We start from the raw sequence: 101,454 nt of genomic DNA, 5'->3' as shown, positions 1-101,454 counted from the left end.
TTTGAGGTATTCCCCCAGATAGCGGGAGAAGATTTCATTCTTGGTTGCCATAGTCATAGACGGCTACGGTAACCCAATTCTGATCTATCCGCTATTCTCTTGGTAACAGTTATTGTGAGCTATAACGTTGTCTTGCCAGGATTCCTATTATCTGCTATTCTCGATACTGTTATTTATATTGCATATCACTATGGTAATGATACGACTTTCTCGGGTAGGTAAAACGAAATTCCCTTCTTACCGCATTATCGTGTCCGACAAGCGGAAAGACCTGTGGGGGACTGCGCTTGAGATCGTGGGGTTTTATAATCCCCTCTCCACCCCGAAGCTGATAGACCTGAAGAAGGATCGCATCGCGTATTGGATTTCCAAAGGCGCTCAGGCATCCGCGACGCTGCATAATATGTTTGTTGACCAGAAGATAGTGCCGGGTCCCAAGGTGAGCGTGAGCCGCATGAAGCGCGGGGCAAAAGAAGCCGCGAAAGAAGCGAAAGCCCCTGCTTCGTAGCTCATTGATAACAGCAGATAATTCCCTATGAGGGAGTAGAAAGGTCGATACGAGTGGTTAGACATCGCGTGAAGTAAACACGCGATGGCACTGAAAGAATGATGATATGGCAACAGTGAAAGATCAGGAGTTTATAGAATACGTTGCGCGCGCGATTGTAGATCATCCAGATGACGTGACCGTAGAGCGCACGGTTGATGAGATGGGGGTATTGCTTACTCTCAAGATCAACCCCGAGGACATGGGGTATGTGATTGGCCGCAACGGCCAGAACGCCCGTGCTCTGCGCACGCTCTTAAGGATCGTGGGCGCACGCAATAACGCCCGCGTGAACCTTAAGATTTACGAACCGGAAGGTTCGCGCCGTCCGCGTCCGATGGATCGCGATAATCGCGGCAGTTCAGCTCCTCTGCAAGAGGAAGTTGACACGAGCGCGCTCGATGACCTCAAGATCTAGATTCAATTTTCGAGTTCAACCACAATCCTCAGAGTAACATCTGGGGGTTTGTGCTATAATGATTTGGTAATTTCTAAATCCTAAGCACGAAATCCTAAACAAATTCAAAACCCAAATGACCAAAATCACAAACGTTTTGAACATTCGAATTTTGAATTTAGTGTTTGTTTAGAGTTTGGGATTTAGAGTTTCGAATTTTCGATATGATGCATTTTGACGTTATTACGCTCTTCCCCGAAATAATCACTTCCTACTGCGCGGTGTCCATTGTGGGGCGCGCGCAGCGTGACCGCATTATTGCCGTGCATGCCCACAACCTGCGCGCGTACGGCATAGGGAAACACCAGCAGGTGGACGATAAGCCCTACGGCGGCGGCGCGGGCATGGTATTGCAGGCCGGGCCTCTGGTGAAGGTAGTGGGAAAAATACCGCAGCGCACCGCGCGCAAAAGAGTAAAAATTATTTTATTTTCCGCAAAAGGAAAACCGTTTAATCAGCGGATGGCGTTTCACCTTTCTAAAAAATACGACCAGCTTGTGATGGTATGTGGCCGTTATGAAGGCATTGACGAGCGGGTAAGGGCAATCCTCAAGGCGGAGGAAATTTCCATCGGGCCGTACGTCCTCACTGACGGGGAAATACCCGCCCTCACGGTCATTTCCGCGGTCACCCGGCTTTTACCGGGAGCGATAACCCTCGAGTCTCTCGGGGAAGAGTCATTCTCCCGCCATTTGATTCATAATACGGAACAAAAAGAATCGTTTGAGTACCCGCATTATACGAGACCCGAGGTGCTCGTCTACAAGGGAAAGAATTACCGCGTGCCGAAAGTGCTTCTCTCCGGCGACCATGCGGCAGTGAAGAAGTGGAGGGAGAAACATATGAGGAATGTAAAAGTCAAAAATCAAAAATCAAAATGAAAGTATTCCGCCCCGCTTCGCGGGACTCCATAATTTTGAGTTTTGCATTTTGCATTTTCGTTTGTGTCCCTCCTCTCCGCCACGTTTGCCGAACTTCCCGCCCTTCTTCAGAATAGGGGATTTAAGCGTCTCTGGGTTTCCCAAGGATTAGGGCAGGTTGCCACCAATATACTTCACTTTGCGCTGGTGCTGCGCACGTTCTCGGTTACGGGATCGAGTTTTTTTGTGGGCGTGCTCATTGCCGTGATCTCTCTTCCTCCCATATTGTTCTCCACGGTCGGGGGGGTGATCGCCGACCGTTATGATCGTCGGAAAATTCTCTCATTGATTCATTTTAACCGCGTCCTTTTAAGCCTCCTGTTGCTGCCGTTCCTCGATTATTCCGGCGTTATTTTGCTCGTCGTGTTCCTGCTTACCACGTTATCGGAGTTTTTTATCCCCACCGAGTCGGCAGCCCTTCCCTCGCTCGTGCCCGGCGAACACCTGGTCGAGGCGAATTCTCTCTTTGCGTTCACCTACTATTTTTCGTTCCTTATAGGGTACAGCATTGCCGGCCCCTTGCTCCATTGGGGCGGGGCAGGCCTCACGGTCGCGGTCGTCGGCGCGCTCTATTTGGGCGCGGGCATCTCCACGATAAGGCTGCCTCCGCTCAACCAGCACCTTATCGACCATAACGGCGTTTTCAAAGTGAGCACTCGCAGCATATGGGTGCAGCTCTTCAGCGGTATTGAATTCATACGCACGCACCGTCTCCTTCCGATCCTCATTTTGGAAGCGTCACTGCTGTTCGGCATTGAACGGGGTATTGTGGCGCTCCTCCCTGCGCTTGCGTTCCAGGTGCTTGCGCTCACGCCACTCTCTTTGAGTTTGTATTTGGTATCGCCTCTCGCCGCAGGCACGGTGGTGGGAGTCCTCATTGCGAATCGCGTGAAGCGCCGTATCTCCCCTCCCCGGCTCATGCACGCGGGTATTTTCTGCGAGGCGTGCGCGCTGTTCCTCTTCGTGCCCTTCGCTGCTATGCTCTCCCGCATCCTTCCCTCCCTGCCTCTGGTTTCGCTGCAGCATTGGTCCGCGTTTTTTGGCGCGTGTATTGCCGGCGTGGGCAATGTGCTGGTCGTCATATCCACGCAGACTTTTATCCAGCGCGAGACGCATGATGAGAATCGGGGAAAAGTGTTTGGCAGTTTGCTTACCGTCATGAATGCGATAGGGCTTCCCATTATCCTCCTGCTCTCCCATCTGGGCTCTGTGATCCCCCTGTCCGCTCTTTTTACCTGGCTGTCATTGTTCACCATGGTGATGGGCGCGGCGGGATTTTTGGCCGTGTACGTGCAAATGCGCAAATCCTTGTCGTCCGTGGCCTCTTCCGCCCCACTCCTTGACAAGGGTGAGAATAATAAGGTACAGTAATAAGGCGCAAAAGTATTAAGATCAGGTACGTCTCTTCGGAAACTGCAGGATAGAGAGAGGATGCGGTGGAGCGAAGGAGAGAAACCGCCTGAGCATGAAAGGAAAACATACTATGTAGGGCACCAATCTTTTCGATCGTATCGCGAGAAGAACAGTGATATTTGGCTGCCCAGATATGACTGTTTTTCTTTCACTGCACTGCGCCGGATATGAAAAAAGGAACGCTCATTGACAATTGAGAGAATGACGCCAAAAAAAGTAAGGTAATTTATTTCAGCATTTCAACGGTTGTAACGTCAATAATTTTGAGAGTTCAAACCTAGCGCGATGCGTTTCGCAAATCTTTTTGCGGAGCGCAATCGATAGATAAAACTTTCTTTTTGAGAGTTTGATCCTAGCTCAGGGTGAACGCTGGCGGCGTGTTTAAGGCATGCAAGTCGAACGGTCCGACAATTAATTTCATAGCAATATGGGAAAGGTGGTCGGACAGTGGCGAACGGGTGAGTAACACCTTGGTAACCTACCCCCTTCTTGGGCATAACAGATCGAAAGATTTGCTAATTCCCAATGACCTCATAGTTGGGTAATGGAAGTCAATACATTTGAAAATTTGTGTTCGTTTTGATTTCTATCATCCAGTTATGAGGAAAGGTCCCGTTTTACGGGATCGGATGGGGAGGGGCCTAGGGCCCATCAGCTAGTTGGTAGGGTAATGGCCTACCAAGGCTATGACGGGTAGCCGGTGTGAGAGCACGGACGGCCTCACTGGGACTGAGACACTGCCCAGACTCCTACGGGAGGCTGCAGTCGAGAATCTTCCCCAATGGGCGAAAGCCTGAGGGAGCGACGCCGCGTGCAGGATGAAGCCCTTCGGGGTGTAAACTGCTTTTAGCAGGGAGCAAGTCCCGACTTGTCGGGATTGAGAGTACCTGCAGAATAAGGGCCTGCTAAACTCGTGCCAGCAGCCGCGGTAATACGAGTGGCCCAAGCGTTACCCGGATTCATTGGGCGTAAAGCGTCCGCAGGCGGTTCGACGCGTCCCGTGTCAAATCCCGAAGCTCAACTTCGGGACTGCGTGGGATACGGTCGAACTTGAGGCCGGGAGAGGGGAATGGAATCGCCGGTGTAGGAGTAAAATCCGTTTATATCGGCGAGAACGCCAAAGGCGAAAGCAGTTCCCTAGAACGGTCCTGACGCTCATGGACGAAAGCGTGGGGAGAGAATGGGATTAGATACCCCAGTATTCCACGCTGTAAACGATGGGTACTGGACATTGGAAGTGTCGACCCTTCCAGTGTCGTTGCACGTAAGCTAACGCATTAAGTACCCCGCCTGGGGAGTACGGTCGCAAGACTAAAACTCAAAGGAATTGACGGGAACCCGCACAAGCGGTGGAGCATGTGGTTTAATTCGACGGTAAGCGAGGAACCTTACCAGGGCTTGACATGGTGCTGCAAGCGCACGGAAACGTGTGACCTTCGAGGGTGCACCACAGGTGCTGCATGGCTATTTATACGATGGCCGTCCCGATAGTAATGTCGGGAAACAATCACCAACCCAAAACGGTGAAGCCCATGATATAATGAATATATGGGTAATACCGTGGGAAGCAAGTTTTTCTTTACTACTGCCGAAGACTTTTATATATTAGGTCTTTGGTTAGCTGATGGTTACTGGCGTTCAAGTTCCATTGGTCTCACTTCAGTTAATCCCGCGCTCATAAATAGATTCATCACATTTTTTTGTAGAGTGGCTCCAAGCCATCCTATTAAGAAACGTGTGTATCAAGTGGAGCGAGGAGCGAAACGTAAGCAGACTGCGTACCAGGTTTACGTAAATAGTAGACCTCTCACGCGAATGTTTATGTCTTTAAAAACTGGAACGTTACCCATTCCGCACCAACACCTCACTGCCTATCTCGCAGGAAAGATTGATGGTGATGGGTGCGTGGATACCAAACATCGATCTGGTATAAGGATTGCGTATTCAAGCAGAATTGATGCGGCAAGAGATCGATCAATGATCGGTGAAACTAATGCAAGCTTGTATCGTTATACATCGGCAAGGACATATGTCCTCTATTTAAGGAAACGTTATAGGGATCGTATCAAGCAGAAATTGATACATTTCTCTGTAAAACTTGCCCCGTAGAGACTGATCCCCGAGATAAAGGGTCGGGGTGAGAATACTCAACTATTTAATTGAACTCGCGAGTATTCAGACGGTTGGCCTCCCTGGAAGGGGAGGAAGGTATAGTCCGTACTCATAGTAATATGAGAAGCAATATGGTCGTCAGCTCGTGTCGTGAGATGTACCGTTAAGTCGGGTAACGAGCGCAACCCCCACGGTCTGTTACTTTTATGTCAGACCGAACTGCCTCGGCTAACGAGGAGGAAGGTGGGGATGACGTCAAGTCAGCATGGCCCTTACGTCCTGGGCGACACACGTGCTACAATGGGGTGCTACAAAGGGACGCCAAGCGGTAACGCGGAGCAAATCCCATCAAAACACCCCCCAGTTCAGATTGAGGGCTGCAACCCGCCCTCATGAAGCAGGAATCGCTAGTAACCGCGGATCAGCCTCGCCGCGGTGAATACGTTCTCGGGTTTTGTACACACCGCCCGTCACGCCAAGGGAGCCGGCAATACCCGAAGCTCTTCCTTTCGGAGGAATCAAGGTAGGGTCGGTGACAGGGGCGAAGTCGTAACAAGGCACCGGTAGCGGAAGCTGTCGGTGGATCACCTCCTTTCTAAGGATTTTGATGATCATGTCGCCTTCGGGTTACATGGCATCTAAGTCACCCATTTCCGCCATTATCCCTTTGGGGATTATGGTGAGATGCAGGTCGCCCCCCGCCAAGACGGGGGAACAATGGGACGCACATCGTTGCGAGGTGTGCCAGACGTTACAACCGTTCAGATGCTGAATATCAACGCAGATTAACGCAAATAATAAGACACCCTTATTAAGGGGTGTTTTTTTATTCCATCTATACGACCTTTATACCGGTTTTGATTGTTCCCAAACAGTTTCAAATAACACTTTGAGGGAATTGGCAAATGATCGGCTCTGAATTTCAAACGCAGATTTTTCTCCTGGCTTAAATAACACGCCGATGACCTTATCGTCATAGGTCATAACTTCCGCGGCAGGCGAAAAAGGAAATTTGTGCTCAAGCCAGCGGTATTCAGTAATGTTTTGTCTAGCTTTATTATCCTTGTAAGTTGATTTATAAAAATCAATAGCCTTCTCACTTTTTCTGGCTAATACTTTTTCTCTGACTTTAAGTCGTGTTCTGTCTTTAATATGTTCTTTGCCAAAGCTATCCAGTTCAGGTAAATATTGTTCGAGATCTAAAATCGAATAGATCGTTTCTTTTGCTTCAAGGGAATGACGGTAAATATTATTAATTCCATCAAATCCTTCAAAGAATTTTATGCTTGGTTTTAGATCAGTTTTATACAGCGATTGCAGGTCTGGTAAAATGTCATCAACTTTTCCCAAATCTTTATCCGCTTTGAACTTTCTGGCGGCCATAAGACTTTTCAGTCGGGATGGCGGTTCGGCGATATAGATGCGTTTTTTCCCAATCGTTGATCTATTGGCAATGCCATAGACGCAAATTCTTTCTAAGATGTCATAGCCAGTCGTTCGATTCAAATGCGCGGTTTTACTTATTTCACTTACCGTACCTTTTCCAAGCTCAAGTAAAGCAATATACACAATTGCCTCATTCTTTTGTAATCCCAAATTTATTAATTGTTCCAGGACTATATTATCCATAAAGATATCATAACGTCAATGTTAAAAAGTGTCAAGTATCACCGACATAAAATTATTTTAATTGATATTGGTGGCTAAAAATAGCCATTTTTTTTATTTTCTTATGTTAAATAATCTTGTCATAATTAGTCCTCTATGGTATTCTAGCGTGAAAATTTGAAAAGGAGAAAATAAATGAACATCAAAAAAATGGCCAACTACGTTGGCCAAATCCGCATCTATTCTCTCGTTGATTTATGGCTGCTGCTTGCGGCCGTAGGTGCGGATATTAGAGAGGCCGTTGGGGTAGCGGCCCTGTGGATCGGATTTTTATTATTTCTAGAATCCGGTCACAGCCATGAGTATCGGGAAAGATTCCCGAAATTTTCATGGCTACCCCTCTGGGTTTTGGGAGTAGTAGCCATCCCAAAACCAGAAAGTATTGCTTTTATTTTTTTTGCGTGGTTGTATACGCAGAAAAATAAAAGTTACTTGGCGACGATATCGCCTATCTTCAGGGGCCTGCAAACTCTGATGATAGTCGGTGAAATCGCCGGCTACTGCCACCCGTTAATTTTGGTGGCACCAGTATTGACGTCATTCCGCAACCTGCTGGGCGATTGGCGGGATTGCGGGAAAGACTTAAAAGAGAAAAAAATCACAATCCCCTGCTTGTTAGGAATGAAATCTGCTCGACATGTGCATCTATTAGGTCTATTCCTGACAAGTAGTGTGTGGTGGTGGTATAGCACCACACACATATCGATTTTGATCTTGGTGCTCTCCATTCAAATCGTCTCGTACAATTTGACGCCAAGATAAAAAATCCGCTTTAGATCATCTCCGAAAAGCGGATTTTTCATTGAAGAGTATGAGAATATAGAAAAGAGTACTTCTCTAATGCAGAATTTATTTCCATCCCTTCGCTTCCAAACCTTTCTCGGCTGCCGCCATTTGGGCTTCCTGTTTTGACATGCCTTCGCCTGAAGCGACATGTTCGTCGTTGAGATAAATATCGACAGTGAAATTGCGCGCGTTAATCCCGTCATTCGATGGGACAGGTGCGCTATATCGATATATAATTAAAACCCGCCTCTGAGGCGGGTACGGTAGTTTGTGGTTTCGCTCCGCCCTATGTCCAGATCATTACATTGCTCCAAAGCTTTCAATCATCTGATTCAAAAATTCAGTATTATTGCTTTCTTTCCCAATGGAGATTATAAATGCTTTATTTTCCGCTTTTGTCACATAACTCATAACTTCCCCCTCGGGACTGCGGGCTTCGTAGAGGTCCCAAACATAGTTGCCGAGTTTTATTGTATTTAGCTTTTTGACAAATTCACCGAACTCGATTTTTTTTGTCAGCCAATCCTGGTATGTCTGGTCTTCGTTGAATGCCATTGTCTTTACGCTCACCGCCTCCACATCGTGGCGTCTATAGATAGGTTGAATAATCGGATATGTTCCTCGCCTGTCTTTGCGGTCAAAGGCTACGTAGTTTTCAGTGCTCCACACAATTTCCCAATCAACCGGATAGTGTACTGAAAAGTCATTATCGCTAAAAACATTCCATTTAACGCCGTCATTCTGGGCCAACATGGTTTCCAGTTGTCTAAAGAGTTCCTCAAATTGTTCTTCTTTTCGCCTCTCACCCACGGTGCCAAGATCCATCTGCTGGCCGTTCACGGTGAAGGTGGGCGCGCCTACTGGTTGGATTTGAGATTCAGCCAATGCAAGAGAACGCCTGATGAGGGTCTCTTTTTTCCCACTGGTTTGACATGTATTGAAAGAGGCCATATCGAGCCCGATATTCTGCGCAATTTCAGCAGCTTTATTTACCTTTAACTCTATGCTATCAAGATAGTTCCAGAATTTATTTTGTTCATACGCGCACAGCAGCCCTATTTGATTTTCTGTAGGCCAATTATAGGGAGGATCAATTCGGATCGGCCGGTACACTACCGTGAAAATGCCAGGTTTTATATAGCGCTGTTCAATAAATGACCAAGGTCTTTCCGGGCCAAATAGATCTGTGCTTGTCTGCCCGCCTTGGGAAAATATTGTCAACGCCACAGGAGCATCAAGGTTCCCGAAATAGGGGAACTCTTCTTTGAGTATCTCGTCTTTAACGCTCTGATCGAGGCCTCCCTGATAATATGTTTTTTCGGTTTCAGTTTGAGCAGCTTCAGAAGTAATATTTGGTTGCGGCGGGGACTCAGCATCCTTCCTTGTTTTTATGAGAGCCAATGCGATCACTGCTATTATGCCGATGCCTAGGAGAATCCACAGGATGCTGACACTGCCTGTGCGCATTTTGTCATTGCTGTTTTTTATCGAAAATTTCATATTATGGCGTGGCACAAAGGCATACGCTGGCTTCTTTACTATTTCCATCCTTTGGCTTCCAGCCCTTTTTCTGCGGCCGCCATTTGTGCTTCCTGTTTTGACATGCCTTCACCCGAGGCGATGTGCTCGTCGTTGAGGTAGACGCCGATCGTGAAATGGCGCGCATGGTCCGGCCCTGATTCTTCGAGGACGCGGTAGGTGGGAGTGACGCCCGCCACTTCCTGTGCCACTTCCTGGAAACGGGATTTAGGGTCAAGGTAAAGCTGGTGTTCAAGGATATAGGGGAGTTTGACGAGCACCTGCTCTTCAATGAACTGTTTGGCGGGCTCCCATCCTTGATCGAGGTAGATCGCGCCGATGAGCGCTTCGTAGGCGTTGGCTAGGATGTACTGCCGCGCTTTCGTATTCGTTTCCTTGGCTTCCCCGCGCGAGAGCATGAGGTGCGCGTCAAGGTCTATTTCCTTCGCGAGCTCCGAGAGCATATTGGCGTTGACGAGCGAGGCGCGCCAGTTGGTAAGCTCGCCCTCCGGGTTTGGATAGTGGAGATAGAGGTACTCGGTGACCACCAATTCGAGCACGGCATCCCCTAAAAATTCCATCCGCTCGTTGTGCGGAAGGGGGAATTCCGGGTGCTCATTCAGGTACGAGCGGTGGGTAAGCGCCGAGGTGAGGAGGTCTTTGTTGAGGAACGTGATGTTAATGGTCTTTTCGAGATCGGAGGCGGGTTTAGAGGACATAAGGGGATTGAAAATCCCAAGTTCCAATTTCCAATGACCAATAAAATCCCAAATCCCAATTCGCGAGATTATTGGGATTTTGGATTTTATTTGATATTTGGATTTTGATATTGGGATTTATCAGGTGGTTAACGGAATAAAAAGCGTGTTATGAATTTATTTTGGTTTTGGAGATGGACTGTTCAGGATTGAGTTGTTTCAGCGCGTGCCTGAAGATTTCTTTCGCGTTCTCGTATCCCAAGAGTAGCAGCACCTCGTTTTGCGGGACCCAGTCGCCTCCCTTGATCTCATTGTCAGGGACTATATGAAGCGTGTCTTCCAGCGCTTCCATGAGGAAGTAATGGACCACTTTGGGTACGGGCGGTTTGCCGGGCGTGTTCACGGTGATGTGGATTTTTCCCAAAGGGCAGACCACGCGCACCTTCTTGATGCCGATTTCCTCGCCCACCTCGGCACACGCGGTTTGCTCGAGCGACTCGCCTGCTTCCACGTGGCCCTTGGGAAACGTCCATCGGTAGATCGCATCCTGGATGAGCGCGAATTGGCAGGCGCCGTGTACATCCTTGCGGAACACCACACCGCCGGCAGACACTTCTTGCGCGGGAGAGGCGGAGGCCGAGGATTCGGGCGCTTGCGTTTCCCGTATCGAGGGCGTCGAGACGCGCTCGCCGCGCGTTTCCATGTCTTTGTAAATATTCCCGAGCACGCCGTTCACGAATTTGCTGGATGATTCCCCGCCGAACGTTTTGGCAAGCTCGATGGATTCGTTGATGGCCACCTTGGGAGGCACCTCGCTGGTCCTCAATTCGTAAATGCCGATGCGCAGGATATTGCGGTCAATGGGCGGGATCTGGTCGAGCGGCCATTCGGGCGCATACTGCGTGATGAGCGGATCGATTTCCCCGCGGCGGGAGAGGATGCCGTTTACCAAGGTGACGGTGAACCCGTCGTCATCGAAACTCGGCGCGAAATCCTTGAGATTCTGCGCTACAATCGTGTGCATATCTTCACGCTGGTGGTTGAAATCCCACTGGTAGAGCGACTGCAGCGCGATGGTGCGGGCGAGATGCCTATTTGACATAAATTTTCAATTTCAAAATCGTTTTGTCATTCCCGCCCCGTATGCCGCTACGGGGTAAACTCCTGCGGGAATCCAGAATTAAAACCAATAAAGCAATTGATTCCTGATTTTTTGTTTTGTCTGGATCCCCGACCCCGTATCTCGGTACGGGGCAGGTTCTGGTCGGGGATGACATCTGTGTTATTTTTTCACGTCTTGCGCTTTCGTGACCTGTCGCCCCCTATACGTCCCGCAAAATGCGCATGCGCGGTGCGGGAGCGTCGGGTGTTTGCATTTGGGGCATTCGATGAGCTGTTTTGGCGTGAGTGCGAAATGAGAGGCGCGGTCGCGCTTGGATTGCTTGGTGCGTCGTTTTGAAGGCAGTCCCATATATTGAGAAATACTAAGTTCTAATTCCTAAATCCTAAACAAGTGTTAGTAGAGTAAGGGATTTTGTGTATTTTGGCAAGAGTGATAGTTTACACAAACGTCACCGTCGCAACTTTGTCATCGGTATCGCGGAAGCGCATGAGCCTAACCCCTTGCGTGGCACGCCCGAGGGAGGGCACTGATTTTAGCGGGAGCCTGATCACCTGCCCTTTTTGCGAGATCATGATGACGTCATTCGCCGCGTCTTCAGACGCATTTTTCGGGTCATAGATGAATCCCGCGACGATCTCGCCAGTTTTGGCGTTCACCTTTGCGGTCTTGACCCCGGAGCCTCCCCTGCGCTGGGCGCGGTAATCCTTCAAGGGGGTGAGCTTCCCGAAGCCGTTGCTCAAGATGGCGAGGAAGCTGCCATGTGCCGCGGTTTCTTTCGTGATCACGTCCATACCCACGATCTCGTCTTTCCCCTTGAGCCTGATACCGCGGACCCCTGACGCGTTCCTCCCCATGGGGCGGACCTGCGACTCCGGGAAACGGATGGTCTGGCCCCCGCGCGTGGCGAGGATGAGCTCGTCTTTGCCTGCGGAAGGCTTCACCCACTCCAGCTGGTCGCCTGCTTTCAGTTTTATCGCAATGAGGCCGGAGCGGCGCACGCTTTCGAAATCCTGCAGCTTTGTTTTCTTGATTGTGCCGCTCTTCGCCGCCATCACGAGGAAGGAGTGGCCCTTGAGGTTCGTGACGGGCAGCACGCTCGTGACCCGCTCTCCCGGCGCGAGCTCCAGGAAATTCTGCACTGCCTGCCCTTTGGCGGTACGCGAGGTTTGCGGCACGTCGTAGGCTTTCAATTGGAACACCCTGCCGCGCGAGGTGAAGAAGAGGATGTTGGCGTGCGTATTGGTGGCGAAGAGGTGCTCCACCGCATCCTCCTCTTTCGTGACGAGCCCGATGACTCCCTTGCCGCCCCTGCCTTGGGTGCGGAAGGATTCGGGGGGGAGGCGTTTGAGGTAGCCGTCCTTCGTCACGACGATGACCGTCGGCTCGTCGGGAATCAGGTCTTCCGTGGTGAAGGTGTCTACGGGGCGCGCGACGACCTGCGTCCTGCGATCGTCCCCATATTTTTCCGCGACCTGCATGAGTTCTTGTTTGACCACCTGCAGCATTTTTTTGGCATGCGCGAGCAAATCGGTAAGCTCGGTAATCAGTTTTTTCTTCTCTTTGAGTTCCGTTTCAATCCGCAGGCGCTCAAGGTTGGCAAGCTGCGACAGTTTCATCTCGAGGATGGCCTCCGCCTGCCGCTCCGAAAGGCGGAATTTTTTAATAAGGTTCTGCTTCGCTTCCGAGCGGTCTTTTGACTGCTTGATAGTCTTGATGATCGCGTCAATCTTGGCGGTCGCGAGGATCAGGCCCTCAAGGATGTGGGCGCGCTCTTTCGCCTTGAGCAATTCGAAGGTGCCGCGGCGTTTGATCACTTCCTGGCGGTGCTTGATGTGCTCTTCGAGAATTCCTTTTAAGGTCATCACTTTGGGCTGGAGCCCGTCTTCAAGCGCAAGCAGGTTCACATGGAAGGTGTCTTGGAGCTGGGTGGAGTCATAGAGCTGGTTGAGCACCTTTTTCGGGAACGCGTCTTTCTTGAGCTCGATGACCACGCGGACTCCTTCACGGTTTGATTCGTCTCGCAGGTCCCTGATCCCTTCCATTTTTTTCTCTTTCACCAAGTTGGCGATGTTTTCTATCAGCTGCGCCTTGTTCACCTGATATGGCACTTCAGTGATCACAATGTGAAAATCTCCCGATTCCCCTTCCACGATTTCCGCTTTGCCCCGCATCACGATGGCGCTTTTTCCCGTTGCGTAGGCTTCGGTAATCGCTTTGCGGTTGTAGATGATGCCGCCGGTCGGGAAGTCGGGCCCGTGGATGAATTCCATGAGGTCTGCGACGCTCGCCTGGGGGTGGTCGATAAGATGGACGATTGCCTGCACCAGCTCTTTGAGGTTATGGGGAGGAATATTAGTGGCCATGCCCACGGCGATCCCCACGGTGCCATTCAAAAGCAGGTTGGGGAGTTTCCCCGGAAGCACCGCAGGCTCTTTCTGGGTGCCGTCGTAGTTGGGGGTGAAATTCACCGTATCCTTTTCAAGGTCAAAGAGCAGCTCTTCCGCAATGGGCGCAAGCTTTACCTCCGTGTATCGCATCGCGGCGGCGGTGTCTCCGTCCATGGAGCCGAAGTTCCCCTGGCCGCGGATGAGCGGATAGCGCATGGCAAAATCCTGCGCCATGCGCACGAGCGCGTCATAGACGGCGATATCGCCGTGCGGATGGTATTTGCCCAGCACTTCGCCGACAACCGTGGCCGATTTCCTGAATTTCGCCCCTGCCGTCAACCCCATGTCCCACATCGCGTAAAGGATTTTGCGGTGTACCGGTTTCAGTCCGTCGCGCACGTCCGGCAGCGCTCGCGAAACGATCACGGACATGGCGTAATCTAGGTAGGAGGTCTGCATTTCTTCCACGATCGGGCGCGGATGCACCATGCCGACGGAAGGAGGGGGAGGGGGGGTGTGTTTCATAATTGAATCAAATGTTGTAGCGGGTGGATGTGAGGATATTAGGTTTTCTTGTGTTATATAATGTTATTTATGATTTTCAAACGCTCGGGAATGCGCGATTTTTTCGGCGTCGCGATCTGGCAGCTTGATGCGCCTTTCCGCCTTAAAAATCGGCATATCCCTCGCGTGCTCTATTTATGGTGATATATTATTTGTAGTCGTAGGTATGGGAGTTAAGGGAGGGGTGGAGGTGGGAGTGGTGGTGGCGGTGGCAGTGGCGGCGATGCGTTGCGCGAGTGTGGTGAGGTAGGCGGGCTGCGGCGCGGTTATGTTTTTTATGATCTCCGAAGGCGAGGGGAGCGCGCGCAAATCCTGCTGGAGCTGTGTAATCGTTTGGATGATTTGTGCGCGGACGGGCGAGGTGCGCTGCGCTTCCTCATTCGTGGAGGCGTTGCCCTTTTCCAAAGTTCTCTGCAGCAGCGCGATCCAGCCTGCCACGATGAAAATCATACATACCGTTACCGTGAGCGCTACCATTGATTTCTTTTTTTCATGCGGAGGCGGCGCATGGCGAGGATGCGGAGGGTGCGGATGGGCGGCGGTGTGGTGTGAGGAGCGGGCCATAAAGGAAGTTTTGTATAGTGATAGAGAAAGGTTTTCCGCTAATTTATTCCGGCATGAGGAGCATGAGCTTTGTCTCTTCGGCGGGGAGATCTTTTTTAGTGAGTTTTATTTTTATCACAGGCTCATCAGCCTCTAATCCCAATTCTTTGATGAATTTTTCCGCGCCGAGGAGTTTAGCTTTTATATGCGCGGCTTGGTAAGCAACAGGGATCACGATCCGAGGTTCTATTTGGTTCACGATTGCTACTGCTTCATGCACGCTAAGCGAGGCAGGGTCTCCCACAGGCACGAAAAGCACGTCGACGTGTTCAAAGCGTTCTAGCTGGGTATCGGTAAGCGTTTTTTGTCCCAGATACCCCAGATGCAGCAGGGAGAGCCCTTCCGTTTCTATCATATAGAGCGTGACCTTTTTGTGCGGTAGGGACACCGTATTGACGGCGGGCACGCCATAGATGACCACGCCATTCACTTCGCACTCGCCGGGCGTGTTAATGATAAAGGGCGGCTTCTCAAGGCGTCCCCGGATTTCCTGCGTGGCGCTGTGGAGCGGGTGTTCCTGCACGGACACGGTCACAATATCCGCAACCAGCTTTCCCCGCTTTACCTGCGCTTCACGGGGATCATAGGGGTCGCATAGCACGACGATGTCTTCGTTCGCGGGGCGGGTCGTGATGCGGATTGCCGAAATGCCGAGCCAAGAAATATGCATACCCAGTATATCAACATCCAACGCCAAACGCGGCTGGCATTGGATAATTATAATAGACGAATACGACCATGGTGGAATGATTCATAATGAGGTTTACAATAAGCGTTTGGCGATCGGTGAGGGAAGCCTACGCTAAACTTTTTTTACATTACTTTTTTTTTAACCATCCTTATCCCTCTTGATAAATTTAGGTTCCTGCTTCCCTCTTGGATGTTGTATTACTGGGCATAAATGATTTTAGGGAGAATTGTGAAAAATATTTCTTGTGAGCGTGTGTATAAGGCGGCCTTAGGCGCTGTAAAAAAATAACATATTCATCGCTTTAAGCTGCAATTATAGTATATAGCCATACTACAGTGGTTAAATGAGGATTATGTTGGTAAGATTATTTTTTTAAGCGCCCTTACATGAAGAAGGGGAATACGCACCGATGGTGCCCCGAACAAACTCTTACACATATTTTACCATAAGAGCTCTTGTTTTGCCAGTTGATTTATGAGCTGTTTAACGGTATACTGCGTTGGCATTATATACATTGAGGAAGCGAGAAAATCACTTATTTTAGTGGTACGCTCGCTCCCCAAACCTGCCTGTGTAATGAGTCACAGGAGGTTAATACGCAGAAAGAATTGAATATGGCAAAATTGAGAAAAAGCGAAACAAAGCCGGGAGAAAAACCGTCCATCATGGAGACGCTCCTGTCCACAGGGGACGCTGCCGTTATTCCTAAGGTGAATGAGCTCGTGAACGCGAAAGTCATTTCCGTGTCGAAGGGGGAAGTGCTCCTTGATATAGACGGACTCACCACCGGCGTCGTGCGCGGAAAGGAGCTCGCGGACGAATCGGGGGAATTTTCCAATCTCACGGTCGGGGATGAGGTGCAGGCCACGGTGCTTGAGCTTGAAAATGAGATGGGTATGATGGAGCTCTCATTCCGTTCCGCGGGGCACCGCAAAGCATGGGGGCATTTGGAAGACCTCCGCAAGAGCGGCGAGGTGGTTGAGGTGCGGGTGATGGATGCCAATAAAGGAGGATTGATCGTGACGCTGGGGCGGGTGACCGGTTTTTTGCCGGTCTCGCAGCTTACCTTTGAACACTATCCCCGCGTGGAAGGCGGGAACAAGCAAAAGATCCTGGAACGGCTCCGCACGTATATGGGGCAATCGTTCAAGGTGAAGGTCATTGACGTGAAACCATTGGAAGAAAAACTCATTGTGTCGGAAAAGGCGGCCGCGCTCACCGAGCGCATTTCTTCTCTGCAGGGCTTGAAAGGAGGCATGACCGTGGAAGGAAAGGTAACCAGCGTGGTAGACTTCGGGGCTTTTGTGGAATTTACCCTGCCGCGGGAAGAAACGGGCGCCGTGGGCGCGCCGGCTCAGGAGGGAGCTGCAGGAGAAAAGGTGGAAGGCCTTATCCATATTTCAGAGCTCGCGTGGCACAGAGTTGATCATCCGAAAGACGTGGTCTCGGTGGGCATGCAGGTGCGCGCGTTGGTCATCGGCATTGAAGGCGGGAGAGTGTCGCTCTCCCTGAAGCGCCTTGAGGAAGATCCGTGGAAGACGGTGGCGGAGCGGTTCCGCGTGGGCGACCGGGTGAAGGGCAAAGTCGTGAAGGTGAATCATTTCGGCGCGTTCGTGGAACTTGACCATTCGATCCATGGGCTCGCCCACATTTCCGAACTTTCCTCCACGCCTGTTGCGAATCCGCTGAATGTGGTAACCGTGGGGCAGGAATATGAATTTCGGGTGACCAATGTAGACCCCGCGTCCCATCGTTTGGGCCTTTCTCTGCGGCTTGATGTCAAGGATCAGGCAGAACAACCCGCCGCGGCGCCTGATGTGCCCTTGCCAGAGCCGGAGAGCGGCGATGCCGCGCCTGCCGCTTAAGTTATAACTATTTACCTTTTCTCTGTAATTTTGGTTCGTATTCCTTATGTGTTCGGGAACGCGCGATTTTTTCGGGCAGACGACCACACCGCCGGTGACGCTCAAGCCAAACAAAAATCGGCATTCCCCTCGCTTCTTAAGAAGGCTGAATTGTTTAAGTTGTCTCCTCTCGAGCGCTGACGTATACTTAGAATGAAGAAGATAGAATGGAGAATCTTGAATAGAGTAGAGCGTAGTGAATCTATAGGTATTTTTATTCATTTTTACCCGATATGCCCAGTAATACAACATCCAAGAGGGAAGCAGGAACCTAAATTCAATAATAGGGATAAAGATGGTTTAAAAGACGTAATGTACACAAGGTTTAGTGCAGGCTTTCCTCACCGATCGCCAAACGTTTACTTCACACAAGATTATGTACCAACACCCCAAGGTCGCAACCATACAAGAGGACACTACCATCCTCGCCGCGTTTGGCGTTGGATATTGATATACTGGGTATGCGCCAGTTGATTAGAAATTTCCTCATCCTTCTCGTGGTGTTCCTCATCATCGCAGGGGTCCTTTCGAGTTTCACTTCACCTTTTGAGAAGCGGCAGACGGTGGGCATTGGAGAATTGGTGAAGAAGATAGAGCAGGGCGAGGTGAAAAAAATCACCGTGGAAGGCGATACGGTGAATGCTGACCTTGCAAGCGGCGAGACGGTGACTGCAAAAAAAGAGCCCGTGGAATCGATGAGCGAACTGCTCAAGAATTACGGCATTGATCCCGCGCTCATGCGAGGGCTCTCTATAGAAGTGCAGGAGCGCAGCGGCGTCGCATTCTGGATATCCGCGATTGCGCCGTTCCTGCTCCCGTTCATCCTCATTTCCCTGTTTATTTGGATCATGATGCGCCAAGTACAGGGGGCGAACCAGCGGGCCATGTCGTTCGGCGAATCCCGCGCGCGGGAAATGCAGGCAGGCGACAAGCGGCAGCAGGTTACTTTCAAGGAAGTCGCGGGCGCGCGAGAAGCGAAGCAGGAGCTTGAGGAGGTAGTGGAATTTTTGAGGACACCGAAGAAATTTACTGAACTCGGCGCAAAGATCCCCAAAGGCGTGCTCCTCGTAGGGCCGCCCGGCGTAGGGAAGACTTTGCTTGCGCGCGCGATCGCAGGAGAAGCAAGCGTGCCCTTTTTCCATATTTCAGGGTCGGAATTCGTGGAGATGTTTGTGGGGGTGGGCGCCTCCCGTGTGAGGGACCTTTTCCGCCGCGCCAAGAAGAGCGCGCCCTGCATCGTGTTTATCGATGAGCTGGATGCGGTGGGCAGGCAGCGCGGCGCCGGACTGGGCGGGAGCCATGACGAGCGGGAACAGACGCTGAACCAAATTCTCGTGGAAATGGACGGGTTTGAGCCGAATGCGGGCATCGTGGTTGTCGCCGCCACCAATCGCCCCGACGTGCTTGATTTTGCGCTGCTGCGCCCCGGGCGGTTTGACCGGAGAGTGATGATTGAATTGCCGGATATCCGCGATCGCCATGAAATCCTTGATATTCATTCAAAAGGCAAGCCGCTCGCGGCAGATGTGAATTTGCGAAAAGTCGCCGAACGCACGCCGGGATTCTCGGGCGCGGACATTGCCAATATGTTCAATGAGGCGGCCATCCTCGCGGCGCGGAGAAACAAGAAAAAAATTTCACAGGAAGAGATGTTCCAGTCGATTGAAAAAGTCATGCTCGGGCCCGAGCGCAAGAGTCATATCCTTTCTGACGAGGAAAAGCATATTACCGCCTACCATGAGGCGGGCCATGCCGTGGTGGCGCACCAGCTTCCCCATTCGGATCCGGTGCATAAGGTATCGATCATTTCCCGCGGACAGGCGGGAGGATATACGCTAAAGCTCCCCGAAGAAGACCGGCATCTGAAATCTTATTCAGAATTTTTAGACGAGTTGGCGGTGCTCCTCGCAGGATTCGTGGTGGAGAAAGAAGTGTTCAGCGAGGTGACGACGGGCGCGACCTCGGATCTCAAGCGTGCGACCAAGCTTGCACGGCAGCTGGTGACGGAGTATGGCATGAGTGAAGCGTTGGGGCCCCGGACGTTTGGCGAGCACGGAGAGCTTATATTTTTGGGGCGCGAGATCACCGAACAGCGGGATTATTCTGAAAAAGTGGCAGAGGCGATAGACAAAGAGGTGTCAAAATTCATTCATCAGGCAAGTGCGACGGCGCAAGCGGTGATCCGGAAGTCACGGCATAAGCTGGATGAGGTTGCCTCTTTGCTCTTAGAAAAAGAAACCCTGGAGAGGGAAACGTTTGCCGCGCTCATGGGCCCGCGGCCCGCAGTGGTGAAGGCGAAGGTATAGCGTACCGAATGTAAAATCCAAAAATCAAAAATCAAAATGAAGGAGTGTTGTCCCGCTTAAGCGGGACTCCACAATTTTGCATTTTGAGTTTTGCATTTTGAATTAATATCCTATGTCTTCCGTCTATCGTCCACTCTTAAGGCGAGCGTGGTTGCTCACCATACATTCCAAACACCTGTGGCTGTTTGGGCTTTTCAGTGCGCTCTTAGTGAGCGGCGGAGAGATAAACGTGTTGTTTAGAAATTTTGACCGCTTGAGCGTCTTGGGCGTATGGGCGTCTTCTGTGAGGGAGTGGGGATTTGATTTTTCCATGCTCACGTTCACGCCCTGGTTAGGCTTGCCCTCCGGATTTTATATCGTGTCGGCGTTCCTTTTATTGCTGGTGTGCTTTCTCATTTGGTTTGCGCTTGTATCGCAAGGAGCGCTTATTTGGGGCATTGAGCGCGAGCGCCGCCGCGAGCATTGCCGCATCGAAGAAGGGATCGCGGCGGGTAAGCGCGCTTTTTGGCGCACGACCACGCTCACGGTGGGCTTTCATCTTGTCACGAGCCTCGCATGGGCGATCTTCAGCCTGCCGCCTTTTCTCCTTTATCTCGCTTTCGGGTCTTCCGTGTGGTATGCCATATTCCTTCTCGTGAGCTTTGCGTGTTTGGTTCCTATAGGGCTCCTTTGTTCCCTCTTGTATCGTCTTGCGCTCGTTGCCTCGCTCACGGAATCGCTCTCCCCCTTGGATGCGCTGCGCAGCGCATGGAAATTATTTCTCGCGCACTGGCTTGTCGTGATGGAGACCGTCATCATTCTCACCCTGGGCACCACGGCCGCCGCGATTGTCGCGCTCTCCATTGCAGTGTTAGGTATAATTATTATTTTCGGGCCTTTGGCACTTTTGAGTTTTATCCTCGGCGTACCGCTTGCGGTAAGCCTAACCCTGGGTGCTGCGGTGATCGCATTTTTCCTTAGCATTATGTGCGTGGGCGCGATCCTTGCAACGTTTCAGCAGGCGGTGTGGATCCTGCTGTATAGCCGATTGAAGGAAAGCCCGCCGTTTGCGAAATTGGTGCGGGTCATTGCCTTGCTGCCGCGTCTGTTCCAGCGCCGCGCATCCTAAGGGGATGTGATCTCTCCGTCTTATATTCCCACTCTCAATTGAGCGCTCATGATTAAAGCGAACCTCCCTGTATTTTCCAATCAAAAGACTGACGCGGATCAATCTTCGAAATTATTAACGGATAGGCTGTCAGAGATTGCGGTGAAAGAAAAAGAGAGCATCGTGCAAGAGCGCGCGCTTGAAATGGGCTTGCCGTATGTCAACCTGCGGGGGTTTGCCATCGCGCCGGATGCGCTCGGCCTCATCTCTGATGAGCGGGCGAAATCCGCGCAAGCGGTGTGCTACGCATACACGCCCCACCACGAAATACGGCTCGCCACGGTTGATCCCCACAATGAACATTTTCTTGAACTGATTGCAGACCTTGGGCATACGCACAAGGCTTCGGTGAGCGTGGCGCTCATGAGCGAACAGAGCCTTGCCCACGCGTTTGAGCTCTATCGCATGCTTCCAAAAATTTATGTGCCCATGCATGGGGTGGATATTCCCGAGGACACGCTGAAAAAATTTAAAGAGTCCATTACCAATGTGATGGACCTGACCGATAAGTTTGCCTCCGTATCACTCACTGACCTTATTGTGCTGCTGATGGCCGCATCCATCGCAGTAGATGCATCTGATGTGCACATTGAAGCGGAGGAGAGCGGTGTGGCCGTGAGGTTCCGCATTGACGGCATCCTGCATACCATCGCCACGATCGACCGTGAGCGCTACCATGCGCTTATTTCACGCCTGAAGCTGTTGTCAGGGTTAAAAATCAACGTGGAAAACCGGCCGCAGGACGGCCGCGCGACGCTCAATCTGGAAGGCGAGCGGGTTGACGTGCGCGTATCCACGCTTCCCACCGCGTTCGGAGAGAGTATTGTCATGCGCCTCTTGCGGGGAGAAGCCATCCGCCTGACGTTTGAAGATTTGGGATTCGGTCCCTTTGTGGGCGCCGCGCTGCGGCAAGAGGTTGAGCGCCCCAACGGCATGATTGTGGTCTGCGGCCCTACCGGTTCAGGAAAAACTACGACCCTTTATGCCGTTTTGCGCCTCCTGAATGATCCTTCCACCAAGATCATTACGATTGAAGATCCCATTGAATACAAACTGGAAGGGGTTAACCAGAGCCAGGTAGACCCTTCCCATGACTACACGTTCGCGAACGGGCTTCGCTCAATTGTCCGCCAGGATCCTGATATAATTCTCGTGGGAGAAATGCGGGACCTAGAGACGGTGGACATAGCACTTCAGGCTGCGCTCACAGGTCACTTGGTATTTTCAACTCTGCACACGAACGATGCGGCCGGCGCGATTCCGCGTTTCCTCTCGATGGGGGCAAAACCCTATCTCTTGGCGCCTGCATTGAGCGACGTGCTGGCGCAGAGACTGGTCAGGCGCGTGTGCAAGAAATGCGCCCTCCCCGGCCCGCTTCCGCCGGAATACGCAGAGCGGGTGCAGGCAGCGCTCTCCTCTCTTCCTCCTGCCGTTGCACAAACATTCGGAGTGCAGGAGCCGAAATATGTGGCGACGAAAGGGTGCCCCGCGTGCCAGGGCATCGGCTATAAAGGGAGGATCGGGATATACGAGCTGCTGCGCATGAGCTCCGATATCGAGCGCGTGATCCTTTCAGGCGCCATTTCCGAATATCAGATACGCGACTTGGCGGTCAAAGCCGGCATGATGACGATGCTGCAGGACGGCATCATGAAAGCAATGGCAGGGATGACGACCCTCGAAGAAGTTTTCCGCGTCGCGCAGTAATTGGGGCATATAAGTCCACAAACATAATTGACAGGTTATTTACAACTGATATAATGTAAAGTACTTATAGTATAAGTAAAGTATTTATGGGAATAGCTACTCTATCGCAAAAGTACCAAATTGTGGTTCCTCGGGAGGTGAGGGATCGGTTGCACTTGAAAGCAGGGGCGAAGATTGTGATTCATCCACTTGATGATACAAGAGCGGTGCTGACAAAGCATCCGACTGATTATGTACAAGCGTTGCAAGGATTGGGGAAAGAGGTATGGCAATCGCTCGGTGGTACAGACACCTATATCCTTCAGGAGAGATCTTCATGGGACAAGTAATTGGCATAGATTCCTCCGTTATCATTTATCTTCTCGAAGAGCATCCGCAATTTCTCTCCAGAGCGCGGAGGGCGCTCTTGTTGGTGCAGGAGGGGAAATATGAAGCAGTCTTGTCGGTTATTGGCATGATCGAAATTTTGACTGGACCGAAACTGCAAGGGAAGAAAGAACTTGCTGCGCACTATAAGGAACTCATCAAAAATTTTCCCCACGTGCGGATTACGGGGATTGACGAATCCGTCGTGGATATTGCTTCTGATCTGCGCGGAAAGTATCGGCTCCGCACGCCAGATGCGATCCATATTGCCACCGCGATTGCGCATAGCGCGGAGAAATTCGTCACCAATGATATGGCGCTTAAGGTAGTCACTGAGATACCAATTGAAATGCTCGTGTGAGCTTTTTTGAGGAAGTCTTCCGCGTCGCGCAGTAGACTCCATAGAGGGCATTGACTTTTATTCCAGATGCGCTATGATGGGGGCGTAAGGAGGAAAGTTCGTTAAAAACATAACGTTTGAGGTTCTCCGTCGGCAGGGTCTGAAAGGTTTTTTTAAGGCTCTACCGATTGAGAACATTGACAACCCGCTTGTATAGGTCACAAGGCGGGTTTTTAAGTTCTTAAATAAACAACGGTCTTTGACAATACAGATATCAAGGGCTCTGGAATACATCTCTATAAAATGAGGAGATTATTATGAAAGCGCTGGATAAGGTGTTTATAAGGGGTATTAAAAAAACCATAAGGGTAATGGAAATGGATTTAGACTGGTTCGCCAATCTCAATCCAGATAGAAAGCTGGAGTTGGCAATTCAATTACTGGGTGGGCAAAAAACGTCCATCCAGAAGTACCGTTTTGTGTTTGATATAATTCCATGGATATTTGCGTTAGTAGCGTTATTGCGCTCCTGATGGCTTTAAAAAAGGCAACCCTTTACATCAAAGGGTTGCTTGGGCTATGCAGAAATTTTTTTTTAAAACTCATTTAAATTCCTCCAAGAGTTTTGAGATATCGATATGGGACAAGTCGCGCTCGACGAGGGGGCCGTTTTTGAGCTGCGGCAGGGAGTCTTCGTAGGTGGGCTTTTCCTCCTGCCAGAAGATGCCAAGGGGGAGTTTTTCATGCCATGGCTCGAAGGCACGTTCGATCGCCGCTGGTTTGGTGGTTTGCCGATACCCCGACTCTTCCAGCTTGTAGACCCTCTCTCTGAACCATGCGTAAGTATTGACTTTGTTGAATGTCACGCAGGGCTGCAGCACATCCAGCACCGAAAACCCTTTGTGCGAAATAGCTTTTACGATAAGGTCAGTAAGGTGGGGAATGTCTCCTGAAAAGCCGCGCGCGACAAAGGTCGCGCCTGCGGTGAGCGCGAGCGTGATGGGATTCGTTTGCTCTTCAATGACGCCTGCGGGCGTTGATTTTGTTTTGGCGCCTTTTTCGGAAGTCGGCGCGGTCTGGCCGGTGGTAAGCCCATACACTTGGTTATTGTGGATGAGCGTGGTGACGTGGTGATTGGCGCGGCACGCATGGATGAAATGCCCCATACCTTCGCCTAAAAGATCGCCGTCTCCGCCCACCATCATAACCGGCAGATTGTGGTTTGCCATTTTTATACCGCAGGCTACGGGCAGGCCGCGGCCGTGCAGTCCCTCAAAGCCATAGGTATTCACGAAGGAGCACATGTTGCCGGAACACCCAATGCCATAGACCACCGCACATTGGTGCGGTTCCATTCCCAATACCACGAATGCTTCCTTAAGTGCCGACCAAATGCTAAAATCGCCGCAGCCGGGGCACCAGGTGGGAAAAAGGGGAGTATTGAAGTCGGCTGTTTCCGCCATAAATCAAAAGTCAAAATTATAGTGTCCCTGCGGGACGTTTCTAAATTTATAGTCGTTTTTTTGTCTCGACAATAAGCTCTTCCGGGAACCATGGTCTTCCGTCGTATTTGAGCAGTTTATCTTCGATATCGATACCTGTCTGTTCTTTGAGCAAGCTGCCGAACTGCGCCGTGGCGTTATTCTCGACAAGCACCAGACGCTTCTGCGAGGAGAGCAGCTTTTCCGCCCACCTTTTGGGGAATGGCCACATGCCGGAGAAGTGCACCATGTTTACTTTCATTTTTTCTTCCCCAAGACGCTCCATCGCTTCCCTCACTGGCCCTTTCATGGATCCCCAGGTGACGAGCGTAAGCGGAGCTTTTGAGGGGCCTAGTATGAAAGGCTTTGGCATTTCATGAGCAATGCCCTCCAGTTTTTTCATGCGTTTGTCAGCCTGCGCGACGCGCATTTTCGAGGATTCGTCAGAGTAGCCGAAGTAGTCATGTTCATAAGAATTGGAAAGATAGACGCCGCCTTTCAGGCCCGGCCGCGAGCGCGGGGACACGCCGTCACGGGTAAGCACATACCGCTTGAAGGGTTTCGTGCCGCTCAAGTCTTTTTGCGTGAGGAGTTTGCCTCGATCAATGCGGTAGGCCGATGCATCAAACGGAGGCACGCTGCGGCTGTGTTCCCCAAGGTTTTTATCAGAAAGAAGAAAGACAGGCACCTGCCAGCGCTCTGCAAGATTGAATGCGAGAAGCGTGTAGTGAAAGGCTTCTTCCACGTCGCCCGGCGCGAGCACGACGCGGGGAAATTCTCCTTGCGCCGCATGGATGACAAATTGGAGGTCAGAAGCTTCTGTCCAGGTGGGCATGCCCGTGGCAGGGCCGGGGCGCATAACCTCCGCGATCACGAGGGGGATCTCCGCGATTCCCGCGAGCCCGAGCGATTCCACCATCAGCGAGAATCCGCCGCCTGACGTGCCGATCATGGCGCGTGCGCCGGCATAGGACGCGCCCAGCGCCATATTGATGACGGAAATTTCATCCTCCGCGTGCTTCACGACCATGCCAGTGGTTTCCGCCTTGCCCGCAAGGTAATGCAGAATGGAAGAGGAAGGGCTCATCGGGTAAGCGGCGTAGAAGGTGCAGCCAGCTTGGATGGCGCCCAAAGCCATTGCTTCGTTGCCCGGGATTACGATATGAGGAGAAGAGAGTTTTTGGGTGAGGGGGCACGCGTGGTGGACCCCTCCTTGCGCGCGGACATATTCGAATCCTTCACGGGCGGCCTTGAGATTGGCGGCCAGGCGCTCTGGTTTTTTGCCGAATGCGCTCGTGAGGACGCGCTCAAGCGGGGTAAAATCGCATCCCATGAACGCGAGGGACGCGCCAAGGGCCACGGTATTGCGCATAACTTCCTCGCCGCCCACTTCTTTGGCAAAGCGCGCGAGCGGCACGGAATAAAGCACTACATCTTTCCGTCCCAGATCTTCCACAGTAAGGGTGTTTTTTTCTCCGTCATAAATGACGGCGGCACGGGGCGCGAGTTCCTTAAGGTGCAAAAACGCCGTATCTTTATCAAGGGCAACGAGCAGATCCACTTTCCGTGACGCCGCATAGAGTGGTTTGTCCGCAATGGTGACTTGGTGGGTGTTATGGCCTCCTCTGATGCGGTTTGGTTTTTCACTGTAATCCGCCACGAATCTGCCCGCAGCCACGCACATCCGCGAAAATAATTGGCCGGAGGTGGCAATGCCGAAACCTGCTTGTCCGCCGATTTTCCAGGTAAACCTGTCCATAGGATAGAGAGGCGCGGATTAAAAAATTGGATTCATGCGAAACTGAATTGACTTATGCATAGTATCATGATTTGTGGCGTGACTCAACTTATATTATTTCTTACCAGAAGACTCGGGCTCGTCATCTCGGGAGGGATGGGAATACCAAGCAGATCCAACACCGTAGGCGCGATGCTTGAAAGGAATCCCTGCGGCGAGAGCGTGCCTTGGGGGGTGTGGGAAATATAGAAGCATTCCACGGGATTTGCGGAATGCGCCGTGCAGACCGCATTTTGGTCGCCATTATAATGCATTTGCTCGATGTTGCCGTGGTCAGCAGTTAAGAGCGCTTCGCCTCCCGAGAGAAGCGCGGCCTCCACGAGCGCGCCCACGCAGCGGTCCACGATACCCACTGTTTTTACCGCGAGCGGAAGGTCACCCACGTGCCCCACCATGTCGCAGTTGGCAAAATTAATAATAATAAGATCATAAACGCTATGGCGGATGACCGGAGGAGCGATTGCCGCGATTTCAATGGCTCCCATGTCGGGCCGTTCCCGGTACTGGGCAGAAGGCCCTACTTTTATTTCCAGCCGATCCTCGCCCGGGAACGGTGTAATGCGCTTGCCGTTTAAGAAACTGGTTACATGGCGGAATTTCTGGCTGTCCGCGATGCGCAGTTGTCGCACGTTATGGGCGCTTAAAACTTCCCCCAGCACGGGAGAGAGCGTCTGCGTTTCTTCATGAGGGGCAAATATAAAATTATGAAATTCGTCATAGGGGCGCGTGAGGGCGATGAAACGCACAGGCGGGCCTCCATACCTACGTTCCACAAATGCTTTGGTGAGCTGAATCATGCGATCTTGGCGGAAGTTGAAAAAGAAGACGGTATCATCTTCTTCTATTTTTTCAAAATTTCCAATGCGGTAAGGAGGAATATATTCATCGACCATGGGCTGTCCGTCTGGCGTGCGGTGATTGCGGTACGCATTCTGGACGGCGTCTTCCGCGGTTTTAGCGGTAAGCGCTTCGCCGAAGACAAGGGCGCGATAGAGCGTTTCTATGAGCGGCCAATGGCCTGCGCGGTCGAGCCAGTAGCGCCCGGCGACCGTGCCCACAGGCACTGAAGGGAAACGTGCAGACAGTTTTTTTAAAAACGTGAGTACGCTGCGCGGCGGCGAGTCTCTGCCGTCGGCAAGTACGTGCACATACATACGTTCGACGCGTTGTTGCTGCGCAAGGGTGAGGAGCGCCCAGAGATGCTCCTCATGCGCGTGTACGCCGGCGTCCTGCAGGATGCCGATGAGGTGGAGTGTTTTTCCCTTATCGCGGCACGAGGCGAATGCATCGATGAGTTTTTTATTACGGAAAAAAGCGCCAGAGGCAATTTCCTCGTGGATAAAGGTGAGCTCTTGTTTGACAGGCCTGCCGGCGCCCATGGTAAGGTGCCCCACTTCGGAATTTCCATGGAAACCTGGCGGGAGGCCGATTGACTCGCCTGACGCTTCAAGGAGCGCGAACGGGTATTTTTTGCGGTACTCGTCATGGTGCGGCGTGCGCGAGAGCGCTACGGCGTTTCCCGGGCCGGGAGGCGCGACGCCCCATCCGTCACGGATGATGAGGACAAGTGGTTTAGCCGTATGGGTAAGCATAACAAGATACAAGAAAAATTTTACGCAGATTAACGCAGATGGTCGGCCGCAATTGCATCCGTTTTACACAGAGTTGGTACCGTAATGCGGTCGAACGCGGATTCACGCAGATAGTTTATGATATATGCATTGTAGCGGGTAATGCAGGTGTTTGACAAACAAAGAAACGGCTTGCGCCGTTTATGGTAGAAATGGTGGGTCGCCTGGGAATCGGACCCAGAACCTTGGGCTTAAGAGGCCCCTGCTCTGCCAATTGAGCTAGCGACCCACAACACCTACTCTATCAATATCTTATGATTCATGCAATCCTTCTTTGATTTATGGTTTCATCTGACTTTTCTGTTAGTAAGAGGGGTACGGTGAGCGACCTGCTAATTCCCTCCCTTAAGATAAGGGAGGGGGTGAGTTATAAATGAACGGGCCTGCCTCTTTTTTGTCACACAAAAGCCTTTTTCACGCAACACTCATAACTCCCCACACCCCTCTTATATTATGAGGGGGATAAAGTACTAATGCCGCGCTTCGAGGTACCGTGGATTACTCCCATAAATGTCTGTAGAGCCAATGAGAAAAATAACATTCAGCCATTCCATATGTTTCATTTGCTCTATTTTTGGATTAGTGCGAACCGCTTTCACCGCCTGCGGCGGCGAGAACCCTCCGTAAAAAATGCAGGGTGCGGCGGAGCCGCACCGCTGACAATTTTCCGCCGGAGGCGGATCTGCCTCTGGCATGACAAGTTTTTTTGTGGCAAACTCTTTTACAATTCAGAAAAACAAACTTAATTTTCAAACTTAAAGGTCGAGATTATATTTCTTATCAAATTTATTTTATTTTCTTTTATGTTTTGATTAGGAGTGTCGAAGTTAAATTCAAATCCAACCTTATAAATCTTGCCATTTTTTGGAATATAATATCTTTCTATGACACCTAAATCATATCGTCCCTGCTTGTATGCATTAGCGCCTGCAACTTTGACAAAAGTATCTTGATATTGATACCCATATTCATCATGTTTGTAATAGTCATCCTTTATTCCGGCCGCATCCAAATTTTTTGTATTATTTTCTACAAAAATCCAAAAATGCCCATCTGTACCAGAAAACAATTTACTCGTCGCATTATCCTCTGTAAGCTGAAAGTCATTAGGATAATTAATTGAAAAATTTAACCCAGGGTTATTGTATATTGTCCAATTTGCAGTTTCATCTATTGTTGTCGGTGTCGGAACTACAAGAGTATTTGTTGGGGCGGTCGTTTGAGTCAGAGTTGGTACTGGTTGTTGAGTAATCGGTTCCGGCTTTTTTATAATAGCAAAATAGCCAGCTACCCCTACGACGAGCACAATAATTACTACGACTAAAATATTATTAATAAAACCTTTTTGATTCGTATTCATATAATTTTTAGCTTTAAATATTAATTTATGGTTAATAAATGTTTTCCACCATTTTATTAGTGCGTCCGGAGGGAGTCGTCAGGTCATGCGACCTGACGCCCGATCGTATGATCGGGCGAACCACTATGCCCTCGGAGGGATTCGAACCCCCAACAACAGGTCCGAAGCCTGTTGTGATATCCATTTCACCACGAGGGCGCGGCAGCAGTGTATAACGATATGCTCAAAAAATCAAATCCACCCCCAAGGGATGGATCAGTGTGTCCCCTATTCATTTTCCAGTTTTAAAATGGTCTGATGTAAACTCTTTTGAGCTCCTCCTCTGCCTGATGGCGGTGGAGCGCTTCCCCTTCGGTAATGGCGCCGGCGATTTGCCGCGCGACGATTTCAAGGAGCATCACATTATTAAGATTAAATTCATCGTTCTGCTTATCGAGCATCAGGATCGCGCCTATGGTTTTCCCCTCCTCCTTGATCGGTACGCCTACCATGGAGGGGCTCGTGTACGCCACGTCGACGGTATGAGGCAAAGGGCTGTCTCTCGTGACCAGGATGGTCGCGTTATTTGCGGCGATGAGCCCGAGCACCGGATCTTGGCTTAATGGGATGTGGTCCTCGCCGCCGAAAGGCGGGACGGCGAATCCATAATGCGCGAGAAGCAGGATGCGGTTGAGGGACGGGAGGAATGACACGAAGAGCGAGCGCTTTGCGCGGATCACCTCATGGAGCGCGGCGAGGATCTGGCGCCCCATTTCTTCAAGGGGAAGCGTGATGCTGATGATGCGGCCGGTGTGGTAGAGAGTAATGAGCCTATTATCAGTATGGTGGAGCCTCTCGGCCACCGATTGCAGGAGTTTTTCAAGGAGAAATATGGCCAGGCGCGGGTGCTCTGATGACAGCGCTCGAAACGCGGTGTAGGTAAGCTCAAGCGTTTTCAGTTCATCAAGCGCTTGGCCGCTTTTTGAATGGACAGAGCGTTGGTCAGTAAGCGCTTCTTCGCAGCAGAAATTGCCGGGATGGAGCACGGCAAACACTTCCGGCGCATCGCCAAATTCTTTATAGATAGAAAGGCGCCCTTGCGTGATAAGGAGAAGCGCATCGCGCCTTCCTCCCTGCTCGAATACCACTTTCCCCTTCGGGTAACTGGCAGAGGTCAGGTATTCAGACAAGGTTGCAAGCTCCCCTTCTGAAAGTCCTGTAGCAAGGGGCAGGGTGCGGAGCGCGGCAAGCGCCTCGTGGTGCGCGGGATGGGGTGCAGTGCGGGGAGGCATATATTTAAAGACAAGGATGAATTATTTTTTCAGTGTCGTTCAGTGGAAGTTCCGTGTGCATTCAGTGTATAAGCTTCTCTCACGGAAATACCCGAAGTTTATACGGAAATACACTGAATGATTCTCCATTTTAATTTTAAGACTAATCGAGCAGGTGCGGGTCGAGCATGTGGGCGACCGCCACCTCGTGTTCAATCACGCGTTCCTTATAGAGCCGTTTCAGGTCCTGATCCATGGTCACCATGCCGTCTTCCGCTGAGGTTTGTATCACGGATTTGATCTGGGCGATTTTATTTTCGCGGATGAGGTTCGATACTGCGGGATTATTTATGAGGATTTCCCGTGATGCCACGCGGCCCGCACCTTTTTTCGGGAGGAGCTGCTGCGAGATGACACCCCGCAGGGAAAGGGAGAGCTGAAGCCGCACTTGGGTTTGCTGGTAGGGCGGGAAGATGTCTATGATGCGGTCGACGGTCTGCGCCGCGTTCAAGGTATGAAGGGTGGCAAGCACGAGATGGCCGGTCTCCGCGAGCGTGATGGTTGCCGCGACCGTTTCCAAATCGCGCATTTCGCCCACCATGATAACATTGGGATCCTGGCGCAGGACATGTTTCAGCGCTTCCGCGAACGAAAGGAAATCAGTGCCGTATTGCCTTTGCTTGATGATGGATTTGTCGCTCGTGTGCAAAAATTCAATCGGGTCTTCCAAGGTGATGATATGGGCGCGGCGTTCCGCATTAATAAGGTTGACCATGGCCGCAAGCGACGTTGATTTGCCGCAGCCGGTGGGGCCGGTCACGAGAATTAACCCTTGCGGCAGGCGCACCAGCTCATAGACCACTTCCGGCATCAGGAGGTCTTCCATGGTGGGGATGCGCGCGGACACCACGCGCGCCGCGAGCGCGGGATTTCCCCGCTCCACATGGAGGTTGACGCGGAACCGGGAGACGTTTGGCAGTTCATAGGAAAAATCAAACTCCTTCTCTGAAAGAAAAATCTCCCGCTGGTGCTCATTGAGCATTGAGGAGATGAGGTCGTCGATGACTTTATGGGAGAGGAGGGGAAAGTCGGTATCTTTCAGGAGGCCGTCAATGCGGATGATGGGGGGCTTGCCGACCATGAGATGGATGTCGGAGGCGCCCTCGTCCACCGCGTGTTTAAAGATGGTGTCAATGGAAGGAGTCATACCCGCCTAAGTTTTGCACGTAGTACGTGCGTTATTAATAAGTTTTCGTTTTTGAAGATATTTAATCTGTCGCCCGCGATAGGTGGGACAAAATTTAGCGGGTATATACCTTAAAACAATGAAAAATTCAAAATTAAGGTATAATAGTTTCATTAATACTATACCACTTAACACCATGGATGTACAAAGCAGTCAACGACACGCGGGACCCCTTTCGAGGGAGCGTGCGGACATTGATTATAAAAATGAACTCAATTCTGAACAATTCGCCGTGGTGCGGGATGCGGAGGGGCCTTGTCTCGTGCTCGCGGGCGCGGGTTCCGGCAAGACGCGGACGCTGGTGTATCGGGTGGCGTGGCTCATCGCGCACGGCACGCCTGCCGACCGCATCCTGCTATTGACGTTTACGAATAAGGCAGCGCATGCCATGCTGTCCCGCGCCGCCGCGCTCGTGAAGGGCGAGGTGAAGGGCTTATGGGGCGGCACTTTCCATCATATCGCCAACCGCATCCTGCGCGTGTATGCGGGGAAGCTTGATTTCAAGCCCCAATTCCAGATTTTGGACGAGGATGACGCGGAGCGGCTGATGCGGTCAGTTCTGGTAACAGAAGGGCCTCACGCCGCCGGCAGCGTATTCCCGAAAGCAGACGCCGTCCGCCGCGTGCTCTCCTTTGCCGCCAACAGCGGCATATCGATTGAACACGCGATAGATGACCATTATCCGCAGTTTATAAAATTTAAGAATTTTTTCCCCGAGTTTGCGCGCGCCTATGAGGAGAAGAAGCGCGCGATGAACGCGATGGATTTTGACGATCTCTTGGTGAATCTCCTGCGGCTGCTGGAACAATTCCCGCAGGTGCGGGAAAAGCTCTCGTCGCGGTTCAAGTACGTGCTGGTGGACGAGTACCAGGATACGAACCGCCTGCAGGCGGGGATTACCCACTTGCTCGCCTCGGTGCATGGGAATCTCCTGGTGGTGGGCGATGACGCGCAGTCGATTTACTCATTCCGCGCCGCTGACATAGGGAATATTTTGGAATTTACCGACCGCTATCCCAAGGCGAAAGTGTTTCGCCTTGAAACAAATTACCGGTCCCGGCCGGAGATACTCACTCTTGCGAACGAGAGCATCCGGCATAACTCCGCACGTTATAAAAAAGAGCTGCGCACTTCGCGCAAGTCAGGCATCGTGCCTCTTTTGGCATCCGCGCCGGATCCTGAAGCTCAGGCGTCCTATGTGGTCGCGCAGGTGCTCGCGCGCGCAGAAGCGCACATGAGCCTCCATGACATGGCGGTGCTGTTCCGCGCGTCGCATCAGACGCTCGAGCTTGAGCTTGAGCTTGCCAAACACGATATTCCTTACCTGAAGCGGGGAGGTTTAAGATATTTTGAGCAGGCGCATATCAAAGACGTGCTGGGGTATGTGAGGATTTTGGCAAACCCTGCAGATGAGCTTGCGTGGCGCAGGGTGCTGCAGCTCTACGAAGGCATCGGCGCGCAAACCGCAGACCGCATTTGGCGCCTGGTGAAACAGTCGCCTGATCAATATCTCACGATCGCTGATGAGATGAAGGAAATGCAGGGTCTTTCTTCCCGCGTTGAGCGGGGCGTGGGAGAAGTATGGGATGATCTGCGGGCATTTGCCATATCCGCGGTTAAAGGGCCGGGTGAGATTATTACTGCAGTCTTGGCGCGCCGTTATCGGGAATATGCAAAGGATGCGTTTGACGATGCGGAAGAGAGGATCCTTGATTTGGAAACGCTTGCCAATTTTGCGAACCGCTATCAGGACTTGTCCGCGCTTCTCGCGGATGCGGCGTTGGGCGAGGGATTCCGCGGAGAAGTGAAGGGGGCGTCCATGGCGCAGGATGAGGACAAACTGATACTTTCCACCATCCATCAGGCGAAAGGCCTTGAGTGGAAGACAGTGTTTGTTATTGGATTGGTGGACGGGCATTTTCCCAATGCGCGCACGCTTGAGCGGGGAAAGGAGCTGGAAGAAGAGCGGCGGCTTTTTTACGTTGCGGTGACGAGGGCGCAGGAAGAGCTCATCCTCACCTATCCTGAAACCTCATATCTGTCTTCAGGCTACCTCCTCGGCCGCCCTTCGCTCTTTGTGCGCGAATTACCTAAAAAGGTCTACCAGCGGTGGATGATCGAAGACGGCGGGGGCGACGATGCAGGCATGATAGATATCGATGAAGAGGGAGATAATGCGGATGGCATCCTCGGCAAAGTAATCAAAACCATGCGACGTTAAATATTATAACGAAAGCGTTTAGTACCGATCCCAAACCATGTGCCAGATCGTTCGCAGTGATTCTGCGATTTCTTTATTTTCTATCACGATAGATATTTTGTCGGTGAAAGACATGAGCGCCACTTTATCCGCATACACGATCATTTCGTTGGGGATGCGGTATTTCTCGTGGGGAAATAATTTGATGCGGCGTGACGCGCGCGCGTCTTGCCGCTGCTCTGCAATATCTTCAGGATTGTCAGGGCAGAGAGATCTCACGGTGATGCCGAGCGCCTGTCGGTTCTTGTAGGTTTGGTACAGGAAATTTTTGCCTATTCCTTCGTAGAGCGCTCTGCAGTTGGTAAAAGAGAGCGCTTCGCTATTGCGGTAGGCGTGAAAATCGCGGTAGACGTCCCGCAAGCCTTCTGCGCCCTCATAGAAAGAGACCCGCGGCCGCGCTCCTTTCCCTTGCGTGAGGGAGAGGAGTTCTTTCATGTGTTGTTGCAGTGCATCCATATTCGTTTTGAAATGCTGGAAAAGCTTGTCAGGCCCCAAGACGCTGAAATATTTTACGTGTTTTTGTTCTGTAACCGAGGCGAGGCCTCTGTGTACCAGACGCTTGAGCACCTCATAGGTAGTCACGCGGTTAAGAGTTACTTCCCGCGCGATTTCACTCGCAGGCGCTTGTCCGAGCCTTAGGGAAGCAAGGTACACCCTTGCTTCTTTTTTATTGAATCCGAGGGTATGAAGGATGGATTCTATATGGCGCATATAGTTGTAATTTATTTCTACATAATAAGTTGGAGGTGGTTAATTTTCTTTAATTTTAGCGAAATAAATAAAATTTTATTGTCGAAATAATTAACAGAGATATACTACGCCGTATGGTAAATATTGTAAATAGCGAAGGAAATAATCACCTGTGCTCAGAGGGCGTTCCTACGAGAATAGGCGGATTTGAGCCGGCGCAAGTATTATTTGAGAAAATCAAGGCGCAAAGCATTCCTCGGTATACGCAACTTGGCGAATATTGGGACAGGAGTGCCGTGGAGGAACATTTTGAGAAACGCGGCGTTTTTTGGCTCGCACTTCCTGCCTGTGTCAATCCATATAGTTCGGTTTTGCAGGAGTTGCCGTTAATAGAGAAGGCACTCCCGTGGCTCAATCGTAGGACACACGGAAGAGTAATGTCTTTCTTGGGAGTTGGCACGGGGGACGTAGAAATAAAAATCGTTGAATATTGTGTGGTTTCTGCGGATAACAGTAAGCCCTTACTCGTAGAAGCGATTGATCTTAATTCGTTATTTCTTGATTATTTTTTTGCGGGAGTGTATCAGGTAAGCAAGTCAGTGCGGCCTGAATCTAAGGGAGCAATACTCAGTCGTGGCGTGCATGGATACTTCCAACATTTAGGGGAGCTACCAATATGCATAGATGGTGAATCGTATGTTTATTTTCTCATCGGTAATACCTTAAGTAATTTTCCTGACCAGCAAATGGCAGCTGCGATGTTCACGAGGTTTCTCGTTCCCGGCGATTATCTGGTGATAGGCGTGAGACAGGCAATTGATGATGACTATACTCTGGAACTTTATAGGGATAATCCGTGGCTGTATCAATTTATGGATGAATGCATGGACGTGGTGCAGTGGGCAATCACCGAAGTACACACGATCAGGGCAGTTGAGATGCGTGCCGGAAGAGAACGCTTTCTCACGAGAAGCTATACCATCGATCAATTACGCGGATTGTTTCCGCAATTCGTATTGGAGAGATATTGGCAGACAGTAGGCGATGGAGGGAGTAGTCATCTGAAGCGCGGGGCAATTTTAGCGGTATTTAAAAAGTTATGAATTAAAAGATAAAACCCACTTTTGGAATAGGCCAGAAGTGGGTTTCTATGAGTGAGCGTGAAGAGAGATTATTGAACTTGTTCTTTTTTTATTAAGCCCAAGATGGCGATGAGAGTGACGAGCAGATACATGAAGAATCCGTAGACGCAGGCGGGGTATTTGAGGTACGTGGTGACGGGTGCGGCGCCGGTGCCGCAGGAGACGAGCGAGTTCTGGCACGTGCCGCGGAGGAGTTCCCAGTAGGATAAGTAACCGGAGAATGTTAAGCCGGCGAGGCCGATGACGAGGATGATTTTGAGCGCGGTTTTTGAGCGCATAAAATAAATTGTTAAACTGTTAAATGATTACGCGGTTTGTTATGAAAGTTATATTTTCACGGGAGGAGGAAACTAGAAAAGATACCTGTGCCTAAATACCACGATCGTTGCTAATAGCGGGGGATATGATTATGGCATTGTCGTAATTAGAGTTGTGACGTATGCGTTTTACACTGGATTGTTTACCCTTACGTGCGAATTTGTCCCTTCCCTTCCGCGATCCATTTGTAGGTCGTAAGCTCCCTGGCGCCGACCGGGCCGCGGGCATGGAGCTTGCCGGTGTTGATGCCCATTTCCGCCCCAAGCCCGAAGACGCCGCCGTCGTGAAGGCGGGTGGAGCAATTTACGAATATACCTGCTGCATCCACATTTTTTTTGAATAACGCGATTGTTTTTTTATCGCGCGCGATAATGCCTTCAGAATGTTTTGAGCCGTGCGCATTGATGTGCGCAATTGCTTCGTCGACGTTTGGCACTATTCTAATGCCCATGGTTAAACTTAAATATTCAGTATCCCAGTCCTTCGCGGTTGCCGCTTTTATGGAGACCTCCCCTTCCCCTCCTTGGTAAGGAGGGGATATGAGAGGCGGTTTCCTTGATTTGAAAATGCGCAGAGCAGCGGTATCACATCTCAGTTCTACGTGATAGGGTATTAACCCATTCTGCAATAATGGTAATAATTGTGGAGCGATTTTTTTATGCACCAAGAGGGTATCAAGCGAGTTGCAGGCTGCAGGGAAGCTCGTCTTCGCATTCACTATCACCTTGAGTGCCAGCGGAATGTCCGCAGACGCATCCACATAGGTATGGTCAAGCCCTTCCGCGTGGGAAAGCGAAGGAATGTCAGATTCCTTGCGCGCCCACTTCACGAGGCCATAGCCGCCGCGGGGTATGACAAGGTCAATGTCGTCGGCACATTTTAACAGTTTTTTCACGACGGTGCGGTCGGCGGTATCAATGAATTGCACGGCATGGAGGGGAAGTCCTGCGCTTTTTAGCGCTTGTTGGAAACATTGAGCGATAAGGCGATTGGTGCTCCGCGCCTCGGACCCCCCTTTGAGGATGACGGCGTTTCCTGCGCGGAGCGCTAAAGCAGCGGCGTCCGCAGTTACATGGGGGCGGGCTTCATAGATGATAAAAAGCACGCCGATAGGCACGCGCACTTTTTTAAGCACTACGCCGTTTTTCAGTTTCTTCTGCTCCACGAGCTCATTCAACGGATCGCTTTGGCGCGCAATTTCTTGTACCGCTTCCTCCATATCCCGGAACCGTTTCGCGTTCAGCGAAAGGCGGTCAAGAAACGCCTGCGGCACTTTTCCCTTTGCCTGCGCGAGGTCTGCCTTATTCGCGGCAATAATGGCACGCTTATGGCGTACAAGGTTTCTCGCGGAAAGCAAAAGAGCGCGGCTTCTCACTACGGCAGAGCTTGCCTGGAGTGCAAGGCTTGCGGTCCGTGCGCGTTGTGCAATCGTAAGCGGAGAAAAATTATTTCCCATACGTTAAAGTACTGTTGGTAAGCGCGAGATTGTCTTTGTGAATCGCTTCATCACCCGCAGAATAGCCGAGCATCGCTTCAATCTCGGAAGAAGGAAGGCGTTTGATTTTATCTAAATCTCCTGAAGCATAATTGGCAAGCCCTACGGCAATACTGGCGCCGCGTTCATCGAGCACGCGAATGGCTTCGCCGCGTCCGAAATTCCCTTGGACCTCTAGGATTCCTATCGGGAGAAGGCTTTTTCCCTTTTGGAGCGCCTTGGCGGCTTCCGTGTCCACCGTGACCGAACCTTTTTGCACCACGCCTCCGATGAGCCACCGGCCGCGGCTTGAATGTGCTTCTTGCGCGGGCATACACCGGGTGCCCGTGTCAGCGGCATGCAGGATGATGTTGGTGATCACCCCTTCTTGCCGCCCGTTGGCGATAATGGTTTCAATGCCTGAATGGGTCGCAAGTTTGGCCGCTTCCAGTTTCCTTTTCATGCCGCCTCTCCCCAAGGGTGAGTCTTTCCCCACGACGCCAAGAAGTTCCTCGTTTATTTGTTCCACTACGGGAATGCGCTGCGCCCTTCCGGTTTCAGGCGGGGCATCGAGCACCCCGTCCGTTTCGCCAAGGATCAAGAGAAGGTCTGCGTCGATAAGAAGCCCTACCATGGCGGCCACCGCATCATTGCCGCCAAACGCGTCGCCCCCTGCGATGTCCACCGCGACGACGTCATTCTCATTAATAATCGGCAGCACGTTCATGTTGAGGAGCGCATGGAGCGTATTGCGGATATTGAGATAGCGCGCGCGGTTATCAAAATCCTCACGCGTGATAAGAAGCTGGGCAATGGTAAGGCCGTGGCGCGCCGCCAGCTCCCCGTACGCATGCATCAGCAGCGGTTGGCCGATCGCTGCGCACGCCTGGCGGCTGTGCTCGTTGCGGGGAGGGACGGTGAGCGCGCTTCTCCCCATCGCGACCGCTCCCGAGGTGACAAGCACTGCGTGGATACCCTGCGCGATCACGCCGGCAAGATCTTCAAATGAAGACGACAGTTGCGCGCGGTCGAGTTGGCCGTCGTTATTCGTCAGTACTCCCGTGCCAATTTTTATAATGACCCTTTTATAAGTTTGTAACGGCATGGTTTGAGTGCAAAAAATCAAAGTTCCAAGCTTCAAATTCAAACACCCTTCGTCTGGCTCAGGGTGACAAAGACGGTTGTCATGGTGAGCCTTCGGCGTGAGCTCAGTCGAACGCTTGTCGAATCATGTTTAGAATTTAGAACTTAGCACTTAGAGTTTCTCACTAGAGCACTTCCTCTTTCTTTTCCTTGATAAACGTCGTGAATTCTTCCGTGACGTCAAGGAGGGATTTAAACGGGGTTTCGATGAGAAAATCAAGAACGAAGACAAAGATATTGATGTTTGAGGACTTGATGGAGATCCAGCGGCCGGCGCGGATGATCGGAATGGTAAAGAGGTCAAAGAGGAAGGTGAATACATTTTCTTTCCTTTCTATGATCACCAGCCTGCGCACCCCTTGCCTGATGCGGATGGCGAAGAACGACACGAGGGACAAGAAGAGGAGGAAGAGCGCGCCTGAGATGATATTGAAATGGAGCGTGCGCAATCCCCAGATAATAAAGCCGAATGTCACGCCATAGAGCGTAAGGTAGGCGATGCTGAGCATGATGGATGAAAAGATAGGCTTTGAGTAGCGTTTGATCTCTATAGGGGTCATGGTGCGCCCTTCTTCCACGAGGTCCCGCACCGTCGCGATAATGGCCTCGGTGTTTTTTTTGGTGGGCACTTTGGTGGTGGTCGCGACAAGGAACAGAAGGAAGGGAGGTATGGTGATATTGATAAGCAGCGGAATGGGATTAAAGGACTTAATGAGGTAGATTTCATAAGGAATCTCAAGGACGATGGCGATGAGCATTTTAGTAAAGAAGATGAAGATGATGGACCTCACTGCGGAACGGCCCAGTTTTTCTTTTGCTTTTCGGTAGCGCAGCTGGCATGCTTTCCGCACCCGATCTTCGAGCGAGGCGGGGTTCGTAAGGACTGCGGTCGCTTCCTTCGGCTTTTCTTCAATAATGTCATGGAGCACGGTGAATGCGGCAGCGTATCTTTTGAGATGGCGCGCAAATGACTCGCCGACGGGGTGTGAGAGGTCGCGTTCTATCGCCTGGGAGATGGCAGCGATGTTCCATCCCAATGAGCCGATTTGTTCCGGATTGATCGTTTTCCATCCCGGCGCGTAAATGGCGAAGAGTTTGTAGCGGATAGTGGGCAAATCCGATTGCACCAGCGCGCGATGGATGGCGATGAAGAGCTGGGTATTTTTTTCGCGCTCGTCCGTCATGCGGCTGGGGAGCTTGATATGCGCCACCAGCGACCGGTACATCGATTCCACGAGTTTGTCGATATGCGGGGATGGCGCAACCGCCTCCTCGACTTCGCGCGCCGCGACTCCCAGCATCCAAGAAAAAAGGTCTGCGTTCGTCTGCACTTCCGCGGGCGCGGCATTCCACAGCGCGATATAGCGTTCAAGAATAATCCCGACTTCACCGATGATTCTTTCCGGAAGCGCATCATTATTCAGGTAGCGCGCACGGATAAGTTCAATGATGAGAGGTTTGGCCACTGCTTCGCTTTTCGCGCCGCGCACGAGCAGGCGCTTCAGCATCCGCTCTATCGCGCCTCGCCTTAAGAGGTGGTCTTCACGGTAGTCAACGGCGTTGCGGATTTTTTCATACAAAAAAGCGGCGCGCGATACCATTTCGTCGACGTGGATGACGGTTTCTTTATGCGCTTCCTGTTCGGGAGATTGGCATGCATCCAGCAGCTGCGCAATAGGTTTGGTCAATGTAGTAGGCATAGGACAGCCTCGCCACCAGCCTACCTTAAAATGACAAAAAAATCAACCAAAAAGAGGGAAATTATGGTAATAAATCACATGTTTAACTTTGATTCCTTATCCGCGAAATGGTACAATTCGTGTACCTTCTCTTTATGAAAATAATTGACGTAACCTTACCGCTTACTTCCTCGCTCGTGGTATGGCCGGGAGAACAGGGATTGCGCACGCGGCCGGTGCGGACTTTTTCGAAGGACGGCGTCAGGGTGTCAAACCTTTCGTTCGGCGCGCATACCGGCACTCACCTTGATGCTCCGGCGCATTTTTTGTCATCCGGCAAACCGCTTGAAACAATTCCGCTAGATAACCTTGTCGGGCCGTGCAGGGTTTTAAGATTGAATATAGGGAAGAGGAAAGAAGTTGAGGTAAAGGATTTAGCACGGTTTCATATCAAACGCGGCGAACGGCTGCTTTTTAATCTGGGCAACGGGAAACATTTATTAACGAAGAGATTTTATCAGGACTATGGCGCGATAGGAAACGATGCCGCCAAATTTCTTGCCGCGAAGAAAATTAAATTAGTGGGCGTTGATTATCTCTCCGTGGAACGCCGCGGCAACCCCGGCCATCCCGTGCATAAGAGTCTACTGCGCGCGGGTGTTGCCATAGTGGAAGGAGTGAATCTGACGGGAGTAAAACCGGGCAAGTACACTCTCGTCTGCTTGCCATTGAAGATTATCGGCATTGAAGCGTCGCCGGTGAGAGCGATTCTGTTGAAATAGAAGCCCTTACAAGCCTTTAGAACGCCATTACACACCATCGGGCCATAGGCCTTTTTTTTATTTCCGCGTAGTTCCGCGTTAAAGCTCGCGAGACATTCCGCGCATGTCCGCGTCTTAGGGAACGTAAATTAATAAACTTTTTCAGCGTCAGCTGTCATTCCCGCGAAGGCGGGAATCCAGAAAGCCAAAAGAAACGTCGATTTTGTATATTTTTCTGGATTCCAGATCAAGTCTGGAATGACGGAATGGATAGGCTATTATTCACAGCGTCTAAACTTGACAGAGAGAGAGAGAGAGTTCGTGGTACAAAGAGGTGAAAATAATTCCCAAAATCGATTCATTTCAAACTCATCAAACTCACGAAGGGAGTACGTTATGAAAAGCGTTGCTTTTTTATTCGTGTTGGTGCTCGCGTTGTCGATACCGTTCGTCGGAGTTGCTCAGACCGTGGCCACGTTCGACTCGGTCATGATGGTCGAGCGTGGAAAATTCGTAGGGTACGTCAAGGGCATCCCCATCGCCTTCGAGGTGTGCACTGACGTTTCATTCGAAGTCGTATCCGGACAAATCAAGTTAGTCGTTCCGGCGGTGCTTCCCATGATCAGTGTCAAGGTCTTTGTGAACCTCGACCGGAACGGTGCGCAGATGTTCCTTGACGGCGAGCGGGTTGGTGATGCGCCGGATGAGATTTTAACCACTCCCGGTGTTCATCACTTAAAACTCGTCTACGTACGGTATGGGGATACATACGTCTACGAAGATTCCGTTTTCGTGAAACTGGGGAGGGAGATTCTCGTACATAGTGACAAGTTTCGTCTACTCGGGAAGTAGCCAGCGCATGCGAAAAAAGAAAGCCTCGATCGTGATTTTTCGGTCGAGGCGTTCTGTATTATTTGATTCATAACTCCACCCAGCCTCCTCTTATCTCAAGAGGAGGAGTAGAAACGAGTACCCCTCTTAGAGTAAGAGGGGTTAGGGGAGTTAGACAAGAGGTTTCAACCCTGACTTTTTCCAGTCCGAGAGGAATTTGCTAAGCCCGGTGTCGGTTAAGGGGTGCTGGACCAGTTTTTCCAAAACGGAGAAGGGACACGTGGCAATGTCGCATCCCATGAGCGCCGCTTGTTTCACGTGCAAGGGTGAGCGGACGCTGGCATACAGGACCTGGGTCTTAAATCCATAATTATCGTAGATTTCAATAATTTCTTGCACCACCTCGTTGCCGTCGTGCCCCGCGTCATCCAGCCGTCCGACAAATGGAGAAACATAGGTCGCGCCGGATTTGGCGACGAGCAAGGCTTGCAGAGCTGAGAATACCAGCGTCATATTGACGCGTATTTTTTTATTGACGAGCGCACGGCATGCTTTCAAGCCTTCAATAGTGGTGGGGAGCTTCACGACTACATTTTTCCCAAGTTTTGCGAGCGCCACTCCTTCCCGCGTCATGCCTGCATAGTCTTGGGAGAGCACTTCAAGGCTGACAGGTCCGGGGACGAGCGAGAGGATTTGCTTCGCGATGGGGAGGAAATCGTTTACCCCGTTAGAAGTCCGTTCCAGCGTCGGAACTGCATCCCGCTGAGCGGGATTACTTCTAACGGGGCTAGCGCCGTTCTTGGCGGCAAGCGTAGGGTTGGTGGTACAGCCGTCCACCATGCCCCATGATAGCGCGGTTTTGATTTCTTCGAGATTGGCTGAATCAATGAAAAGTTTCATAATTAATGGGTTAGAGGGTGTGATTGGTGTAAATTGATGATAGTATAGTACAATAGGAAACACAAGGATATACTGAAACAGTTGAAGAATATCTGCGTATATCTATTGAAACCTTCGCACCGCATATAATAAATTCTTATTCCTATGTTTGCCGCGGGATTAAAATTAAAAGAACCAGGAATATTTGCCTTTGATATCCCCAAGCCCCGCATTGAGCGGCCAGATGAGGTATTGATAAAGATAATCGCCACGGGGATTGACGGCACTGACAAGTCGCTGTACCGCCATCACCTTGTGGATGCGCCGGCGCAAGAGGATTTCCTCGTGCTGGGGCACGAGAGTTACGGCGTCGTAGAAGCGGTGGGGAAAGAGGTGAAAGACATAAAGCCCGGGGATTATGTGGTGCCGACCGTGAGAAGGGGGTGCGGTATCTGTTCCGCGTGCCGCAACCATCAGAGCGATTACTGCTATACCGGCCTGTATAAGGAGCGGGGCATCCATAAGCTGCACGGGTTTCTGACGGAGTATGTCGTGGAGCACGCGCATCATCTTGTCACGATTCCCAAAGATCTTGGTCCTATCAGCGTGTGGATTGAGCCCATGAGTATCATCATGAAGGCGATGGAGCAGATGCTCATGATCCAGCAGCGTGTGCCGTTTTTCTGCCCCCACCGTCAGCATGGTTGGGGCACGACAGATTGGGGAGGGTGCAAGAAGGGCATTGTGATTGGCGCAGGACCTCTCGGATTTTTGGCAACCGCGGTACTCGCGCTTCACGGTATGGAGCTTTATAACGTGGAGATTGTGCCGGAGGATAATATCAAAGTGCAATTCATCAAGGAACTTGGCGCAAGTTATATTGACGGCAATGCGTTCACCGCCCAACAGGTGGCGCAGGGCATTGATCGGATTGACCTTATCTTTGAAGCGTCAGGCGCGAGCAAGCTCGCCATTGATTTTATCCCGGTGATGAGCAGGAACGCGATCTACCTCATGACCGGCGTGCCGCGGGTGTCTGGGAGGAATGAGGAGTTTGACGCGGACCTTCTTCTGCGGCAAATAGTCAGGCAGAATCAGGTGATTATCGGGAGCGTGAACGGGAACCGCGAGCATTTCAAGAAGGCGGTTGCCATGGTGCAGGAGATTGAAGAGCATTATCACCACATCCTCACACGGGCCATTTCCCATCGGTTTCCTCTGAAGGATTTCTCCAAAGCGTTTGACTTGCAGGATCCGAACCAGCTGAAAATAGTACTCGACGTGTCACCCAAAGCCTAAAAAATACGCGTATGACCATTGGATTTATAGGACTTGGAAAAATGGGCGGGGCGATGGCGCTCCGTCTCCTGAAGAATGGAGTGAGCGTGGTGGCGTATAACCGCTCTTCTCAAGCCTATCCTGCCCTGAAGCGGGCAGGTGCGGTGATTGCGTCGTCAGCGCGGGATGCAGCCTCACGGCTTAAAGGGAGGAAGATCATTTGGCTCATGGTGCCGCAGGGTAGGCCAGTTACTCAGTTAATCAGTTTATTAGTTGGTCAGTTACGAAAGGGTGATATTGTGATTGACGGGGGGAATTCTAATTATCTTGATTCTCAGCGGCGGGCAAAGGCATTAAAGCGCAAAGGGATATATTTTCTGGACATTGGCACGAGCGGGGGTACAAGCGGCGCGCGCAACGGATGGTGTTTTATGGCGGGAGGAGAGAAAAAAGCTTTCAAGATGCTTGAACCCTTATTAAAGATTATGAGCCGTCCTCGAGGGGGCTATCTTTATTGCGGAGCCTCAGGCGCCGGACATTTGGTAAAGACCGTGCACAATGGCATTGAGGTGGGGATGATGGAAGCGATTGGTGAAGGCTTGGCGGTATTGCACGGATCACTTTTTAAATTAAAACTTGCCGAGGTCGCTGACGTGTGGACGAAGAAGAGCATTATTGATTCGCGGTTAATCGCATGGGCGAGAGATGCGCTCAAAAATCCAGGATTCAGACGCATTGCGCCGTATGTTGAGGGAGGGACGACGGGGAATTGGACGGTTGAAGAAGCAAAGCGACGTGGCGTGCGTGTGCCGGCCATTAAGGCTGCGCTTCAGGAGCGCGCGCGCTCGCGGCAGTGCAAGGACGGTTTCGCGCACAAAGTGGTCGCGGCGCTGCGGCAGGAGTTTGGAGGACACAGCGTGAAAATCCTAAATCAGAAATCCTAATTTTTAAACAAGCACCAAATCCAAAATTCGAATGTTCAAAATTGTTTTGGATTTTGTATATTTGAGTTTCGAATTTGTTTAGGATTTAGAGTTTCGTATTTCGAATTTATGCATTATTATCTTGGAGTAGACGGGGGAGGTACGAGCACGGCCGCAGCGATTGCGAATGAACATGGAAAAGTGGTGGGGACGGGAATTGCTGGCCCTTCTTTGTATAAAGTCGCAGGATTGAAAGGGGCGATGGAAAATATTCGGAAGGCGTTGTTCGCCGCGGAGAAAAAGGCGTGTGTAAAATTTCCGTCGTACGCGTATGCAGTATTTGGGCTGTCGGGCGTTGACTCTCTGCAGGATTGGCAGATGTTATCGCAGAAAATTTTCAAGCATTTTAAGAAAAAGATTGGAGATCGTTTCAGAGTGGTAAATGATGTCGTGATTGCGCTTGCCGCAGGCACTGATAAACCATATGGCGTAGCAGTGATTGCAGGCACAGGATCAAACGCGTATGCAGTGGGGCCTAAGGGCGAGGCTTATGCAGGGGGCTTGGGCTCCTTGCTCTCTGATGAGGGAAGCGCGTATGCGATAGGGAGCGAGACCTTGCGGGCTGCGGTGAAAAGTTTTGACGGCAGGGGAGGGCGCAGTGCGCTTGAACCGTTGCTCTGTAGACAGCTTGGAGTGAAGAACATGCGCGAAGCCGTGGACAAAGTTTACACTTCCTCATTCAATAAAACTTCTCTCGCGGCATTGGCGCCTCTGTGCGTGCGCGCCGCTCATCGCGGCGATAAAGTGGCGCGCAGTATCGTCGCGCACGCCGCCCTTGAGCTTGGCTCAATGGCGTGTGCGGTCATACGGAGATCTGGGCTTTCCTCGCGCGCGTTTGACTTAATCCTCTGGGGAGGCGTATTTCAGGCAGGCGACATTCTCTTGTCATCGTTCAAAAAAGCTGTGCACCACACGGCGCCAAAGGTGCACATCGTGCTTCTAAAAAAGCCTCCCTACATGGGCGCCTTAAAACTTGCGCGCGGAATGTAATGTTTTTTGATTCTACATATCATGTCATGCAAATTTGAGACAGTAGAAAAACTCAAACGAAGGTAGCTATTTTTCGACTTTCGGAAATTTTAAGCCCTTATTACACGATTTAAACGACTCGTTTTCTTGAAAAAACATTCTCAAAAGTATTGTTCTACAGTCTCAAATTTGGTATACTAATCACATACGGAGTTTTATTATTTTTAAATTATTTATGAAAAAATTTACATTATTATTAATAAAAATGTTATTTTTGAATGGACTGCTTTACGGTTTGCTTTATGGTGCTTATAGCACCCTTTTAAATCTATCAGGCTATTCAACAGTCAGACTATTGAACATTCTTCTAATTAGTATAATTGTTAAGATCTTATTTATAGCTGTTGCATTTATTCTTACTATTAAAATATTAAATAAAAATAACAAAGAGTTAGTTCAAAATAATATTTCAAAATTGATTACTGCCACGGTATTACTGCAATTAATTTTAGGTACGTTATTTGCTTTTTTCTATCTTAATTCGAGTAATATATCAAGCACATACCACACACCTTTTTATGTATATATTGTACTTATTTGTTTTTTTAATTATGTTTATTTAAATATTATATATTCTGTTTTTATTTTAAAAAAGCGTAGAAAAATATTTGTTGCTATTACTTTATTACTAGTTGTTAGTTATACTGCGAATTTCTATCTTTATAGAATTAACTTTAACAAAAATTATAAAAATGCAGACATTCAGGAAGATTTCTATCTATATCCCACTATTAATATAAATAATATTACGGGATATAGTTTTGATCGAAACGGTAACTCGGCGACAAAATTTATTGAACTCATAAATAATTTGAATAATAGGAAACAACAAAAGGATGATACAGAAGTAAGTGCTTTTAATTATATTATACCTAGTGAAGGCGACCTGGAAGTATTACGCCTGTTAAATCAAGCCGGGTATTTGAGTTTGTCAGAAGAATATATGCCAGATGATATAATATTATATCGTAACAGTATGATTGTACCTTTAAATAATTTGCGTGCATTCAGTCGTGGGATTATTAAATTGACGGATGAGCAAATTTCACACAATCAATTTTCGCAGGCAAAAGAAAATCTTTATCAGCTATTATTATTTGGTGACCAATTAATTCGCGATAAAGATGATGGTCTAATAGTGAAGCTAGTCGGCATATCAATAGCTAAATTAAGCGGCGAAAAATTAATTGAATTGAATCAGAATGTTGAAGTATTAGAAAAGTACTTAAGAGAGTTAGACGAAATTAAAAATAACTCTTCTGCTTTAGTTAAGTTAGAGCTTAACGTGAGTCATGAATTTTTTGGCAGTAAAAACGCTGCGCTGTATTTTAAATTCTTAGATAAATACAGCGACATCATATCTCCTGATCCAGTTATTAAGTATTCTTTTTATAATATGGACATGCCAACCATGTGGCAAGGTGCGGGCTTCATAGGATTTTTAGAAGAAAGGGGGCCGAGTATTGGTGAGTCGCTACTAAGTATGGCTGGTGGAGTTTTAATAAAAATTAATGTTGGCAAGAATTATACTTTTTACAATAAAGCCGTTGAATTACAAAAGAAAAATGGTAGTGAGGAGTTTAATTTTTATATCGATAACAACACTTTGAGTATTATAAAGAGATATGGAGCTGAAGTGAGTGAAGTTTCCGAGATACAAGACAATATAATTTTAAAATAAAAATAGCCCCAGATATTGATATTTCCTAATGCAGAAATATGGAAAAAAGGGTTAGCAAATTTATATATTGGACGCCAAGGGGCTTATCGATCATGTTCATCCTCTTCCTCGTGTTGTTTTCATTAGATGTTTTTGAGTTAAAGCTTGGCTTTTGGCAAACAATTGTAGGACTGTTGATGCACAATATTCCCGCGTTTATTTTATTGGCAGTTCTCTTAATCTCATGGAAATATGAAATAGTGGGAGGAATTGCTTTTACACTCGCCGGAGTGCTCTATATTATTATGCTCATGATGAGTCCATTTGAATGGTATATGATATCTTGGTCGCTCATTATTGCGGGACCTGCATTTTTTATTGGAATTTTATTTTTTATAAATTGGTTTAAAAAAGAAAATAACACGACCCGCTTAGATTGAATGGATAATAAAGTTGCATTTTGGTGAAATCCGTGTTATAATGAACGTAATTACTAAGCATTTCGGTAGCGTGAGCCGAAAATTAAAACAAAAACATATGCTAAAAGCAATATCCGGCATTGCTGTGGTCGGCGCAGCATCGCTTTTTGCTGCATCGCTCATCTCGAGCCAGTACAGCGAGATGACGAGTGCAGAGCCGATCAGCTCACTCTGGGCATCACAGCGTGTCGCACATAGCGCAGAGGGGAGAATAGTATGCGCGAGTGTACCACAAGGACAGGAAGTGCGCGGACTCATCACGAACGTGCCTTTATACGATACTGCCAAGCGGATCAGCTTCGACGGGAACGGCGCACACGTTATCTATACCATGAAAGCAACGCCAGAATCAGTTGCTTCTTTTTATTCTCAAAATTTAAGCCAGCATTGTTGGCGACAAAGCGATGACGGACTTACGTTTACTAAGAATGGTTCTGCAGTGCGTATTGCGCTCATGCAAAGTCCCGAGTCAAAGAAAACGTATGTGACCTATATCTTGGGAGGTGCAGTGTTAGGAGAGAGTACGGTGAATGCCGCGCAAGACGGCAGCATGCCGCCCCCGCCGAGCGGTTCAAGCGGAGGTGTGCCACCACCGCCAAGCGGCGATCAAGGAATGTACAACCAGCCTTCTGGCGGATATCAACCTCCGTCCGGCGGCCAGTATCAGCCTGGTCCGATGGGCACTGGTGGCTCTGGTGGGGCTGGCTACAATGAACCGCAGACCACGACCTGCCGCGTGAATGGCGTTGATATGCCAGGTCCTTGTAGTAATTACAATCAAAGCCAAGGCGGGGGCATGGGCGGTCCCGGAGGAAATGGAGGGAATACTCAATGGGGCGGTGGTCAAGGATTTGGCCCTGGTAATCAAGGAGGGTTTGGGCAGGGCGATCAAGGAGGGCAATTCGGTCAAGGAGAGCAAGGCGGCCCGTCGGAAGAGCAAATGAAGAAAATGGATGAAATGCGTTTCAAGCAGATGAAGCAAGGGATGGGACAATTCGCGAAGGGGGTTAAAATGATGAAGACGAGTGTCGCGAAGATCAAAACGAAACTGCAAAAATGCGGAGTCGGTCTTCCGGAAGAATTATCAAATGCCTTAAGCGCTGCTGACGGCATGGTTACCAAAATTCAAGCGGCAGAGACCGCGGATGCGCTCGAGGAGGTCATTACTGATATTGAAGATGTGGGATCGGTGATGCAGGAGTGGGGGCCGAAGCTCGGTAACCTTACGAGGATTTGCGGTATGGTGAAGCAAGCCGAGAAAGATATTAAGACCGCAGAACGCGATGCGACTCGTATTGAAAAACAGGTAAAGGCAAACAAGAAAGTAGATCTCACGGAATTTTTGAATCAATATAAGCAGGAAGTATCGCTGCTGGGCACTGCGCTTAAGGATGCCAAAGCTCTTACCACAACAGATCCCGAAGCGGCGCTAGAAAAGATTGAAGATGATTTTTACGGACAGATGGATAATGTGAAGAACGCGCGCACTTCCGTGGAAATGGCGCTCAATGTAAGCAAAGGATTAACGAGCGCGAAGCAGGAGATAAAAACTTTTGAGCAGCAGATTAAGAAGTTTAAGAGCAAGAAAATTGACACCAGCGGCGCAGAGGAGTTGCTCACGGCGCTCAAAGCACAGATTGAAGAGCTAAAGCAACTAGTAGCTTCAAAGAATTTTACCGCTGATGACCTTATCGATAAGGTAGAATCAGTATTTGCGACCAAAGAGCAAATCTCTGATACGCTTGATCAGCTGCGTGGAGGCGCTGAATATATGCCGACGGTGAGAGCGGATAAGGGAGTAAATTACAATTTCCAGTTACCGCAGGGATTTGAAAAGCAGGAAGTAATGGATGGAGAGAATGGAGGCCAGGGATTTATGGGAGGAGGCGGATTTAATCCTCAAGGGCAGGGCATGTTCCAAGGGCAAACAGTTCCTCCCACAGGCGCAGGCCAACCGGCAACCCTACCGGCGCAATAATTAATTTGCAGGCAACGGCGTTGCTGAAAATAAGAATTCTCTCCCCCTAGGGAGAGAGTTCTTTTTACAGGAGTGTAGTTATAGAACTCACACCATGCAACAGGACTTCTGCTCGGGCGCACCCCAATTCTGGTTGCGGAACTCGCATCCCTGGCGGGACCGCCCCGATAAGCCTCCATTTACAATTTCCACAGCTTATCGGGGCTTGCTCACACAATCCTCACGGCGAATTGTGGCGCGCCTTCGCTCGTGTTCACTCAAGTACTCATTCGCAATATGATATCTCTATATATTGGAGAAAGGTTATCTCACGGATTTACGCTGTTACTCTCTTTTATGGGAGAACAGCGGTAGGAATAAGAGGATGGCGCCAATGGCAGTGAAGCTGCCCCAGAGGAAAGGAGCTTGAGCGCCAAAGCGCTGCCATAGAGATCCTGCGATGATGCTTGCGGGAAGGAGTGCGAGTCCGGTAAGCGTGTTAAAGGCGCCATAGGCGGTTGCGCGCAGCGTTTCAGGCACGAAGTCGGCAATGAGCGCCTTCTGCACTCCTTCAGTGAAGGCGAAGTAGAGTCCGTACGCCCCGAACAGCGCCCACGCATGCCATGGGGCGGTCGCATTGGCAAATCCAAGGTATACCAAAATAAAAATAAAATACCCCGCGATGATGAGCGTCTTGCGGTTTATTTTGTCAGAGAGTCTACCTAAGGGGTACGAAAAACCCGCAAAGACAATATTGAACACGAAGTAAATGATTGGGATAAGGGCAGTTGCGACGCCAAGGTTCTGCGCGCGCAAAAGGAGAAACGCGTCAGACGCATTGCCGAGCGCGAACAAAGTGGACGCGGCAAGAAAGAGGAGAAAGGGCCCGCGCAGCAATTCTTTCAAATGGTGCGGGGCGAATTTTGCTTTCACAGGGTCTTGGATCGGGTGGAGGAACACTTGTGTGGCATCAGAGGTGAACAGAATAAGCGTGCCCACCGCGACCGCGCCTGCGACAAATGACAAGAGGAACACAGGGCGGAAATTGCCTTGGAACACTCGTAGGAGCATAAAGGCGAACAAGGGGCCAATGGCCGCGCCCATGGTATCCATCATTTTGTGGAAGCCGAATGACTTGCCGCGCTCCGTCGCCTCAATGGAATCCGCGATCAAGGCATCGCGCGGGGCTGAGCGGGTGGCTTTGCCGGCCCGGTCCAAAAATCTCACGACCAGCACGTGCCACGGCATGGTGGCGACCGCAAGTATTGGTTTCACCACCGTGGAAAAGCTGTAGCCGATGACCGCAAATATTTTTCTTTTTTTTAGGCGATCCGACAATGCCCCGGAGAAGATGCGCAGTGTCGCGGCAGTGCTTTCCGCGATGCCTTCAATGATGCCGATGGTGGTATAGCTCGCGCCGAGCACGGAAGACAAAAACAGCGGGATCAAAGGATAGATCATGTCAGAGGACGCGTCATTAAGAAGCGACACCACGCTCAAGAAGAACACGTTCCTTTTAATACCCAGGATTGTTGCTTTTTTCAGCATATTGGTAATGAGTATAGCAAAAGCCGGTCGTTCGTGGTATTTTCGTGAGACCAGAAAGAAGGTAGAATAAGGGTAACTATCGCCACGATCATAATTTGTTATGTTTACTGGTATTGTTCAATCATTAGGTACGATACGGCGCATTGTCCCGACTACGGATGGCTGGCGGCTTACGGTCGATTTGCCGTCTGGTTTTGGGACATTGATACAGGGTATGTCATTGGCGGTGAACGGTATATGCGTGAGCGTCGTGGAATACAAAAGTCGGCAGTGTACGGTGGACATTATGCCCGAGACAGGTCGCCGTACTACCTTTCACTGTTGGCGTGTCGGCGATAAGGTGAATCTCGAGCGCCCATTACGCAGCGGCGATGAGATGAGTGGGCATTTTGTGACTGGTCATATTGATGGGGTGGGAAAGGTCTTGAGGGTGGTACGACGACAGAGAGAGGTTCGTATGATCATCAAAGTTCCTCAATCGTTTATGCGTTATATTGCAGCTCAAGGAGCCGTTGCAATTGACGGTATTAGTCTTACGGTTGCCCGTGTGCGTGGCAAGGTCTTTACGGTAGCACTCATTCCGTATACGCTTACCCATACTGTCCTTGGGAATTGGCATGTCGGGGATATGGTGAATATTGAGGTTGATATTCTTGCGCGTTATCTTGACAGACTCATGACCTATGGAAAATAATATATTTTCAAAAAACCTATCTGGGAAAGGCATGAAATTCGCGCTCATCATGTCGCGTTTTAATGAGCAGGTGACGAAGGGGCTTGAGCGGGGCGCCAGAAAAGCGCTCGAAGAAGCCGGTGTGGCGGAAAAGGATATTGTCGCGTATTATGTGCCGGGCGCATTTGAGATCCCCCTTGTTGCCGCGGTGGTCGCAGAGAGACAAGCGGCAGATGCCGTTATCTGCCTTGGCGTCGTTATCCGCGGCGAAACGCCGCACTTTGAGTATATTTCCCGCGCCGTATCCTCGGGTATCATGGAGCTGAATCTCCGCGCGCACATGCCGGTCTTGTTTGGCGTGCTCACCACCGATACTCTTGAGCAGGCCGATGCGCGGTCAGGGCAGGGTAAGGACAATAAAGGATACGAAGTGGCAAACGCGGCAGTGGAAATGGTCACATTGATGAAAAATTTAAACTCTCAACCCTAAACTGTTTTGATAATTTTCAAGCTTCAATTTTCATTTAATTTCAATGAAACAATTATCAAACGTTTGAAAATTGTGACATTGAGATATTGATTGTCCCGCCGCAACGGGATCCCCCGACAAGTCGGGGGAAAAATTGAAAATTGAGTGTTGAAAATTCTAGAGTTTTTGGATTTCGTACACGATCTATGGAAAACTATAAGAAAATTGAATCAGCATTGCACGCGCTGAAGCGTGAAAAAATAATTATTGTGGCTGATGATGAGAAGCGGGAGAATGAGGGTGATTTCGTCATGGCTGCAGAATTTGCGACACCCAAAACGATCAATTTTTTTCTTAAAGTAGGCCGAGGAATTGTGTGCGTACCTATGACACGGGAACGCGCGGAAGAGCTGCACTTGCCTCCGATGGTGCCTGAGGAAGAGAATAATGAGGTGACGCATTGCGAATTTACCGTATCAGTGGACGCAAAGCGAGGAATCACCACAGGCATATCTGCTTATGATCGCGCGACGACGATACGGGCGTTGGCAAATCCTCGCACGCGCCCCTATGACCTTGCCCGTCCCGGGCATGTTTTCCCATTAAGAAGTTATCCCGGCGGCACGCTCTATCGGGCAGGGCACACGGAAGCGGCCGTTGACCTGATGCAGCTTGCGGGATTGAAACCCGTCGCAGTGGTCTGTGAGATTTTAGAGAAAAGTGGAAGATCAGCGCGGCGCGCGCAGTTGAAACATATTGCACGCCATCATCATTTGCCTTATCTTACCATCGCTGAATTAATTGCGTATCGTCGCGCACGCGAACCATTGGTGCGCCGGGTTGCGAGCGCTTCGCTCCCCACAGAGCTCGGCACGTTCAAGATGTATGTGTATCGTTCGCTCATCAGCGGTATTGAACATGTCGCGCTGGTGAAGGGAAAGCCTGTAGCGGGAAAACCGACGCTCCTGCGCGTTCATTCCCAATGCCTGACCGGCGATACGTTCCATTCCCTGCGGTGCGACTGCCGCCCGCAGTTAACGCGTGCGATGCAAAAAATAAATGATGCGGGTGAGGGCGCGATCATTTATCTGAATCAGGAAGGGCGCGGCATCGGGCTTACCAACAAGATTCGCGCGTATGCGCTGCAAGATCAGGGAGAAGATACTGTTTCGGCGCATACCAAATTAAGGCTGCCCGTTGATATGCGGGATTATCATGTCGGCGCACAGATTATTGCCGATCTGGGTATAAAAAAAATTCGTTTGCTTACTAATAATCCCGAGAAAATTACCGGCATAGCCCGGTACGGATTGAAGATTGTAGAGCGCGTGCCGCTGGAAGTGAAACCCGGGAGATATAACAAAAAATATCTTAAAACCAAACGCGACCGGCTGGGGCATTTGCTCACCATTTTAGATCGCAGATAACGCAGTTCTCTATGAAGGGGACAGATGAAATGAAATATATGGCTCGCGCGCTTGCGCTCGCCCGTCGCGCGACGGTGACTGCCGTGGCTCCCAATCCCCAAGTAGGGGCTGTGATTGTCAAGAGTGGGCAGGTGATTGGCGAAGGCTATCATGCGAGATATGGAGGGCCGCACGCGGAAGCGGTTGCATTGTCGCGGTGCCGGGTGAATCCCAAGGGAGCCACGCTTTACGTCACACTTGAGCCATGTTCCCATTGGGGCAAGACGCCGCCCTGCATAGAAGCGATTATCAGCGCTAGCATTAAGAAGGTGGTATGCGCGATCCAGGATCCCAATCCGTTGGTCAGGGGAAATGGCATAAAGGCATTAAGGCGAGGAGGTATTAAGGTTCAAGTGGGAATAATGCGACGAGAAGCAGAACGATTGAATGAGGAGTTCTTTTTTTATCATCGACCCCCCACATCCTCCCCCCTTTCAGGGGGGAGACGGGGAGGGTGGTTGCCGTTTGTGGCAGTGAAGGTCGCGACAAGTTTGGACGGAAAAATTACGACAAGGATGGGCGACTCAAAATGGATTACCTCGCAGGCGGCACGCACTTATGCGCGGGATTTAAGAAGCACCTACCAATCAGTTCTCGTCGGCATTCACACGGTGCTCTCTGATAATCCGCATTTGGGAGCAAGGGCAAAAGGAGTGCCGGATCCGGTGAGGATCATCGTGGATCCTGCGGCAAGGGTTCCCGTGCGCGCGAAAGTATTGAGGGATAAAAATGTCATTGTATGCGTGAGTGAAAGAGCGCCCACGGCAAAGATAAAAAAATTACGAAAATCAGATTTTGAGGTGTGGCAATTTAATCATACAGAAATTTCCATCCATGCACTGCTCAAACGATTGGGGGAGCGTGGTATTCACTCAGTGTTAGTGGAGGGAGGCGGCGAAACGATAGGGCGATTTTTCGATGCCCGTGCTGTACAGAAAGTATATTGGTTTCACGCTCCTTTGGTGATCGGCGGCCGCGAAGCAGTCTCTTCGGTGGGAGGAATTGGCGCGCGCTTTTTAAAATCAGCGTTTAAATTGGAAAATGTTACTCGCAAGGTCATCGGGTCTGATATGCTCACGGTAGGTTATGCGAAGTATTAGATGCGAAATAAAGAAGTTATGATTAGCCATTCTGTTGCAGACACCAACAAATTAGCTTCTCGGTTAGTAAAAGGTTTGCATGGCGGCGATGTGGTGGGGTTAGTCGGCCCTTTGGGCGCGGGAAAAACCACATTCGTGCAAGGCCTCGCCCGCGCCTTAGGCGTTAAGAAACATATCACCAGCCCTACGTTCGTTCTCCTTCACACCTACACGCTTCCAAAACAATTGAACAATATAACTACCCTCGTTCATGTTGACTACTATCGTCTCCATACTCCGCAGCAGCTTATCGATATCGGTATCCGTGAGCATCTTGATGATCCCCACGCCCTTACGGTGATCGAGTGGGCTGAAAAGGTAAAATCCTTACTTCCCGCACGCACTCTCTGGATAAACTTTTCGCACACTCATAAAGACGGGGAACGGTTGCTTGACACAAATCGGCGATTCAGTTAGTTTTAAAGAGTGCTTATACAAGCTTTAGCTCTGATTTGTCACCAGAGTTACCCAAAGGGGTAAAGCTGCCGGAAGAATCTCCGAATGTTTCGGAATAGTAGACCCGGCCGGGACGAGCCCGTGAACGCTCAAGAAAAGTGCTCCGATCTCATCGGGGAATAGGGGTGGTACCGCCCTCATCCAGGGCCCCTAACATTTGTTAGGTGGTTTTTTATTTTCAATCAGGAGTATAATAGACATGATAATAGCATCATATGGCATCTACGAATTTGTTACCGAAAGCCTACGAACATAAAGATGAAGAGCAATCATACCGCGCATGGGAATCATCGGGTTTTTTCAATCCTGATAACCTGCTGGGCGCGCGGAAAGAGTCATTCTCTCTCTCCATGCCGCCGCCGAATGTGACCGGCTCTCTTCATATTGGCCATGCCATGTTTTTGACCATTGAAGATCTTATGACACGCTTTGCGAGGATGCAGGGGAAGCGCGCGCTCTGGGTGCCGGGCGTGGATCATGCGGCCATTGCGACGCAAAATGTGGTGGAGAAGGAGATTTATAAGAAAGAAGGGAAAACCCGCCACGAAATCGGAAGAAAAGAACTCGTGAAAAGAATCAACGAATTTGTGCAAGGCACCCGCCACCGGATTGAAACGCAGATTCGCCGTATGGGGTCTTCCTGCGATTGGTCGAGGGAGCGCTATACGCTGGACCCCGACCTTTCTCTCGCGGTGCGCACGGTGTTTAAAAAAATGTACGATGATGGGCTCATCTACCGCGGCAACAGAATTGTGAATTGGTGCCCTCGTTGCAAATCCACTCTCGCGGACGATGAAGTGGAATATAAAGAACAGAAGACAAAATTTTATTATTTCAAATATGGCCCTGTCGTCATCGGCACCGCGCGTCCGGAAACCAAATTCCAGGACAAGACCATCATCGTGCACCCGAAAGACAAAAGATACAAAGACCTTGTCGGCAAAGAGCTCGAGGTGGAGTGGATAAGCGGAAAAGTAAAAGCGCGCGTGATCGCGGATCCTGTCGCAGACATGGAATTCGGGACGGGCGCCATGACCATTACCCCGGCGCATAGCTTCGAGGATTTTCTCCTTGCGCAGAAATACAAGCTTCCGGTGGTGAAAATTATTGATGAAGAGGGGAAGCTCACCGACGCGGCAGGCGCATTCGCGGGGAGAAATGCGCGCGAGGCGCGGGAAGAAATAGTGGAAATTTTTAAGAAAAAGGGATTAGTGGAAAAGATTGATGAGAATTATGTGCATAATATCTCGCTCTGCTATCGTTGCGGCACTCCCATAGAGCCGCTTCCCTCCCTGCAATGGTTTATCGCGGTTGATAAACCATTTAAGATCAAGAATCTAAACCTTGCGAGACGGTTCTACGCTACAGGTTCCCTCCCTAAAAAGGGAGGGACGAAGGGAGGGTGTGACGTCACTGCGACCTTGAAAGAACTTGCATTGTGGGCCGTGCGTTCGGGAGGAGGAATTAAGATTATTCCCGACCGGTTCAATAAGACGTATTTCCATTGGATGGAAAATCTCCATGACTGGTGCATTTCGAGGCAAATCTGGTTCGGGCACCAAATTCCCGTGTGGTATTGCGGGAGCAATGCGGTAAAGCGAATGGGATTTGCCGAAGATGTGGTACCACAAGTGTTCGATAATAAAACGAAAACCTACCGCCTCCGCGATTATGAATTTAATGTAGGAGACGTGGTGGTGTTTGAGGACAGCGCCACGCGTAAAGTGTTCGGCTATGGGAAAATCACAAATATCGAGAATACGACGGTAGGTGAAATTGATTTAAATGATGCGGCACATGGAAAGACGTATAAGAAGTGTGAAGAGTTACGAGCTGCCTTTACACGGCATTATCCTCATAAAAACGTCGACGACAATACCCCTGCCTGGATATATACTTATACGTTTGACCCGTCGGTTAAGATGGGAGTATGCGGCACAGTAATCGTTTCTGCTGAAGTCCCTTCTCGGTGTCCCACCTGCGGTTCTGTAACGCTACAGCAAGATCCCGATACTCTGGACACGTGGTTTTCTTCGTCGCTCTGGACATTTTCAACGCTCGGCTGGCCCGCCTCCGTTGCCACTTCGGCGGGTAAACCCCTGGAGAGAAATGATTTCCTCACTTACCATCCCACCAGTGTCATGGAAACAGGATATGATATCCTTTTCTTTTGGGTTGCCCGCATGATCATCATGACGCTCTATGCGGTAGGCGACATTCCTTTCCGTACGGTGTATCTCCACGGGCTTGTGCGCGATCGTGATGGCAAAAAAATGTCAAAATCCGCGGGCAACGGCATAGATCCTCTCGATATGGTCGCCAAATTCGGCGCCGATCCCGTGCGGCTCTCGCTCGTGGTGGGCACCACGCCAGGTAATGACATCAGGCTCTATGAGGAAAAAATCGCAGGTTACCGCAATTTTGTGAATAAACTTTGGAATATCGGTCGTTTCATCCTCACTACTGCAGATACAAGGAAACAAGGAAACAAGGACACAAGGATACAAACACCCCAACCTGCCACATTGGCGGATCAGTGGATTCTGTCAGAATTAGACTCGATCATTGAGAGCACGACTAAAGCCATGGAAGAATACCGCTACAGCGCGGCGATTGAGAATCTTTATGATTTCACTTGGGGAAAATTTGCCGATTGGTATATCGAGATCGCAAAGTTTCAAAAAAAACAAAGTTTAGAGAAATCCACCGACTCAATATTGCTCCATACGCTTGAACAGATTATCAAGCTTTGGCATCCTTTCACGCCTTTCATTACCGAAGAATTATGGAAAAATTTCTCCGCTCAGGTTCTCCCCCTAGAAAGGGGGAGACAGAGAGGGGGTGTCAATCAAAACCTTCTCCTTATTCAGTCGTGGCCGCAACCAAGTAAGCAGCAATTTAACAGTTTAGCAATATCGCAATTTACGCAATTGCAAGAGCTCATTACTGTATTAAGGGCATTCCGTGCCGAGGAAAAGTTGAATCCAAAAGAGAAGATCAAGGGCGCCATTGCCATACGCCTTAAAGAATTAAGAGAGGTCATTGCTGATCACTCGGCACTAATCGAGCATCTTACAAAGGTTACTTTAACGCTCACCGAAAAGATTGAGAAACCAACCTTAAGCCTTTCCCATATCCATCTTTTGTTAGACGTACCAAAAAAAGAAAAAACTTCTCCTAAAGATAGGGAAGCGCAGGAAAAGTATATTGTCGATCTTAAACGCCGTCTCTCAGATCCTGTTTTTCTCTCCAAAGCGCCTCCATCGGTGGTTGAAAAGGAGCGGCAGAGGCTGAAAGAGATGGAGGAACGAATTCAGAAATAATGGTGTCGTTTCAATTAAGTTGCTCGTATAACTGAAGAACGATTTGGCAATCGCCACATTTTTTCTGACATAACTCCCACCCAGAGAAGAAGAAAAAATATTGAAATTTTCTGCATGATATTGCCGACGGATGACCCGTTGCCCATAAAGTGATTTATCCAAAAAATTACGTTTGGAATGAAAATCAGTACGCCGCACATCAACGTAAATAGTTGATATCCTCGCCATTCAGTGTCTTTCTGCAATCTTGTGAGAATAAAAAAAGGCGACAGTGCTAATATAGTGCCGGCAATAATAGTAAGGTAAATATGCGCGGCTCCTGCCAGTGTCATTCTTAAAAGAATGTTTGTACAACCCGCGTCACAGTGAAATAAGGCTGCACCAATCATGCCGAGGCCGCCGATTGCGGTCATTATTGGACCCATTTTTGATCCCTTTCCATTATTTATCGTTTGATGCAATCCTGCACTGAAGTTGATGAGCAGTATCCCGAACAGCGCGAGGCCGCTGTTAAAGATGATTCCTTTTATCCCATTCACTCCTCCTAATGTACTCAGTGCCATTGTCACGGGATTATAATTTTGATCAAGTGCTGATAAAATAAGAATAAGAACCAAAGAAATGCAGCAGCCGGCCAGGCTTGTAAAGGCAATAATCTTTCGCGATTTATTATTCATGAGTTGCTTTGTTGCTTTTTCAGATATTCTCTCCCCTTGCCGACGATGGTGTTTACAGGAATTCCTTGTTTGCACAAAGGGCACTCGTGTTCGTTCCACGCTTCGAGGTTGATTGAAGCAAGGGTGAAGAGCGGAACCTCTCCCACATCTTTCGATGTAACTCTCCCGCGGTTGACGAGCGCGGCTGCCGCGACCGCCGTGCCGCCCGCCTGCCGCACCGCGTCCACCACTTTGCGCACCGATCCGCCAGTATTTAAAATATCTTCCACGACCAGCACCTTTTTTCCCGCAACGCATTTATCATACCCCCGCGTAAACATCTGTCCGTTGTCAGGTGTTTTTTCTGTATATACCGCGAGTATCTCGCGTTTTTCCATAAGGCTTAAATAGTGCGCAGTCCACTGGGAAAGTATAATGCCGCCGAGTGCGGGCGCGGCTACCGCCTCAATCCCTTTCCCTTTGAATTCTTGAGCAAAAACCTTGCAAAGCTCAGACACGAGACTAGTGTGCGGATAAATCGCGTCTTTGTTCAAATACGCCGATCCATGCTTTCCCGAGGTGTACACTATATGGCTATCTGTGATATAACCGCCAGTGTTTTTAAAAAATTCAAGCACTTGTTCGTTGGTCATAATAAGTGTTTTATCTTATCAAGAGCTTCTAGAGGTGTATCTACAAAATTGACCTTTTCTTTTCCTAAAGTTTGAAAAAAATCCTTACTTATTTTGTTTTGATCAATGAGAATGATTGGTTTGTTTGCCACGAGAGCCATTGCAACTTCAGAAGCAGTTCCCGCACTCATACCACATACCACGATTACTCTACTAGAGAGTACATTGATATTATTCCGTGCGCTTTTCATTTCTGTAAATATCGGCATGTCAACAGCATCAGACACAGTATTTGGATCTGAGGTAGGTAAGATTCCTATGGTAAGGCCACCATGCTCTTTTGCACCTTTACTCGCAGCATCCATCACCCCTCTATTCCGACCGCCGGTTAACAATACCCACCCTGCTTGGGCAATAAGTTTCCCCATTTGATAAGCATGTTCTCTGTCTGATTCGGCGGCACTCTCTCCTGGTCCCATTACTCCAATAATAATTTTTTGCATATTATATTCTCATTTCATAATTATCTATATTGATTAATCTGATCTCTTAACTTCAATACTTCTATTTTTGCCGCCTCGGCAAAATCTTCGTCTGACGAAGCAAAGATAATCCCGCGTGAGGAGTTGACGATTATGCTGTTTCCTTGAGCCGTGATGCCAGCCCGTACCGTCTTTTCCACGTCGCCGCCTTGCGTGCCGATGCCGGGTACGAGAATTGGCATATTACCGACGATGGTGCGGACTTCTCTTAGCTCTTCAGGATAGGTCGCGCCAACGACCAGCCCGCAATTGCCATTTGCATTCCATTCTTCCGCTACTTGGCGCGACACCACCTTATACAATTCTTCGCCATTAGTGTCACCCTGAGTGTGTCGAAGGGTCTCCGGCGCATGCCGGTCCACATTCGTGGGGGATTCTTCCCCCGCATTTGCGGGGTCAGAATGACCCTGAAAACGAAACACCTTCAAGTCTTGAAATTCACCCGCTCCCGGATTCGAGGTACGGCACAATACGAATATTCCTTTCTCTTTTTGATCAAGGAACGGCTGGAGCGCTTCTCTCCCAAGGTAGGGATGGAGGGTAATTGCGTCAGCTTTCAGATACGAAAAGGCGAATTGGACATACGAGGCATTGGTGGAGCCAATGTCCCCGCGTTTTGCGTCGAGAATGACAGGAATAGCAGGCGCGCGTTCGCGGATATACTGGATTGTCTGTTTGAGAATTTCAAGACCCCGCCCGCCTAGCGCTTCATAAAATGCGCTGTTCGGTTTGTATGCGCACACTGCGTCTTTCGTCGCATCAATGATCGCGCGGTTAAATGCCAGAATTATTTCCGCCCGCTGCCGGCTTGAGTAATCCCCTCTTGAGAGGGGTCGCCCATCGGGCGGGGGTGTGTTATCCCCTCTCGTCTTTTTCTTTAAACATTCAGGGATTTTTTCGAAATCGCTATCAAGGCCTATACAGAGGAGGCTGTTATTTTGCTGCATGGCCGCGGTGAGTTTTTCAAAAAAAGTCATATCTCAATAAAATTCTAAGCTCCAAGCACTAAATTCCATGGTTCGACTCGGCTCACCATGACAATGACTTCTTGTCATCCTGAGCTTGTCGAAGGATGGTCATTGGGATTTAATGGTTGTGCGCTAACCCCACCACCTCATTAATATTATTGAATCCATTCTCCTCCAGGTATCTTGTGAGTCCTTCCTTTATCTCCTCAAACACTACATATCCTTTGCTGTATACTGCCGAACCCACGCCTACCAGGGACGCGCCCGCCATCATCATCTCAACCGCATTCTGCCAGCTCGTCACGCCTCCCATGCCGAGGATGGGAATCTTTACCGCGTCATAGAGCTCATAGATTTTCGCCACGGCAACCGGAAAAATCCCCGCGCCCGAAACGCCTCCTTTGAGATGCCCGAGCACAGGTTTACGCGTTTTAATGTCAATAACCATGCCCGGCCCTACCGTATTAATGGCAGAAATCGCATCGGCGCCTGCCGCTTCGCACGATTTCGCCACATCCGCAATGCTCGCCACATTAGGTGACAGTTTTGCGATAAGCGGCACCGCGCCCGCAACCTTTTTCACTGCTTTCACTGCATTGCCCGCGCTCTCGGCAGTATTGCCGCTTGGGTCGCCAAATTCGTCTTCCACATTCGGACAGCTTAGATTAAGCTCAATCATCGCAGGGTTAAGCGGCGCAAACGTTTCCGCCAGCCGGACAAAATCTTTCACATTTGTCGCAAATACGCTCACGATGGTGGGGACGCCCGCGTGCAAGAGATATTCCTTGACCGCCTCTTTGCCTTTTTCAATACCCGCATTACGCAGGCCTACGGAATTTAAGAAACCATGGTCATATTTTATAATGCGCGGCAAGGGGTGCCCTTCGCGCGGCTGCACGGTAAAGGATTTGAGCGTTACGCCTCCTGCTCCTGCGTCTTCTGCTTTTTTATGCGCGGGGATTTCAGTAATGATGCCAGAAGGCAAAATTAAAGGATTCTCAAATTCTACGCCGCAAAATGTGGTTTGTAGTGTAGTCATAGTTGTAGGTGTCATTCCCGCCCCGTATCGCGGTACGGGACAGGCTCCAGCGGGAATCCAGAAATCAATAGAAATGAATTGTTTTTTTTAATGTTTTGACTAGATCTCCGATCAAGTCGGAGATGACAAGATCGGCCTTCCCACGCCTTTCGCTGCCACTATCTTACCATCTTTATATACCTCAACGCCACGAATGATCGTACGCGCCACGCGCGCTTTCAACGTCATGTCAGCAAACGGCGACCAGCCGCATTTGGTTTTTAGCGTTCTTTCATCCAGTTGGTATTGTATGCCGGTTTCTACTTCCACATACGTCTGTCCTGCAGGACGTATTCCCAATATACGGCACGGATTTATATTGGTAAGTCGCGTGAGTTCTTCATGGGTTAATTTTCCGTCTTCAACCGCAGTTAAAAGCAGAGGCATTGCAGTCTCTAACCCGGGCACGCCCCAAGGACCCCCCCATCCCCCCCTTAGTAAGGGGGGGACAGAGGAGGGGTCACTGTGTTGATCTGAGGTCAATTTTTCCTCAAGTGTATGCGGTGCATGGTCCGTAGCAATGCAATCAACAGTGCCTTTTTGAATATGATTCCACAATGCTTGTTGATCCGCCTCCGTACCCAGCTCCGGTTTCATCATTGCGAGTGATCCTAGCCGCGTTCTGTCCTTATTGGTGAGGAATAAATGATGCGGTGAGACTTCGCAGGTGAGTGATATTCCCTTCATCTTGGCCTTTGCGATTACTTCTATATCCTTTTTCGTGGCAATATGGCAGCAGTGGAGTTTTTGGTAATTCTTTTGAGCTAGGATAATCGCGCGTGCAAGCTTCTCGCCTTCCGCGTGCACAAGAATCGGCTTGCCGCGCGGCCAGGCGCGAAATATGCTTTTAATTATTTTTTCATCCTCAAGTAATAACGTGTTCGCCCCCTGCTTCAATGTCATCACCGACCCCGCATCAAGTGCGGGGCAGGCCTTGATCGGGGATCCAGAAAAAACAGGAATCGATTTATTTTTACTATCTGGATTCCCATTTCCATGGGAATGACGAGGTGGCGCACCTGTGGTTTCATCCAAATAAAGTTTTAACCCTAATACGCGGTCATATACTTTTTCAAATTCACCAAGGTTGCTGCCGTCAGAACCGAAATAGAATCCGTAATCACAAAGGGCTTTCTCGCGCGCGATTTTTTCCTTTTCATCTAATGCCTCACTCGTGAACGTGGGCGGAATGGTATTCGGCATATCAACGACCGCAACCACTCCGCCTGCGACTGCCGCAGAAGTTCCCGTGAGCCAGTCTTCTTTTTGAGCCATCCCTGGCTCGCGCATATGCACATGCATATCCACCATGCCGGGGAAACGAATGAGTTGGGACATAGGTATGTGTCATTCCGGACTTGATCCGGAATCTAGTACCGTTACAATTTGAATTTCAGATATACCATTCATAAAATATATAATAAAATAGGATGAATTATGGAAACGCATCACCGAAAACTATATTGTAACGGCACTAGAAAGTCAAAGCCGATCCCATAACAACTGATACGTCAGCCGCATGAGATCTGCGTATTCCTTGGACTCAATAATCACAGCCATTTTTTCCTGCCATGACGCGATAAGTACTTTATTATTATAGATGTTCACCTCGGGCGAGAATTTCATGCTTGCATCAGGTAAAAATTTTGTTTGGCGTAGCTCTTCCCGATTATGAGAAGCGCGTTCACGCGAAAGTTCGTTTTCTGTAAAAATTGCTTTAATAGGTACTCCTAGTTTTGTCCTCCTCTGATAATACTCCGGAAAAAAATTCGGAATACCCGCATGAACAGTCTCAACGTTTGCATATGCCAAGATTCCTTCCTTCGCGTTAAGCGTATCTTCATACGCCTCCCGCATTCCTTTTTCGCCTTCATAGAACTGCACCTTCGGCCTCGTGCTTAAGGGCATTTGCAAAGAAATAAGCTCGGGCAGGATTACGGACACCGCTGTCTTCTGTTTCTCAATCGTCTTCTCGTGATCAGCTTTTTCATGCTCGAGATATGCAATGAGTTTCCTCGGATCGCTCACGTTAAAAAACGTTCGGCTCTTCTTCTTGTATTTGCTCACCACTCCTCTTTTAATTAAAATTTCCAACACATCATATGCTGATGTCCGATTGATGTCTGCTTTTTTTGCGATCTCATTCGCCGTCGCCGCTTCAAGCGCAAGCAGGGCGAGATACACTTTCGCCTCTTTCTCCGAAAATCCAATATCTGCGAGTATTTTTAATAAATCTTCTTTCATATTCCTTTCGTACCCCCTCTTCCTAGAAAGGGAGAGGATTAAGGTGAGGGTGTCGCACAATTTCCCCCCTCTTTAGGATAAGAGGGGCTAGGGGAGTTATGACCAATGGCGTGAACTTGCGTTATTCAAGGCGTAAAGTGGCTTCTACATGACAATGTTGTGGAAACTTCCCCGACACTTTTATTATATTATATTAGCCAAAAAATTGCAATATCTAATGTAAGTGTCTTAGATAGCCTATACATTTGCTATCACAGGCATATACTACCTCGTTAAAATCCGAAATATAGAAATATAGAATCATTGACAATTTAAAGGAGAAATACAATGAAAAAGATATTATTTGTGCTTTTAGCCCTCGCATGCGTGGACACCGCGTCCGCGCAAGATTTTACGCTGTTCATGGCTTCTACCGAAAAAGGGATAGAGCCATTTCTATGGGGGAGTATCAAAGTGGGCGGAATTTGGATAGATGCAAGATATAACCACTTTGAAAAAACCTTAGAAACATTCATCGGCAAATCGACACCATTCCAAATCACTCCACTCAAGATTATCCCAGCCATTGGGATACTGTTTGGCCATTATGCAGGATTTTCTTTTGAGTGCTATGTCGATAACAAATATGTCACTGGCCTTAATCAAGTTTCAGTGACTAGGAAGGGGAGATGGCTTTACCACCTCACAGACCTCCATCTTCTTAAAAAGAAATCACTCGATATTGGAATTGGGGAACAGTTTATTTGGATCTTCAATGAGAGCCGTCAGCTTAAAGTTGGACCCTTTGTCAAAGCCAGATGGGGGCGCTTCTGCTGTAAAGTGAGGCTTTGGAAACCAACCCAGTGGGCAGGAAACCTGCTGGGGCTCGAATTCTCTTGGTAAGAGTCCTAAAACTAAAATCGAAAATTCTTTGACAATTTAAAAAGGAGCTAAATCATGAAAAAGATATCACTGTTTAATCTGCCGTACCCGTTTGGGAAACGGCAAATATACCTGCCCAGCACCCTGATCGTTGTGGGTGCACAACTTATTGAGGCAGGCTTTGAGGTCGAGTTGATTGATCTCAATCTTAACTCCCTTGACGAGCAATGGGTACAAGATAAAGTCCGTGCAGCTGATTTTATTGGTACCTCTCTTGTTGGTAGTTCTAATATGCCGGACGCTATTCAGTTCTCGAACCAAGTGTATCAAGTTAATCCTCGCGCCACGATTCTTATTGGCGGACAAGTGACTGAAGGATTGCTTCCTAATCAGTTCAAAACGCTCTTCGGCGATAAACCTATCCAAATTAACAATGATAGCACCTTGAAAAAAGCACTCGGCGTTAACCAACTTCCAGATGTGTTTGAGATCGACTGCGTTAAGATGTACAAAACTATCTCGGACGAGGCGTTGAAACTTTATCTCGAGCAAGAAGCAGGTCTCTTTGTAGCGCAGGGCTGCCGTTTTGCGTGCCGATTCTGCGGTGCGGCAAAATCACGACAGGAACGGTTCCGTTCTCTCGAGAAGATTCGGACCGACCTGCAATACCTCGCAGGTAAGGCAAGAGAATTTGGACTGTCCAAATTACAATTCTATATCTCCAGTTTGGACTTGTTTCAAAGCCCGCGGTTGTTCGCTGACTTTCTCACCATTGTGGGAGATGTGAGTGAGAAGACCGGGGTGCAGATTCGCATCCGTGGACTCTCCTGCATTTCCTCATTTATCACTGCCTATAAAACCTTGCCGAACTTTCACGAATTGGTAATGAAAGCCAACCTCTTTGCGGTTGGGTTCGGTTTCGACGGTACGGATGAGAAAGTCTGGCGTGATGAGAATAAAACCCACAACCGGTTATCCCTCGGTGACCGTGTTCTGGAAATTTGCCGTGAAGTCGGGATTACGGCGGAGCTGTTGATGGTGTTTGGCTTTCCTGAAGATAACTTACGAACGCTTGCGAAGACTGTTTGGTACAGTGTTCGTAAAAGTTTCTTCTGCGGAGCAGTGGCAAGACCATATCTAGCGAAGATGTTCATCCCGAAGAACGACAACTGGATGAGTGTAAATTTCGCCGCGCCAGTAGAGAAGACAGTTCGTCATCCAAGTTTCTTCTATAACCTCGACTTCGCCGCGCTGGGCTCTCCCCTCACCCACCCACGCAGATGGCATAGGTGGGCAAGCAACCTTGCCTACCTTACCATCATCATCCTTCTCACGCCATTTGGGAAAAACACCACCTTCCCTCTCCTTCCTCAAGGCGGGAAACGACCTCGGTGGCGACAGAAATTGATCGAATGGATTAATCGCAAGATGCCATTCGATCGTTAAAACCGAAAGTCCCCAGATACTTCGTGCATCCTGGGGACTTCTTGCGTTTATTGAATACACTATATCAATACCGCCCTCCAATCTGACGACTGATGAACTGAAAAACTAATAAACTGAAGACTGTCTCATTCTCCCACCTTCGGCCGATATTGGAGCGCTTCGGTGACGTGTGAAGTGGTAATCGGCTCTTCGCCGCCGAGATCCGCGATGGTGCGCGCGATTTTGAGCACGCGGTAATAGCCTCGCGCGGAGAGATGCATGGTGGTGACCGCGTTTTTAAGGATGGTTTGTATTCCAACGCTCACCGGACAATACTCGCGCACTTCACGCGACGACATTTCGGCATTGGTAAGGATGGGGGACCCTTTGAAGCGTGCATATTGCTTCTGCCGCGCCTGCTCTACGCGTTTCCTGATCGCAGATGAGGATTCAGCAACCGCAGTGTCGGCAAGTTTCTCGAATTTGAGCCTTGGGACTTCTGTGTGGATGTCGATCCTATCGAGGAGCGGCCCTGAAAGCCGTTTTTGGTATTTCATCACTTGTCCCACACTACAGAGGCAATGGCGCGTCGGGTCAGTGGCATAACCGCAGGGGCATGGGTTCATGGCCGCGATGAGCATGAATTTCGCGGGGAATTGCATGGTGCCTGCCGCGCGGGAGACCGCCACCACGCCGTCTTCCAGCGGCTGGCGCAGATTTTCAAGCACCGCCCGTCCGAATTCCGGAAATTCATCAAGGAATAAAATACCGCGATGCGCGAGGCTGATTTCCCCCGGGCGGGGAATGGTGCCTCCGCCCACCACCGCGACTCCTGACGCCGTATGGTGAGGGGCGCGGAACGGCCGTTCCCAGAGGAGCGGGGATTCCTTTGGCATCACGCCTGACACAGAATAAAGGCGGGTAACCTCGAGCGCTTCCTCTAGCGTGAGGGTGGGGAGTATGGAAGGGAGGGTTCTCGCCAGCAGGGTTTTCCCCGCGCCGGGCGGTCCGGACATCAGCACATTGTGCCCGCCCGCGGCAGCGATCTCGAGCGCGCGCTTCACGTGCTCCTGGCCTTGGATATAGCACATATCATACCGGCTTGTTGAACCCTCCGGAGGGGCGGGAGGGGTGTAATTAAGCGGCGCTATTTGGCGTTCACCTGTAAGGTGGAGTACGAGCGCTGACAGCGTAGTAACCGGCATGATTTCCAAGTCGGGCACAAGGTTAGCCTCTGCCGCGTTTTCCACAGGGAGGAAAATCCGCGGGAACCCCTTACGTTTCGCAAGGAGACTGATGGAAAGCGCGCCCGGGATAGGTCTCAAGTGGCCATCAAGGGACAATTCCCCCACAAACAGCGCACGCTGGTCTTCAGGAGCCCACATGAACGCTTCTTGCGTGGCAAGCACGGACACCGCGATGGGCAGATCGTAGCTCGGGCCTTCTTTTTTCAAATCTGCGGGCGCGAGGTTCACCGTGACCTTGGGGCGCGGAAATTCCAATCCGGAATTTTTCATTGCTGATCTGATACGCTCCTTTGATTCCTCCACGGCTTTATCAGGGAGCCCCACGATGATAAATGCGGACGGCGCATTGCCGACATCAGCCTCCACTTCGACGAGCTCGCTCTCCAAACCTACGATTGCCGCAGAAAAGACTTTGGTAGCCATAAGTTAGTACCTAAATTTTCAGGTATCAATTTTCAAATAATTTTCAATGAATCAATGGTTCAATGTATGAGAATAGAGACATGAGGTCATTGATTGAAAATTGTAAATTGAGAATTGAAAATTCATGACCTGATTTTATATTATATTTTATCCATTCAAGGATTATGTTATCTTCTCATCTTTATTGAAGATAAGCAATAGTATTCCTCCCACTATCATGACATCCGCAATGTTAAAATACAATCCCAAAGGGGGAAGAAAAAAATAGTCAATCACTCCGCCTGAGAGCGGACGGTCGATGATATTGGAAACGGCGCCTGCGAGTATGAGGAGGTAGGGGAGCGCGTGCCGCACTGATTTTTTACGTTGCTGGATATACAGCCACGCGACTGTCGCGACGCCAAGGATAAGCAGTGTGATCAGCGGGATAGGTGCTAGAGGCAGTGAGAACGCGATGCCGGGATTTTGGTGATATACAAAAAAACCATCCGGGGGGGAAGGAGGATGGGTGAGCGCGCGCCATTTCAATACACGGTCGAGTACGAAAAGCGCGGATACGATTATGTCATTGTTGTTATCTCCGCAATACTTCCTCACATCCATACACTGATTACGCGCAATGGAATATTATTTTTTTCCTCCGCCGGATTTCAGCCTCTGTTTGCATTTTACGCATGAGGAAGAAGAGGGGCGCGCGTTAAGGCGCCGTTGGTCGATCGCTTCGCCGCAGTGCCGGCATACGCCATACGTGCTGTTCTCTATGCGTTTCAGTGCGCCCTCTACGTCGGCGAGCGCATGGTCAAGCGTCTCTTCGAGCGAAAGATCATCAGAATATTGGGCAACCTCTGCGGCGTTCTCATCCTCCTTGTCTCCGTACGAGGGGAATTTCGCATCAAGCCCGCGGGGCTTTTTCCCCTTGCCGCGTTTCGAGATGGCGTCAAGCTGTTTTTTCAGCTGGTCGCGCTCTTGCTCGAGTTTCTTTTTTTGCTCTTTGATAAGTGAAAGCGGAAAAGTCATATCATGAGGTAAGGGCGCTTAAAAAAATAACATTTCACTTAAGCATAAGGTTTAGCCTTGTTTTCCAGAACTATCATGCCAATGGCTGGATTTGTTATTTTTTTTATGGCGCCTAAGGTGTATTGATACTACCATGTATAGGATAAGTGCGCAATAAAAAAAATGAGGCCCCGCTAGGGGCCGAATAAAAAAGAATATAGGGTCCAGCGTGGGCCTCAAGGGACTAATACCCACCCCGTTCTCACCCTGGTGGGTAAAAGCGGAGATGATGATGTAAGCCCCTTTAGGCTATTGCCGAATTTTTAAATAGCCCTATATTCTCTACCTCCCTCCTCGTACATTCAATACCTTTTTTAAGGGTAATTGCGTACGAAATAAAACTTTTTATTTTTATTTTTTCAGTTATTTTTATAACTGCGGATAATATCGGCGAATATTATCCTCGAGAAGTAGAAAACGGAGGTAATACCTTAAGTTTGGTTTTTAAAGCTAAGATGAGACCTCCGCTCTCCGCTTCTTAACTTGGGTGACTTTATTTTTACATCAGCAGTATAGCAGAGAAAAGAGCTAAAGTCAAGAAGGGAGGAAAATGCTGAATTTATTCGTACTTAAGCGAAAAAATGAACACTTTGGATTCATCTGCCTGTGGAAAAATATCTTGCCTTAGAGCCCCCTAAAGATGGCAGGGGGGGCACACTCGACTTAAACCACTTGTTTGATAGCCTTTTTGCCGTTATACTGTCTTTTAGGGTGCCAGAAAAAATAACTTATAGGGTCGTTCTTGTATATAATGCTATTATTTCAGGCAAGGCAGTTAATCAAAGCGTGAAGTTATTTTTACAGGGCGTCTTAGATAAAGGTTTAATTCAACCTTTCCATCCATGCCTCTTCGCTCTACCAGACGTGCGCCCAACACCCAAACTACTGCCGTTTTTCCCATTCCCCCACAAGGGGGATTTTTTTGGCCTTTTAGGAAGGCACCTTTAGCGGGCGAACTTGCCCTTGTGGACGGCACACGATGGTCTGGGGTGTCCTGCGGGGCGCCTGTATCTGCGGGGGGGGAGGTAGTATTTACCACCGGCATGGTCGGCTATGTCGAGTCGCTCACTGACCCCTCATTTAGGGGGCAGATACTCGTGTTTACGTATCCGCTTATTGGCAATTACGGCGTCCCATCCGCTAAGAGCTGGGAGTCAAAAAAGATGCAGGTCCGTGGGGTGATTGTAAGCGAGTGCGTTGAGCATTGGAGCCATTGGGAGGGCGTGCATTCTTTTTCGCGGTGGCTGATAAGGGAAGGAGTGCCCTGCCTTGCGGGCGTAGATACCCGCGCGCTTACTAAAAAGATCAGAGCGCACGGGGTGATGCGCGGGACGATTGTGCACAGTCATGCGTATGTGGAAAACAAAGATCCCAACGAAGAAAATCTTGTGGCACAGGTCACGGTACCGCGCGTATCGCATGTCGGGCGAGGCGCAAAGCACGTCATTTTAGTTGATTGCGGCGCGAAAGAAAGTATCGTGCGTTCGCTTGTAGCGCGCGGAGTGCGGGTCACCCGCGTGCCCTATGACTATGATTTTACCCGGCTTCGCGCTCACGGCATTGTGGTTTCAAATGGGCCGGGAGATCCCATGCAGTGCCGCGCTACTATCGCTCTTCTGCAAAAAGCGTTTCGGCAAAAGCGTCCCCTCTTTGGCATCTGTCTTGGGAGCCAATTGATGGGGCTTGCCGCGGGAGCTCACACATATAAGTTGCCCTATGGCCATCGAGGGCAGAATCAGCCGTGCCGCATTGAAGGCACCCATCGTTGCGTGCTCACCTCGCAGAACCATGGATATGCGGTGCGCGAATCTTCTCTGCCGAAGCAGTGGCGCGTATCGTTCCGCAATGCCAACGACAAGACCGTTGAAGGTATCGCACACCGGAGGCTGCCGTTTATCTCGGTGCAATTTCATCCCGAAGCGCATCCAGGACCGAATGATACGAATTATCTGTTTGATGAGTTTGTAAAATTACTATGAAGGATACTGCACCTTACCGTATAAATGTAAAATCCAAAAATCAAAAATCAAAATGATAAATCAAAATTTATAAATTTTACACTTTCATTTTGGATTTTGAGATTTGCATTTTGATTTATATCCTTTGTGATGCAAAACACATTATCAAAAAAGACCCTTCCGAAGAAAGTATTTATCATCGGTTCCGGCGGTTTGAAAATCGGCCAAGCCGGAGAGTTTGATTATTCCGGTTCGCAGGCGATTAAGGCGCTTAAGGAAGAAGGCATCAAAACTGTTCTCTTAAATCCCAACATCGCCACCGTGCAGACTGACGCGGATTTTGCGGATCGGGTATATTTTCTTCCCCTGACCCTTCATTTTGCTGCGCGCATTATCGCGCGGGAGCACCCTGATGCCATCCTCTTGAATGTGGGAGGCCAGTCTGCATTGAACCTCGGACTTGAGTTGGATCGCGAGGGCGTTCTGAAGCGGCATCGGGTCCGCGTTTTAGGCACTTCCCTGAAAACGATTCATGACACTGAAGACAGGGCTGCTTTTTCTGCGCGGCTTCAAAAGATCGGGATCGCGGTGCCGCGCGGCACCACCGTGAAGAATATGGAGGAGGGGCTTCTCTTCGCAAAACGCATTGCCTATCCGGTCATGGTACGTGTTGGTTTTTCGCTGGGAGGTTTAGGGTCTGGTTATGCGCGCAACCCGCGTGAATTAAGGGAGTTATTAAACACTGCGCTGTCGCAGGGGGGAGAGGCCCTTTTGGAAGAGTACTTGGGAGGTTGGAAGGAAATTGAATATGAGATCATGCGGGATTCTTTTGGCAATGCGGTTACCGTGTGCAATATGGAAAATATGGATCCCATGGGCATCCACACGGGCGAAAGCATCGTGGTTGCTCCCTCGCAAACGCTTTCCAATAAGGAATACCATTTATTGCGCGCCATGGCGCTCAAGGTGGCGCATCACCTGGATATTGTGGGAGAATGCAATATCCAGTTTGCAGTAGAGCCGAAACCTCGGGTGAAAAGCCGTGTCATGCCTCGTATCAGAGTGATAGAGGTGAATGCGCGCCTTTCCCGCTCGTCTGCGCTCGCGTCAAAAGCCACGGGATATCCTCTGGCATTTGTGGCGACCAAAGCGGCGCTTGGGATTCCGCTCCATGCGATACCCAATGCGATTACGCGCGCGACCGGCAGCTTTTTCGAACCGGCTCTTGATTATATCGCAGTAAAAATTCCCCGGTGGGACCTTACGAAATTCCGCGCCGCCGAGCTTACTATAGGTTCAGAGATGAAAAGCGTGGGCGAAGTGATGGCGCTGGGGCGCAGTTTCCCTGAGGCGCTTCAAAAGGCGGTGAGGATGTTGTGCTTGGGAAAAGAACTGTTTATGAATAACGGATATCATGACCTTGAGAAAGCGCTCCGCGATATCCGCATTCCTACGCCGTCGCGCCTTTTTGCCTTTACCTTTGCGCTAGGGCACAAGGTGAACGTCTCCCGCATCGCGCGCTTGAGCGGCATTGATCCATGGTTTCTCTCGCATCTCAAAACGCTTGCGGGAGCGTATGCGTCCTTACGCGCAAAAGGATGGGACGAAGTGAGGCGCAACACACCTGCATTAAAAAAACTTAAACAGTTAGGATTTTCAGATGCGTGCATCGCTGAGGCGTGCGCCCATACAGAACACGCGGTCCGCAGGTTGAGGAAACAATGCGGCGTGGTGCCTACGGTAAAACAAATTGATACGACCGCGGGAGAATTTCCCGCGAAGACCAATTACCTCTACTGCACTTACCACGGGAGCGCACATGATGTAACGCGTGAGCGGCGCCCCGCCATCGTGCTTGGTTCCGGCCCCTATCGCATCGGCTCTTCAGTTGAATTTGACTGGTGCTGCGTGAATACTGCCAAAACTTTGCGGCACAAGAAAATTCGCACGATTGTGGTCAATTCAAATCCCGAGACGGTCTCCACTGACTATGACATGTCTGATCGCCTCTACTTCGAGGAATTGACCTTGGAGCGCATCCTGGATATCTGCGAATTTGAGCGTCCGAGGGGATTGGTGGTCTCTATGGGAGGGCAGGTGCCGAATAACCTTGCGCTGTCTCTTGCGCACGCCAAAGTGCCCCTGTGGGGCACGTCAGCCCGGAATATAGACCGCGCAGAGGATCGGCACAAGTTTTCCGCGCTTCTTGACCGGCTCAATATAGACCAGCCTGCATGGAAAGAGCTCACTACCGTGCGCGAAGCGTGCGCGTTTGCCAATGCCGCGGGATTTCCCGTACTCGTGCGCCCGTCCTACGTGCTTTCAGGATCGGCCATGAATGTCGCGGAGGATGAGGAAGAGCTTACCCGCTATCTTACTGCGGCATCGGCCGTGACGCCGGATCATCCCGTGGTCGTCTCGAAATTCATTGAGGGCGCCAAAGAGGTGGAGATCGACGGTGTCGCGCAAAAGGGTGAGCTGGTGCTATATGCGGTTACCGAACACGTGGAGCACGCGGGAGTCCATTCGGGCGACGCGACCGTCGTCTATCCCCCACAGCGGCTGTTCCTTGAAACGACGCGGCGGGTGAAGCTCGTATGCAGGAATATCGTGAAAGAGTTAGATATCACCGGCCCCTTCAATATCCAATTCCTCGTCAAAGACAACCGCATCCAGGTGATTGAGTGCAATCTTCGCGCAAGCCGGTCATTTCCTTTCGTGTCAAAGGTGTCTCGTTATAATTTTATTGATTTCGCCACCCGCGCCATGCTCGGTGAGGATATCCGCGGAGATTACCGTACCCTTGACCTTGATTATGTGGCCGTGAAAGCGCCTAAGTATTCCTTTAGCCGCATTAAAGGCGCGGACCCGAAGCCTACGGTGGAAATGGCGTCCACCGGCGAGGTGGCCTGTTTCGGCGATTCTTATGAGGAGGCTTTTTTGAAGGCGATTGCGGCGGCAGGCAATTATTATCCTAAAAAAACAATACTCCTTTCGATCGGCCCAGATACCGCCAAAGGTATTCTTCTTTTTGATATCCAGGCACTTTCCCGTCAGGGATTCGTTTTCGCCGCCACGGAGCATACCGCGAATTTTTTGGAGGATAACGGCATCGAAACGTTGTGCTTGCGCAAGGTGAGCGAAGGGGGGAGCCCCAATGTCAGCGAATGGATAAGGGGGAGGAAAGTTGATTGTGTTATTAATATCCCTGAACGCCGTCAGACCTCGTCTTCGCGGACTGACGGCTTTTTTATCAGAAGATTGGCGGTGGACAGCCATATCCCTCTCCATACTGACCTCAAAATCGCGAAAATGTATTTGCGTTCACTCAGCACCACAAAAGAAGACGATCTCTCCGCGAAAGCCTGGGACGAATACACCACCGCAGAGAGGTGGTGGAAAGGCTAAGCATTTCATTTATTCCCCGTAATGGGGATTATATAATTATCTTTATCAGCCACTCTTACAGAGTTGGTTTTATTATTAGTTGACACATCGTCAACTAAAAGATATCATATTATTGGCTAACCAAACTTATTTTTTCTAACAATATAATAATTATTTGACTATATATCAACTAAAATATATGCTTCCACAAGAAAAAATAACCAACTTTTTAAAGAAATTAGGTTTATCTCATAGTGAAATCAAATTTTATACCGCCTCCCTTACCTTGGGGATCGCTTCTGTGCCAGAAATTTCACAAGCGGCGCACATAGACCGCGTGACGGGATATAAAGTTCTTGATTCACTTTTGGAGAAAGGGTTGATTGAATTGCTTGTAGACAAGCGGAGAGGGAAGGCGATCAAGGCATTAAGCCCGGCGCGGCTTAAGGATATAGTTTTAAGAGTAACGAGAAACGCTAAAAAGCTCGAGTTGAGTGTTGATGATATCATTGCCCAACTGCAAACAATTTATAAAACTGGAACAGAAAAACCGGAAATAAGCTTTTACGAAGGGATCGAGGGCATTAAGAAAGTATATGAAGATACGCTTACCTCTTCAGAAGAAATTCTGGCTTACGCCGGCGGCAAGATCGTGTATGAACGCTTGGGAAATTTTATAGAAAATTACTTCAACAGGCGAACAAATAAAAAAATACCGATTAAGGTTATAATGCCGAATACCAAATACGCACAATCCGTCAAAGCCCGAGACAAAAATCATCTCCGTGAAAGCAAATTAGTTGATCTTCCTTTCGATTTCGGACTTGAGGTAAATATTTATAGCGATAAGGTGGCAATTATGGAGTTTGAACAGAAGTTCGGAATGATTATTAAAAGCCACGCCTTTGCACAAGCTCAGAAGGAAATTTGGAAACTCGCGTGGGAAAGAGCGCAGGAGTATGACAAGAACAGTAGGTATAAAAAACGTGATACTCAAGATAAGCCTGCAGAAAAGTCAGAGCATCTTTGACGGTGTCTTAAAAATATTTCATAAACAATTAAAAAACTATTTTCCTCTTCGATGGAGTATAAATTCAATCAAGGGTCGCCAGGCAATTGTTGAGGCAACTATTACAAATGTCTCAGTCCAATACCCTTTCGTCCTTACTCTCAATGAAACAAAGACAACTTCCACTCATTATGGGTTAGTTCATATAGTTCCGACCGGCATTGGTGCTAGTATTGGTGGTTTTGCAGGCGATGCCGCGCCAGCAAATCAATTACTTGCCACGGTATCAGATGTCATGATTACACACCCAAATGTGTACAACGCATCTGATTTTTTTAATATTCCAAACAGTGCACTCTATGTTGAAGGATTCATGATTGATCAATTAATGCTAGGGAATATCGGCTTTGCACCAGTCAGAAATAATAAAATTGGACTTCTTATTGAGAAAGTAGATAAACAAGGACTCGCATTAGTTGAAAATATCGTTAATGCTATGCAAGCGGTACACGGCATTAACGTCGCGGCTATAGAGGTTATGTCGGAGAGTATTGGAGCGATAATCGAAAGGACGCCTTCAGGAACAATGGTTGGAACAATAAAAAATGTAGAGGGGTTGCTCAAGAATGCAGAAAAACTTCTCAAAGCAGGCACGGACGCGATTGCGGTAACCTCTATTATTCACGGGATTGATGCTAATTTGTACCAAAAACACTTAAGAGGTAAATGGCCAAATCTTATCGGCGGCGTGGAAGCGATTATTTCTCATCTGATTGGTTATTGTTTTGGCGTGCCCTGCGGACATGCGCCGCTTCTCAATTACAAACCAGTTGGATATTCCGTGGTTGATTCTCGCTCTGCCGGCGAATATGTTTCGCAAAGCGGTCTGGTGTGTGTGCTTAAAGGGCTATCAAAAGCTCCAAGAATAATATTTACACAGGAAAAATACTCAAGTGTTGTTACTCGGAATGATGTACAAGCGGTTGTATGTCCAGAAACATCTTGCGGAGGCATCCCAGTATTGATTGCAAATAAGTTACATATTCCGATCATCACGGTGACAAATAATACCACAGTCTTAGATGTGACACCTGATAAACTAAATGTCAGCAAGAGTAATATTTACCGAGCGCGGAATTATCTGGAGGCAGCTGGCATACTGGGTGCATTGAAAGAAGGGTTATCAATAGACTCTATAAATGGAAATAACAAAAATAAAAAGCATGTTCTTTAACATGAAAAAAATAAGGAGACAAAAAATGAAAAACACAACAAAAATTTTTGGATATGAGGGAGGCACATTCTCTGATAAAGATATTGTGCAGGCAAGAAAAAACAACATCCCTCTCACGATGGACTGTGCATTACCAGGTGGATGTTTGAACAAGTGCTTCTATTGCGGGTATTTCGGCGTAAATCATGGACCTAAATTAACACAAGATGAGATTGTACGGGTGTTTGAAGAGTTTGCAGCACTAGGAGGGAAAAGTATCAAAATTCTCGGTGAAGGAGAACCATTACTACGGAAAGATATACTCCCTCTGCTCGCTAAGATCAGAAATCTTGGCGTGATTCCTGTTTTATTCACCTGTGGAGATGTGCTGGGATCGGATGAACTCGCACAAAAAATTCACCACCTTTCGTGTGATGGAATCGTGCGGAAACTTCATGATATAGGAGCTACGGTAATGCTCAAGTACGAGAGACAACAGCAGGATAGCATCGTCCAACGGAAAGGATATTCTACCTTGAGAAATAAAGCTCTCACACGCCTACTGTCTGCTGGCTTCAATAGATATCATCCTACGAGGCTGGGTTTCGGAATTGTCCTCCTGAAACAGAACTACGGCAAGATAGCATATATCTTTAATTTTGCACTGCATAATAATATCTATCCGCTCGTCTGTCCATTAATGCCAATTGGAAAGGTGGCTGATCCTGAAATCAGAGTAAAGTACTCTCCATGCCCTCGTGAGATTACAAACCTCATACAAAGACTTGTTACTTTGAGAGAACATGAAGGAATTTATTTCCCCGACCCCGTTGCATTCCCAGGTGGTTTACCATGCGATATTGCTCGCGCCGGGATGTATATGGACGATATCGGGAACATTAAACTCTGTGAGGCTGATGATACTGTTGGGAATATACGCGACTCTTCGCTCGCGGAGTTGTGGCAACGGTGCAGTAAGATAAAGGATAGAAAGTACGGGAAAGAAAGGTGGGTGGGGAGATGCTTCCCGAAAATAAGTGCGGGTATTCTGGAATGCCCATGCTAAGCTTAAAAATCAGTTAAAAATAAAATACAAAAAAGAGAGGTGATTAAAATGAAGATATTGTTTGTGCAGCCAGATTCTCTCAATCCAGTGGTCAACGCGGGGATGCACTTTTATAATTTTGAACCGTTGGGGTTGAGTTATGTTGCGGCGACAGTAGAGGACTACCACGATCTCTGTCTAATTGATTTGAATAATGAAGCGGAGCCGGATACTGCATTTAGGCAGACGATCAGGGCTTTTCAGCCCGATGTCATTGCCTTTTCTGCAAGAACATCCTCCAATACTGGGAGAGTGTTGCAACTCGCCCAGATAACTAAAGATATCGATCGCAAGATCATAACAGTAGTCGGAGGAATACATGTGATGTTGTGGCCATACGATTTCTTTCAGAAAGTCGACGTTGTCATATGGAGGAATCCCATGGGTAATTTTCCCGTGACAGTGAAGATGATCGCCCAAGGAAGAAGACTGAAAGTAGTTCAAGCAATGATTGATACTAGCTTTGTGCCATCGGTTACATTACAAAGTTATCCGAATCCCAATCGGGAATTATCTACGCGGTACAAATATCATATTGCGATCGGCAGACCGGGGTTTGAGCAGGTTTTACAGCCAGTGGTATCAATCAAGACTTCCAGCGGTTGTCCATATAGATGTAACTTCTGTTGCCTTTGGAAAATTTGTCCGCGTTATGAGATTCGAGACATCGCTGGGATTGTGCAAGAGATTGCCTCGTTAACTCCCGAGAACATATTTTTAGCCGACGATGAGTCGTTCATCGAAGCGGATTATATGTTTGAATTAGCTGGGGCTATCATTAGTTCGGGGATTAACAAGAGATTCATTATGTACACCCGTGCAGACACGGTCGCAAAGAATCCTTGGCTGCTGGAAAAATGGGCAAGTGCAGGTTTGGTGGAGGCTTGGATTGGCATTGATGGATTCTCGGACAAACAGCTTGAGGCATACAAAAAGGAGGACACGACGACATCGCATGCTAAGGCAATAAATATTTGCAGACAAAATGCCGTGAGCGTACACGGTACGTCAATGATAAATCAAAATTTCACGCAAGATGATTTTGACCACCTTCTGAATTATACGAGCATGGAGCTCGGGCTAACTTCTTGTCACTTTTTCGTACTCACTCCATTTAAGGGGACTGTATTATACGAGAGGACCAATCCGAACAATCTATTAACTGATAATTCGGATCATTTCTCGTTACGGCAAACAGTACTTAAGCCCCATCATATGTCGGTGGAAGAATTTCACCGGCGATACGCCGATTTGCAAAAATACTTCAACAGCGACTCAATGCCTTACACGGCTAGAGTCGCTAATTTTCCGGATCAGCTATTGCCGGAGTTTGGAATGCTGGTAAAGGAAAATGAGAATCTTTATCAGGCTATTCTAAGGGTCAGCTATGAGTGATTTACTCACAGAGCGAGCCTTATCGTAAAGTGCTGAGTGTGAATTTAAGCAATCACTTCAGCACTTTGTTTTTTAAGGGCCCGCCTTAAAAATAGTCGATGAAAGCCTGGGACGAATACACCACCGCAGAGAGGTGGTGGAAAGACTAAAAGAGCGCGCTTTACCTTAGTGCGCTGCGGTGGGGTAGTAGTATTTAAAAAAAAGCTGCGCCTGATCCACGATGCTTTGTATAACCGTCAGTACGTCACCGATCTCTTCATCTCCTTTAGGGAAAATTAAGAAGCATGGCAGAGAGGTGGTGGCATCAGAGGTGTGGAGCACATAGAGATCGCGTAGCTCATGTATACGCCCTGTGTTGCTACGCGTATCCAGCAGTTCTTGGTTGCTGAATTCTGTTTTAAGGAGCACGTAGTTTTTTTGGGTGTAGATGAATTCTTTTACGGTATTTTTACTTTCTACTTCAATAAAGCGGAACATGCCCCAGTCCGCACGCACGAGAGAGGTGACGACCGTCGCGAGGAGGCTTACAAATACCTCCTTCTTTTTGTTATTTTCCATATCAGACGTGCGTAACAGGTCAGTAGTCACGCCTTCCAAGAGCGGTAAACGGCGGTTCACCGTGCCTAGGTAGGTATAAGCGTCATTGAGCTTGTCAGTCGATATTTCCAGTTTTTTTTCCATTCTTCGCAAATCCCATTTATGGAGGTAATAAAAAAGTAGCCCAACGCACACGAGCACCAGCGAGCCGAGCGATTGCGCGTATGCTTGCGGGAGAAAGAGTATGTCTTCTACGATAAAATGCGGAAGGACGACCAGTCCGAGAAAGAGCAGAAAATAGACTACTTTAACTACAGTAGACATGGCAATTATGCGCTATTAGTCTGGTATATTTTGGGCAGGCAGAGGCGAGGGGAGCGGTGTCGGGCGGATAGTGTTTCCCTCTTTGTTACCATAAATTTCCGGGTCAATGGTGCGCTTAAAACACACACGGCCGATCCCATGTTCCCAGTTCCAGTTCTGTTGAGCGGTACCGTAGATTGGTGCAGTTTTAATGCCGCGCCGGGCGTTCTCTTCGTCTCCTGTGGTATTAAAGTTCGCACAGAGCTCGAACACAAGTGGGCCTTTGATGCCGTATTCATATTGTTCATTTGTTTCTGGGTCCAGAGGCGCGCGAAACCCGCTGATATCATTGTTAAGTTCTTCAAGCGCCTGCGGAAGGGAATTTTTTTGCTGCCAGAAATATATCACTTCATTTTGTATCATTTGCAGGTCTGTGATTCGTTGCGCGTCGAACCGTATCAGCCTTTGTTTCTGGGGCGAGCCGACGAGGAAGAATCCCCCGATGATCACTATCCCTACGATGCCGACCGTTGCGCGCAGAATATTTTTTATTTTTATCGGAAGTACGCTTACCTGCCGTTTCAGATCCCAGAGATAATACCAGAAGAGTCCTGCCGCCACGAGCAGCACCGCGAGCACTTTCAGTCCAAAACGGGGAGTGAGCTCACCTCCCAGGTAGCGATGGACGAGCACCACGAGGTCGACAATGACCGTCACTGCGGACACAAACAAGGTGAGATACACAAGCCATTTGCGGATTTTAATATCCCGCCGCGCAGGGTCCTTCACCGCTTCTTTTTGGAAATACCATGCGGTCGCCACGTACACGGGGAACACCACGATCACCGTGGCGATGGTGCGGCGCAGCACACCGAAGATCGTCTCATAGTACTGCAGAGGATCAGGAAAATAATAATTCACATATTGGAAAAGAAGCGCAATGAGGCACACCGCGCTTACGTATAGGGTGCCAACGCTTAAAAGATGCAGGAACACGTCGCGCGGCGTTGCTTTGGGAGAAGAGGTAGTGAAAGTTTGGTCCATAAGATTTAGTTATTTAATAAGCAAGGCAATGCCAAAGATGCCTACAAGAATGGTGAATATGTATTTTACCCACACATCACCTTTCTTTATGGCGATATGCGCGCCTATATAGCCGCCTAAGAGACCTCCGGTAAGAAGTACTATACCATATCCATAGTCAATAACGCGATTCATCGCGAATATTATGACGGCGGTGACGGCGAGCACGAGCCCGGCAACGCGGTCCGTGGCGCTTGCTTCAGTGAGCGTCAAGCCAAAGCATGAGACAAGCACATAGCGCGCAAAGATACCGGAGCCTCCTCCGAAAAAAGCGGTCCATGCTTCTAAAATAAAGTAAAAGATGTATCCGATGCCTTTTGCCAATGGATGAGTTCGGGTACGCATCACGCCGATCTCTTTGCGCAGCAGTAAGAAGGGACACAGCGCCAGCATCATCACGCCAATGAGGCGCTGGAGAAGCTCCCTGTTGATTTGCAGTAGCAGGTGCGCTCCCACGAGCGCGCCAAAGAGGCTTGCGATCGCGAGAGACCATGCCACGGTCCACACGATTTTTTTATCGGAAGAGAAGCGCTTGATGGCGCCTGCAGTGCCGCCGAGATCGCCGAACCGTTTAGTGGCAACAGCAATGGGCGCCGGCAGCCCGAGGAAAATGAGTACAGGAGTGGAAAGGAGACCGCCTCCTCCCGCGATTGAACCGATGATGCTCGCGATAAATGATGTAAGGAATGCGATTGAATAATGGAAGAGCACGTCCATGCGTTATTTCCCTTTAATGATGGTATGCAGCAGTGCCATTCTTACATAGAGGCCGTTTCTCGCCTGCCGGAAGTAGGCGGCGCGGGGATCGCGATCCACCTCGGGCGCAATTTCATTCACGCGCGGCAGGGGATGGAGGATGCGTGCGCTTTGTTTCATGTTTCCCACAAGATCCGCGGTGAGCACATAGCTATTTTTCAGGCGTTCATATTCGCTTTTGTCGCTAAATCGTTCTTGTTGCACGCGGGTCATATAAAGTATATCTATATTCGTTATTATTTCATTTAAGTTTTCAGTTTCGCTGAATGATACGCGATGTTCAGCAAGGATTTTTTTGATATCATCGCCAAGTCTTAAGGGTACAGGAGACACAAATGTCATGTTCACATTCGTGTAATTGGTCAAGAAACGCGCGAGTGAGCGGACCGTACGTCCATATTTGAGGTCTCCCACGAATGCAATATGGATATTGTCAATATGCCCCAGTTCTTTTTGTATGGTAAAGAGATCGAGAAGCGACTGCGTAGGATGTTCACCCGGCCCATCGCCCGCATTAATGAGCGGAACTTCGGAAACGCGCGCGGCGCGCTCTGCCGTGCCCATTTCTGGATGGCGTAGTACAATTGCGTCCGCATACCCATTTACTATCCGGATTGTATCCTCTATCGTCTCACCCTTTGCCGCGGAACTTGATACCGATGCGCTCTCTTGCGAAATTACTTGCCCGCCAAGCTTGAGTATGGCGGTTTCAAACGAAAGCCGCGTGCGTGTGGACGGTTCGAAAAAAAGCGTCGCCAAAATTTTCCCCTTCAAATCATCACTCCCGCCCTGCGCTGCCACGCGCTCCATTATCTCTGCACGTTTGAGATACTCATCAAGCATTTCCCTATTAAATTGACTTGCTGACAATATATGCTGCATAGCACATTCACTGTATCATACAATGCCCATTTTTATGAAAAGCTTTTGAGAAGGCATGGTGAGAGGCAGATTCTTGAGTTCATTCTGGGGGAACCACTGGAGCGCCACAAGGTCGCTTGAAGGTTTCAGCGTGCCTCCTGATACCCGCGTCTTATGTACCAGAAATATATAGTGCGTCTCCTCTCCCTCTTTGTTCGGTTCCAAATCTTCATCAAATCCAATACTATCACTTACCGCGACTTCCAGGCCGGTTTCTTCTCTCACTTCTCTTTGGAGCGCTTCTTCAAGCGTCTTGTCCTCCTCTTCAATCCCGCCTCCCGGCAAATGCCAGGTATCAGGATAGGGGCCTACTCCCGGCTTTTTGCGGCCAAGGAGTATCTTCCCTTCCTGTTCAATGAGAGCGCTTACCACAATGCGGGTTCGCATAAGATTAAAGATAAGTAATAGAGGTGTTGATAAGACATCAACTTGGTGCGAGCTTCCTTCGCCGAAGTCTCCTACGCGCCATAGCCGCTTCGGCGACGGAGCGTGGCTTTGGAAGGCTGAATCGCACCAAAATGATGTCATCTATAATTTTCTGACGACTCCCGTCTTTGTGTTTACTTCCACTCGGTCTCCAGTTTTCAACACTTTTGTCGCCACTTTCGTCCCGATCACTGCTGGAATCTTAAACTCCCGCGCCAAAGTCGCGGCATGAGACGTTAAGCCTCCATGATTAGTTACGATTGCTTTCACCTTCATCATCACAGGTAGAAATATTGGATTAGTATCATCCGTAACCATAATATCCCCTTGTGTTATTGTACCCAACTGAGAAATGCGTCGCATCACTCGCACTCTGCCTCTTGCTTTCGATTTACCAATACCCAATCCCTTAATCTCATTACGCTCAGTCTTTGAAACATATTTTATACTGATGCGTTTAGTGATTCTAAAAAAATATTCGCACGCTTTTAATACTGCTTTGTCATGTTTTTTATGTGCGATCGATTCTAAAAATTTTGTTTCCCGGCGCCAACGTGGTATGCGGTCATAAAAGGAGGCTCCCATTACACGGTCAATTAAAATTCGTGCGCGTGAAGTAATTATATCTTGAGGATATGCAGTTCGTATTGTTGTCCCGGTAGGCAGTAAGTATTTTCCGCTGTGATATATGTCACGTGCTCGCCATGGCCCAAACGGAAGTGCGAGTAAGTGGGGCGTAAATCCAGTTTTTTTTATGAATCTCCTGAACTCTTTCAGCCATGATGTTCCTAAAGCGGGCACATATGTCCATTCATATTTTTTTGTACCCCACGGCATAGCATCTCGTCGCATTAAAATATCGATTTCCCCCACATTCCTCTTGTCTACAAAATGGTATCCATACCGCTGTAGTGCACTTGCAGTTACCACCATCCAGTCGTTTTCCCGAATTCCCCATGACCGAAAAAGATCCACGAGCTGGTCAAGCACCTCGTCAGGAACGGAATATCTGAACTTTTTTATCCGTGACTTTATTGTTTTCCTCTTCATCATTCGTTTCATACTTTGGTATGTATGACATCACTTTGGTGCGATCGCACCAAGTTGATGTCATCGCCAATACTCGTATCTTCTTAGGAAGGTTTGAGGTGTGGAAATTTTCGCGACACTATTTCCATCCCATCAAACGAATAGACTACCATGTACCGTACATACGGCCCCACCCCGTAATACTCTACAATCGCATTGATTTCGTTTTGACACTCATAGGGATAGAGCCATACACTTAAATTCAAATAATGAAACCCAAGGTGCCGTAATTTTCCGCGGAGCGCATCGCGCGCTTGTTTATATTTTTCGGGAATATCAAATATTACCACCCGCCACTTACCACCCCACTTCGATGGGCGCGTTATGGTTATATCGTCGATATGCTTTTTTTTAAGAATTGCTTGTCCTTCCCGAGTGAGTCGGTATTCCCATGCGTTGTGTTCGCTCGCACATGAAATATAGCCCTTCTTTTCGAGACGTTTAAGCGCAGTCCGTAATTGCTTTCTCGGAAATTGTCTCTCTTGGCCTGCCGAATCGAATAATTGTACTACGTTGGGCGCTATAAACGCGACCGCAAGCATTCCCAACCCTTCCAATATCTTAAGGATAAGATCAGAAAGCGAACGCTCTTCTCCTTTTATTTTTTTAGCATGTATTTTTTTCATGTCATCAAAGTAGCAGAAAAAGTGGAAGGCATCAACTTTTCGCGATCGCGAAAAAGTGATTCCCTTCATTGCTTCGAGGATAAATATTTGTGCGTGACTCACTTATTATTCTAGCACCGTGACTATTCCTTCATCAGCGTTTACTTCCACTTTATCTCCATCTTTCAAGAATTGTGTGGCATTTTTTGTACCGATGATACAAGGGATATTCAATTCGCGTGAAATTATGGCGGCATGACAGGTTAATCCTCCTTCATTGGTCACTATTGCCACGCACTTCCTGATTGAAGTGATAAAATCTGGTGACGTCATGGAGGTCACCAATACGTCTCCATGATTGACTTTATACGCTTCGCTTGGATTCATGAGCACCTTAACCGTGCCTATTGCTTTCCCTTGACAGGCAACTCTTCCTTTGAGCACGCCATGTGGAGAAGAAGGGATTGGATTATTTGATGGGAAATATTTCTGTTCTTCACGTAACGCTTGATCCCCTGCGAATATTTTTCCATGGAGCGCGCCCTCCGCAAATACGAGCATTGCATTTTTCATCCTGTGGCTTACATGGGGAATGTGACCGTGGAGTATCGGCATGAATTCATCGGGCAGGGTATATCTCATGTGATGGATGCTCATATGAGACCTTCTTCCTGCCTCCGCTAAAAGGAGTTCCAGATAATGTGCGGCCTTCATCATCCACTTTTTTCTGATATCTTGGAGATAAATAAAGTGGTCGCTTATCTCAATGAGCGCCCTTGTGTGAGCTCCTAGTTTTAATTTATTCATAAGGGCGAGCTTTTGTGCACTCGCGACATGGGCATACCCTCCCTCTTTTACTGGCGTTATGAGTCGTTTTTTTACTTCCAATATTATATGTTCCCTTTGGAGCACCTTGGTTTCAAAATAATTGTTATGCATCCAGAAATAGTTTTGCTGGAATGCATCAATCATTGCGAGTATACGTGGATCGTGTGGGCTGCCATGCGTGCGTCGGAGAGCGCTGACAATAGCTTGTAGCGAGTCTTCAATTTCTTGTGTGAATGATATATGAGTGGTAGAAGTCAAAAGCGCGAATTCGCGCTCGGAAACGCTTTTCAATTCCACCTTTAACAATTCCTCCGCTCTGATAGCGACCGGTTCAGTAGTCCATAATAAAGCAAACCACCGTGTGTATTCATCATGGAGTTCTTGGTAGAGGTTACCCAGTTGCTTTATGGGCAACTTGGGCAAATCGGCTGATTGTATTGAAAAATATACATGTTCAAGTTTTTTTGTTTGTGCCTGGATATCGTCGTGATATTTTTTAGCATTTGTTTTTTGATGCCATTGTATAATTTGTTCGCCTAAGTTTGATAAATCTTTCATTCTATTGCACCATAGCGCGTTTTCTCCTTTAAATATAATTAGTGTTAAAGGCCATGATAACCTGAAATATTCATACATCGGGCGCATCGCAGCCTCAAGTACGATATAAAGGTGATGGATAGTGCCCGCGCGCTCCCAGCGGAACCATTCCCCATGATCGATTTTTAGGCTTTTGATGAATTGTTGAAGAGATGAAAAATAGGAGGTGTGTATATTTGCGCGATAGAATTTTCTTTTTCCCTCTATCCTTTCATGTATTAAACTTATCTCTTTTAGTTTTTTTAGCTGCAGCGTGAGCTGACGCGGGTTAATAGAAAGCTTCTGCTGGAGTTCACGGAATTGAGCCTCACTTTGAAAATTTACAAAATACTCAAGCAGCCGAGCGCGCGCATGGGATGAGGTAAGCGCGTAGAGGATGTCTGAAGTCATATGATTATTTCACAGTAAATTGAGTATCTGGCGGCAACCCTAACTCTTCTCTGACCTTTTGGATCCGATGGTAGTATTGTTTTAGTACCTCTATTGGTTTGTGTTTTTCGTAATATTCTTTTGTGCCCTCATAAAGAGAACAATCAAAGATATCTGCATCCTTAATCAGTTCGCTATACGGGTCGTCACTATAGAGGTGTTTATCGCTGTGGGCTTGTATCGCATCGCAGATAACCTTAATCTCTTGATCGCTGAATTGGCTCGTGGTATGCAGGAGCTCCTTGGCGGTTTCTGCTCCCCTTTGCGCATGTTCTACATAATGCCCCGTGTCAATGGCATATACATCGTGAAGCGCGCAAATGATTTCTGCTAATTCAACGTTAAGCCCGCGTTTTATGGCAAGAAGCCTTCCTATTTGAATACAACTGCTACTATGTTTAAGCTCCCATACTTTAGAGTTCTCTCGCTGGTCATCAGTGAGAGGATTTATGAGGATTCTTTCCACCACTAATTTTTGTATTGCGTCTGAGCGGGGGAGCTGGGTGCCTTTATAATGATGATACATACAATTTGTATACATAATATATTCAGATAACATTTTAAATATAGTCTCCTTAATTTTATTGTCAATAACAAAACACCCCGCTATGATGCGGGGTGTTTTTGGTGAATTGACTTCAATCTTAGTGGCGGTCGTAGTGGCCACGGTCGCGTCCGTGGGCGCCGGGACGGCCGCCGCGGTTTATATACCTGGAGCCGTCATCAGGAGGCGCCATGAATCCTCCGGCGGGAGGCGGCGGGAAATTGAAGTCAGTCTCTTTGAGCGAAAGGTTTATCCTTCCCATCTCGTCAATTTCTATTACCTTCACCGGGATGACATCGCCGATGTTTACAATATCAGTCACTTGGTTTACGCGATACGGCGCGAGCTGTGAGATATGCACCAAACCTTCTTGCTTAGGGAGCACTTCCACGAATGCGCCGAAATCGAGAATCCTCGTCACCTTGCCTTGAAATGTTTCACCCACCTGCACTTCGCGGGTTAAATTTTTAATCCATTCAAGCGCTTTCTCCGCGCTTTCCTTCGAGAGCGCGGTGACCATAATAAGCCCTGAATCCTCGATGTCGATCTGTACGCCGGTCTTGGCAATGATCTCATTGATGATCTTGCCCCCGGGACCGATCACGTCGCGGATTTTGTCAGGATTGATCTGCAAGGGGTAGATGCGCGGCGCATAAGGGGACAAATCAGGCCGGGGCGCAGCAATGACCGTATTCATTTTTTCAAGTATCTTAAGGCGCCCTTTAAGCGCTTGGGCGAATGTTTCTTGGATCATGGGAAGCGTCAATCCCGAAATTTTCACGTCAAGCTGGATCGCGGTAATGCCCTTCGCGGTGCCTGCCACTTTAAAATCCATGCCGCCGTCATGGTCTTCAATGCCTTGGAGGTCGGTGAGGATTTTATACTGTGATTCGTCGGGAGTAGTCCAGATTCCCATGGCAATGCCTGCGACGGGCGCGCTGATCGGCACTCCTGCATCCATAAGGGAAAGGGACGAACCGCAGGTGGACGCCATGGACGAGGAGCCATTCGATGACATGATGTCTGAAACGACGCGGATGGTATAGGGAAATTTTTCCTTATCTTTCGGAAGCACTGGAAGAATTGCTTTTTCCGCAAGCGCGCCGTGCCCGATCTCGCGCCTTGAAACCCCTCGCAGGGGTGAAACCTCGCCTACCGAAAACCCCGGAAAATTGTAGTGGTGCATGTAGCGTTTCTTCCCTGATTCTTCCATGGTATCAAGGGTTTGTTCAGAGGAAGGAGAACCGAGGGTAACGACCGAGAGGGCCTGTGTTTCTCCGCGCGTGAACAGGGCAGAGCCATGCGTGCGCGGCAACAAGCCCACCTCAATACTCAAAGGACGGATTTCTTCAAAGGTTCGTCCGTCCACCCGCGTGCCGTCATGAAAGACGCGCGCGGTGACTGCTTCCGCCCATAGCTCGTGGAAGATAATATCCACCTCCGCGCGATCCTCTTTGGTGACTTCATTATCAGCCTTAAACGCGTCATCAAGTTCTTGTTTCAGGCGCGCTTCTTCTGCCGCGCGTTCCGCTTTTGACGATAAGGCTAATAGCTTTTCCAGTTTACCGGCAAGCAAGCTCTTTGCCTTCTCCTTCAATACGGCGTGGCGCGCCTCTTCTTCAGCGGTGACCTGGGGAATCCAATCATTCCGTTTCTCCATACCCTGCGCTTCAATCACCTCGCGCATAAATTGCATAAGGTTCCGCAAATGCTTCCAGCCGAATTCGATAGCCGCGGTCATCACCTCTTCGGGCACTTCATTCGCGCCTGCTTCGATCATCACTATTTTTTCGTCGGTGCCTGCAATGACCAGATCAAGTTCGCTTTCCTCCCGCGCTTTATAGGTGGGGTTCAAAACCCACTCATTCTTCACTCTCCCTACCCGCACGCCTGCGATAAGCCCTCCCCAGGGAATGGGGGAGAGCGAGAGTGCGAGTGACGCGGCGTTCAGAAGCGCAATGTCAGGGTCGTTCTCTTGGTCGAAAGACAGCGTGGAGAGATAGACTTGCACGTCGCGCCGCATCCGTTCGTCAAACAGCGGGCGGATAGAGCGGTCCACCAGCCTATTGGTAAGAATCGCCTCATCCGAAGGGCGGCCTTCACGCTTAATAAACCGGGAGCCTTTTATCTTCCCGGCTGCGTAGAGCTTTTCGTCATAATCCACGAGGAGCGGAAAATAATCCACTTTCTCCCGTTCCTTGTCTGAAATCACTGCAGTGGCGAGCACGACGGTATCGCCATACCGTACCGTGACTGCCCCATGCGCTTGTCCCGCGAGACGCCCGTGTTCTACCATCAGGGTCTTTCCTCCCAACTCGAACGTATATTGTTTCGGATCCATACCATTTCCTTTCGTGTGCCCTGACCGTCAAGCGATTAGACCCCATAAACCGCTCTTTGAGGAGCGGAAGCTCAAATGACAAAATCCAAATTTCAAATTTGATATTTGAACTTTGACATTTGTTATTCCTGACGCTTCGCGTCAGGCCGTGGTCTAAGGTGTCTGATGGCCAGGCACTTATGTTAAGAAATAAAATATTATTTATGAGAAAACCTCCCCCGTGCGGAGGAGGTCCTATCTATTCTTTCGTCTCTTCCTTTGATTCCTCTGCCTCCACGGGAGTTTCGATAAACGGTTCGTCGTCCATCTGTTTCAAGGTGGCGTCTTTCGTAAATGCGGGGAGTCGTTTCAGTTTCAGCTTCTTGGCGAGTTCTTCATACCGTGTTTCATTTTCCCGCTGGAGATAACGGAGGAGCCGCCGCCGGAGACTTACCTTACGCAAGAGGCCGCGGCGGGATGAAAAATCATGGCGGTGAAGCTTCAAGTGCTCAGAGAGCTCTTTCATTTCTTCCGTGAGGACCGCGATTTGCACCTCTGGGGAGCCGGTATCGTGTTCGTGAGTGCGGAATTTCTTTATCACCGCGTCCTTCTTTTTTTTCGTGAGCATAGTGGCCCTTTCTGTCGCGGCAACCGAGTCGTTCGTGTGCTCTTGTTACGATACGCCCAGCTTGTCGCCCTAGTAATAAGCGATTAAGAATGTAGCATATTACCGCAGGGAAAGCAAGTATATGAGCAGTACGTGCTCACTTGGCCATGACACCCCCTCCACACCTCCCCCTTTAAGAGGGGGAGGACATGGTATCGTTGTCTCCCCCTTTGCAGGGGGGAGATGCAAGAGGGGGGCTGAATCGCAAGGATTGCAATGCCCCTTAAGTGAGCGCGTACTATGAGCAGTGACTGTTCATTGACTCGCTCGCGTTCGCGGCAGGCGGCGTACGAAACGAATAGACGCGGTTCGTATTAAAGGTAAGGAATAAGCGGATCATATCCGTTTCGTATTTCCGTGCCGTCGTCATACCCGTCGCCGTCAGTATCTTCGTTCAGGTGATCTGTCTGATAATGCATGAATTCCACATAATCTATCAGCCCGTCTCCGTCGGTGTCCTGCGCACTTTCCTGCACTGGCGCGGTGATGTCAATAGAGCTGCCCGCGAACCATTCATTCATGAGGGTCGTGAATATGTGCTCGAATGCCACGGATTCCACAGGGGTATCCCATGCGAGCGTTTGGGCGGCAGAGGCGAAGGCGCCTTTGATATCGATGGCGCCGATGGAGAATGGGCCATAGGGCAGAGAAGGAAGCGGCTCAATCCGCATTTTCAGCTGTGTGACATCCTTTGCGCGCGAGTCAATCCATACTTCACCTGTGACGGAATCCGCATAGTCAACTGCGTTTTCATTATTTCCGATGGGCAAGGGCAATGAATCTTTAATGATGCGGGTGATGAGCGAGGTGATCTGCCGCAGCTCTGGCGTATTGATAATGAATGAATAAGAGAGTGGCGATGTTTTTCGATATAACTGCCACCAAGAAGGCGCATCGCGCAAGGTATACGTTTTGGGGTTGGTGAGCAGCGCCGTGAGTGCCATTGCAGTGGATTGTTGCGATGGCGAGCGGGTAGCATTCGATTTTTGTTCAGGATTGATCAGGCTCATGGAGCGCGCAAGCGTCTGGAACTGCTCGCTCTCATACCACTTGCGGGCGTCAAATTTGACCCATCCCATTCCTTCAAAGGCTTGGAGAGGCGTATGCGTACCGCGTGCATTTTTAAATAATAGGTACCGTTCTTCATCGATGCTTTTTATTGATACTTCCCCCGCTTCAGTGACCTCTCCCTCGGGCGCGGTTATTGAGTAGGTATACATTGAAGTGGAGCGTTTATATATCCTGTCCCTATCTCCTTTTACGTGTAGCGCAAGGATGGCAGGCCCATCGTTTCCGTAGGCAGTGGGTATATTAAGGGGGATAATGGCGTTTATTTCATAATGATACGCGGGGAGCGCGAGGAATTTGTTCCCTGCTTGTTGGAGCAGGCGCGCAGGCTCGCGCGCCGCATGCGCGTACCATGCGCCGCCACCCGCGCCGAGTACTATTACTACGCACGCGATAAGCAGTATTTTTGTTTGTATGCGGCCATGCACGGCAGGCCACAAAATAAAATCCCGTACTTTTTGGTAAGGACTCATATGGGAGAGGGGAGCGTGAGTTTCAGTCATAGCGTTTATATAAGTATAACATTCTCTGGAGAACTTGGCCCACTGTTTTTTTTGTATTTAGTGTCGTATAATATAATTACCGTATGAAAACAATCTCTCACTACATCGACGAATACATGGTGGATCTTGAGGTGGAGAAGGGGCGGTCTAAGATGACGGTAAAAAATTACCGTTTTTATTTAAAGCGTTTTGCCGCATGGGCGCAGGATCCAGAGCCATACGACATCACCCTTGATCTGGTCCGCCGTTACCGGTTGTGGCTCAATCGATTAAGCGATGGGCAGGATGCCCCTTTAAAGCGCACGACGCAGAATTACCACCTTATTGCGCTGCGCGCATTTTTAAAGTATCTCGCGCGGCGGGATGTGCCCACCCTTGCCCCGGAAAAGATAGAGCTCGCGCGCACTCCGGAGCGGCAGGTATCGTTTCTTGAGGGCGAAGAGCTCGCGCGATTCCTCGATGCACCCATGCAAGGCGCGGCGCAGGAATTGGTGCGTGTGCGCGATAAGGCGATTTTGGAGACGCTGTTTTCCACCGGTTTGCGCGTATCGGAACTGTGTGCGCTTAAAAAAGGGGATATCCCTGAGAGGCGCAATGACCTCACGGTGCGTGGCAAGGGCGGGAAGCTCCGCGTGGTGTTCCTTTCGCCGGAAGCGCGTACGGCGCTCGCGGCATACCTTACGAAACGCCGTGACCTTTCCTCGTATCTCTTTGTCCGCCACGACCGCGCATCCGCCACCTCGGATGCGAAGAAAAAAGGCGAGCGCATGGGAATGACGCCGCGCAGCGTGGAGCGCTTGGTCAGCCGTTATGCGCGCGAGACAGGCATTATGAAGCACGTCTCTCCCCACACGCTCCGCCATTCTTTCGGTACGGATCTTTTGCGGTCCGGCGCAGACCTTCGCGCTGTGCAGGAGCTCTTGGGGCACGCGTCCATCACCACCACGCAGATTTACACCCATGTCACGGATAAACATTTGAAAGAAGTCTATGACGCGTTTCATGGGAAGACGAGGGAGTCGCCTCATCGGCGACCCGCCGAAGAGGCGGGAAGTGGCCATTCGTCACATTGACGCAAACAATTTTAATTGGTATCTTCAATGAGTTTCATAACGATTTTTCGTTAGAAATTTAGGTTTAGTACGCAACTACGCCCCCGTAGTTTCCGCCTCCACTTATTCATGGTAGTTTCGGCGGATCCGCCAGAATTATTTAAAATAATGGAGGCGGACAACGGATACCTGCCCGCCATAGCCTGAGCCTCCGTAGTTCAACGGATAGAACGGGAGCCTTCTAAGCTCTAAATCAAGGTTCGATTCCTTGCGGGGGCAGAGGCGATGGCAGGCTGGGAATAGGGGATTTCTAATCCCTTGATCGAGGTTCAATTCCTCGCGGGGGTATTTGTATAATCGTATGCAAATACTCAAACGGCAAGAATCCATTGAGCATAAAAACAGCGAGCATTGTGTAGCCCGCGAATATCCTATTGGAGATGATTATTTGAACGGTGCGCTTGTCACTATCAATGGACATTATCCTGAATCTGGTAATGCACTAAATGAACACTGCCAAGAGCTTGCATACATAATGGCGGATTCTGGAACAATAACTTCCGGGAGTATGTCAATCAAATTGACTGAGGGAGATATGGTGCTTATTTCCGCGGGAGAGCAATATTATTGGGAAGGATAATTTACTTTATTTGTCGCGAGTAATCCTGCGTGGTATCCTGAATAACACAAAATCGTACAATAAATAATTAGAAAGACTTCTGTCTAAGATGGACCCCATGGGATGACGAGGCGATTCCTCATCGGGGTATAATGAGATGTGGACAAATATATACAATCAGCATACACAGTACTCCACAATTCTTCTATACTTTAAATTGTATGATGAGTTGGAATTATATAGCAGGTTTTTTTGATGGAGAAGGCTCAGTGACCCACAATGGTAAAGGGTTCCGTATTCATATTCCACAGACCCATCTTAGGGTGTTACAAAAAATTCAAGATTTCATTGGGACAGGTCATATTGCAGTGGTCACAAAACGGAAAGCGCATTGGAAGGATAACTGGCTTTTTTACATTGCTAAACAAAAAGATGTGAAACTGTTTCTCCAACAGGTAAAGCCGTTTGTGCATGTAAAAAAGGAGCATGTCTTCAAAGCATTAAAAGCAATTCAGCCACTAGTAGACCGCCAAGACGCGAGACTCAAGTTGGCAGAATATAGAAAAAAGAGAGCATTGGAATTAAGAAATAAAGATTATTCATACCGTAAGATAGGCAAAGTGCTCGGTATTGACTGGGGTTATGCAAGAAGATTAACGTTAAATAAAAATTGAATATCAATTCGTATGGTGCCCGTGGTGTAATGGTTAGCACAGAGGTCTGTGGAGCCTCTAGAGGCGGTTCAAATCCGCTCGGGCACCCCACAAAACACCTCCCCTTTTGGGGAGGCGTTGTTGTATGCGGAGGTGATCAATATGCCAGATTTATGGCTGGTCGTTGTCGTTTTGGTTGGGTGTAGTATTATCTTGGATTTTTTTTCGCCTCACGAGCGGATAAAAGTACATATATAATCCTGTCACAGCCATAACAGTGAGTGCGATGGCAAACCACGGGCTCAAAATGAGCATGGTGGTGATAAGGGCGGCGATGCGGTGTATTTTTCGAGGTGAGATATAGGCTCATAAAAGCGTATTTGGCGCTGGTATTGTGCTATGTAGCATCCTGCTCCGGCGAGCACTACTATACTACCCATTATTCCAATAATAATTTCTTTCTTCATCTTTTCCTGCATTATTATGCAGCAGTTTTATTGCACTATACTGCCGGTAAAATATAAATCTCACCGGCAAGACGAGACGTTGTATTATTATAGTAACGAGCTATACTGATTGAGCCAGTAATATATCATAACCTATGTCTTTTCTCTATCCCTTGGTCAGCGTCCTTGCGGTGAGCCTTGTCTCTTTTGTTGGGCTCTTTGCGATCTCGGTCAATACCGAGCGTTTGAAAAAAGTTATTTTTATTCTCATTAGCTTTGCGGCAGGCACGCTCTTAGGCGATGCGTTCCTTCATATCCTCCCTGAAATTGTAGCAGAGCACGGATGGAGTACTACGATATCAATCTATTTACTTATTTCGATCGTACTTTTCTATTGTTTAGAGCAGTTTATCCAATGGCACCATTATCACCATGTGAGCGAGGAAGAGAAGCACCCGGTCGGCATGCTTAACCTGGTCGGCGACGGGTTCCACAATTTTATCGACGGGCTGATTATTGGCTCTTCCTATCTGGTGAGCGCTGAATTGGGCATTGCGACTACGCTCGCAGTCATCTTCCATGAGATTCCGCAGGAAATAGGGGATTTTGCGATCCTTATCCATAGCGGGTTTACGAGAAGGAAAGCGCTCCTTTATAATTTTTTTTCTGCCCTTACTGCGGTCTTGGGCACGCTGCTTGCGGTATGGGCAAGCGCACGATTTGAAGGGGTCGTTCCATTCCTTCTTGCGCTCACCGCAGGGGGTTTCATCTATATCGCGACCGCGGACCTCATCCCCGAACTCCACAAAGAGGTAAATATAAAAAAATCGTTTATTCAGCTCTTCTCGTTCCTCTGTGGCATGGGGCTCATGTATTTACTCCTCACGCTCGAATAATTTTTATATACATTCAACGGCTTCGTCTTTAAATTCATGCGCTATCGTATGGCGTTTTTTTATTCATACTCAGGTGAGAAGTAGTAGCCACATCATGAGCGTAAAAAATAATATCGGATTGATAAGAATGGCGAAAACCGCGTCCTTAATTATTATGATCTATTAATAATTCCCCTGCTTCCTCTTTCGTAATTTCGATTTTGTATCCAGCCGCATCTCGACACGTTAGAGGAGGGTCTCTATTCACCAAACTTTTAAATTCTTTATTAGCTTGATCGGTACCTTCAGGCTCACTACTAAACTGTGCTAGATAATCTAGTGGGAAAAGGAGATAGTAATTATTTTCTTCTCTAATAATTTTCCAGGCACTCGATGCGCCTCGTTCGAAACCACTAATTTCGTCCATATTATTTACTATTAAAATTAGTCTTATCCAGAGAAATTTTCTAATACTTCAAGCTTACCACATCGCCCAGACAAACGCGAGCGCCGCGAGAATCCGATACACCCCGAAGGGTATAAACGTATGGCGCGCTATGAAGCGCACGAACCATTTGACTACCACCAAGGCTACGCTAAACGAGCAGATAAACCCTGCCGCAAGCAGAGACAATTCTTGCCCTGAAAATGAAGTACCTGATTTCAACAAATCCAATCCGCTCGCGGCAAGCATGGTAGGCGCGGCAAGAAGAAATGAAAATTCAACTGCGGTTTTTCTATTCCATCCCATCACCAGTCCGCCGATGATGGTCGCGGCAGCACGCGACACGCCAGGCACGATTGATAATGATTGGAATAGTCCTACCACCATTGCCTTTTGCCAGCTTAGTTGTGCAACCGTTTCGGCACGAGCTTCTTGCGGTCGTCGCGCATGCCACCATTCAAAGAGTATGAGCGCGACACCGCCAATCCCCAGCGCCCACACGGTTATGCGCGGGTCAGTGAGCAGTGTTTCCTTAATGATCTTAAAGAGCGCAAGCCCTATGAGTGCGGTCGGCACAAACGCCGCTGCCACCCGCTGCCATGCGGCGCGGTCCCGCAGAAACGATTTTCCATAGAGCGCCACGACCGCCAAAATCGCGCCGAGCTGGATAAAAATTTCAAAACTGGTGTTGAATACAGTCGTCTCTAAGCCTAACAATTTTGCCGCCACAATCAGATGCCCGGTCGAAGACACCGGCAAAAATTCCGTAATGCCTTCGACAAGGGAGAGGATGAGGGAGTGGAGGAGGGTCATACTAAGCCACTGTTGTTATTTGGTATTTTGGGTAAATGCGTTGAAAGAAAAAAGGCTGCCACCAAGAGAATCGTGAGGGCAATAAATGCAAATCGAATCTCTCCCGTAAGCATGATAATAATTGAGGTAAGAACGGGCGAGAGTACTGCGGCAGATTTCTGGGCGATCGCATAAAAACCAAAACCTTCCGCTGCCTTTTCCGGTCCTACGTGCATGGCATAATGTGAGCGAAGTATTGCTTGCGTGGAACCGATCACGAATGCAAAAGGAAGTACTATGATGAGTATATGAGTAAGCGATTTTGCAAAGAATAAATCGAGCAATATGAAGAGCCAAATAATTAAATTCATCTGTATCATTTTCACCGCACCTATTTTATTGGCTACGTGGCCAGCTACTATTGTTAAAGGGAACGCTATTATTTGTGTACCGAGCAATAGCGCTCCGATCGTACTAGTATCCATGCCAATTTCCTTATGCATGTATAAGGGAGAAAAATACATAATTGCCGCGACGCAGTCGGCAATGATCCAATAAATCAACAAGTGTCGCCATGGGAGAGGCATTGTTGGCTTCAGTATTTGTTTCAAGGGCAAAGTGTGCATAGGTGTCACCGCTCTATCACGGCGGGTGAAGAATCGCAGCGAAGGAAGTGAAAGTATAGTAAAGAGAACTGCAAACCAGAACAGCATGGCTGAAGGGGTGACGTTTATTTTTTCTAGTATCAGATACAACACCGCACACAATGCTCCTCCTAGATATCCGAATCCCCAGGCAAATGTGGAAAGCGAAGTCGTGGTGGCATTGTCGGTACTCAGTCTTTTGAGAAAGGAATCATAAATTGTTTGGGATAATTCAAACAGGGTATTGAATATGACAAAGCCAATGGCAAGCAGCAATAAATGCCACGTGAGAAATGCAGATACGAGTGCCGCGATGCTGCCGGCGGCAATAACTAAAAGAGAAAAAATGAAAGGTCTTCCTCGGTGGTCGGCGTATTTACCAAGAAAAGGAGAGATGAGAATGGCGAGGATAGAAGATACCGCAACAATCCATCCCCATATTGAATCAGGATTAATTCGCAGATGGCTTCCTGCACTTGTGAAGATAATAGGGAAAAGCAGGCTTTGGAAGATAAGCACGTATCCTGAATTGCTGAAATCATACGAAGCGAACCCAAGTTTTATCCGAAGAGATTCTTTCATATTATAGAGAGGACACCGGCAAGAATTCCGTAATGCCTTCGACAAGGGAGAGAATAATGGCATGGAGGATAGTCATACCTCCAGTATACACGTTCCAAGTCCTGCGCACATAATGTTCAAGTCCACGAACATAATTGACACCCGCGGCTTAGCGTGGTTAGATTTTGTAATCATATAAAATCAAAATTGTACCTTTAAATCACAACATTCATCAAACAAGGAAAGGGCACGACCATGAGTGAACAAAAGCTCATTAAGTACATGGGGTTCGACGGTAGTACCACTGCCTTGTCGGTGGTGGGGAGAACTGTCGATGGGGAAGAGGTGTTCGCTACGACACTTATGTTGGGAGGAATGAAGTGGCATGAACAGCCAGCTTTTGACTTAGCACTGTTACCAACCATGTTTTTAACAGTTTTACAGAAGCTGCAAAGCATGGGCTATGGGTTTGCAAAAGATGGTGCCGCGTCATTATCTTGGCGACAGCATGATATGGTTATCATGTTGTCGGGGGGTTATTGCTTGCCCGCTTTAAGCTGGCAGTGCAATGCGGCAACGGAGCAAGTGAAACAATTGCAAAGGATGGGTGCTGAGCAAGTGGTCGGGAGGATTGATCCTCGTTTTATTCTCTCGAAATATTTGTGGGCAATCAAGCAGGATCCGGCGATGTTCCTTTCGATCAAAAAGGTAATGACAACGGAGGACTATATTGCCGCAAAGCTCACAGGTGCTTATCGTCTAAGCACGAGCGATGCATTAAGCAATGGACTTTTGCGGCAGTCAGACAAGACTCTCGCTTACAAAGTTCTCCAACAAGCAGGACTAAACCCTGCATGGTTTCCTCCAGTGGTTCAAAGTGGAACCATTGTAGGCGATGTCCTTGATTTTGAATATGGGGATTTTTGGGGACCGATCAAGCGCCTTCTAAACGGCTGGAAGGTTGTTGCGGGGCTCGGTGATAATCACGCCAGCGCCGTGGGGTGCGGACTGGCGGACGAGGAAATGATCGTGGTCTCTGCCGGCAGCAGCGGCACTGTCGTTCGCTGCTGTGATCCATCTCTTCCTATAAAGGGGAAAGCAGCGGCGTTTGAATATTATCAAAAGCGGCTTCTGCTTATGATGCTTCCAGACTGCGCTATTTGGTATAATAGATTCGTCCAGACCTATGGGAAGGGCAAAAGCTTGAATGATCTTAACGCTCTCGCCCTTAAAGCTGAACAAGAGAAATGGCGAGAGATGATAATAGAGCAGGTTGAGGATGGGCATGGTGGTTGGAAGGAAGTTTATCCGCGTGGTTGGAATAAACTGTCAATTGCCGCCAAGGTGGCAAGCATCCAGCACTCAATCGCAGGGGAACTTGTTTATTTAGTGAGAGAGTTGTGCGAGGAAATGCCTGGAATAAAGATAGAAAAAGTTATTTTAACGGGAGGTTTGAGTCGCTCGTTATTTTTCCAAAAAGCAATAAAATCACATCTCGCGTGGTTATTTTTACCGCTTTTTGTCACCGCTCAAACAGGGCCTGCCGCTTTTAAGTCGGCGGCTCGAGGCGCGTTAATTAACGCCATGGTTGGGGTAGGGGCATACCCCGATCTGCAGGCTGCAATTGCTGAATTATGCCCGATAAAACCCTATCAGGAGGAATAGGGATTAGTCGATTATGCAAAAAAGGCTCTGAGCTTGCTCGCACGAATTCTAAGTCAAATGCATATTTTTTCTAAAGACTTCCACAGGGGTTAGGTATGCCAATCTCTTGCGCGGTCTTGTGTTTAGCAGTCGTTCCACGAACCTTGTCACTTGCTCCGTGATATCTG

The 101,454-nt window shown here is 49.0% G+C and carries 91 protein-coding genes, 4 tRNA genes, 1 rRNA gene and 1 pseudogene; 46 read left to right on the top strand and 51 right to left on the bottom strand.

Annotation, left to right across the window (positions count from 1 at the left end; genetic code table 11):
• Window positions 1-190 precede the first annotated feature (190 nt).
• The 5 genes from rpsP to WC659_02500 all read left to right on the top strand — a co-directional run bounded on the left by rpsP (window position 191) and on the right by WC659_02500 (window position 6,044).
• Entirely contained in the window at window positions 191-508 is a 318-nt protein-coding gene (gene rpsP / locus WC659_02520; protein ID MFA4872785.1) for a 30S ribosomal protein S16, read from the top strand.
• 106 nt (window positions 509-614) lie between these two features.
• The gene (locus tag WC659_02515) at window positions 615-965 is read left to right on the top strand and encodes a KH domain-containing protein (GenBank protein ID MFA4872784.1); all 351 of its coding nucleotides are present in this window, start codon (window positions 615-617) and stop codon (window positions 963-965) included.
• 203 nt (window positions 966-1,168) lie between these two features.
• On the top strand, window positions 1,169-1,885 hold the full coding sequence (gene trmD / locus WC659_02510; protein ID MFA4872783.1) for a tRNA (guanosine(37)-N1)-methyltransferase TrmD: 717 nt from the start codon (window positions 1,169-1,171) through the stop codon (window positions 1,883-1,885).
• Window positions 1,886-1,948: 63 nt separating this feature from the next.
• Window positions 1,949-3,295, top strand: coding sequence for an MFS transporter (locus tag WC659_02505; protein ID MFA4872782.1), 1,347 nt, complete (start codon window positions 1,949-1,951; stop codon window positions 3,293-3,295).
• Window positions 3,296-3,671: 376 nt separating this feature from the next.
• Window positions 3,672-6,044 (top strand): 16S ribosomal RNA (locus WC659_02500).
• Between the two features lie 251 nt (window positions 6,045-6,295).
• On the opposite strand, the gene WC659_02495 is transcribed toward WC659_02500, so the two are convergent.
• On the bottom strand, window positions 6,296-7,078 hold the full coding sequence (locus tag WC659_02495) for a helix-turn-helix domain-containing protein (protein MFA4872781.1): 783 nt from the start codon (window positions 7,076-7,078) through the stop codon (window positions 6,296-6,298).
• A gap of 174 nt (window positions 7,079-7,252) precedes the next feature.
• Here WC659_02495 and WC659_02490 point away from each other — a divergent pair, with 174 nt between their 5' ends.
• A complete protein-coding gene (locus tag WC659_02490; GenBank protein ID MFA4872780.1) occupies window positions 7,253-7,879 on the top strand; it encodes a hypothetical protein in 627 nt (208 codons plus the stop codon).
• Between the two features lie 87 nt (window positions 7,880-7,966).
• Here the strand turns inward: WC659_02490 and WC659_02485 are convergent, their stop codons facing one another.
• The 8 genes from WC659_02485 to WC659_02450 form a co-directional block, all read right to left on the bottom strand.
• Window positions 7,967-8,137 (bottom strand): putative dsRNA-binding protein, encoded by a 171-nt coding sequence (locus tag WC659_02485; protein ID MFA4872779.1) that lies wholly within the window; start codon window positions 8,135-8,137, stop codon window positions 7,967-7,969.
• Between the two features lie 66 nt (window positions 8,138-8,203).
• Window positions 8,204-9,403 carry a thioredoxin domain-containing protein gene (locus WC659_02480; GenBank protein ID MFA4872778.1) on the bottom strand — a complete coding sequence of 400 codons (1,200 nt, stop codon included), beginning with the start codon at window positions 9,401-9,403 and terminating at the stop codon, window positions 8,204-8,206.
• A 38-nt stretch (window positions 9,404-9,441) separates the two neighbouring features.
• Entirely contained in the window at window positions 9,442-10,140 is a 699-nt protein-coding gene (gene rnc, locus WC659_02475; GenBank protein MFA4872777.1) for a ribonuclease III, read from the bottom strand.
• A gap of 148 nt (window positions 10,141-10,288) precedes the next feature.
• The gene (nusB, locus tag WC659_02470; GenBank protein ID MFA4872776.1) at window positions 10,289-11,221 is read right to left on the bottom strand and encodes a transcription antitermination factor NusB; all 933 of its coding nucleotides are present in this window, start codon (window positions 11,219-11,221) and stop codon (window positions 10,289-10,291) included.
• A 180-nt stretch (window positions 11,222-11,401) separates the two neighbouring features.
• Window positions 11,402-11,590, bottom strand: coding sequence for a 50S ribosomal protein L32 (gene rpmF, locus WC659_02465; protein ID MFA4872775.1), 189 nt, complete (start codon window positions 11,588-11,590; stop codon window positions 11,402-11,404).
• A gap of 89 nt (window positions 11,591-11,679) precedes the next feature.
• Window positions 11,680-14,154, bottom strand: a complete 2,475-nt coding sequence (gyrA, locus tag WC659_02460) for a DNA gyrase subunit A (GenBank protein ID MFA4872774.1) — start codon at window positions 14,152-14,154, stop codon at window positions 11,680-11,682.
• 174 nt (window positions 14,155-14,328) lie between these two features.
• Window positions 14,329-14,757, bottom strand: a complete 429-nt coding sequence (locus tag WC659_02455) for a hypothetical protein (GenBank protein ID MFA4872773.1) — start codon at window positions 14,755-14,757, stop codon at window positions 14,329-14,331.
• A 43-nt stretch (window positions 14,758-14,800) separates the two neighbouring features.
• Entirely contained in the window at window positions 14,801-15,466 is a 666-nt protein-coding gene (locus tag WC659_02450) for an MBL fold metallo-hydrolase (GenBank protein ID MFA4872772.1), read from the bottom strand.
• A 635-nt stretch (window positions 15,467-16,101) separates the two neighbouring features.
• On the opposite strand from WC659_02450, the gene WC659_02445 reads away from it, so the two are divergent.
• The 8 genes from WC659_02445 (at window position 16,102) to WC659_02410 (ending at window position 23,790) form a co-directional block, all read left to right on the top strand.
• The gene (locus WC659_02445) at window positions 16,102-17,352 is read left to right on the top strand and encodes a S1 RNA-binding domain-containing protein (protein ID MFA4872771.1); all 1,251 of its coding nucleotides are present in this window, start codon (window positions 16,102-16,104) and stop codon (window positions 17,350-17,352) included.
• 30 nt (window positions 17,353-17,382) lie between these two features.
• Window positions 17,383-17,532, top strand: a complete 150-nt coding sequence (locus WC659_02440) for a hypothetical protein (protein MFA4872770.1) — start codon at window positions 17,383-17,385, stop codon at window positions 17,530-17,532.
• Between the two features lie 320 nt (window positions 17,533-17,852).
• Window positions 17,853-19,697: an ATP-dependent zinc metalloprotease FtsH gene (gene ftsH, locus WC659_02435; protein ID MFA4872769.1), complete on the top strand. Its 1,845-nt coding sequence runs from the start codon at window positions 17,853-17,855 to the stop codon at window positions 19,695-19,697.
• Window positions 19,698-19,809: 112 nt separating this feature from the next.
• Window positions 19,810-20,805, top strand: a complete 996-nt coding sequence (locus tag WC659_02430; protein ID MFA4872768.1) for a hypothetical protein — start codon at window positions 19,810-19,812, stop codon at window positions 20,803-20,805.
• A 48-nt stretch (window positions 20,806-20,853) separates the two neighbouring features.
• A complete protein-coding gene (locus WC659_02425) occupies window positions 20,854-22,551 on the top strand; it encodes an ATPase, T2SS/T4P/T4SS family (GenBank protein MFA4872767.1) in 1,698 nt (565 codons plus the stop codon).
• An 86-nt stretch (window positions 22,552-22,637) separates the two neighbouring features.
• Window positions 22,638-22,880 carry an AbrB/MazE/SpoVT family DNA-binding domain-containing protein gene (locus WC659_02420; GenBank protein MFA4872766.1) on the top strand — a complete coding sequence of 81 codons (243 nt, stop codon included), beginning with the start codon at window positions 22,638-22,640 and terminating at the stop codon, window positions 22,878-22,880.
• On the top strand, window positions 22,868-23,278 hold the full coding sequence (locus WC659_02415; protein ID MFA4872765.1) for a PIN domain-containing protein: 411 nt from the start codon (window positions 22,868-22,870) through the stop codon (window positions 23,276-23,278). Before WC659_02420 ends, WC659_02415 begins: the two co-directional genes overlap by 13 nt.
• Window positions 23,279-23,574: 296 nt before the next feature.
• Window positions 23,575-23,790, top strand: coding sequence for a hypothetical protein (locus WC659_02410; GenBank protein MFA4872764.1), 216 nt, complete (start codon window positions 23,575-23,577; stop codon window positions 23,788-23,790).
• A 69-nt stretch (window positions 23,791-23,859) separates the two neighbouring features.
• Here WC659_02410 and WC659_02405 read toward each other — a convergent pair whose 3' ends face one another.
• The 9 genes from WC659_02405 to WC659_02365 all read right to left on the bottom strand — a co-directional run bounded on the left by WC659_02405 (window position 23,860) and on the right by WC659_02365 (window position 31,984).
• Window positions 23,860-24,720 carry a thiamine pyrophosphate-dependent enzyme gene (locus tag WC659_02405; GenBank protein MFA4872763.1) on the bottom strand — a complete coding sequence of 287 codons (861 nt, stop codon included), beginning with the start codon at window positions 24,718-24,720 and terminating at the stop codon, window positions 23,860-23,862.
• A gap of 46 nt (window positions 24,721-24,766) precedes the next feature.
• Window positions 24,767-26,497: a 2-oxoacid:acceptor oxidoreductase subunit alpha gene (locus WC659_02400; GenBank protein MFA4872762.1), complete on the bottom strand. Its 1,731-nt coding sequence runs from the start codon at window positions 26,495-26,497 to the stop codon at window positions 24,767-24,769.
• 83 nt (window positions 26,498-26,580) lie between these two features.
• On the bottom strand, window positions 26,581-28,128 hold the full coding sequence (gene gpmI / locus WC659_02395) for a 2,3-bisphosphoglycerate-independent phosphoglycerate mutase (protein ID MFA4872761.1): 1,548 nt from the start codon (window positions 28,126-28,128) through the stop codon (window positions 26,581-26,583).
• A 192-nt stretch (window positions 28,129-28,320) separates the two neighbouring features.
• Window positions 28,321-28,396 (bottom strand) — tRNA-Lys (locus WC659_02390).
• A gap of 241 nt (window positions 28,397-28,637) precedes the next feature.
• Window positions 28,638-28,862 carry a hypothetical protein gene (locus WC659_02385; GenBank protein ID MFA4872760.1) on the bottom strand — a complete coding sequence of 75 codons (225 nt, stop codon included), beginning with the start codon at window positions 28,860-28,862 and terminating at the stop codon, window positions 28,638-28,640.
• A gap of 47 nt (window positions 28,863-28,909) precedes the next feature.
• On the bottom strand, window positions 28,910-29,527 hold the full coding sequence (locus tag WC659_02380) for a hypothetical protein (protein ID MFA4872759.1): 618 nt from the start codon (window positions 29,525-29,527) through the stop codon (window positions 28,910-28,912).
• 126 nt (window positions 29,528-29,653) lie between these two features.
• Window positions 29,654-29,725: transfer RNA gene (locus WC659_02375), tRNA-Arg, on the bottom strand.
• Between the two features lie 86 nt (window positions 29,726-29,811).
• A complete protein-coding gene (locus WC659_02370; protein ID MFA4872758.1) occupies window positions 29,812-30,798 on the bottom strand; it encodes a cyclic nucleotide-binding domain-containing protein in 987 nt (328 codons plus the stop codon).
• Window positions 30,799-30,940: 142 nt separating this feature from the next.
• Window positions 30,941-31,984, bottom strand: coding sequence for a type IV pilus twitching motility protein PilT (locus WC659_02365; protein ID MFA4872757.1), 1,044 nt, complete (start codon window positions 31,982-31,984; stop codon window positions 30,941-30,943).
• 175 nt (window positions 31,985-32,159) lie between these two features.
• Here WC659_02365 and WC659_02360 point away from each other — a divergent pair, with 175 nt between their 5' ends.
• Window positions 32,160-34,244 carry an ATP-dependent helicase gene (locus WC659_02360; GenBank protein MFA4872756.1) on the top strand — a complete coding sequence of 695 codons (2,085 nt, stop codon included), beginning with the start codon at window positions 32,160-32,162 and terminating at the stop codon, window positions 34,242-34,244.
• 18 nt (window positions 34,245-34,262) lie between these two features.
• Here the strand turns inward: WC659_02360 and WC659_02355 are convergent, their stop codons facing one another.
• Complete coding sequence (locus WC659_02355) at window positions 34,263-34,994, bottom strand: helix-turn-helix domain-containing protein (protein ID MFA4872755.1); 732 nt, start codon at window positions 34,992-34,994, stop codon at window positions 34,263-34,265.
• A gap of 113 nt (window positions 34,995-35,107) precedes the next feature.
• Between WC659_02355 and WC659_02350 the strand changes: the two genes are divergently transcribed.
• Window positions 35,108-36,076 carry a hypothetical protein gene (locus tag WC659_02350; GenBank protein MFA4872754.1) on the top strand — a complete coding sequence of 323 codons (969 nt, stop codon included), beginning with the start codon at window positions 35,108-35,110 and terminating at the stop codon, window positions 36,074-36,076.
• 68 nt (window positions 36,077-36,144) lie between these two features.
• Here WC659_02350 and WC659_02345 read toward each other — a convergent pair whose 3' ends face one another.
• From WC659_02345 to WC659_02330, 4 genes are all read right to left on the bottom strand, one after another.
• A complete protein-coding gene (locus WC659_02345; GenBank protein ID MFA4872753.1) occupies window positions 36,145-36,393 on the bottom strand; it encodes a vitamin K epoxide reductase family protein in 249 nt (82 codons plus the stop codon).
• Between the two features lie 188 nt (window positions 36,394-36,581).
• Window positions 36,582-37,889 carry a glutamate-5-semialdehyde dehydrogenase gene (locus WC659_02340; protein ID MFA4872752.1) on the bottom strand — a complete coding sequence of 436 codons (1,308 nt, stop codon included), beginning with the start codon at window positions 37,887-37,889 and terminating at the stop codon, window positions 36,582-36,584.
• Window positions 37,879-39,012: a glutamate 5-kinase gene (gene proB, locus WC659_02335; protein ID MFA4872751.1), complete on the bottom strand. Its 1,134-nt coding sequence runs from the start codon at window positions 39,010-39,012 to the stop codon at window positions 37,879-37,881. Before proB ends, WC659_02340 begins: the two co-directional genes overlap by 11 nt.
• 163 nt (window positions 39,013-39,175) lie before the next feature.
• Window positions 39,176-40,750, bottom strand: a complete 1,575-nt coding sequence (locus WC659_02330) for a hypothetical protein (protein MFA4872750.1) — start codon at window positions 40,748-40,750, stop codon at window positions 39,176-39,178.
• Window positions 40,751-40,884: 134 nt separating this feature from the next.
• Between WC659_02330 and WC659_02325 the strand changes: the two genes are divergently transcribed.
• Together WC659_02325 and WC659_02320 are read left to right on the top strand one after the other, a co-directional pair.
• Window positions 40,885-41,511, top strand: coding sequence for a cyclase family protein (locus tag WC659_02325; protein ID MFA4872749.1), 627 nt, complete (start codon window positions 40,885-40,887; stop codon window positions 41,509-41,511).
• Between the two features lie 375 nt (window positions 41,512-41,886).
• A complete protein-coding gene (locus tag WC659_02320) occupies window positions 41,887-42,342 on the top strand; it encodes a hypothetical protein (protein MFA4872748.1) in 456 nt (151 codons plus the stop codon).
• Between the two features lie 150 nt (window positions 42,343-42,492).
• Here the strand turns inward: WC659_02320 and WC659_02315 are convergent, their stop codons facing one another.
• Window positions 42,493-43,221, bottom strand: a complete 729-nt coding sequence (locus WC659_02315; protein ID MFA4872747.1) for a transaldolase family protein — start codon at window positions 43,219-43,221, stop codon at window positions 42,493-42,495.
• Between the two features lie 144 nt (window positions 43,222-43,365).
• On the opposite strand from WC659_02315, the gene WC659_02310 reads away from it, so the two are divergent.
• The 6 genes from WC659_02310 to WC659_02285 all read left to right on the top strand — a co-directional run bounded on the left by WC659_02310 (window position 43,366) and on the right by WC659_02285 (window position 50,607).
• Entirely contained in the window at window positions 43,366-44,499 is a 1,134-nt protein-coding gene (locus tag WC659_02310; GenBank protein ID MFA4872746.1) for an alcohol dehydrogenase catalytic domain-containing protein, read from the top strand.
• Window positions 44,500-44,510: 11 nt separating this feature from the next.
• On the top strand, window positions 44,511-45,422 hold the full coding sequence (gene gnd, locus WC659_02305) for a decarboxylating 6-phosphogluconate dehydrogenase (GenBank protein MFA4872745.1): 912 nt from the start codon (window positions 44,511-44,513) through the stop codon (window positions 45,420-45,422).
• 108 nt (window positions 45,423-45,530) lie between these two features.
• Window positions 45,531-46,451 carry a BadF/BadG/BcrA/BcrD ATPase family protein gene (locus WC659_02300; protein ID MFA4872744.1) on the top strand — a complete coding sequence of 307 codons (921 nt, stop codon included), beginning with the start codon at window positions 45,531-45,533 and terminating at the stop codon, window positions 46,449-46,451.
• A 214-nt stretch (window positions 46,452-46,665) separates the two neighbouring features.
• Entirely contained in the window at window positions 46,666-48,171 is a 1,506-nt protein-coding gene (locus tag WC659_02295; GenBank protein MFA4872743.1) for a hypothetical protein, read from the top strand.
• Window positions 48,172-48,263: 92 nt separating this feature from the next.
• The gene (locus WC659_02290) at window positions 48,264-48,590 is read left to right on the top strand and encodes a hypothetical protein (GenBank protein ID MFA4872742.1); all 327 of its coding nucleotides are present in this window, start codon (window positions 48,264-48,266) and stop codon (window positions 48,588-48,590) included.
• 97 nt (window positions 48,591-48,687) lie between these two features.
• On the top strand, window positions 48,688-50,607 hold the full coding sequence (locus WC659_02285; protein MFA4872741.1) for a hypothetical protein: 1,920 nt from the start codon (window positions 48,688-48,690) through the stop codon (window positions 50,605-50,607).
• A 324-nt stretch (window positions 50,608-50,931) separates the two neighbouring features.
• Here WC659_02285 and WC659_02280 read toward each other — a convergent pair whose 3' ends face one another.
• Entirely contained in the window at window positions 50,932-52,134 is a 1,203-nt protein-coding gene (locus WC659_02280; GenBank protein ID MFA4872740.1) for an MFS transporter, read from the bottom strand.
• Window positions 52,135-52,234: 100 nt separating this feature from the next.
• Here WC659_02280 and WC659_02275 point away from each other — a divergent pair, with 100 nt between their 5' ends.
• From WC659_02275 to WC659_02250, 6 genes are all read left to right on the top strand, one after another.
• Complete coding sequence (locus tag WC659_02275) at window positions 52,235-52,828, top strand: riboflavin synthase (protein ID MFA4872739.1); 594 nt, start codon at window positions 52,235-52,237, stop codon at window positions 52,826-52,828.
• On the top strand, window positions 52,818-53,297 hold the full coding sequence (gene ribH / locus WC659_02270) for a 6,7-dimethyl-8-ribityllumazine synthase (GenBank protein MFA4872738.1): 480 nt from the start codon (window positions 52,818-52,820) through the stop codon (window positions 53,295-53,297). The genes WC659_02275 and ribH overlap by 11 nt, the downstream gene beginning before the upstream one ends.
• A 185-nt stretch (window positions 53,298-53,482) precedes the next feature.
• Window positions 53,483-54,703 carry a GTP cyclohydrolase II gene (ribA, locus tag WC659_02265; GenBank protein MFA4872737.1) on the top strand — a complete coding sequence of 407 codons (1,221 nt, stop codon included), beginning with the start codon at window positions 53,483-53,485 and terminating at the stop codon, window positions 54,701-54,703.
• An 11-nt stretch (window positions 54,704-54,714) separates the two neighbouring features.
• Window positions 54,715-55,842, top strand: coding sequence for a bifunctional diaminohydroxyphosphoribosylaminopyrimidine deaminase/5-amino-6-(5-phosphoribosylamino)uracil reductase RibD (gene ribD / locus WC659_02260; protein MFA4872736.1), 1,128 nt, complete (start codon window positions 54,715-54,717; stop codon window positions 55,840-55,842).
• 18 nt (window positions 55,843-55,860) lie between these two features.
• Window positions 55,861-56,298 carry a tRNA (adenosine(37)-N6)-threonylcarbamoyltransferase complex ATPase subunit type 1 TsaE gene (tsaE, locus tag WC659_02255; protein MFA4872735.1) on the top strand — a complete coding sequence of 146 codons (438 nt, stop codon included), beginning with the start codon at window positions 55,861-55,863 and terminating at the stop codon, window positions 56,296-56,298.
• A gap of 254 nt (window positions 56,299-56,552) precedes the next feature.
• Window positions 56,553-59,660: a class I tRNA ligase family protein gene (locus WC659_02250; protein ID MFA4872734.1), complete on the top strand. Its 3,108-nt coding sequence runs from the start codon at window positions 56,553-56,555 to the stop codon at window positions 59,658-59,660.
• A gap of 14 nt (window positions 59,661-59,674) precedes the next feature.
• Here the strand turns inward: WC659_02250 and WC659_02245 are convergent, their stop codons facing one another.
• The 7 genes from WC659_02245 to WC659_02215 all read right to left on the bottom strand — a co-directional run bounded on the left by WC659_02245 (window position 59,675) and on the right by WC659_02215 (window position 65,780).
• Entirely contained in the window at window positions 59,675-60,337 is a 663-nt protein-coding gene (locus tag WC659_02245) for a DUF998 domain-containing protein (protein MFA4872733.1), read from the bottom strand.
• On the bottom strand, window positions 60,334-60,969 hold the full coding sequence (locus WC659_02240; GenBank protein ID MFA4872732.1) for a phosphoribosyltransferase family protein: 636 nt from the start codon (window positions 60,967-60,969) through the stop codon (window positions 60,334-60,336). Before WC659_02240 ends, WC659_02245 begins: the two co-directional genes overlap by 4 nt.
• Window positions 60,966-61,451 (bottom strand): TIGR00725 family protein, encoded by a 486-nt coding sequence (locus tag WC659_02235; GenBank protein MFA4872731.1) that lies wholly within the window; start codon window positions 61,449-61,451, stop codon window positions 60,966-60,968. The genes WC659_02240 and WC659_02235 overlap by 4 nt, the downstream gene beginning before the upstream one ends.
• 20 nt (window positions 61,452-61,471) lie before the next feature.
• Window positions 61,472-62,467 carry an orotidine-5'-phosphate decarboxylase gene (gene pyrF, locus WC659_02230; protein ID MFA4872730.1) on the bottom strand — a complete coding sequence of 332 codons (996 nt, stop codon included), beginning with the start codon at window positions 62,465-62,467 and terminating at the stop codon, window positions 61,472-61,474.
• A gap of 109 nt (window positions 62,468-62,576) precedes the next feature.
• Complete coding sequence (locus WC659_02225) at window positions 62,577-63,497, bottom strand: dihydroorotate dehydrogenase (GenBank protein ID MFA4872729.1); 921 nt, start codon at window positions 63,495-63,497, stop codon at window positions 62,577-62,579.
• A 111-nt stretch (window positions 63,498-63,608) separates the two neighbouring features.
• Window positions 63,609-64,874 carry a hypothetical protein gene (locus WC659_02220; protein ID MFA4872728.1) on the bottom strand — a complete coding sequence of 422 codons (1,266 nt, stop codon included), beginning with the start codon at window positions 64,872-64,874 and terminating at the stop codon, window positions 63,609-63,611.
• Window positions 64,875-65,018: 144 nt separating this feature from the next.
• Window positions 65,019-65,780, bottom strand: coding sequence for a helix-turn-helix domain-containing protein (locus WC659_02215; GenBank protein ID MFA4872727.1), 762 nt, complete (start codon window positions 65,778-65,780; stop codon window positions 65,019-65,021).
• A gap of 327 nt (window positions 65,781-66,107) precedes the next feature.
• Between WC659_02215 and WC659_02210 the strand changes: the two genes are divergently transcribed.
• Complete coding sequence (locus WC659_02210) at window positions 66,108-66,662, top strand: hypothetical protein (protein ID MFA4872726.1); 555 nt, start codon at window positions 66,108-66,110, stop codon at window positions 66,660-66,662.
• Window positions 66,663-66,716: 54 nt separating this feature from the next.
• Window positions 66,717-68,087 (top strand): cobalamin-dependent protein, encoded by a 1,371-nt coding sequence (locus tag WC659_02205; GenBank protein ID MFA4872725.1) that lies wholly within the window; start codon window positions 66,717-66,719, stop codon window positions 68,085-68,087.
• 125 nt (window positions 68,088-68,212) lie between these two features.
• Here the strand turns inward: WC659_02205 and WC659_02200 are convergent, their stop codons facing one another.
• The 3 genes from WC659_02200 to WC659_02190 form a co-directional block, all read right to left on the bottom strand.
• The gene (locus WC659_02200; GenBank protein ID MFA4872724.1) at window positions 68,213-69,736 is read right to left on the bottom strand and encodes a YifB family Mg chelatase-like AAA ATPase; all 1,524 of its coding nucleotides are present in this window, start codon (window positions 69,734-69,736) and stop codon (window positions 68,213-68,215) included.
• A gap of 162 nt (window positions 69,737-69,898) precedes the next feature.
• Window positions 69,899-70,339, bottom strand: coding sequence for a signal peptidase II (locus tag WC659_02195; GenBank protein MFA4872723.1), 441 nt, complete (start codon window positions 70,337-70,339; stop codon window positions 69,899-69,901).
• Between the two features lie 24 nt (window positions 70,340-70,363).
• Window positions 70,364-70,753, bottom strand: a complete 390-nt coding sequence (locus tag WC659_02190; protein ID MFA4872722.1) for a TraR/DksA C4-type zinc finger protein — start codon at window positions 70,751-70,753, stop codon at window positions 70,364-70,366.
• 645 nt (window positions 70,754-71,398) lie between these two features.
• Between WC659_02190 and WC659_02185 the strand changes: the two genes are divergently transcribed.
• The 7 genes from WC659_02185 (at window position 71,399) to WC659_02155 (ending at window position 80,859) form a co-directional block, all read left to right on the top strand.
• The gene (locus WC659_02185) at window positions 71,399-71,740 is read left to right on the top strand and encodes a hypothetical protein (GenBank protein ID MFA4872721.1); all 342 of its coding nucleotides are present in this window, start codon (window positions 71,399-71,401) and stop codon (window positions 71,738-71,740) included.
• Window positions 71,741-71,757: 17 nt separating this feature from the next.
• On the top strand, window positions 71,758-72,771 hold the full coding sequence (gene carA, locus WC659_02180; protein ID MFA4872720.1) for a glutamine-hydrolyzing carbamoyl-phosphate synthase small subunit: 1,014 nt from the start codon (window positions 71,758-71,760) through the stop codon (window positions 72,769-72,771).
• Window positions 72,772-72,900: 129 nt separating this feature from the next.
• Entirely contained in the window at window positions 72,901-76,158 is a 3,258-nt protein-coding gene (gene carB, locus WC659_02175; GenBank protein MFA4872719.1) for a carbamoyl-phosphate synthase (glutamine-hydrolyzing) large subunit, read from the top strand.
• Window positions 76,159-76,336: 178 nt separating this feature from the next.
• Window positions 76,337-77,167: a helix-turn-helix domain-containing protein gene (locus tag WC659_02170; protein ID MFA4872718.1), complete on the top strand. Its 831-nt coding sequence runs from the start codon at window positions 76,337-76,339 to the stop codon at window positions 77,165-77,167.
• A complete protein-coding gene (locus WC659_02165; protein ID MFA4872717.1) occupies window positions 77,097-78,380 on the top strand; it encodes a DUF3326 domain-containing protein in 1,284 nt (427 codons plus the stop codon). The genes WC659_02170 and WC659_02165 overlap by 71 nt, the downstream gene beginning before the upstream one ends.
• Window positions 78,346-79,425, top strand: a complete 1,080-nt coding sequence (locus tag WC659_02160) for a radical SAM protein (protein MFA4872716.1) — start codon at window positions 78,346-78,348, stop codon at window positions 79,423-79,425. Before WC659_02165 ends, WC659_02160 begins: the two co-directional genes overlap by 35 nt.
• Before the next feature lie 63 nt (window positions 79,426-79,488).
• Window positions 79,489-80,859 (top strand): radical SAM protein, encoded by a 1,371-nt coding sequence (locus WC659_02155; GenBank protein ID MFA4872715.1) that lies wholly within the window; start codon window positions 79,489-79,491, stop codon window positions 80,857-80,859.
• A 165-nt stretch (window positions 80,860-81,024) separates the two neighbouring features.
• On the opposite strand, the gene WC659_02150 is transcribed toward WC659_02155, so the two are convergent.
• From WC659_02150 to WC659_02095, 12 genes and pseudogenes are all read right to left on the bottom strand, one after another.
• Window positions 81,025-81,720 (bottom strand): hypothetical protein, encoded by a 696-nt coding sequence (locus tag WC659_02150; protein MFA4872714.1) that lies wholly within the window; start codon window positions 81,718-81,720, stop codon window positions 81,025-81,027.
• Window positions 81,721-81,735: 15 nt separating this feature from the next.
• Window positions 81,736-82,743, bottom strand: a complete 1,008-nt coding sequence (locus WC659_02145; protein MFA4872713.1) for a DUF5671 domain-containing protein — start codon at window positions 82,741-82,743, stop codon at window positions 81,736-81,738.
• Window positions 82,744-82,752: 9 nt separating this feature from the next.
• Window positions 82,753-83,499: a sulfite exporter TauE/SafE family protein gene (locus WC659_02140; GenBank protein ID MFA4872712.1), complete on the bottom strand. Its 747-nt coding sequence runs from the start codon at window positions 83,497-83,499 to the stop codon at window positions 82,753-82,755.
• 3 nt (window positions 83,500-83,502) lie between these two features.
• Complete coding sequence (pyrB, locus tag WC659_02135; GenBank protein MFA4872711.1) at window positions 83,503-84,420, bottom strand: aspartate carbamoyltransferase; 918 nt, start codon at window positions 84,418-84,420, stop codon at window positions 83,503-83,505.
• A 15-nt stretch (window positions 84,421-84,435) separates the two neighbouring features.
• On the bottom strand, window positions 84,436-84,846 hold the full coding sequence (locus WC659_02130; GenBank protein MFA4872710.1) for an NUDIX domain-containing protein: 411 nt from the start codon (window positions 84,844-84,846) through the stop codon (window positions 84,436-84,438).
• A gap of 141 nt (window positions 84,847-84,987) precedes the next feature.
• Window positions 84,988-85,947 (bottom strand): PEP-utilizing enzyme, encoded by a 960-nt coding sequence (locus tag WC659_02125; GenBank protein MFA4872709.1) that lies wholly within the window; start codon window positions 85,945-85,947, stop codon window positions 84,988-84,990.
• A gap of 71 nt (window positions 85,948-86,018) precedes the next feature.
• On the bottom strand, window positions 86,019-86,600 hold the full coding sequence (locus tag WC659_02120) for a hypothetical protein (GenBank protein ID MFA4872708.1): 582 nt from the start codon (window positions 86,598-86,600) through the stop codon (window positions 86,019-86,021).
• 105 nt (window positions 86,601-86,705) lie between these two features.
• Window positions 86,706-88,394 (bottom strand): PEP-utilizing enzyme, encoded by a 1,689-nt coding sequence (locus WC659_02115; GenBank protein MFA4872707.1) that lies wholly within the window; start codon window positions 88,392-88,394, stop codon window positions 86,706-86,708.
• Between the two features lie 4 nt (window positions 88,395-88,398).
• On the bottom strand, window positions 88,399-88,959 hold the full coding sequence (locus WC659_02110; protein MFA4872706.1) for an HD domain-containing protein: 561 nt from the start codon (window positions 88,957-88,959) through the stop codon (window positions 88,399-88,401).
• Between the two features lie 118 nt (window positions 88,960-89,077).
• Window positions 89,078-91,318, bottom strand: a complete 2,241-nt coding sequence (locus tag WC659_02105; protein MFA4872705.1) for a polyribonucleotide nucleotidyltransferase — start codon at window positions 91,316-91,318, stop codon at window positions 89,078-89,080.
• A gap of 343 nt (window positions 91,319-91,661) precedes the next feature.
• A pseudogene (rpsO, locus tag WC659_02100) lies at window positions 91,662-91,925 on the bottom strand (30S ribosomal protein S15).
• A gap of 353 nt (window positions 91,926-92,278) precedes the next feature.
• The gene (locus WC659_02095) at window positions 92,279-93,535 is read right to left on the bottom strand and encodes a hypothetical protein (GenBank protein MFA4872704.1); all 1,257 of its coding nucleotides are present in this window, start codon (window positions 93,533-93,535) and stop codon (window positions 92,279-92,281) included.
• Between the two features lie 83 nt (window positions 93,536-93,618).
• Between WC659_02095 and xerA the strand changes: the two genes are divergently transcribed.
• From xerA to WC659_02070, 5 genes are all read left to right on the top strand, one after another.
• Window positions 93,619-94,608: a site-specific tyrosine recombinase/integron integrase gene (gene xerA, locus WC659_02090; GenBank protein MFA4872703.1), complete on the top strand. Its 990-nt coding sequence runs from the start codon at window positions 93,619-93,621 to the stop codon at window positions 94,606-94,608.
• A gap of 186 nt (window positions 94,609-94,794) precedes the next feature.
• Window positions 94,795-94,866 (top strand) — tRNA-Arg (locus WC659_02085).
• 82 nt (window positions 94,867-94,948) lie between these two features.
• Window positions 94,949-95,227: a cupin domain-containing protein gene (locus tag WC659_02080; protein ID MFA4872702.1), complete on the top strand. Its 279-nt coding sequence runs from the start codon at window positions 94,949-94,951 to the stop codon at window positions 95,225-95,227.
• Window positions 95,228-95,427: 200 nt separating this feature from the next.
• Window positions 95,428-95,880, top strand: coding sequence for an LAGLIDADG family homing endonuclease (locus tag WC659_02075; GenBank protein MFA4872701.1), 453 nt, complete (start codon window positions 95,428-95,430; stop codon window positions 95,878-95,880).
• 15 nt (window positions 95,881-95,895) lie between these two features.
• Window positions 95,896-95,970 (top strand) — tRNA-His (locus tag WC659_02070).
• A 60-nt stretch (window positions 95,971-96,030) separates the two neighbouring features.
• On the opposite strand, the gene WC659_02065 is transcribed toward WC659_02070, so the two are convergent.
• The gene (locus tag WC659_02065; GenBank protein ID MFA4872700.1) at window positions 96,031-96,174 is read right to left on the bottom strand and encodes a hypothetical protein; all 144 of its coding nucleotides are present in this window, start codon (window positions 96,172-96,174) and stop codon (window positions 96,031-96,033) included.
• 286 nt (window positions 96,175-96,460) lie between these two features.
• Between WC659_02065 and WC659_02060 the strand changes: the two genes are divergently transcribed.
• A complete protein-coding gene (locus WC659_02060) occupies window positions 96,461-97,201 on the top strand; it encodes a ZIP family metal transporter (GenBank protein MFA4872699.1) in 741 nt (246 codons plus the stop codon).
• A gap of 145 nt (window positions 97,202-97,346) precedes the next feature.
• On the opposite strand, the gene WC659_02055 is transcribed toward WC659_02060, so the two are convergent.
• From WC659_02055 to WC659_02045, 3 genes are read right to left on the bottom strand one after another with little or no spacing between them, the layout of a single operon-like run.
• The gene (locus WC659_02055; protein MFA4872698.1) at window positions 97,347-97,607 is read right to left on the bottom strand and encodes a hypothetical protein; all 261 of its coding nucleotides are present in this window, start codon (window positions 97,605-97,607) and stop codon (window positions 97,347-97,349) included.
• A 54-nt stretch (window positions 97,608-97,661) separates the two neighbouring features.
• Window positions 97,662-98,438, bottom strand: coding sequence for an undecaprenyl-diphosphatase UppP (gene uppP, locus WC659_02050; GenBank protein MFA4872697.1), 777 nt, complete (start codon window positions 98,436-98,438; stop codon window positions 97,662-97,664).
• Entirely contained in the window at window positions 98,435-99,643 is a 1,209-nt protein-coding gene (locus tag WC659_02045; GenBank protein MFA4872696.1) for an MFS transporter, read from the bottom strand. Before WC659_02045 ends, uppP begins: the two co-directional genes overlap by 4 nt.
• Before the next feature lie 234 nt (window positions 99,644-99,877).
• Between WC659_02045 and WC659_02040 the strand changes: the two genes are divergently transcribed.
• Complete coding sequence (locus WC659_02040) at window positions 99,878-101,287, top strand: FGGY family carbohydrate kinase (GenBank protein ID MFA4872695.1); 1,410 nt, start codon at window positions 99,878-99,880, stop codon at window positions 101,285-101,287.
• The last annotated feature ends 167 nt before the right edge of the window (window positions 101,288-101,454 follow it).

This window comes from Patescibacteria group bacterium, from assembly GCA_041645165.1.
Classification (GTDB): domain Bacteria; phylum Patescibacteriota; class Patescibacteriia; order 2-02-FULL-49-11; family 2-02-FULL-49-11; genus 2-02-FULL-49-11.
The sequence above is the reverse complement of the archived record's forward strand: the minus strand, read 5'-3'. Positions and strand labels throughout refer to the sequence as shown.

Coding starts and splice junctions, on each gene's coding strand:
- WC659_02405 (MFA4872763.1), bottom strand. CDS start 24,720: ATGGCGGAAACAGCCGACTTCAATACTCCCCTTTTTCCCACCTGGTGC.
- WC659_02150 (MFA4872714.1), bottom strand. CDS start 81,720: ATGTCTACTGTAGTTAAAGTAGTCTATTTTCTGCTCTTTCTCGGACTG.
- WC659_02205 (MFA4872725.1), top strand. CDS start 66,717: ATGAAAAAGATATCACTGTTTAATCTGCCGTACCCGTTTGGGAAACGG.
- WC659_02320 (MFA4872748.1), top strand. CDS start 41,887: ATGAAAAGCGTTGCTTTTTTATTCGTGTTGGTGCTCGCGTTGTCGATA.
- WC659_02340 (MFA4872752.1), bottom strand. CDS start 37,889: ATGGGAAATAATTTTTCTCCGCTTACGATTGCACAACGCGCACGGACC.
- WC659_02380 (MFA4872759.1), bottom strand. CDS start 29,527: ATGAATACGAATCAAAAAGGTTTTATTAATAATATTTTAGTCGTAGTA.
- rpsP (MFA4872785.1), top strand. CDS start 191: ATGGTAATGATACGACTTTCTCGGGTAGGTAAAACGAAATTCCCTTCT.
- WC659_02225 (MFA4872729.1), bottom strand. CDS start 63,497: ATGACTACACTACAAACCACATTTTGCGGCGTAGAATTTGAGAATCCT.
- WC659_02045 (MFA4872696.1), bottom strand. CDS start 99,643: ATGAAAGAATCTCTTCGGATAAAACTTGGGTTCGCTTCGTATGATTTC.
- WC659_02215 (MFA4872727.1), bottom strand. CDS start 65,780: ATGAAAGAAGATTTATTAAAAATACTCGCAGATATTGGATTTTCGGAG.
- WC659_02450 (MFA4872772.1), bottom strand. CDS start 15,466: ATGCATATTTCTTGGCTCGGCATTTCGGCAATCCGCATCACGACCCGC.
- WC659_02480 (MFA4872778.1), bottom strand. CDS start 9,403: ATGAAATTTTCGATAAAAAACAGCAATGACAAAATGCGCACAGGCAGT.
- WC659_02490 (MFA4872780.1), top strand. CDS start 7,253: ATGAACATCAAAAAAATGGCCAACTACGTTGGCCAAATCCGCATCTAT.
- WC659_02120 (MFA4872708.1), bottom strand. CDS start 86,600: ATGAAAAAAATACATGCTAAAAAAATAAAAGGAGAAGAGCGTTCGCTT.
- WC659_02285 (MFA4872741.1), top strand. CDS start 48,688: ATGCTAAAAGCAATATCCGGCATTGCTGTGGTCGGCGCAGCATCGCTT.
- WC659_02275 (MFA4872739.1), top strand. CDS start 52,235: ATGTTTACTGGTATTGTTCAATCATTAGGTACGATACGGCGCATTGTC.
- ribH (MFA4872738.1), top strand. CDS start 52,818: ATGGAAAATAATATATTTTCAAAAAACCTATCTGGGAAAGGCATGAAA.
- WC659_02125 (MFA4872709.1), bottom strand. CDS start 85,947: ATGAAACGAATGATGAAGAGGAAAACAATAAAGTCACGGATAAAAAAG.
- WC659_02220 (MFA4872728.1), bottom strand. CDS start 64,874: ATGTCCCAACTCATTCGTTTCCCCGGCATGGTGGATATGCATGTGCAT.
- WC659_02410 (MFA4872764.1), top strand. CDS start 23,575: ATGAAAGCGCTGGATAAGGTGTTTATAAGGGGTATTAAAAAAACCATA.
- WC659_02240 (MFA4872732.1), bottom strand. CDS start 60,969: ATGACCAACGAACAAGTGCTTGAATTTTTTAAAAACACTGGCGGTTAT.
- carB (MFA4872719.1), top strand. CDS start 72,901: ATGCAAAACACATTATCAAAAAAGACCCTTCCGAAGAAAGTATTTATC.
- WC659_02190 (MFA4872722.1), bottom strand. CDS start 70,753: ATGACTTTTCCGCTTTCACTTATCAAAGAGCAAAAAAAGAAACTCGAG.
- WC659_02095 (MFA4872704.1), bottom strand. CDS start 93,535: ATGACTGAAACTCACGCTCCCCTCTCCCATATGAGTCCTTACCAAAAA.
- proB (MFA4872751.1), bottom strand. CDS start 39,012: ATGCCGTTACAAACTTATAAAAGGGTCATTATAAAAATTGGCACGGGA.
- WC659_02245 (MFA4872733.1), bottom strand. CDS start 60,337: ATGAATAATAAATCGCGAAAGATTATTGCCTTTACAAGCCTGGCCGGC.
- WC659_02325 (MFA4872749.1), top strand. CDS start 40,885: ATGAAAATAATTGACGTAACCTTACCGCTTACTTCCTCGCTCGTGGTA.
- trmD (MFA4872783.1), top strand. CDS start 1,169: ATGATGCATTTTGACGTTATTACGCTCTTCCCCGAAATAATCACTTCC.
- WC659_02165 (MFA4872717.1), top strand. CDS start 77,097: ATGACAAGAACAGTAGGTATAAAAAACGTGATACTCAAGATAAGCCTG.
- WC659_02385 (MFA4872760.1), bottom strand. CDS start 28,862: ATGCCAGAGGCAGATCCGCCTCCGGCGGAAAATTGTCAGCGGTGCGGC.
- gpmI (MFA4872761.1), bottom strand. CDS start 28,128: ATGCTTACCCATACGGCTAAACCACTTGTCCTCATCATCCGTGACGGA.
- uppP (MFA4872697.1), bottom strand. CDS start 98,438: ATGACCCTCCTCCACTCCCTCATCCTCTCCCTTGTCGAAGGCATTACG.
- WC659_02060 (MFA4872699.1), top strand. CDS start 96,461: ATGTCTTTTCTCTATCCCTTGGTCAGCGTCCTTGCGGTGAGCCTTGTC.
- WC659_02200 (MFA4872724.1), bottom strand. CDS start 69,736: ATGGCTACCAAAGTCTTTTCTGCGGCAATCGTAGGTTTGGAGAGCGAG.
- WC659_02310 (MFA4872746.1), top strand. CDS start 43,366: ATGTTTGCCGCGGGATTAAAATTAAAAGAACCAGGAATATTTGCCTTT.
- WC659_02290 (MFA4872742.1), top strand. CDS start 48,264: ATGTTCATCCTCTTCCTCGTGTTGTTTTCATTAGATGTTTTTGAGTTA.
- WC659_02345 (MFA4872753.1), bottom strand. CDS start 36,393: ATGCGCTCAAAAACCGCGCTCAAAATCATCCTCGTCATCGGCCTCGCC.
- WC659_02365 (MFA4872757.1), bottom strand. CDS start 31,984: ATGACTCCTTCCATTGACACCATCTTTAAACACGCGGTGGACGAGGGC.
- WC659_02420 (MFA4872766.1), top strand. CDS start 22,638: ATGGGAATAGCTACTCTATCGCAAAAGTACCAAATTGTGGTTCCTCGG.
- WC659_02370 (MFA4872758.1), bottom strand. CDS start 30,798: ATGCCTCCCCGCACTGCACCCCATCCCGCGCACCACGAGGCGCTTGCC.
- gyrA (MFA4872774.1), bottom strand. CDS start 14,154: ATGAAACACACCCCCCCTCCCCCTCCTTCCGTCGGCATGGTGCATCCG.
- rnc (MFA4872777.1), bottom strand. CDS start 10,140: ATGTCCTCTAAACCCGCCTCCGATCTCGAAAAGACCATTAACATCACG.
- WC659_02160 (MFA4872716.1), top strand. CDS start 78,346: ATGGAAATAACAAAAATAAAAAGCATGTTCTTTAACATGAAAAAAATA.
- pyrF (MFA4872730.1), bottom strand. CDS start 62,467: ATGACTTTTTTTGAAAAACTCACCGCGGCCATGCAGCAAAATAACAGC.
- ftsH (MFA4872769.1), top strand. CDS start 17,853: ATGCGCCAGTTGATTAGAAATTTCCTCATCCTTCTCGTGGTGTTCCTC.
- WC659_02075 (MFA4872701.1), top strand. CDS start 95,428: ATGATGAGTTGGAATTATATAGCAGGTTTTTTTGATGGAGAAGGCTCA.
- WC659_02495 (MFA4872781.1), bottom strand. CDS start 7,078: ATGGATAATATAGTCCTGGAACAATTAATAAATTTGGGATTACAAAAG.
- WC659_02170 (MFA4872718.1), top strand. CDS start 76,337: ATGCTTCCACAAGAAAAAATAACCAACTTTTTAAAGAAATTAGGTTTA.
- WC659_02515 (MFA4872784.1), top strand. CDS start 615: ATGGCAACAGTGAAAGATCAGGAGTTTATAGAATACGTTGCGCGCGCG.
- WC659_02065 (MFA4872700.1), bottom strand. CDS start 96,174: ATGCTCATTTTGAGCCCGTGGTTTGCCATCGCACTCACTGTTATGGCT.
- WC659_02400 (MFA4872762.1), bottom strand. CDS start 26,497: ATGGACAGGTTTACCTGGAAAATCGGCGGACAAGCAGGTTTCGGCATT.
- WC659_02145 (MFA4872713.1), bottom strand. CDS start 82,743: ATGGACCAAACTTTCACTACCTCTTCTCCCAAAGCAACGCCGCGCGAC.
- WC659_02040 (MFA4872695.1), top strand. CDS start 99,878: ATGAGTGAACAAAAGCTCATTAAGTACATGGGGTTCGACGGTAGTACC.
- WC659_02300 (MFA4872744.1), top strand. CDS start 45,531: ATGCATTATTATCTTGGAGTAGACGGGGGAGGTACGAGCACGGCCGCA.
- WC659_02110 (MFA4872706.1), bottom strand. CDS start 88,959: ATGTATCATCATTATAAAGGCACCCAGCTCCCCCGCTCAGACGCAATA.
- xerA (MFA4872703.1), top strand. CDS start 93,619: ATGAAAACAATCTCTCACTACATCGACGAATACATGGTGGATCTTGAG.
- WC659_02295 (MFA4872743.1), top strand. CDS start 46,666: ATGAAAAAATTTACATTATTATTAATAAAAATGTTATTTTTGAATGGA.
- WC659_02140 (MFA4872712.1), bottom strand. CDS start 83,499: ATGGACGTGCTCTTCCATTATTCAATCGCATTCCTTACATCATTTATC.
- WC659_02360 (MFA4872756.1), top strand. CDS start 32,160: ATGGATGTACAAAGCAGTCAACGACACGCGGGACCCCTTTCGAGGGAG.
- nusB (MFA4872776.1), bottom strand. CDS start 11,221: ATGTCAAATAGGCATCTCGCCCGCACCATCGCGCTGCAGTCGCTCTAC.
- WC659_02210 (MFA4872726.1), top strand. CDS start 66,108: ATGAAAAAGATATTATTTGTGCTTTTAGCCCTCGCATGCGTGGACACC.
- ribA (MFA4872737.1), top strand. CDS start 53,483: ATGGAAAACTATAAGAAAATTGAATCAGCATTGCACGCGCTGAAGCGT.
- WC659_02115 (MFA4872707.1), bottom strand. CDS start 88,394: ATGACTTCAGACATCCTCTACGCGCTTACCTCATCCCATGCGCGCGCT.
- WC659_02330 (MFA4872750.1), bottom strand. CDS start 40,750: ATGCCTACTACATTGACCAAACCTATTGCGCAGCTGCTGGATGCATGC.
- ribD (MFA4872736.1), top strand. CDS start 54,715: ATGAAGGGGACAGATGAAATGAAATATATGGCTCGCGCGCTTGCGCTC.
- WC659_02415 (MFA4872765.1), top strand. CDS start 22,868: ATGGGACAAGTAATTGGCATAGATTCCTCCGTTATCATTTATCTTCTC.
- rpmF (MFA4872775.1), bottom strand. CDS start 11,590: ATGGGACTGCCTTCAAAACGACGCACCAAGCAATCCAAGCGCGACCGC.
- WC659_02055 (MFA4872698.1), bottom strand. CDS start 97,607: ATGGACGAAATTAGTGGTTTCGAACGAGGCGCATCGAGTGCCTGGAAA.
- WC659_02195 (MFA4872723.1), bottom strand. CDS start 70,339: ATGGATGTGAGGAAGTATTGCGGAGATAACAACAATGACATAATCGTA.
- WC659_02130 (MFA4872710.1), bottom strand. CDS start 84,846: ATGCGAACCCGCATTGTGGTAAGCGCTCTCATTGAACAGGAAGGGAAG.
- pyrB (MFA4872711.1), bottom strand. CDS start 84,420: ATGCAGCATATATTGTCAGCAAGTCAATTTAATAGGGAAATGCTTGAT.
- WC659_02455 (MFA4872773.1), bottom strand. CDS start 14,757: ATGGCCCGCTCCTCACACCACACCGCCGCCCATCCGCACCCTCCGCAT.
- WC659_02235 (MFA4872731.1), bottom strand. CDS start 61,451: ATGCAAAAAATTATTATTGGAGTAATGGGACCAGGAGAGAGTGCCGCC.
- WC659_02280 (MFA4872740.1), bottom strand. CDS start 52,134: ATGCTGAAAAAAGCAACAATCCTGGGTATTAAAAGGAACGTGTTCTTC.
- gnd (MFA4872745.1), top strand. CDS start 44,511: ATGACCATTGGATTTATAGGACTTGGAAAAATGGGCGGGGCGATGGCG.
- WC659_02425 (MFA4872767.1), top strand. CDS start 20,854: ATGATTAAAGCGAACCTCCCTGTATTTTCCAATCAAAAGACTGACGCG.
- WC659_02080 (MFA4872702.1), top strand. CDS start 94,949: ATGCAAATACTCAAACGGCAAGAATCCATTGAGCATAAAAACAGCGAG.
- WC659_02105 (MFA4872705.1), bottom strand. CDS start 91,318: ATGGATCCGAAACAATATACGTTCGAGTTGGGAGGAAAGACCCTGATG.
- WC659_02355 (MFA4872755.1), bottom strand. CDS start 34,994: ATGCGCCATATAGAATCCATCCTTCATACCCTCGGATTCAATAAAAAA.
- tsaE (MFA4872735.1), top strand. CDS start 55,861: ATGATTAGCCATTCTGTTGCAGACACCAACAAATTAGCTTCTCGGTTA.
- WC659_02315 (MFA4872747.1), bottom strand. CDS start 43,221: ATGAAACTTTTCATTGATTCAGCCAATCTCGAAGAAATCAAAACCGCG.
- WC659_02250 (MFA4872734.1), top strand. CDS start 56,553: ATGGCATCTACGAATTTGTTACCGAAAGCCTACGAACATAAAGATGAA.
- WC659_02350 (MFA4872754.1), top strand. CDS start 35,108: ATGGTAAATATTGTAAATAGCGAAGGAAATAATCACCTGTGCTCAGAG.
- WC659_02445 (MFA4872771.1), top strand. CDS start 16,102: ATGGCAAAATTGAGAAAAAGCGAAACAAAGCCGGGAGAAAAACCGTCC.
- WC659_02430 (MFA4872768.1), top strand. CDS start 19,810: ATGTCTTCCGTCTATCGTCCACTCTTAAGGCGAGCGTGGTTGCTCACC.